The 115343-nt window shown below is 36.1% G+C and carries 108 protein-coding genes and 1 other annotated feature (1 of these 109 running past the window's edge); of the genes, 15 read left to right on the top strand and 93 right to left on the bottom strand.

What is annotated here, in order from left to right:
* The 5 genes from EsVE80_RS04715 to EsVE80_RS04695 form a co-directional block, all read right to left on the bottom strand.
* Nucleotides 1–29, bottom strand: the 5' portion of a protein-coding gene (locus tag EsVE80_RS04715; protein ID WP_173102676.1) for an HD family phosphohydrolase. Its footprint begins 2170 nt before the window's first position; the window shows 29 of its 2199 coding nt (coding positions 1–29); the start codon lies at nt 27–29; its stop codon lies off the left edge, out of view.
* 30 nt (nt 30–59) lie between these two features.
* Nucleotides 60–1052: a PhoH family protein gene (locus EsVE80_RS04710; RefSeq protein WP_408639867.1), complete on the bottom strand. Its 993-nt coding sequence runs from the start codon at nt 1050–1052 to the stop codon at nt 60–62.
* Between the two features lie 103 nt (nt 1053–1155).
* Nucleotides 1156–1602: a GatB/YqeY domain-containing protein gene (locus EsVE80_RS04705; protein ID WP_173102674.1), complete on the bottom strand. Its 447-nt coding sequence runs from the start codon at nt 1600–1602 to the stop codon at nt 1156–1158.
* A gap of 26 nt (nt 1603–1628) precedes the next feature.
* Nucleotides 1629–1805, bottom strand: a complete 177-nt coding sequence (rpsU, locus tag EsVE80_RS04700) for a 30S ribosomal protein S21 (RefSeq protein ID WP_002356740.1) — start codon at nt 1803–1805, stop codon at nt 1629–1631.
* Nucleotides 1806–1980: 175 nt separating this feature from the next.
* The gene (locus EsVE80_RS04695; protein WP_173104122.1) at nt 1981–2400 is read right to left on the bottom strand and encodes a Fur family transcriptional regulator; all 420 of its coding nucleotides are present in this window, start codon (nt 2398–2400) and stop codon (nt 1981–1983) included.
* Between the two features lie 143 nt (nt 2401–2543).
* On the opposite strand from EsVE80_RS04695, the gene EsVE80_RS04690 reads away from it, so the two are divergent.
* Nucleotides 2544–3392, top strand: coding sequence for a pyruvate, water dikinase regulatory protein (locus EsVE80_RS04690; RefSeq protein ID WP_173102673.1), 849 nt, complete (start codon nt 2544–2546; stop codon nt 3390–3392).
* Between the two features lie 184 nt (nt 3393–3576).
* Here the strand turns inward: EsVE80_RS04690 and thrB are convergent, their stop codons facing one another.
* The 6 genes from thrB to trxB all read right to left on the bottom strand — a co-directional run bounded on the left by thrB (nt 3577) and on the right by trxB (nt 10234).
* Nucleotides 3577–4440: a homoserine kinase gene (gene thrB / locus EsVE80_RS04685; protein WP_173102672.1), complete on the bottom strand. Its 864-nt coding sequence runs from the start codon at nt 4438–4440 to the stop codon at nt 3577–3579.
* Nucleotides 4437–5495, bottom strand: a complete 1059-nt coding sequence (gene thrC, locus EsVE80_RS04680) for a threonine synthase (RefSeq protein ID WP_173102671.1) — start codon at nt 5493–5495, stop codon at nt 4437–4439. The genes thrB and thrC overlap by 4 nt, the downstream gene beginning before the upstream one ends.
* Before the next feature lie 2 nt (nt 5496–5497).
* Complete coding sequence (locus EsVE80_RS04675) at nt 5498–6775, bottom strand: homoserine dehydrogenase (RefSeq protein WP_173102670.1); 1278 nt, start codon at nt 6773–6775, stop codon at nt 5498–5500.
* Nucleotides 6776–6951: 176 nt separating this feature from the next.
* A complete protein-coding gene (locus EsVE80_RS04670) occupies nt 6952–7239 on the bottom strand; it encodes an ArsR/SmtB family transcription factor (RefSeq protein WP_173102669.1) in 288 nt (95 codons plus the stop codon).
* 19 nt (nt 7240–7258) lie between these two features.
* Entirely contained in the window at nt 7259–8986 is a 1728-nt protein-coding gene (locus EsVE80_RS04665; RefSeq protein WP_173102668.1) for a phospho-sugar mutase, read from the bottom strand.
* A gap of 315 nt (nt 8987–9301) precedes the next feature.
* On the bottom strand, nt 9302–10234 hold the full coding sequence (trxB, locus tag EsVE80_RS04660) for a thioredoxin-disulfide reductase (RefSeq protein WP_173102667.1): 933 nt from the start codon (nt 10232–10234) through the stop codon (nt 9302–9304).
* 224 nt (nt 10235–10458) lie between these two features.
* Here trxB and EsVE80_RS04655 point away from each other — a divergent pair, with 224 nt between their 5' ends.
* Nucleotides 10459–11844: an MATE family efflux transporter gene (locus tag EsVE80_RS04655; RefSeq protein ID WP_232061279.1), complete on the top strand. Its 1386-nt coding sequence runs from the start codon at nt 10459–10461 to the stop codon at nt 11842–11844.
* A gap of 107 nt (nt 11845–11951) precedes the next feature.
* Here the strand turns inward: EsVE80_RS04655 and EsVE80_RS04650 are convergent, their stop codons facing one another.
* The 3 genes from EsVE80_RS04650 to EsVE80_RS04640 form a co-directional block, all read right to left on the bottom strand.
* A complete protein-coding gene (locus EsVE80_RS04650; RefSeq protein WP_173102666.1) occupies nt 11952–13412 on the bottom strand; it encodes a glycoside hydrolase family 1 protein in 1461 nt (486 codons plus the stop codon).
* Between the two features lie 103 nt (nt 13413–13515).
* Nucleotides 13516–14949 carry a 6-phospho-beta-glucosidase gene (locus EsVE80_RS04645; RefSeq protein ID WP_173102665.1) on the bottom strand — a complete coding sequence of 478 codons (1434 nt, stop codon included), beginning with the start codon at nt 14947–14949 and terminating at the stop codon, nt 13516–13518.
* Nucleotides 14950–15113: 164 nt separating this feature from the next.
* Complete coding sequence (locus tag EsVE80_RS04640) at nt 15114–16502, bottom strand: 6-phospho-beta-glucosidase (protein ID WP_173102664.1); 1389 nt, start codon at nt 16500–16502, stop codon at nt 15114–15116.
* 179 nt (nt 16503–16681) lie between these two features.
* Here EsVE80_RS04640 and EsVE80_RS04635 point away from each other — a divergent pair, with 179 nt between their 5' ends.
* Nucleotides 16682–17596, top strand: a complete 915-nt coding sequence (locus EsVE80_RS04635) for a MurR/RpiR family transcriptional regulator (RefSeq protein ID WP_173102663.1) — start codon at nt 16682–16684, stop codon at nt 17594–17596.
* Between the two features lie 59 nt (nt 17597–17655).
* On the opposite strand, the gene EsVE80_RS04630 is transcribed toward EsVE80_RS04635, so the two are convergent.
* The 6 genes from EsVE80_RS04630 to EsVE80_RS04605 all read right to left on the bottom strand — a co-directional run bounded on the left by EsVE80_RS04630 (nt 17656) and on the right by EsVE80_RS04605 (nt 25801).
* Complete coding sequence (locus EsVE80_RS04630) at nt 17656–19560, bottom strand: beta-glucoside-specific PTS transporter subunit IIABC (RefSeq protein ID WP_173102662.1); 1905 nt, start codon at nt 19558–19560, stop codon at nt 17656–17658.
* A gap of 28 nt (nt 19561–19588) precedes the next feature.
* Entirely contained in the window at nt 19589–20449 is an 861-nt protein-coding gene (gene licT / locus EsVE80_RS04625; RefSeq protein ID WP_173102661.1) for a BglG family transcription antiterminator LicT, read from the bottom strand.
* A gap of 378 nt (nt 20450–20827) precedes the next feature.
* The gene (locus EsVE80_RS04620; protein ID WP_173102660.1) at nt 20828–22603 is read right to left on the bottom strand and encodes an ABC transporter ATP-binding protein; all 1776 of its coding nucleotides are present in this window, start codon (nt 22601–22603) and stop codon (nt 20828–20830) included.
* Nucleotides 22603–24354, bottom strand: coding sequence for an ABC transporter ATP-binding protein (locus EsVE80_RS04615; protein ID WP_173102659.1), 1752 nt, complete (start codon nt 24352–24354; stop codon nt 22603–22605). The genes EsVE80_RS04620 and EsVE80_RS04615 overlap by 1 nt, the downstream gene beginning before the upstream one ends.
* A 150-nt stretch (nt 24355–24504) precedes the next feature.
* A complete protein-coding gene (locus tag EsVE80_RS04610; RefSeq protein ID WP_071863680.1) occupies nt 24505–24726 on the bottom strand; it encodes a YneF family protein in 222 nt (73 codons plus the stop codon).
* Between the two features lie 115 nt (nt 24727–24841).
* Entirely contained in the window at nt 24842–25801 is a 960-nt protein-coding gene (locus EsVE80_RS04605) for an IS30 family transposase (protein WP_000222573.1), read from the bottom strand.
* 145 nt (nt 25802–25946) lie between these two features.
* On the opposite strand from EsVE80_RS04605, the gene ndk reads away from it, so the two are divergent.
* The gene (ndk, locus tag EsVE80_RS04600; RefSeq protein WP_173102658.1) at nt 25947–26384 is read left to right on the top strand and encodes a nucleoside-diphosphate kinase; all 438 of its coding nucleotides are present in this window, start codon (nt 25947–25949) and stop codon (nt 26382–26384) included.
* 63 nt (nt 26385–26447) lie between these two features.
* Here the strand turns inward: ndk and EsVE80_RS04595 are convergent, their stop codons facing one another.
* The gene (locus EsVE80_RS04595) at nt 26448–27338 is read right to left on the bottom strand and encodes a deoxyribonuclease IV (protein ID WP_173102657.1); all 891 of its coding nucleotides are present in this window, start codon (nt 27336–27338) and stop codon (nt 26448–26450) included.
* Between the two features lie 280 nt (nt 27339–27618).
* Between EsVE80_RS04595 and EsVE80_RS04590 the strand changes: the two genes are divergently transcribed.
* Nucleotides 27619–30102 (top strand): transglycosylase domain-containing protein, encoded by a 2484-nt coding sequence (locus EsVE80_RS04590; protein ID WP_173102656.1) that lies wholly within the window; start codon nt 27619–27621, stop codon nt 30100–30102.
* Nucleotides 30103–30264: 162 nt separating this feature from the next.
* Here EsVE80_RS04590 and ccpA read toward each other — a convergent pair whose 3' ends face one another.
* Nucleotides 30265–31266, bottom strand: a complete 1002-nt coding sequence (gene ccpA / locus EsVE80_RS04585) for a catabolite control protein A (protein WP_173102655.1) — start codon at nt 31264–31266, stop codon at nt 30265–30267.
* A 198-nt stretch (nt 31267–31464) separates the two neighbouring features.
* On the opposite strand from ccpA, the gene EsVE80_RS04580 reads away from it, so the two are divergent.
* Complete coding sequence (locus EsVE80_RS04580) at nt 31465–32571, top strand: M24 family metallopeptidase (RefSeq protein ID WP_173102654.1); 1107 nt, start codon at nt 31465–31467, stop codon at nt 32569–32571.
* A 154-nt stretch (nt 32572–32725) separates the two neighbouring features.
* On the opposite strand, the gene EsVE80_RS04575 is transcribed toward EsVE80_RS04580, so the two are convergent.
* The 9 genes from EsVE80_RS04575 to liaX all read right to left on the bottom strand — a co-directional run bounded on the left by EsVE80_RS04575 (nt 32726) and on the right by liaX (nt 40385).
* Entirely contained in the window at nt 32726–33403 is a 678-nt protein-coding gene (locus tag EsVE80_RS04575) for a YtxH domain-containing protein (protein ID WP_173102653.1), read from the bottom strand.
* A 19-nt stretch (nt 33404–33422) separates the two neighbouring features.
* Nucleotides 33423–33857, bottom strand: coding sequence for a DUF948 domain-containing protein (locus EsVE80_RS04570; RefSeq protein WP_173102652.1), 435 nt, complete (start codon nt 33855–33857; stop codon nt 33423–33425).
* Between the two features lie 186 nt (nt 33858–34043).
* Nucleotides 34044–34934, bottom strand: a complete 891-nt coding sequence (gene galU / locus EsVE80_RS04565; protein WP_173102651.1) for a UTP--glucose-1-phosphate uridylyltransferase GalU — start codon at nt 34932–34934, stop codon at nt 34044–34046.
* Between the two features lie 16 nt (nt 34935–34950).
* A complete protein-coding gene (locus tag EsVE80_RS04560; protein WP_269474247.1) occupies nt 34951–35970 on the bottom strand; it encodes an NAD(P)H-dependent glycerol-3-phosphate dehydrogenase in 1020 nt (339 codons plus the stop codon).
* A gap of 119 nt (nt 35971–36089) precedes the next feature.
* Nucleotides 36090–36920 (bottom strand): prolipoprotein diacylglyceryl transferase, encoded by an 831-nt coding sequence (lgt, locus tag EsVE80_RS04555; RefSeq protein ID WP_173102649.1) that lies wholly within the window; start codon nt 36918–36920, stop codon nt 36090–36092.
* A gap of 47 nt (nt 36921–36967) precedes the next feature.
* Nucleotides 36968–37909, bottom strand: coding sequence for an HPr(Ser) kinase/phosphatase (gene hprK / locus EsVE80_RS04550; protein ID WP_173102648.1), 942 nt, complete (start codon nt 37907–37909; stop codon nt 36968–36970).
* A gap of 230 nt (nt 37910–38139) precedes the next feature.
* Complete coding sequence (locus tag EsVE80_RS04545; protein WP_173102647.1) at nt 38140–38502, bottom strand: phage holin family protein; 363 nt, start codon at nt 38500–38502, stop codon at nt 38140–38142.
* Nucleotides 38502–38807, bottom strand: coding sequence for a PspC domain-containing protein (locus EsVE80_RS04540; RefSeq protein WP_173102646.1), 306 nt, complete (start codon nt 38805–38807; stop codon nt 38502–38504). The genes EsVE80_RS04545 and EsVE80_RS04540 overlap by 1 nt, the downstream gene beginning before the upstream one ends.
* A gap of 57 nt (nt 38808–38864) precedes the next feature.
* Complete coding sequence (gene liaX / locus EsVE80_RS04535; RefSeq protein WP_173102645.1) at nt 38865–40385, bottom strand: daptomycin-sensing surface protein LiaX; 1521 nt, start codon at nt 40383–40385, stop codon at nt 38865–38867.
* Between the two features lie 224 nt (nt 40386–40609).
* On the opposite strand from liaX, the gene EsVE80_RS04530 reads away from it, so the two are divergent.
* The gene (locus tag EsVE80_RS04530; protein WP_173102644.1) at nt 40610–41902 is read left to right on the top strand and encodes an MFS transporter; all 1293 of its coding nucleotides are present in this window, start codon (nt 40610–40612) and stop codon (nt 41900–41902) included.
* 147 nt (nt 41903–42049) lie between these two features.
* Here the strand turns inward: EsVE80_RS04530 and phoU are convergent, their stop codons facing one another.
* The 16 genes from phoU to EsVE80_RS04450 all read right to left on the bottom strand — a co-directional run bounded on the left by phoU (nt 42050) and on the right by EsVE80_RS04450 (nt 58839).
* Nucleotides 42050–42727 carry a phosphate signaling complex protein PhoU gene (phoU, locus tag EsVE80_RS04525; protein WP_173102643.1) on the bottom strand — a complete coding sequence of 226 codons (678 nt, stop codon included), beginning with the start codon at nt 42725–42727 and terminating at the stop codon, nt 42050–42052.
* A gap of 10 nt (nt 42728–42737) precedes the next feature.
* Nucleotides 42738–43496, bottom strand: a complete 759-nt coding sequence (gene pstB / locus EsVE80_RS04520) for a phosphate ABC transporter ATP-binding protein PstB (protein ID WP_173102642.1) — start codon at nt 43494–43496, stop codon at nt 42738–42740.
* 32 nt (nt 43497–43528) lie between these two features.
* On the bottom strand, nt 43529–44335 hold the full coding sequence (pstB, locus tag EsVE80_RS04515; RefSeq protein ID WP_173102641.1) for a phosphate ABC transporter ATP-binding protein PstB: 807 nt from the start codon (nt 44333–44335) through the stop codon (nt 43529–43531).
* A gap of 60 nt (nt 44336–44395) precedes the next feature.
* Nucleotides 44396–45280, bottom strand: a complete 885-nt coding sequence (gene pstA / locus EsVE80_RS04510) for a phosphate ABC transporter permease PstA (RefSeq protein WP_173102640.1) — start codon at nt 45278–45280, stop codon at nt 44396–44398.
* On the bottom strand, nt 45280–46200 hold the full coding sequence (pstC, locus tag EsVE80_RS04505) for a phosphate ABC transporter permease subunit PstC (protein WP_173102639.1): 921 nt from the start codon (nt 46198–46200) through the stop codon (nt 45280–45282). The genes pstA and pstC overlap by 1 nt, the downstream gene beginning before the upstream one ends.
* A gap of 314 nt (nt 46201–46514) precedes the next feature.
* Nucleotides 46515–47369 carry a phosphate ABC transporter substrate-binding protein PstS gene (locus tag EsVE80_RS04500; protein ID WP_173102638.1) on the bottom strand — a complete coding sequence of 285 codons (855 nt, stop codon included), beginning with the start codon at nt 47367–47369 and terminating at the stop codon, nt 46515–46517.
* A 329-nt stretch (nt 47370–47698) separates the two neighbouring features.
* Nucleotides 47699–49099, bottom strand: a complete 1401-nt coding sequence (gene cls, locus EsVE80_RS04495) for a cardiolipin synthase (RefSeq protein ID WP_232061315.1) — start codon at nt 49097–49099, stop codon at nt 47699–47701.
* A gap of 163 nt (nt 49100–49262) precedes the next feature.
* Nucleotides 49263–50147 carry a permease-like cell division protein FtsX gene (ftsX, locus tag EsVE80_RS04490; RefSeq protein ID WP_332107356.1) on the bottom strand — a complete coding sequence of 295 codons (885 nt, stop codon included), beginning with the start codon at nt 50145–50147 and terminating at the stop codon, nt 49263–49265.
* Nucleotides 50140–50826 carry a cell division ATP-binding protein FtsE gene (gene ftsE / locus EsVE80_RS04485; RefSeq protein ID WP_071863656.1) on the bottom strand — a complete coding sequence of 229 codons (687 nt, stop codon included), beginning with the start codon at nt 50824–50826 and terminating at the stop codon, nt 50140–50142. Before ftsE ends, ftsX begins: the two co-directional genes overlap by 8 nt.
* A gap of 102 nt (nt 50827–50928) precedes the next feature.
* Nucleotides 50929–52042, bottom strand: a protein-coding gene (gene prfB, locus EsVE80_RS04480) for a peptide chain release factor 2 (RefSeq protein ID WP_173102635.1) whose coding sequence is annotated in 2 segments (ribosomal slippage) — nt 50929–51969 and nt 51971–52042 — 1113 coding nt in all. Because the reading frame shifts where the segments join, the coding sequence is not laid out codon by codon here.
* 124 nt (nt 52043–52166) lie between these two features.
* A complete protein-coding gene (gene secA, locus EsVE80_RS04475) occupies nt 52167–54671 on the bottom strand; it encodes a preprotein translocase subunit SecA (protein WP_173102634.1) in 2505 nt (834 codons plus the stop codon).
* A gap of 649 nt (nt 54672–55320) precedes the next feature.
* A complete protein-coding gene (gene hpf / locus EsVE80_RS04470; protein ID WP_173102633.1) occupies nt 55321–55875 on the bottom strand; it encodes a ribosome hibernation-promoting factor, HPF/YfiA family in 555 nt (184 codons plus the stop codon).
* Nucleotides 55876–56041: 166 nt separating this feature from the next.
* Nucleotides 56042–56572, bottom strand: coding sequence for a ComF family protein (locus EsVE80_RS04465; protein ID WP_232061276.1), 531 nt, complete (start codon nt 56570–56572; stop codon nt 56042–56044).
* Between the two features lie 139 nt (nt 56573–56711).
* Nucleotides 56712–58022, bottom strand: coding sequence for a DEAD/DEAH box helicase (locus tag EsVE80_RS04460; protein WP_173102631.1), 1311 nt, complete (start codon nt 58020–58022; stop codon nt 56712–56714).
* A 128-nt stretch (nt 58023–58150) separates the two neighbouring features.
* Nucleotides 58151–58474, bottom strand: a complete 324-nt coding sequence (locus EsVE80_RS04455) for a PTS sugar transporter subunit IIB (protein ID WP_173102630.1) — start codon at nt 58472–58474, stop codon at nt 58151–58153.
* A 77-nt stretch (nt 58475–58551) separates the two neighbouring features.
* Complete coding sequence (locus EsVE80_RS04450; RefSeq protein ID WP_408639866.1) at nt 58552–58839, bottom strand: DUF7662 domain-containing protein; 288 nt, start codon at nt 58837–58839, stop codon at nt 58552–58554.
* Nucleotides 58840–58955: 116 nt separating this feature from the next.
* Here EsVE80_RS04450 and EsVE80_RS04445 point away from each other — a divergent pair, with 116 nt between their 5' ends.
* Complete coding sequence (locus tag EsVE80_RS04445; RefSeq protein WP_173102629.1) at nt 58956–59591, top strand: YigZ family protein; 636 nt, start codon at nt 58956–58958, stop codon at nt 59589–59591.
* A 70-nt stretch (nt 59592–59661) separates the two neighbouring features.
* On the opposite strand, the gene EsVE80_RS04440 is transcribed toward EsVE80_RS04445, so the two are convergent.
* Together EsVE80_RS04440 and EsVE80_RS04435 are read right to left on the bottom strand one after the other, a co-directional pair.
* Nucleotides 59662–60369, bottom strand: coding sequence for a GntR family transcriptional regulator (locus tag EsVE80_RS04440; protein ID WP_173102628.1), 708 nt, complete (start codon nt 60367–60369; stop codon nt 59662–59664).
* Nucleotides 60370–60580: 211 nt separating this feature from the next.
* Nucleotides 60581–64825 carry a 2-hydroxyacyl-CoA dehydratase gene (locus EsVE80_RS04435; RefSeq protein ID WP_173102627.1) on the bottom strand — a complete coding sequence of 1415 codons (4245 nt, stop codon included), beginning with the start codon at nt 64823–64825 and terminating at the stop codon, nt 60581–60583.
* Between the two features lie 173 nt (nt 64826–64998).
* Here EsVE80_RS04435 and EsVE80_RS04430 point away from each other — a divergent pair, with 173 nt between their 5' ends.
* Nucleotides 64999–65604, top strand: coding sequence for a TetR/AcrR family transcriptional regulator (locus tag EsVE80_RS04430; RefSeq protein WP_173102626.1), 606 nt, complete (start codon nt 64999–65001; stop codon nt 65602–65604).
* Between the two features lie 59 nt (nt 65605–65663).
* Here the strand turns inward: EsVE80_RS04430 and EsVE80_RS04425 are convergent, their stop codons facing one another.
* The 5 genes from EsVE80_RS04425 to map all read right to left on the bottom strand — a co-directional run bounded on the left by EsVE80_RS04425 (nt 65664) and on the right by map (nt 71186).
* Nucleotides 65664–65831 (bottom strand): hypothetical protein, encoded by a 168-nt coding sequence (locus tag EsVE80_RS04425; protein ID WP_173102625.1) that lies wholly within the window; start codon nt 65829–65831, stop codon nt 65664–65666.
* Between the two features lie 110 nt (nt 65832–65941).
* A complete protein-coding gene (locus EsVE80_RS04420) occupies nt 65942–68026 on the bottom strand; it encodes a heavy metal translocating P-type ATPase (protein WP_173102624.1) in 2085 nt (694 codons plus the stop codon).
* Between the two features lie 119 nt (nt 68027–68145).
* A complete protein-coding gene (locus tag EsVE80_RS04415; RefSeq protein ID WP_173102623.1) occupies nt 68146–69276 on the bottom strand; it encodes a glycosyltransferase family 4 protein in 1131 nt (376 codons plus the stop codon).
* An 18-nt stretch (nt 69277–69294) separates the two neighbouring features.
* Complete coding sequence (locus EsVE80_RS04410) at nt 69295–70233, bottom strand: YihY/virulence factor BrkB family protein (RefSeq protein WP_173102622.1); 939 nt, start codon at nt 70231–70233, stop codon at nt 69295–69297.
* A gap of 188 nt (nt 70234–70421) precedes the next feature.
* The gene (gene map / locus EsVE80_RS04405; protein WP_173102621.1) at nt 70422–71186 is read right to left on the bottom strand and encodes a type I methionyl aminopeptidase; all 765 of its coding nucleotides are present in this window, start codon (nt 71184–71186) and stop codon (nt 70422–70424) included.
* A 236-nt stretch (nt 71187–71422) separates the two neighbouring features.
* Between map and EsVE80_RS04400 the strand changes: the two genes are divergently transcribed.
* Entirely contained in the window at nt 71423–71863 is a 441-nt protein-coding gene (locus EsVE80_RS04400; protein WP_173102620.1) for a flavodoxin, read from the top strand.
* Nucleotides 71864–71948: 85 nt separating this feature from the next.
* Here the strand turns inward: EsVE80_RS04400 and EsVE80_RS04395 are convergent, their stop codons facing one another.
* A complete protein-coding gene (locus EsVE80_RS04395) occupies nt 71949–72521 on the bottom strand; it encodes a TetR/AcrR family transcriptional regulator (protein WP_173102619.1) in 573 nt (190 codons plus the stop codon).
* A 256-nt stretch (nt 72522–72777) separates the two neighbouring features.
* Here EsVE80_RS04395 and EsVE80_RS04390 point away from each other — a divergent pair, with 256 nt between their 5' ends.
* The 3 genes from EsVE80_RS04390 to zwf all read left to right on the top strand — a co-directional run bounded on the left by EsVE80_RS04390 (nt 72778) and on the right by zwf (nt 76433).
* Nucleotides 72778–74007, top strand: a complete 1230-nt coding sequence (locus tag EsVE80_RS04390) for an aminopeptidase (RefSeq protein WP_173102618.1) — start codon at nt 72778–72780, stop codon at nt 74005–74007.
* Between the two features lie 243 nt (nt 74008–74250).
* On the top strand, nt 74251–74898 hold the full coding sequence (locus EsVE80_RS04385; RefSeq protein WP_173102617.1) for a metal-dependent transcriptional regulator: 648 nt from the start codon (nt 74251–74253) through the stop codon (nt 74896–74898).
* 11 nt (nt 74899–74909) lie between these two features.
* Nucleotides 74910–76433 (top strand): glucose-6-phosphate dehydrogenase, encoded by a 1524-nt coding sequence (gene zwf / locus EsVE80_RS04380; RefSeq protein WP_173102616.1) that lies wholly within the window; start codon nt 74910–74912, stop codon nt 76431–76433.
* Between the two features lie 304 nt (nt 76434–76737).
* On the opposite strand, the gene ileS is transcribed toward zwf, so the two are convergent.
* The 17 genes from ileS to EsVE80_RS04295 all read right to left on the bottom strand — a co-directional run bounded on the left by ileS (nt 76738) and on the right by EsVE80_RS04295 (nt 94836).
* Entirely contained in the window at nt 76738–79530 is a 2793-nt protein-coding gene (gene ileS / locus EsVE80_RS04375) for an isoleucine--tRNA ligase (RefSeq protein ID WP_173102615.1), read from the bottom strand.
* Between the two features lie 70 nt (nt 79531–79600).
* Nucleotides 79601–79811 (bottom strand) — a binding site (T-box leader).
* Nucleotides 79795–80556 carry a DivIVA domain-containing protein gene (locus EsVE80_RS04370; RefSeq protein ID WP_173102614.1) on the bottom strand — a complete coding sequence of 254 codons (762 nt, stop codon included), beginning with the start codon at nt 80554–80556 and terminating at the stop codon, nt 79795–79797. Its footprint overlaps the feature before it by 17 nt.
* A gap of 18 nt (nt 80557–80574) precedes the next feature.
* Complete coding sequence (locus EsVE80_RS04365; protein ID WP_173102613.1) at nt 80575–81357, bottom strand: YlmH family RNA-binding protein; 783 nt, start codon at nt 81355–81357, stop codon at nt 80575–80577.
* Nucleotides 81358–81377: 20 nt separating this feature from the next.
* On the bottom strand, nt 81378–81626 hold the full coding sequence (locus tag EsVE80_RS04360; protein ID WP_173102612.1) for a YggT family protein: 249 nt from the start codon (nt 81624–81626) through the stop codon (nt 81378–81380).
* Nucleotides 81627–81657: 31 nt separating this feature from the next.
* Nucleotides 81658–82188, bottom strand: coding sequence for a cell division protein SepF (locus EsVE80_RS04355; RefSeq protein ID WP_173102611.1), 531 nt, complete (start codon nt 82186–82188; stop codon nt 81658–81660).
* Between the two features lie 14 nt (nt 82189–82202).
* Complete coding sequence (locus EsVE80_RS04350) at nt 82203–82880, bottom strand: YggS family pyridoxal phosphate-dependent enzyme (RefSeq protein ID WP_173102610.1); 678 nt, start codon at nt 82878–82880, stop codon at nt 82203–82205.
* Nucleotides 82881–82904: 24 nt separating this feature from the next.
* Entirely contained in the window at nt 82905–84143 is a 1239-nt protein-coding gene (ftsZ, locus tag EsVE80_RS04345) for a cell division protein FtsZ (RefSeq protein ID WP_173102609.1), read from the bottom strand.
* 24 nt (nt 84144–84167) lie between these two features.
* Nucleotides 84168–85496 (bottom strand): cell division protein FtsA, encoded by a 1329-nt coding sequence (ftsA, locus tag EsVE80_RS04340; RefSeq protein ID WP_173102608.1) that lies wholly within the window; start codon nt 85494–85496, stop codon nt 84168–84170.
* Nucleotides 85497–85644: 148 nt separating this feature from the next.
* Nucleotides 85645–86742: a cell division protein FtsQ/DivIB gene (locus EsVE80_RS04335; protein WP_232061274.1), complete on the bottom strand. Its 1098-nt coding sequence runs from the start codon at nt 86740–86742 to the stop codon at nt 85645–85647.
* A gap of 9 nt (nt 86743–86751) precedes the next feature.
* On the bottom strand, nt 86752–87846 hold the full coding sequence (murG, locus tag EsVE80_RS04330) for an undecaprenyldiphospho-muramoylpentapeptide beta-N-acetylglucosaminyltransferase (RefSeq protein WP_173102606.1): 1095 nt from the start codon (nt 87844–87846) through the stop codon (nt 86752–86754).
* Nucleotides 87847–87864: 18 nt separating this feature from the next.
* The gene (gene murD / locus EsVE80_RS04325; RefSeq protein WP_173102605.1) at nt 87865–89226 is read right to left on the bottom strand and encodes a UDP-N-acetylmuramoyl-L-alanine--D-glutamate ligase; all 1362 of its coding nucleotides are present in this window, start codon (nt 89224–89226) and stop codon (nt 87865–87867) included.
* A gap of 12 nt (nt 89227–89238) precedes the next feature.
* Nucleotides 89239–90201 carry a phospho-N-acetylmuramoyl-pentapeptide-transferase gene (gene mraY / locus EsVE80_RS04320; protein WP_173102604.1) on the bottom strand — a complete coding sequence of 321 codons (963 nt, stop codon included), beginning with the start codon at nt 90199–90201 and terminating at the stop codon, nt 89239–89241.
* Between the two features lie 69 nt (nt 90202–90270).
* Nucleotides 90271–92475 (bottom strand): penicillin-binding transpeptidase domain-containing protein, encoded by a 2205-nt coding sequence (locus EsVE80_RS04315; protein ID WP_173102603.1) that lies wholly within the window; start codon nt 92473–92475, stop codon nt 90271–90273.
* Entirely contained in the window at nt 92476–92892 is a 417-nt protein-coding gene (ftsL, locus tag EsVE80_RS04310; RefSeq protein ID WP_173102602.1) for a cell division protein FtsL, read from the bottom strand. It abuts the gene before it with no gap.
* 13 nt (nt 92893–92905) lie between these two features.
* Nucleotides 92906–93859, bottom strand: coding sequence for a 16S rRNA (cytosine(1402)-N(4))-methyltransferase RsmH (gene rsmH, locus EsVE80_RS04305; RefSeq protein WP_173102601.1), 954 nt, complete (start codon nt 93857–93859; stop codon nt 92906–92908).
* Nucleotides 93860–93873: 14 nt separating this feature from the next.
* Complete coding sequence (gene mraZ / locus EsVE80_RS04300; protein ID WP_173102600.1) at nt 93874–94305, bottom strand: division/cell wall cluster transcriptional repressor MraZ; 432 nt, start codon at nt 94303–94305, stop codon at nt 93874–93876.
* 162 nt (nt 94306–94467) lie between these two features.
* The gene (locus EsVE80_RS04295) at nt 94468–94836 is read right to left on the bottom strand and encodes a DUF3397 domain-containing protein (RefSeq protein WP_173102599.1); all 369 of its coding nucleotides are present in this window, start codon (nt 94834–94836) and stop codon (nt 94468–94470) included.
* Between the two features lie 173 nt (nt 94837–95009).
* Between EsVE80_RS04295 and EsVE80_RS04290 the strand changes: the two genes are divergently transcribed.
* Nucleotides 95010–95963, top strand: a complete 954-nt coding sequence (locus EsVE80_RS04290) for a magnesium transporter CorA family protein (protein WP_173102598.1) — start codon at nt 95010–95012, stop codon at nt 95961–95963.
* A gap of 78 nt (nt 95964–96041) precedes the next feature.
* Entirely contained in the window at nt 96042–96158 is a 117-nt protein-coding gene (locus EsVE80_RS04285) for a DUF4044 domain-containing protein (protein ID WP_016172522.1), read from the top strand.
* Nucleotides 96159–96228: 70 nt separating this feature from the next.
* On the opposite strand, the gene recN is transcribed toward EsVE80_RS04285, so the two are convergent.
* The 21 genes from recN to EsVE80_RS04180 all read right to left on the bottom strand — a co-directional run bounded on the left by recN (nt 96229) and on the right by EsVE80_RS04180 (nt 115336).
* Complete coding sequence (gene recN, locus EsVE80_RS04280; protein ID WP_173102597.1) at nt 96229–97905, bottom strand: DNA repair protein RecN; 1677 nt, start codon at nt 97903–97905, stop codon at nt 96229–96231.
* Between the two features lie 19 nt (nt 97906–97924).
* The gene (gene argR, locus EsVE80_RS04275; protein ID WP_173102596.1) at nt 97925–98374 is read right to left on the bottom strand and encodes an arginine repressor; all 450 of its coding nucleotides are present in this window, start codon (nt 98372–98374) and stop codon (nt 97925–97927) included.
* A 286-nt stretch (nt 98375–98660) separates the two neighbouring features.
* Nucleotides 98661–99476, bottom strand: coding sequence for a TlyA family RNA methyltransferase (locus tag EsVE80_RS04270; RefSeq protein ID WP_173102595.1), 816 nt, complete (start codon nt 99474–99476; stop codon nt 98661–98663).
* Nucleotides 99473–100372, bottom strand: a complete 900-nt coding sequence (locus tag EsVE80_RS04265) for a polyprenyl synthetase family protein (RefSeq protein WP_173102594.1) — start codon at nt 100370–100372, stop codon at nt 99473–99475. Before EsVE80_RS04265 ends, EsVE80_RS04270 begins: the two co-directional genes overlap by 4 nt.
* Nucleotides 100369–100590 carry an exodeoxyribonuclease VII small subunit gene (locus EsVE80_RS04260; protein ID WP_173102593.1) on the bottom strand — a complete coding sequence of 74 codons (222 nt, stop codon included), beginning with the start codon at nt 100588–100590 and terminating at the stop codon, nt 100369–100371. Before EsVE80_RS04260 ends, EsVE80_RS04265 begins: the two co-directional genes overlap by 4 nt.
* A gap of 49 nt (nt 100591–100639) precedes the next feature.
* A complete protein-coding gene (xseA, locus tag EsVE80_RS04255) occupies nt 100640–101992 on the bottom strand; it encodes an exodeoxyribonuclease VII large subunit (protein ID WP_173102592.1) in 1353 nt (450 codons plus the stop codon).
* A complete protein-coding gene (locus EsVE80_RS04250; protein WP_173102591.1) occupies nt 101993–102850 on the bottom strand; it encodes a bifunctional methylenetetrahydrofolate dehydrogenase/methenyltetrahydrofolate cyclohydrolase in 858 nt (285 codons plus the stop codon).
* 227 nt (nt 102851–103077) lie between these two features.
* Nucleotides 103078–103527 carry a transcription antitermination factor NusB gene (gene nusB / locus EsVE80_RS04245; RefSeq protein WP_173102590.1) on the bottom strand — a complete coding sequence of 150 codons (450 nt, stop codon included), beginning with the start codon at nt 103525–103527 and terminating at the stop codon, nt 103078–103080.
* Entirely contained in the window at nt 103520–103942 is a 423-nt protein-coding gene (locus EsVE80_RS04240; RefSeq protein ID WP_173102589.1) for an Asp23/Gls24 family envelope stress response protein, read from the bottom strand. The genes nusB and EsVE80_RS04240 overlap by 8 nt, the downstream gene beginning before the upstream one ends.
* Nucleotides 103943–103968: 26 nt before the next feature.
* Complete coding sequence (gene efp / locus EsVE80_RS04235; protein ID WP_173102588.1) at nt 103969–104526, bottom strand: elongation factor P; 558 nt, start codon at nt 104524–104526, stop codon at nt 103969–103971.
* A 200-nt stretch (nt 104527–104726) separates the two neighbouring features.
* Nucleotides 104727–105620: an ROK family protein gene (locus tag EsVE80_RS04230; RefSeq protein ID WP_173102587.1), complete on the bottom strand. Its 894-nt coding sequence runs from the start codon at nt 105618–105620 to the stop codon at nt 104727–104729.
* Nucleotides 105621–105631: 11 nt separating this feature from the next.
* Nucleotides 105632–105796 (bottom strand): DUF6903 family protein, encoded by a 165-nt coding sequence (locus EsVE80_RS04225; RefSeq protein ID WP_173102586.1) that lies wholly within the window; start codon nt 105794–105796, stop codon nt 105632–105634.
* Complete coding sequence (gene gnpA / locus EsVE80_RS04220; protein ID WP_173102585.1) at nt 105789–107942, bottom strand: 1,3-beta-galactosyl-N-acetylhexosamine phosphorylase; 2154 nt, start codon at nt 107940–107942, stop codon at nt 105789–105791. Before gnpA ends, EsVE80_RS04225 begins: the two co-directional genes overlap by 8 nt.
* 11 nt (nt 107943–107953) lie before the next feature.
* Nucleotides 107954–108820, bottom strand: coding sequence for a carbohydrate ABC transporter permease (locus EsVE80_RS04215; RefSeq protein WP_173102584.1), 867 nt, complete (start codon nt 108818–108820; stop codon nt 107954–107956).
* Between the two features lie 12 nt (nt 108821–108832).
* Nucleotides 108833–109723 (bottom strand): carbohydrate ABC transporter permease, encoded by an 891-nt coding sequence (locus tag EsVE80_RS04210; protein WP_173102583.1) that lies wholly within the window; start codon nt 109721–109723, stop codon nt 108833–108835.
* Between the two features lie 117 nt (nt 109724–109840).
* The gene (locus tag EsVE80_RS04205) at nt 109841–111190 is read right to left on the bottom strand and encodes a carbohydrate ABC transporter substrate-binding protein (protein ID WP_173102582.1); all 1350 of its coding nucleotides are present in this window, start codon (nt 111188–111190) and stop codon (nt 109841–109843) included.
* A gap of 122 nt (nt 111191–111312) precedes the next feature.
* A complete protein-coding gene (locus EsVE80_RS04200; protein WP_232061273.1) occupies nt 111313–112113 on the bottom strand; it encodes an AraC family transcriptional regulator in 801 nt (266 codons plus the stop codon).
* 168 nt (nt 112114–112281) lie between these two features.
* Nucleotides 112282–113349 carry a M24 family metallopeptidase gene (locus EsVE80_RS04195; protein WP_173102581.1) on the bottom strand — a complete coding sequence of 356 codons (1068 nt, stop codon included), beginning with the start codon at nt 113347–113349 and terminating at the stop codon, nt 112282–112284.
* Nucleotides 113350–113457: 108 nt separating this feature from the next.
* On the bottom strand, nt 113458–113691 hold the full coding sequence (locus EsVE80_RS04190) for a GlsB/YeaQ/YmgE family stress response membrane protein (RefSeq protein WP_173102580.1): 234 nt from the start codon (nt 113689–113691) through the stop codon (nt 113458–113460).
* A 236-nt stretch (nt 113692–113927) separates the two neighbouring features.
* Entirely contained in the window at nt 113928–114317 is a 390-nt protein-coding gene (locus EsVE80_RS04185) for a DUF956 family protein (protein WP_173102579.1), read from the bottom strand.
* Between the two features lie 107 nt (nt 114318–114424).
* Nucleotides 114425–115336: a PTS system mannose/fructose/sorbose family transporter subunit IID gene (locus EsVE80_RS04180; protein WP_173102578.1), complete on the bottom strand. Its 912-nt coding sequence runs from the start codon at nt 115334–115336 to the stop codon at nt 114425–114427.
* Nucleotides 115337–115343 lie beyond the last annotated feature (7 nt).

Here is a 115343-nt window from a genome sequence, read left to right as displayed (position 1 = left end):
CGTATTTTTTTTAACGGCTCAATAATCAAATTATTTCCCCCTATTTTTTTACAGCACCCTTAATCTTTTTTTAAGCTGGCTTGATCATATGCTTCAATAATTTTTGCTACTACTGGATGACGCACAACATCGCTGGCTTCGAAATTAACAAAAGCAATTTGCGAAATATTGCTAAGCGTTCTTTCAGCATGTACTAACCCGCTAACTACACCCTTGGGCAAGTCGATTTGGCTCGTATCTCCATTCACAATCATTTTTGAATTGTAACCCAGCCGCGTCAAAAACATCTTCATTTGCATAATCGTAGTATTTTGCGCTTCGTCTAAAATGACAAATGCATCTTCCAAGGTCCGACCACGCATATACGCTAAAGGAGCAATTTCAATAATCCCTCGATCCATTAAACGGTTTGTGTGCTCGACTCCAAAAATTTGATACAGTGCATCATAAACCGGACGTAAGTATGGGTCAACTTTTTCTTTTAAATCTCCAGGTAAAAAACCTAAATTTTCACCTGCTTCAACTGCAGGACGAGTTAAAATAATTTTTTGCACTTGTCCCTTTTTTAAAGCAGCAATGGCTAAAACAACGGCCAAGAACGTTTTACCGGTTCCGGCAGGTCCAATACCAAAAACAACATCATTTTTTTTCACTGCTTCCAAATATTTTTTTTGTCCCCGATTTTTTACTCGAATCGCTTTACCATTACGATCTTTTAAAATTTCTTCTTCATAAAGGGCTAAAAAAGCACTCACACCTTGCAACGGAATAGCTTTTAGTGCTTGCGCGACATCCGGCGTGCTGATATGTACACCACGATTAATTAGTTCTTGTAAAGCTGTAATTACTTGTTGCGCTATTGCCACAAAGGCGGCTTCACCTTCAATCATAATTGTTTCCCCACGACTACTAATAAGAACGTGAGTATTTTCTTCAATCAATTTTAAGTGCTTATCATGAGCGCCAAGTAGCATACTAATATCATCTTTGGCACTGAGTTTTAATTCCAAGACTTTTTTATCTTCTGTCAAAAAGTTACATCTCCTTGTCATTTCCCTTTTCATCCCATTTAAGCGGGTACGTTTTCTGCTTTATCATACCACATTCAAAACTTAAAAGAAAAAAAATCGCAGACAAATGTCTGCGATTAAATAACTATTTATTCAATAATTCTTTGACGATTGCATTTACCTGATTGCCATCAGCTTTTCCTTTGACTAAAGGCATTACAGCCCCCATCACTTTGCCAAACTCACTTGGTAAAGTCGCACCGGTTTTACTGATTGCATCTGCCACAATCTGACGAATTTCTTCTTCAGAAAGTTGTGCGGGCAAATACTTTTCGACGACTTTAATTTCAGCTTTCACTTGTGTTGCCAAGTCGTCTCGTCCTGCTTTTTCAAATTCAGTTAAAGAATCACGACGTTGTTTCATTTCCCGTGATAAAACGGTCAACTCTTCATCGTCAGTTAATTCTGCACCTTTTTTGATTTGTTCGTTTTGCAACGATGCCTTCAACATGCGAATCACCTGCAAAGACTCTTTATCCTTAGCTTTCATCGCTGTCTTCATATCATCGTTCAAAGTACTTAGTAGTGACACACTACCAGCTCCAATCTTGTTACCAACTAGAATTTTTTACGTTTTCTAGCAGCTTCAGATTTTTTCTTACGTTTCACACTTGGTTTTTCATAAAATTCCCGTTTACGAGATTCTTGAAGAGTCCCAGCTTTTGAAACGGAACGTTTGAAGCGACGAAGAGCGTCGTCAAGAGATTCATTTTTACGAACCACTGTTTTTGACATTGTAAATTCCCTCCCTCCGAGCTTAAAAAGTAACCGTTTTTGTTAATCGAAACATTTTCAAAAAACAACACTGTCCTTAAAAAATTATAGCTAAGTAATAAAATAGTGTCAAGAGTATGGTGCAAAGAAAAAAATCTTTTTCGTTTGAAAATTTATGAAAGGAACGAAAAAATAACTATTGACATTCTGCACAGCGTCCTAATATCTCAAACCGATGACCTTCAATAGTACAACCTGGCAGTTGTTCTTTAAAAAAATCCATGGGACAAAGATCCAATTCTTGCGTTTTCCCACAAACCGTGCAAATAAAGTGATGGTGGTGATGATTCTTATCTTGGCAACAATGGAAGCGAAACTTCATTTCACCATTTAAATCGGTTTCTTCTAACAAACCAATTTCAGAAAAATCATGAAGATTACGATAAATCGTATCAAAACTAATACTCCCAAATTCTGTCTCCATATATTCCTGGACTTCTTTTGCAGCTACATAACGATTTTTCTTAACTAAAAAAGTTAATAGCTTTTCACGTTTATTGGTTTTTTTAAAGCCATGCTCCTTTAAAGTTGTCATCGCTTGATCAATTTTTGTCATTTCTTTTGCCAAAAGAAAAACCTCCTAACAAATCTACTGAAAAACAGCTTGTCTGTCTTACTACTTAAATCATAATGATTACGAATTAGTTTCACTTGGTTATGGTATAATAAACTACAATAAAACACAAGTGAGGGAAAAAAATGAATAAAGCTGCTGAAGAAATCTTAACAATTTTTGTTATTTCCGATTCTGCCGGAGAAACTGCTACGAAACTGGCACAAGCCACAATGGCCCAGTATCCCACTGTTGAATTTAATCTATTTCGTAAAACTTTTATGAGTGACAAAAAGACTTTACTAAAAGCACTAAAAGAAGCAAAAAAACTTAACGCTTTGATTTTATACACTATGATTAATGAAGATTTAGTTCAATTAATTCGTGATTTTTGTCAAGAGAGCAACCTATTTGGCTTTGATGTCTTATCAGCCTCTGTTTTAGAAATTGAAAAAAGAACTGGTGTTGCACCGACTCGTGAACCAGGCGCGTTGCACCATTTAAATAAAAACTATTTTAAACGGATTGAAGCAATGGAGTTTGCAGTCAAATATGATGACGGTAAAGATCCTCGTGGCTTTTTAGAAGCAGATGTCGTATTATTGGGTGTTTCTCGAACTTCAAAAACACCATTAAGCTTGTTTTTGGCTAACAAGAATTTGAAGGTTGCCAATCTACCTCTAGTACCACAAGCCCATATTCCCAAGCAACTCTGGGAAGTAGATAAGAAAAAAATCGTTGGTTTAACCAACGACCCAAATGTTTTAAACGGTATTCGTAAAGAACGAATGATTGCTTATGGCTTAAATCCTGATACAGCTTATTCTGACATTGATAAAATTCGCGCTGAATTAGAATTTGCAAATGACTTATACGAAAAATTAGGTTGTGTCGTTATCAACGTAGCTTCCTTATCCATTGAAGAAACAGCTTCCATGATAATGAATGCCTTAGAATTAGAAGATCACAGTTATTACACGATGGAAGAAGAATAGTAAAAAAATAGTAAAGTGGATATTCATTGTTCTTTCTTTGAATACTTCTTCTTTTCTGGAAACTGTTTGTTTAAAATTACTTTTTTGCTTTTACAGTAAAAAAGTAATTTGGTTTTACTAACAAAAAAAGCCCGCCAAAATTGGCGCGCTTTTTTTATTCGCTTTTAAAAGTCTTACAAGTCTTTTAAAAAACCTGAACACCTTCACGATCAATATGAAAAATTTCTACCGCTGCTTTATTATCTAATTCCCTTAGTAAAGGAACAATTTTATCCGTTTTATGTTCTGGGGCTAAAATAATAACAGTTGGCCCTGCACCACTTAAATAACACCCATAACCGCCTTGTTCATGACTAATTTGTCGAATTTTTGCCAAATGCGGAACCAATGGACCACGAAATTTTTCATGGAATTGATCTTGTTCCATCAATTGCCCTGCTGTCACAAGATCGCCTTTCACTAATGCAGCAACCATCACATTTGCAACACTACTAGCAGCCACCGCTTGTTGGTAAGTTAATTCGTGCGGTAACACATCTCGGCTTTTGCTTGTTGCCAATTCCTTACTAGGAATAAAAGCAATCAGTTCGCAGTCAGGAAAATAATGTTTTACATAGTCTACTTTTTCGCCTTGATAACTTGCTACAACGAAATCACCACAAATTGCCGGTGCAACATTATCGGGATGCCCTTCTATCTGCGTAGCCAATTTTACTTTAGCACTCTCGCTTAAATTCAATTGCCCTAAACGATTGGCTAATTCTATTCCAGCTACGATGGCAGAAGAGCTACTTCCTAAACCACGAGTCAAAGGAATATCAGAAGTTACTTTAATATGTTGGGGTAAAAGCTTCGGCGCTATCTTTAAAGCTGTTTGTACAATTAAATTATCCTGATCACTTGGAACAGATAGGCCATAACTATGATCTACCTGCCATCTAGTAGATGAATTTAAAACCTCTACATATAAGTAGCAGCTAACAGCTACACCACATGAATCAAAACCGGGACCTATATTTGCACTGGTAGCCGGTACGCGGATTCTCATAATTTTGCCACCCCTTGACGTAAATGACTGCGCATAGCTTCTAAATCACTCATTTTGTGAATATCAACAGTTGTTTCATTAATTGCTGTATCGGGATCTTTCAATCCATTGCCCGTAAAAACACAAACAACAGTTTCTCCTGATTTTATTTTTCCGGCTTTAACATGTTGAATAACACCAGCTAAAGATGCGGCTGATCCTGGTTCAACAAAGACACCATCTTGGGCAGCAACTTTTTTATAGGCATTTAAAATTTCTGTATCTGTCACAGAATCGATATACCCTTTAGACTCGTCGCGCGCATTTTCTGCTAATCTCCAACTAGCAGGATTACCAATTCGAATTGCCGTTGCAATAGTTTCAGGTTGTTCAATCACAGCACCTTTGACAATGGCAGCAGCACCTTCTGCTTCAAATCCATGCATACGTGGCAATGTTGTCCCTTTTGCTTCATGCCATTCTTTAAATCCTTTCCAGTAAGCTGAAATATTACCAGCATTTCCAACTGGAATTGCTAAAACATCTGGTGCTTTTTCCAATTGTTGGCAAATTTCAAAGGCGGCAGTTTTTTGGCCTTCTAGGCGATAAGGGTTAACGGAATTAACTAATGCCACAGCTTCTGTCTCAGCAATCTCGCGCACGGCTTTTAGAGCCTCATCAAAATTACCTGGAATCGAAATAATATCTGCACCATAAATAATGGCTTGCGCTAATTTTCCCATTGCAATTTTGCCATCGGGGATAACAACGTACGCTTTAATTCCAGCTCGCGTTGCATAAGCTGCCGCTGCTGCGCTTGTATTACCAGTTGAAGCACAAATAATTGCTTTTGCACCATCTTCAACCGCTTTTGCCACTGCCATTACCATTCCACGATCTTTAAACGAGCCCGTCGGATTTAAACCTTCATACTTCCCGTATAAGTTGATCCCTAATTCTTTTGATAAATTGTGTAACGGAATCAAAGGCGTGTTGCCCTCTGCTAGTGAAATCATCGGTGTTTTTTCTGTTATAGGTAAATACTCTTTAAAAGTTTTTAATAAGCCTTCGTACATCTTTATTCCTCCAATATTTCCATTGTCTGCGTCACTTGGATCGCGGCCTTTGTTAATTCAGCAACAACTTCATCACGCTGCGCCAAAGTTATGCTTTTAGTTAAATAGACAAACCGTGAAGCATTCGTTTGCTTTTGTTCCACTAATTCTAAACCTAATTCTGCTTTTGCTAAAATTTCCATCATCTTGGCAATTTGTGCTTTTGTTTGAGCCTTTAACGCCAAATAAAAACGACCAGTCACATTCGCTTTCTTTTGTAAATTTACTTGCTTTTTGTACTCTATAAAAGGTGTGGTCGGTAAATCTTGGTTTGTCCGTTGTGCAATAACAGCCAAATCATTCACTACACTTGTGGCCGTTGGTAATGAACCAGCTCCAGGACCATAAAACATGCTTTCACCAATCCCCTTACTTTTTACAAAGACACCATTTAGTTCATCAGAAACACTTGCCAAAGGATGGTGTTGGGGTATTAATTTCGGTGCGACATCCGCATAAACACCTGTAATAGAATTTTTTATTCGTGCAATTAATTTAACCTCATAGCCTAGTCGTTGGGCTAATTCTAAGTCTGCTAAATCCATTTCTCGAATGCCTTGAATGGTAAAATCATTCATACCCAAATCTTGCTGAAAAGCAAATCGAGTCAAAATTACAGCTTTATAAGCAGCATCAATCCCATCAACATCATTTGTTGGATCTGATTCTGCAAAGCCAAGTTTTTGAGCTTGCTTCAAAGAGTCTTCATAAGAAAGATGATGTTTTACCATTTGCGTTAGCATATAGTTTGTTGTGCCATTAACAATACCAAAAATTTCTGTAATTTCGTCTGCTAAAAAACTAGTTACCAACGTACGCAAAATAGGAATTCCACCGGCTACGCTAGCCTCATAATAAAAGTAACAACCATTTTGCTGAGCCAGCGCTACCAATTCATTGCCATATTGGGCAATTAAATCCTTGTTTGCCGAAACAACGTGTTTACCTTTATTAAGAGCTGCTGAGATGAAAGTCTTCGCCGGTTCAATTTTTCCCATTACTTCTACTACAATATCAATTTCAGGATCATTCATGATATCCTCACTATCGTGGACTAAAGAAAAACCATATTCAGAAGCAAGCGCTTGTTTCTCCTCTTTTGCCCGTACTAAAGCTTTTACAACTTCTAGTTTAATACCGGTAGTTGAGAATATTTTCTCACTATTTTTGGCTATCACTTGCACTACTCCAGATCCTACTACACCTAAACCTAATAGACCAATTTTTAAATGCTTTACCATACTACCTCCTAAAAGCTGTCATTTAAATGATTAGAATACATTCATTTTCTTAATAAATTTTCTTTAGCATACCAAAAATACGACAAAAAAACTAGAGCTTTCGAAACCGAAAGCTCTAGTTTTATTCAGCAAAGACAAGAAACATGATGAGTTTCACGTAAAAAATTTATTAACGATTAACTGTGATGAATATGTTCAAATGTTTGTTCTAAAATATCTAATACGTGATGATCGTCCAAACTGTATAAAACAGTTTTGCCTTCTCGTCGTGACTTGACTACCCGATTATCTCGTAAAAGTTTTAGCTGATGGGAAACAGCCGACTGTTCCATTGCTACCACTTCACTAATAGTTGTAACATTTAATTCACCTTTTTTTAATGCTAGCAAAATTTTAAGACGTGTTTTGTCGGCCAAAACTTTAAAAAGACGACTCACATGCGTAATTTCTGTTTCTTGATCCATTCTGACACCTCTTTTGCTTTTAGTCAGCAGTTATTTGGTTGATTGCTTCTTCAAGTACTGCAATTTTTTCTGTTGCATTCTCTTGACTATCACCTTTTACTCCAATATAAAATTTGATTTTTGGTTCTGTTCCAGATGGACGTACAGCAATCCAACTTTCATCTTCTAACATGTATTTTAATACATCAGATGATGGCGTTGACATTTTCACTTGATTTCCATCTAAACCAACAATCGTTTGTGCTTTAAAATCTTCTGTTTGGACAACTTTGACGCCACCAATTTCACTCGGCGCCTCTGTCCGGAATTTATCCATAATTGTCTTAATTTTAGCCGGTCCTTCTAAACCACTTAATGTCACAGAAATAGTTTTTTCAGCATAATAACCATATGTGGTAAAAATATCTTGTAAACCATCATACAATGTTTTACCTTGTTTTTTATAATATGCAGCAACCTCAGCCAATAAAACCAATGCTTGAATCGCATCTTTATCTCTAACAAATGGTTTAACTAAATAACCATAGCTTTCCTCAAAACCAAACATAAAAGTTTGACTCTGATCTATCTCAAATTGTTTGATTTTTTCTGCAATAAATTTGAAACCAGTTAAAACATTCAGCATCGCAACATCATACTTGGCGGCAATGGCTGTCGGTAATTCACTGGAAACAATTGATTTTAATACAGCTGCATTACTTGGCAATGTACCTGCTTGTTTATGTGCAGCTAAAATATACTCTGTTAGAATTGCCCCAATTTGATTACCTGTTAATACTTGATATTCTCCATTTGGTAAACGCACAGCCGCCCCTAGACGATCGGCATCTGGATCTGTTGCAATCAAAAGATCCGCGTTTTCCTTTTTACCTAGAGCGATTGCATATTCAAATGCCGAATGTTCTTCTGGATTTGGTGATTTAACAGTAGAAAAATCCGGATCTGCTATGGCTTGTTCTGGTACTAAGATAAATTTTTCAAAACCAGCCTGTTTAAGCGCTTTTTCGCCCAACATTTTGCCAGTACCATGCAACGGCGTATAAACTAGTTTTAAATTTTTACCCATTTCGCGAATTAGTTCTTGGTTAATGGTGACAGTTTTTACTTCATTTAAATAAGCTATATCAATTTCTTCGCCAATAATATTGATTAAACCACTATGTTCAATTTCTTCATCCGATAAGACTTGAATTTCTAATGGATTATCTATTGCACGGACAAAAGTTGTTAAAGCATCTGCATCTGCTGGTGGCATTTGTCCGCCATCTTCGCCATAGACTTTATAACCATTATAGGAAGCTGGATTGTGTGAAGCAGTAATCATAATGCCAGTGAAGGCATTTAAATAACGAACCGCAAAAGATAGTTCTGGTGTTGGTCTTAGACTTTCAAAAACAAAAGATGGAATATCATGTTTTGCTAACGTTTTTGCCGCTTCCATCGCAAATTCCGGAGACATATGCCGAGAGTCATACGCAATTGCAACACCACGGCGTCTTGTATCATCATCTTGTTCATCCATAAAGCGAGCCAAACCTTCTGTTGCTTGACGGATAGTATAAATATTCATCCGATTAATTCCAGGTCCTAAAATTCCTCGCATACCTGCAGTACCAAATTCCAGAGGTGCGTAAAATGCGTCTTCTAGTTTTTCAGGATCTTCTTTTAGATCAGCTAATTGTAGTTTCAAATTTTCTTCTAAATTTACATCGTTTACCCATTGTTCATAGACTTGTTCCCAAGACATGAAATAACACCTCTTTCAATTTTTCTAATTACTTTTTAAGTATATCATTTCACCTTGATAACGCCAACAATCTTTCATAACAATGTTTTTAAAAAATAAGAATGAAGATAAATAGAACAATCAATTGTAAAAGCAAACTTTCTTGGACAAAAATTAGAAATGCCTAAATAGTTAAATGGTTAAATCAAATATCTCAGATCTAACATGTTCGTAACTAGCTAAATACAGTAAAAAATCCGAAAATTGAAGTGCGCCAAACTATTCTCACTTCAATTTATCCGGATTTTTTACTTTTTATTGTCCATTAGGTTTTTATTAACCAATAGTTTGGTTGTCTTTTATGTTTTCCAAATATTGAAAGACTTGTTGTCCAGCAATACCGCCTTCACCCACAGCAGTTGTGATTTGACGTAAATCTTTAGCGCGACCATCTCCAATAGCAAAAACACCAGGAACAGCAGTTCTCATGTTACCATCTGTTAATAACCAACCAGCTTCATCTAAAATACCTAATTTAGTAAAAGGTGCCGATAACGGCTCCAAGCCAACATAAATAAAAACGCCATCAGCTGCGACTTCCTGGACTTCATCACTTTTGATATTGCGAATATTAACCCCAGTTACCACCATATCATTTCCTTTGATTTCTTCCACAACAGAATCCCAAACAAAACTAATTTTTTCGTTAGCAAAAGCGCGATCTTGGATAATTTTTTGTGCTCGTAATTCATCACGTCTATGAACAATGACAACTTCACTTGCAAATTGAGTTAAATATATTGCTTCTTCAACTGCAGAATCACCACCGCCAACCACAATCAATTTCTTATTGCGGAAAAATGCCCCATCACACACTGCACAATATGAAACCCCACGTCCAGCATATTCTTCCTCACCAGGTGCACCTAGTTTACGATGAACACAACCTGTGGCAATTATAACGCTTTTGCCTTTGTAGCTATTTTCTTCTGTTATGACTTCTTTGTAGCTGCCATGATCCACAACATCTTGTACAATCCCATATTCGTTTTTTGTGCCAAACTTTTCAACATTTTGATACATTTTCATCGAAAGTTCTGGTCCCATAATAGATTCAAAACCAGGATAATTTTCAATCTCGGCAGTGTTATTCATCTGACCGCCAGGAGCGCCTCTTTCAATCATTAAGACGGATAAGTTCGATCGTGATGCATATAAAGCTGCGGTCATACCGGCAGGTCCAGCACCGATTACAATTACATCATACATTGTTTTTACCTCCACTTACTTTCTATTAGTAAGCTAACTCTAGTTGAAATAAACTTAGCTGTCTAATAATCTGCTTATAAGAAAAATAATCACATTACTTAAAACTATATTACTTTTTTCTTACAATTTAAATCCCTAGATTGTAATTTTTTTTACTTCCGGTAAAATCATTGAACGATAGTATCGATAGTTATACTTATACGATGAAAAAAGGAGATTAGTTCGTGAAAAAATTTTTTGAGACTTCTGATAAAGAATTGCTGTTTTTAAGTTGGCCAATCTTTATTGAATTATTTTTAAGAGTCATAATCGGCAACGTTAATGTATGGATGATTTCTCATTACTCTGAACCTGCCGTTGCAGCAGTGGGAGCAGCCAATCAATTATTAAATTTAACAGTCTTTATCTACGGCTTTATCACGGTCGGTACCCAAATAATTATTGCACAACTGATTGGCGCTAAAAAGAAGAGCGAAATTCCGACTGTTATCAATACTGCTTTAATCGGTTCTTTTATTTTAGGCCTTTTAATTAGTCTCATGTTTATTTTTTTCGCGGATTCCTTACTGCATTTTATGAATTTAGATCAAAATCTAATTACTATTGGTCGTAGTTATTTACAAATTTACGGCGGTAGCTTATTTATTTCTTCCATTACAGCCGTTGTTATCGCGGTAATGCGTAGCCATGGGTTTACACAACCAGCATTATTAGTTCCACTTGCTGCTAGCATTCTGGCTGTTATTGGAAATTACTTTGCTTTATATAGTCCTTTTGGCTTACCTAATTTTGGTGTTTGGGGATTGGCTGTAGCGAGTGTTTTGGGTAATACTATTGGTTTAATTATCGCTCTTGTTCTTTTGCAAAAGCATGTTCATTATTCAATTTTTGCTACTCGTTTAAAAAAGTTTTCTCTTCATTACTTAAAGAAGATTTTGGCGTATGGTTTGCCTTCTTCAGGTGAATCATTGTCTTATCAAGGTGCTCAAGTTGTCGTTACAATGATTGTCGCTTCTCTTGGCTCAAGTGTGTTAATCGCCAAATCTTACGTTACGGCTATCACTCAATTTGTCTATTTAGTTGCCGCGGCAATAAGTCAAGGCAATCAAATTATGATTGGACGCAATGTCGGAGCAGGAGAATTTAAACAGGCGTATAAACGCGGAATGAAAGCAACAGTGATTGGTGTTTTGGCTTCTGTTTCGATTTGTCTGTTAACATATTTGTTTATCGAACCAATTATGAGTATTTTCACCACCAATCCTGAGATCATCCACATTGCCAAAGGCGTTTTTCTAGTGGAAATAGTTTTAGAAACTGCTCGTTCTATTAATATGATTTTAGTGGGTTCGTTAAATGCCAGTGGGGATGTAAAGTTTCCACTATTTTGTAGCCTAATTGTCTTATGGATTATCAGTTTGCCGTTTTCATACACATTAGCAATCATAGCAAATTTCGGTCTTTTGGGCGTCTGGATTGCATACGCGATTGATGAAGCTTTGCGCAGTTTGTTAATGATCGCCCGTTGGAAAAAAGGAACATGGCAATCAAAAGCTGTTGTGCATCACAATAGTGAATTAAACAAAGTTATCATTGAAGAAAATTACTAAAATGACTTTTTCAAACAGTCTCTTTCACAATTTTTATCATTAAAAATGTGATATAAGACACCTTCAGTAATCTAAGGATTACCAAAAGTGCTTATATCACATTTTAATTAATCTAATTTTTCACCATTTGAAGCAATCACTTCTTGATACCAATAGAAGGATTTTTTACGAGTACGCGCGAGTGTTCCTTTGCCTTGATCATCCAAATCCACATAAATAAAACCATAACGTTTTTTCATTTCGCCAGTTCCTGCCGAAACCAAATCAATACAGCCCCAAGGGGTATACCCCATTAAATCCACGCCATCTAATTCAACTGCATCTTTCATAGCAGCGATATGTTTTTTAAAGTAATCAATACGATAGTCGTCGTCAATACTTCCATCTTCTTTAACACAATCTACCGCTCCAAAACCATTTTCTACAATGAATAGTGGTACTTGATAACGATCATATAAGTTACACAAAGAAATTCTCAGTCCTAATGGATCGACTGCCCAGCCCCACTCAGATTCTACTAAATAAGGATTTTTTACTGCAGGTTGCTGATTTCCCCCAACGTATTTAACATTTTCTGGATTAGCAGAAGAGGCAGTAGACATATAGTAACTAAAGCCAATATAGTCTACCGTGCCTTTTTTAAGTAAATCATCATCTCCAGCTTCTTTTCTAATGGTAATATTTTCCCGCTCAAACCATTTGAGTTTATGGGCAGGATAAGTTCCTTTCACTTGGACATCAATGAAAAATTCTTGACCGCGGTTAAATTCTAAAGCTGCCATCACATCTTCGGGATTACTTGTCATTGGATAGCTTGGAATATACGCTACCATCATCCCAATTTTGAAATCAGGATTAATTTCATGTCCCAAAATTACTGCCTGGGCACTAGCAACAAATAAATGATGAATAGCTTGATAGCGGTGTTGATTATCATTTTTATGAATTCCAATTTGGGTCCAGCTTCTCAAAAAATTAATTTCATTAAACGTCATCCAATATTTTACTTTATCTTTGTAACGCTTAAAAATTGTTTTGCAGAAGAAAACAAAGTAGTCAACTGTTTTACGATTATTCCACCCATCTAATTCATCTGCCAAATACATCGGAATATCAAAATGATTAATGGTAACTACTGGTTCAATTCCATACTTTAATAGTTCATCAAAAACGGCATCGTAAAAAGCTAATCCTTCTTCATTTACTACCTCCGTTCCTTGGGGACAAATGCGCGCCCATGATAAGGACAGACGAAAACATTTGAATCCCATTTCTGCAAACAAAGCAATATCTTCTTTGTAATGATGATAAAAGTCAGTGGCAACATGGCTAGGATAATATTTATCTGGATCTATATACCCTTTTGCTCCTTCCGGTAACGCTTCTTCTCTTGTTACTTCTTGAATTTTGCCATCTTGAGTTTTAAAAGTAATCATCCGCGGATGGTTTTTGCTCCCGCCAGTGATAGCATCTAAAGTTGCCAGTCCTTTTCCACCAGATAAATAACCACCTTCATATTGATTGGCTGCTGTTGCACCGCCCCACAAAAAATCTTTACTAAATACCATTAATTTTCCCCCTACAATTTTTAAAGCCAGCTCAACTGGGCTTCAACTGGGCTGGCTTTAAATTTTATTTGATGACCTGATATGCCAGCTTAATGCGCAGTTTTTATTCTGTGCTTAAATCTTCTCCGTTTGTGGCAATCACTTGTTTATACCAATCAAATGATTTTTTCTTTGTCCTTGCTAAAGTTCCATTTCCTTCATTATCTCGATCAACATAGATAAAACCATATCTTTTCTTCATTTCGCCAGTTCCAGCCGAAACCAAATCAATACAGCCCCATGTGGTGTAGCCCAATAAATCAACACCATCCAATTCTACAGCATCTTTCATAGCAGCAATGTGGGCTGCTAAGTATTCAATACGATAATCATCTATGACATAGCCGTCAGAATCAGGTGTATCTACTGCTCCTAATCCGTTTTCAACGATGAACAATGGTTTTTGATAACGATCGTAAATATCATTTAATGTAATCCGTAAACCTAATGGGTCAATTTGCCACCCCCATTCACTTGCTTTCAAGTATGGATTTTTAACAGATGCAAAAATATTACCGGCTGTTTGTTCCAATAATTCTGGGTCTGTAGTCGAAACACGCGATGAATAATAAGAAAACGAAATAAAATCAACCGTATTTTCTTTTAATAATTCTAGATCACCCTTTTCCATTTTAAGTTCAATACCTTTACGTTCTAAATCTTTTAAGGCATACGCTGGATATTCACCACGAGACTGCACGTCGATAAAGAAATAATTTTCACGATCATTGTTACGTGACGCAAAAACATCTTCTGGTTTACATGAATAAGGGTAATACGCTCCAGCTGCCAACATGCAGCCTACTTTATTTTCTGGATCCACTTCATGAGCTATTTTAGTAGCAATTGCAGATGCAACTAATTCATGATGTGCCGCTTGGTATTTTACTTGATCTTTATTGTCCCCTTCTTCGAAGTAAAGACCTGCCCCCATAAACGGTGCATGTAAAATCATATTAATTTCATTAAAAGTCAACCAATATTTTACTAATCCTTTGTAACGGTTAAAAATGACGTGACATAAATTTTCGTAAAAGCCAACGAGCTTACGACTGCGCCACGCGCCATATTCTTTAATTAAATGCATAGGGCAATCGAAATGTGTAATCGTAACTAAAGGCTCAATTCCATATTTTTTACATTCTTTAAAAATATCTTCGTAAAATTTTAAGCCTTCTTCATTTGGTTCCTTTTCATCTCCATTTGGAAAGATACGACTCCAAGCAATTGATAGACGATATGTTTTAAAGCCCATTTCCGCAAACAAAGCAATATCTTCTTGCCAACGATGATACATATCGATGGCTTCTTTTGCTGGATAAAAGTGATCATCATCAAAATCAAACATCTTCATTTCACCAGTAATAACAGGAAAACGATCTGGACCAATTGGTACTACATCCACATTGGCTAAACCACGACCACCTTCGTTATAACCGCCTTCGCATTGATTGGCTGCAGTTGCGCCACCCCATAAAAAGTCTTTTCTAAATCCCATTGTAAAGCCTCCAGTTTTCTTAATTTCTTAAAATTATTTTTGTATTTTTCTAAAATCTATGCGCTCTTTTTAATTTAATATACTCATCTAAACGATTAAATCGTAATGCTTTAATTTTTACTAGTGACAAAAACAGTTGCTGAAATTTTTTATAAGCGTTCGTATTACACATTAACTAAATCCATTGCACGGACAACTTCATCTTGAACTTCAATACCTTTTCTTTCCAAACGGGCAATTGCTTCTTCAAAATTTGGTAAATATGCTTTATGGGCAATAAATAATTCATCCATCACTCGTTTAGCTGTTTTCCCTGAAGTTATTAAAGGATTTAATGTAAATGCTTGTAAGGCTGTGCCGTAATTTCCTGTTACTGCTGCTTCAATGGTCAATAATTCCATAGCTTTCATAACTTGCAACCAACCTCTTTCAGCAGTCGGTAACTCACCAAAAGCTACATTACGAGCTCCCTGCGCCCCAACATAAGCTGTCACTTCAACAACACAATCTGCTGGTAAATCTGGTAGTGCACCATTATTTTTTGTGGAAACAACAATTTGCGTCTCTTTATTTGCATAAATGGAAGCAATCGTTTCACAAGCTGCGTCTGAGTAATATGCACCACCTCGTTGTTGTAATTGCTCTGGTTTATGGTCTAAGTTTTCATCTTTGTAAAGTTCAAATAATTCATGTTCGGTCCGCTTTACTTGTTGTGCTCTTGTTCCCACTGTGCGATATTCTTCCAATGCATGTTCCAACATCTCTTCTTCTTGATAATAATAACGATGATATGCACACGGAATCATTTTCATTTGCTCTAATAACTCCCGCTCAAAAGGAGTATCATAAATATTTTGGGGTAGACCGTTATCTTCTTGATACATTTTGTCGATAAGCGTCATGGTCACATCATTCCCGTGATTATCAGCAACTTTATGCCAATGGAAATGATTCAAGCCGGCAAATTTATAAATTAAATCTTCTGTTTTTTTGCCAATTAAACCAGGTTCGAGCATGGTTGCCATCACAGGTACGTTGCAAAGACCAATTACTTTATCCCATTTTCCATACCGTACAACCGCTTCGGTTACCATACCACTTGGGTTAGCAAAGTTAACTAACCAGGCATTTGGACATAAACGTTTCATATCTTCTACAATATCTAGTATAACTGGCACTGTTCGAAAAGCTTTAAACATTCCGCCTGCCCCGTTTGTTTCTTGACCTAACATGCCATAATAAGCAGGGATGCGCTCATCTTTAACTCGGGCATCTAATAATCCTACACGAAACTGCGTTGTGACAAAATCCGCATCTTTTAATGCTTCTTTTCGATCTAAGGTTAAATGTACTTGAACATCATATGGAGAAGCATCCCACATCCGTTGCGCCATCGCTCCTACGATTTCTAATTTTTCTTTCCCAGCTTCGATATCTACTAACCAAATTTCAGAAATCGGTAGCTCGTTGTAACGCTTAATAAAGCCTTCCATTAATTCAGGGGTATAGCTACTTCCACCACCTATAGTTGCAATTTTCACGCCTTGTTTCATATCGACAGCTCCTTTGTTTACTTGATAGTTTAAGTATTGATGAGTTACTTTAAAAAAACAATAAAACAGTTACTTATTTCTAAAGCGTTTACAAATTCCAAGAAATTATTTTTGTTTTTTGTAAATGAAATTTACAAATAGGATATAATAATTGTAAATAAAATTGAAAGAGGTTTTTTATGCTAATTCAAGAAAAAATTCACCAAACAAGTTTTTCTGATGCTGAACAAAATGTTGTTACTTTCATTTTAAAACATCCTCAAAGTTTGAATTTAACAATTAAAGAAGTAGCAGAAGCCACTTTTGTCCATCCTTCTACCCTTATCCGTATTGCTAAAAAATTAGATTTTAATGGCTGGGTGGAATTTAAAACTGCTTTTTTAAAAGAGCAAAATTATTTGACCCATCACTTTCAATCCGTCGATGCAAATCTTCCTTTTACGCCGAAAGATGGTTTGATGCGAATTGCTAGTAATCTAGCTCAATTAGAACAAACAACAATCAGTGATACATTATCCTTGTTGCAACACGATGCCTTAAAAACGGCGAAAGAGCTTTTATTAAAAGCTCGCATTACGCGAATTTTTGGAAATAATGCCAATACGTTGATTGCTCAAGATTTCGCTGTTAAAATGAATCGCATTGGAAAAATTGTTACTACCAGCCAGATTCAAGGTGAAACAGCATATGAGGCGTATAATTTAACAAACAATGATACGGCCATCTTAATTTCTTATACTGGTGAAAATCAAACTGTTTTACAAACTGCTACTATTTTGGCTAGCCAAGGCGTACCTTTTATTGCTATTACCAGTATCGGAGATAATTCTTTAATGAAATTAGCTACTTGTACCTTGCAAATGACAACCAGAGAACGGCTCTATTCAAAAATTGGTAATTTTACAACTAACTTGTCAATTTCTTATTTACTTGACGTGCTTTATAGTATTGTCTTTGCACAAAATTATCAGCAAGAATTGAATCACTTAATTAAAATAGGGCAACAAATTGATCACCGAAAAATAAGCTCCACTATTATGGTCGAAGAAAATCAACCAGCTGTACAATTTCACGATTCTTTTACACCAAATTAAATCTTTTAAAGAAATTTGGGCGAAAAAGGCGAGCTGACTATTTTGCCAGCTCGTCTTTTTTAGGCCAATGCTGTAATTAATTCATCACTACCGCTGGCAACATTTGGTTTGTCACTTTCCAAAATGTCCAAGTAATCTGCTGAATTGGTTACAATCACAGGCGTTTCCACACTATAACCTGCAGCTTGGATTGCTTGAATATCAAAGCTCATCAATTTTTGACCCCGTTTTACTTTGTCCCCTTGCTTAACATGAGGCGTGAAAAATTTACCGTCTAATTGTACCGTATCAATCCCAATGTGAATTAATAATTCTAAGCCATTATCAGAAATCAAACCAATAGCATGCTTTGTTGGAAATAGTGTCATCACAGTGCCGTCAAATGGTGCTACAACTTCCCCATTTTCTGGTTGAATTAACACACCTTTGCCTAAGATACCTTGCGCAAATGCTTCATCTTTTGCTGCACTTAATGGCATAATAGCTCCGTTGATTGGTGCTGTAACGATTTCTTTTCGAACTTCCATACTCGTCTGGCCTTCTTCTACTTCTACCGTTTCATCTTTCCAGAAGAAAAATGTTAGTGAGAAACTGATACCACATGCAATTAAAACTGCAATTATTGCTGGAATTACAGTAGAAGCATTACCTTCTGGTGTAATGAAATTAAAGAAACCAAAAATCCCTAAACCACCCATTGTATATCCCGTTACGTCATTTATCATTAAAATTAATCCACCGATGGCACCACCAATCATCGAAAAGATAAACGGGGTCTTTTTCGGTAACGTAATCCCATAAATCGCCGGTTCAGTGACACCAAAAATACCGGAGATAATGGCTGGCGGACATAACGCTTTTAATTTTTTGTCGCGAAGCTTAAAGAACATTGCTAAAACAACAGCTGTTTGTGAGAAGCTGGCAGCAAAAGAACCAGTTAGTACTTGAGAGAAACCTTCTTGTGTGACTTGCATAATTGCTAACGGTACAACAGACCAATGCAAGCCAAAGATTACTAAAACCTGCCAGAAGAAACCTAATATCGCGCCATATAACGCTGGTGAGAATGTCATTAACGCTTGGAAACCTGCACTTAATAAATCTGTTAGCATACTGATGATTGGGCCAATGACTAAAAATCCAACTGGTAAGGAAATTAAAAGTACGAAAAATGGTACTAAGAATGTTTGAACAACTGAAGGAATGACACGTTTCATTAACTTCTGAACTTGTGCGGCAAACGCAATGATAAAGATCACTGGAACAACACTACTTGTATAATTTGCACCTACCCAAGGAATACCTAAAAAAGTAGTATAAGCTGGTAAACCAAAAATACTATATGGCGCAGCAGCACCTTCTTCAACTAAACCTTGTAAGGCAGACCCTTGAATTGTCGGGTAAACGAGAGCTGCCCCAATTGTAATCCCAATCATTGGGTTTAAGTTGAATTTTTTTGATGCTGTATAACCTAAGATAACTGGCATAAAGTAAAAAATTGAATCACCTATCGCATTTAGCATCATATACGTACCTGATTGAGCTGTGTAGGTAAACCAACCTAAAGTACCTAAAAATACTAATAGGGCATTCAACCCTTTAATCATACCGGCTGCGGCTAACGCACCTAAGAACGGTTGAAAACAACCACTCAAAATATCAATCAAACGGTTAAAAAGGTTTCCATCGCCACTTGCCTCTTCTGCATCACCTGAAATTTTTGCTACCTCTAAAACTTCTGCATAGACATCTGGAACATGATTGCCAATAACAACCTGATATTGGCCACCACTTTTCATAACCGTTACCACGCCGTCCATGTTCTTTAAGACATCATCGTTTGCTTTGTTTTCGTCTTTTAACTTAAAGCGCAAACGCGTGATGCAATGTGTCAAACTATTAATGTTTTCTCTGCCACCTACATTGCTAACAATTTTTTCAGCTAAATCGTGATATTTTCCCACAATCAATTCCTCCAATTATTTTTATTTTTTAGGACGATTCTTCTTCACATTTACCTAATTTTTGTACCAATCTTGCAACGTGAATCGTTAAATATAGTTTTTCATCATTGGACATAAAATAGCTGTACTTTTTTGTAACATATTGGTTAATTTTTTCTACGCAACTATAAGCATTGGGGTATTTTTTTTGAATAATCAAAAGCAACTCTTCATCACTTTCACCTTCGTTTTGCCGATGATTCATAATTCGTGAAGCAAAAAAACGTAAATGTGTTGTAAAACGATAATAATAAACAGATTCTTCATCAAATTGAACTTTAAAATAATAGCTGACAATCCGAATGATTTCTTCCATCAGTTCGGTCATTTCATATACATCATCGTTATCAATTTCTGTCTGGGCATTCACAAGATGTAGGGCAATAAAACCTGCCTCATCTTCACCTAAATCAACTTTGAAACGTTTCTCAATTACCGAAACAGCATCTTTTCCAATGCTATATTCTGCTGTGAAAAAGCGTTTGATATCCCAAAGCAATAAATTTGGAACACGTATTTTCTTTTTCACGCGTTGAATAGCAGTATGCAAATGGTCTGTTAAGGAGATATAAATAGAGTCATTTAAAGGTGCATTCAATTTTTCTTTACCGCAATCAATTATTTCAGTCGCCAGTTCTAAATAGCTAATTGGTACATCTTCTAATAATTCTTGTAATTTCATACTTAAATCTGTATTAGACAATCGATATGTTTTATCAACTTGTCCTTCAGTTACTTCATCACCAATCTTTTTTTGAAATGCTATCCCCTTTCCCATTACGACAAGTTCGTTATTTCGTTTATCCGTTGTAATAATTACATTGTTATTTAAGATTTTTTTTATTTGCATCAGTGTCGGCCTCCACGTCACGCTACAACTAATCTAAATCTAATAATACATTCATTTAGATTATAATTTGATGATACTAATACTCGTTATAAATGTCAACGCTTACATTTAAGAAATTGTTTCTTAATCTTCTATTTCCCTCCTTTTCAAAAAATGGGCAAACAAAAAACCTAATGAATGCGCACAAAATAAGGGCGACATCTCATTAGGTTTAGCTTGTATTTAAACAATCACTATCCATTTATTTGGTCTATTTAATTTATAGTTATTGTAACAGAAATAAGAAAGCGTTGTCAACAGCTGCTCAAATTTTTATTTTCTTAATTAAAAAATGGCAGAATTTTTTTATTACTAGAAATTCTACCATTTTTTTCTTATTTAAACTTCACTACTTTGCAATTTGTACATAGCGGCATATAAGCCATCCTCAGCTAATAAACTAGCATGATCCCCAGTTTCTACAATCGCACCTTTATCCAGTACTAAAATTAAGTCAGCATCTTTAATCGTAGACAAGCGGTGAGCAATTGCTATGGTCGTTCTTCCTTTCCGCATTTTCGCTAGACTAGCTTGAATTAAACTTTCAGTTTCCGTATCAATATTTGCCGTTGCTTCATCTAGTACCAAAATTTTGGGACTTGTAACCATTGTACGAGCAAAAGATAAAAGTTGGCGTTGACCACTGGAATAACTAGCCCCGCGCTCCATTACTTTGGCGTGATATTTACCAGGTAATTGCATAATAAATTTATCAGCTTGCACAAATTCTGCTGCAGCTTTAATTTCATTATCAGTAATGTTTTTATTTAATAGCCGTATATTAGTAGCAATATCTCCGTAAAACATAAATGCATCTTGTAATACTAAGCCCATTTTTTCTCGTAATTCTGTCAGAGGATAGTCTTTAATATTTTTATCATCAATCAAAATTTCGCCAGAATGAAATTCATAAAAACGCATTAACACATTAATAATCGAACTTTTACCACTCCCAGTATGTCCTACTAATGCAATTGTTTGACCGGGATTTGCAACAAAAGAAATATCTTTTAAAACATCGTGCTTCCCATCGTATGAAAAACTAACTTGACGAAATTCAATCTTTCCGGCACCAATTTTTTCATTTGCATTAGGATTTTGTGCCGGTGTTACTTCTGTTGTATCCATAATTTTCAAAATACGGCTAGCAGCTACAATTCCATCGGTAAAAACACTTAAGAAATCCATCATTTGCGTCATCGGATTAAAAAAACCTTGCACATATGTGGTAAAAGCGTAAATCATCCCCACCTCTACAGGAGAATGAACAGCGTCAAAACCAAATAGTGATAACGACAATGCAATTGCTAAGGCATATAGTAAATTAATAATTGGTGCCAAAAGCAGCGAATTTGTTTTAATCATCGCAAATCGTGTTTTTAAATAGTCATCATTAATTATTTCAAACTCACTTTTTAGTCGTGATTCTTGGCGAAATTGTTGAATAATTTGCATACCTGAAATCGATTCATTCAACTTAGTATTTAATTGACTTAGTTTTTCTCGCATCTGTCGATAAATTTGGGAACTGAATTTTTGATAATACCAAATAACAATCAGTAAAATCGGTAGAAACACTAGATTAATTAACGCAATTTTACGGTTAATTGAAAACATCGCCACAAAAGATGAAATGACGGCAAAAATTCCAGTAATTATCATCAAAAAAACATACCAAAATTCAAATAATGTTTCAGTATCATTAGTTACTCGCGAAACAATAGAGCCAGCTGGTGTTTGATCAAAATAGCGCATCCCCAGTGTATGGAGTTTTTCAAACAGTTTTACACGAATGTACTGAAAAGTTTTCAGCGCAGCCATCGAATATAAAAACCATTGGAAAAACCAAATGACCGCTTTTAAAATCACCCCAAAAAAATAAAGAGCAGCAAAAAAATAAATAATTTTTTCAGTTGCAGTTTGTGTGGTTAAATAATTATCCATGTACGCTTGAATAATGCGCGGCAATAAAATATTGATAACTGATAAAGCCAAGGCAAAGACAATTGCTAAAAGAAAAGTTTTGGCAAAAGGTTTAGCAAACTTAAACATCCGTGTAACAATTCTCTTTTGTTCTTTAAATGAAAGTGATTTAGACCATGCAGATTCTTCCATTAAATATCCCCCTTGCTAATTTTTTGTTCCAGTTGCTGTTTTGCCCACATCTTAGCATACCACCCCTCCAAAGCTAGTAATTCTTGATGGTTGCCACGTTCAACTATTTGACCTTCATCAATTACGATTATTTCTTGCGCATGCATGACACTACTTAAACGATGGGCTGCAATAATGGTAGTTTTATTTTGGCGCGCAACTTTCAAATTATTTAAAATCGTTTCTTCTGTTTTGGCATCAACAGCAGAAAGTGCATCATCTAAGATTAAGATTTCTGGTTTGGCAATTACCGCACGCGCAATTGACAGTCGTTGCTTTTGACCACCAGACAAAGATACTCCCCGTTCTCCTACCAAAGTATCGTATCTCTTTGGCATTTGTTGAATATCTGCCGCAATATCTGCTAACCTAGCAGCCTGCTCAACTTCACTTTGAGATAGTGTGGGATCGACAAAACGAATATTATCGCGGATGGTGGTAGAAAAAAGAAAATGATCTTGCGGAACATATCCCAAAGAAGCAAGTAATGCTTCCAAAGTATAATTTTTAATATCCTGCCTCCCAAAAGTAATTTGACCTTCATAATCATCAAACTCTCGCAGTAATAATTTCATAATCGACGTTTTACCACTTCCAGTTTTACCGACAATTCCTAAAGTTTCTCCTTCATTTACGACAAACTGTAAATCGCGTAAGGCTATTTCATGACTATCAGGATAAGAAAATTTACGAATTAAAAATTCTAAGTTTCCTTTTGGCGGTACATTAATCGCATTCGTTTTTTCGATGATATGCGTTTTTTTACTTAATAACACTGCTACTCGATCATAACTGGCATTTCCACGCTCCAACACATTAAATAGTCTGCCAATGGCAAACATTGGCCAAACTAACATACCAATATAACTAATAAATGATACCAATTGACCAATTGTAATCGTCCCTTTTAAAATGAAGTTTCCCCCCACAATAATGGTAACAACGTAAGAAAGACCAATAATTAACGTAATAAAAGGATCAAATAATGCATCCAAAAAATTAACACGTTTATTTTTGACAATTGCATCATCAATCTTCTTTGAAAAATCAGCAATATCTTCTTCTTCTTGGCCAAACGTTTTTAAAACTTTCATCCCCGTAATACTTTCTTGAGCCTTGTCGTTAATACTTGAAAAAGCCTCTTGAGCATCCCGAAAAGCATCGTGAAGCTTTGTCCCCAGCATTCGTGAAGTTACTGCTAGAAGAGGTAATGGTAATAACGCAATTAGAGTTAAGCGCCAATCAATAAATAGAATCATCGCAACAATAGTCATTCCACCTGTAATAAATGAATCAGCAAAGGTTAAAATTCCAGCCCCAGCAACATTTTGAATTGCATTTAAATCGTTAGTAGCATGGGCCATTAGATCTCCAGTACGATGTTCTTGATAAAAGGTTTGATCCATTTTGGTAAAATGAGCAAAAAGTTGTCGTCTAAGATGTTTTTCTAAGCGTGCTGCACTTCCCCAAATATTAGTCCGCCAAATATAGCGAAAGATATATTGCGCAATAGCTGAAATTACCAAAATTCCTACCCATCCTAAAATAATATTTAAATGAATATTATCATCAGCAATTTCATCAATAATAATTCCAATTACTTTAGGAGGAATCAATTGAAAAATAGCTACTAAAATCAGTGCTGTCACACCGAAAATATAGTGGCGTTTTTCTTGTTTGAAAAACCAACCTAACTTTCTAAAAATTGACATAACTACCTCCTTAACTCCTTTATCTCTTATTTATTTTATTACCAGAATAATTTGAAAATTCTGGTTAATTTTTTTAAACCCTTACCACCAGATAGACACAAAAAAAGACGGGCTGAAAAAATCAGCCCGTCACGACAGAAAGCCAAAAGATTATTTTTTCCCTTGGTTTTTCATTTGCTGCATCATTTGACGAATTTTTTTCTCTGAGGGTTTTTGGCCCATCGACATCATCATTGAACGTAACATTTCCTCGTTAACGGGAGGATTTTTTTCCAGATAGTCTTTCATATATTTACGTGCTAAGAAAAAGCCACCGACTGCACCTAGTAAGGCAGCAATAATTGCAATAAGTACTACGATTGATGTTGACATGAAAATCTCTCCTTTCTCTTATAGTCTCACTGTGTCATTTTACTAGAAAAATATCAAAATGAAAAGAGCTTTTCGCAAGGCAACAAAAGAAAGCGTTTTCTAAATATCTTAATTGTCAAATTAAGTTAGACAAATCATCAATACTTACGTAACTCAAAAATACTTCCAAAGGTGTTCGATAATTCAGTGATTTTCTAGGAATATTATTTCGTTTCGATGCGACAGATTGAATAAAAGATTCATCTACTGAATTGAAATCCATAGATTTCAATAAACCATCTCTACGTAACAATCCGTTAGAATTCTCGTTTAGGCCTCTTTGAGACGGCGTTCCTGGATCAGCGAAATAAATGGCAATATCATTGGCATTACTGATCTGTTTCCAATTTGAAAATTCCTTTCCACAATCAAAAGTGATGGATTTGAATAGATTTTTCGGTACAGATTCAAACCAATGATTTAATTTGTTTTCAATATCAATCGCTTGTCTACCACACGGTTTCAATGTGATGATAACTTTTGATAATCGTTCAACTAAGGTAATTACAGCACTTTTATGTTTCAAACCTACGATAGTGTCACCTTCAAGGTGACCAAACTCATTTGAGAATTGGCTATAATCTTTTTCACGTTCATGAATAGAGCGACGGAAAGCTTGTTTTCCACGTCTTTCTTGATGTCCATTTGGTTTACGCTTGCCTTTCATCGGTAAGTCAGAAGGATTAAATAGCCCCTTTTTGAACATACGATAAATGGTACGAGCAGAACAACGAATAGGAAACGCTGCACGACCAACAATCACATCGGGTGTCCATCCTTGAACAACCTTTCTTTGAATATATTCTGATTGTTCCTCAGGTAAAACAAGCGGGCGTCTACCACAGTTTGATTTGTTTTTCTTATACTGTTGATAGTACTCTAAGGCTGATTTTCCTTGCTTGAAGAACAGGTATACTTTATGGATCGTTTGTCTTGAACGATTCAAGCAATGCGCAGTTTTCGCAACAGATTGATTTATTTTGAAATAAGACTCTATCATTACAAGTTCATCCGTTGTAAGATGGGTATAGGTCATTTGTACTCACTCCTTATAATTCTTTGGACGGAACTATTTTGAGTGTAGCACAAATGACTTTTTTAGTTGTCTAGCTTAATTTTACAATCGGCGATATAAAAAACATGCTATGCTAAGTTTATAAATATTTTTTGAGGTGAGTGTAATGGAAGAAAAAACTTTAATCATCATTAAACCAGATGGTGTCAAACGTCGTTTAGTCGGGCGAATTATCAGTCGTTTTGAAGAGCGACTACTGACAATTGAAGCAATGCGCTACGGTTTGTTAACCAAAGAAACCGCCCGAGCCCACTATGCTCATCTTGCAGATAAGCCATTTTTTCAGGACATCATTGACTATATGACATCAGGACCTGTCGTTTGTATCGTTTTAAAAGGTGAAAATGCCATTGAGATGGTTCGCAAAATGATTGGGCAAACAAATGCTTTGGAAGCTGCTCCTGGCACAATTCGTGGTGATTTTGCTACTAACAAGTCACAAAATGTAATTCATGCTTCTGACTGCGCTGCAGCAGCAGAAATTGAAATTACACGCTTCTTTAGCGAAGTGTCCTTGGCGACAGTCAAACATGAAGTAGAATAAAAAAGTAAAGTATAGCGGGCAGATTGATTGCCGCTGTACTTTACTTTTTATTTTAAGGCAGAATTATTGTGCAATAATTTTTTCCAATAAATTTGGATCAAAAACACCCCGACGTAACATAGCAATTTCAAATTTATAAGGTGGCTTTTTGCTTTTTTTATCTTCTCCAACATAAGGTGTTTCAAGTATTTTAGGCAACGCAGCTAACTTTTTGTGATTTGCTATATAGTGTAGTGCTTCAAAGCCAATCGTTCCAAATCCTAAATTAGCATGTCGATCTTTTTTAGAACCTTGTGGATTTTTAGAGTCATTTAAATGAACAACTTTTAAACGTTCTAAACCAATTACTCGGTCAAATTCTGCTAAAACACCGTCGAAATCCTCTCTTACATTATAACCAGCATCATTTGTATGACACGTATCAAAAGTAACAGATAATTTATCATTCAATGTTACACCATCAATAATTGCGGCCAACTCTTCAAAATTACGTCCAATTTCTGTACCTTTACCAGCCATTGTCTCTAACGCAATTTGAGGAATTTGATCTTTTGTTAAAACTTCATTTAATCCTTTAATAATTTGCGCAATGCCCGCTTTTGTTCCAGCACCAACATGAGCTCCAGGATGCAATGTAATTTGTTTAGCTCCAAGTTCTTGGGCACGTAAAATTTCAGACCGCAAAAATTCAATGGCAAAGCCAAAATTTTGTGGTTTAATGGTATTTCCTAAATTAACAATATAAGGTGCATGGACAACAAAATCATGCATCGCATTTTCTTGCATCATTTTTTTACCAGTAGCAATACTTTCTTGATCCATCTCACTACGTCGGGTATTCTGTGGTGCGCCAGTATAAAGCATAAAAGTATTGGCCTCATAACTTACTGCTTCTTCAACAGAAGAAAGTAAGGCCTTGCTAGCTTTAAAGGAAACATGGGAACCTATTAACATATCTTCACTTCTTTCATGGTTATTTTTTATTATTGTAATTAAGCTAGCGGTAAAAAGAAATTTTTACGCTCATTTTTTAGTGTTAAATAAAAAGCAACGTCATTATCCTTTGTTTTAGTATATCGCAAAAAAATATTAAGAAAAGGCTTTTTACACCCATTTTATTCCTTAAAAGTTTGGTTTTTTCTTAGTATTTCCCCACCATAATAGTAGAAATCTATCTATTTAAGAACTTTTTTGCTATAATGACACGGTAAATTTAAAACTGAGGTGAAAGTCATTGCCTAAAAAGCAAAAACATCATGATGAGCCTTTTTCTGATCGAAAAAAAGGCTGGTTTTACTTTAATATCTCATTACGGGTTTTGCATTCCTTAATTTTAGTTGGAATTTCGTGTCTGATTATTGGTGGTGCATTAGCATTAGGAATTGGTGCCGGCTATTTCGCTTATTTAGTCGAAGATACACCAGCACCAAAAAAAGCGACTATGCAAAAAGAATTAGGGGACGTATCGCAAACCTCTAAATTAACTTATGCCGATAACAGTTCGATTGCTACCATCCGTTCTGATTTATTTCGAACATCTGTAAAGTCAGATCAAGTTTCTGACTTACTCAAAAAAGCGATTATTGCCACCGAGGATGAATACTTTTATGAACACAATGGTGTAGTACCAAAAGCAGTCGTCCGTGCACTATTATCAGAAGCAACTGGTTTTGGCGGCGGTGGTGGTTCTACTTTAACGCAGCAATTAGTCAAGCAACAAGTTTTAACCAGTGAGACTACTTTCAAACGAAAAGCAAATGAAATTCTTTTGGCTATGGAAGTTGAAAAATTCTTTAGTAAAGATGAAATAGTGACGATGTATCTAAACGTCTCACCTTTTGGTCGTAACAACAAAGGCCAAAATATCGCCGGCGTTCAAGAGGCAGCAAAAGGTATTTTTGGGAAAGATGCTAAAGATGTTAACTTGCCACAAGCAGCTTTTATTGCCGGCTTGCCACAAAGTCCGATTATTTACAGTCCCTTTGATAACACGGGTAAATTAAAAGAAAATGTCACTGCTGGCTTAGAACGAAAAGATTTTGTCCTTTTTAGTATGTACCGTAATCATGATATTAGTAAAAAAGAATACGAAGCAGCTAAAAAGTATGATCTGAAAAAAGACTTCTTAAAACAACAAACGCAAAATAATGATGACCATGGTTTCTTATATTATACGGTTATGAACGAAGCTAAAAGTATCGTTGCTCAAAAATTGGCTAAAGACGATGGCGTCTCCACTCAAGATTACGAAAAGAAAAAGACCAAAGAGGCATATCTTGAAAAAGCGCAAAATGAATTAGTCAACGGTGGTTATACAGTTAAGTCGACTATTGACAAAAAAATCTATGATGCTATGCAAAAGGGTGTAGCAGAATATGGTTACATGTTGGACAATTATAATGGCGATAAAATCGAAGTTGGAAATGTCATGATGGATAATGCAACTGGAAAAATCCTAGGCTTTATTGGCAGTCGTGATTTCAGTGATAATCAAAATAACCACGCCTTTGATACTTCTCGCGCGGCAGGTTCTACGATTAAACCGATTTTAGTATATGGTCCGGCCATTGACCAAGGTCTAATCGGTAGCCAAACCCGCATTTCGGATTATCCAGCTAAATGGAAAGCCGGCGAAGATGCTGGCAAAGAAATTGTTAATGCTACTAATAAGGGGTCAAAAACGTTTCAAACAGTTGAGGATGCCTTAGCAGAATCGACCAACATTACGGCATATCATGTTTACCAAGAATTACAAGAAAAAAAATCAGCAGACTTTGTCTATGACAATTATTTGGCGAAAATGAACTTTCCGGCCAATAATTCTTGGAATGTTGAATCTGCCCCATTAGGACCAATGGATGTCACCACAGTTCAGCAAACAAATGGTTTTCAAGCTTTAGCAAACGGTGGTGTCTACCAGCAAGGTTATTTGATTGAATCCATTACGGACAGTCAAGGAAAAGATATTTACAAACATGAAAATAAACCTGTTCGAATCTTTTCCAAGGCAACTGCATCAATCATGAATAATTTGATGCGTAATGTTTTAAGTCAAGGAATCACTACCCCCTTTAAGTCTACTATCAGCAATTTAAATTGGTATCTAGGCCAGGCAGACTGGGTTGGCAAGACTGGATCTTCTGATTATTATCGCGATTCATGGCTAATTGTTTCAACACCAAAAGTTACTATTGGCAGTTGGTCAGGAATGGATAGCCAAAAAGAAAAAAATGACAACGGTGCTGGAACGAGAACGGGGAATTACATGGCTTATTTAATTAATCGCATTTATATGGCTAATCCAGATATTTTTGGTACCGATCAAAAATTCAAATTAGATGCTTCAGTAAAACAAGAAACAGTGGCTAAAGCTACTGGCGAATTACCAGGTAGTATTAGCTATAACGGCGCTACTATGCAAGTTCCAAACGATACGACAACTTCTCTTTGGGCAAAAAATGGACCCGGAGAAAGTAATTACCGTTTTGGCATTGGTGGCACAGATGCGAATTACGCCGATTATTGGAATAAAATTTACGCAAAACAAAAAACCACTAATAGCCAACAAAAAAACAACACAACCACTAATGGTAACAGTACTAATAATAATACGAATACTACTAACGGTAATACGACTAGTAACAATTCAAATACCAGTAATGGTGCAACTAATAACAACACAACTAACAATGGTACTGCTAATAATACGGGACAATAATTAAAGCAGGCGAATTTTCGCCTGCTTTTTTTCACTACTATTTTACCAGCGAATCGACCTCTTCTTGCAGGATAAAAAGTGAATTACCTTTTTAATCACATTTTAGCTAATATAAAAACAGCCTCCGCAAGATAGCATGGAGACTGTTTAAAACATACTTTACTATTTTGTTGAACCTTTTTCATCGATACCATAAGGTAAGATGATTGTTTTTTCTTCGACTTCTTCTTTATTCATCATTTTCGTTAATAAGCGCATTGAAACCGCACCGATATCATACAAAGGTTGCGTAATGCTAGACAGTCGCGGACGTGCCACATCTGTTAGTAATGAATTATTACTTGTCACAATTTCAAAGTTCTCTGGCACATTGACACCTTCGTCAACTAGACCGTCTAAAATACCAATTGCAAGTTCATCATCCGTAACAAAAGCTGCTGTTGCACCACTATTTTTTAAGCGAGAAACTAAGGAAATGCCATCTTTAAAGTTATATTTTGCTTCAAAAATTAACCCTTCATTGTACTCTAAATCATTTTCCTTTAAGGCTTCTTTATACCCTTGCAAACGATTTTGACCATTAATTGGATCAATTAACGCACCACTTACAAAGGCAATTTTTTCATTAACATTTTTTGCTAATAGATTAACAGCATCTTTGGTTGCAGTCATATAATCAATATTAACACTACCTACTTGCTCATCTGGATCAATTGAGCCGGCTAATACAACAGGTGTCTTCGAACGCGAAAATTCTCCTCGAATTTCATCGGTAATACGATGTCCCATGAAAATTACACCATCAACTTGTTTTGCTAATAAATTATTTAAGACGTTTACTTCTTTTTGTGTATCCCCATCTGAGTTTGCTAAGATAATATTGTATTTGTACATTGTTGCGACATCATCAATTCCACGAGCTAATGAAGCAAAATACATATTGCTAACATCGGGAATAATAACGCCCACTGTTGTCGTTTTTTTACTTGCTAAACCACGGGCAACAGCATTGGGACGGTAATCCAAGCGATCAATAACCTCCAAAACTTTTTTGCGTGTAGCAGGCTTCACGTTAGGATTGCCATTAACAACACGCGAAACAGTAGCCATTGACACATTGGCTTCTCGGGCAACATCATAAATCGTAATTGTTTGTTTGTCCATTTCATATCTCCTTATTTAATGAATTGATTTGTATTTTCTGAAAATACCATTTACATTTCTTTGTTAGAATAGCATGGAAAGAATCATAATGCAACCGTTTTACTTTCCTTTCCTGAAAATTTTTATCATTTTTCAAAAATTCTTTTTTAAAAGAAGTATGCTAAAATGAAGATGACTATTTTGAAAGAAGGTTTCTATATGAACTTAGTAAAAATTGAAGAGTTAAAGTCCTGGTTAAAATCTCACGATATCCCGTTGGCTTATATTTCCAATCCTGACCACATTGCTTATTATTCTGGTTATAAAAGTGATCCACATGAACGCGTCTTGGCATTGTTTATTTCGGCTAACTCCGATCCTTTTTTATTTACCCCAGCTTTAGAAGTTGAAACAGCTAAGAATAGTAACTGGCAATTTGATGTTTTAGGATATGCTGATAATGAAAATCCTTGGCAATTAATCGTAGCAGCGATTAAAGCACGCTATGATGAACCCAAACAGATTGCAATTGAAAAAAATCATTTAACTGTTGATCGTCTTGAAATCCTTCGTTCGCTTTTATTGCATACAGATTTTAATTTTGATTTAACTCCTATTATTCAACAAAGTCAATTGCGTAAGACTGCTGGTGAAATTAAACTTTTACAAGAAGCTGGAGCTTGGGCTGATGAGGCTTTTAAAATTGGTTTTGCAGCAATACGGGCAAATGCTTCAGAAGCTGAAATCACAGCAGAAATTGAATATCAATTGAAACGAGGCGGCGTTAGCCAAATGAGTTTTGATACTATCGTTTTGGCTGGTGATAATGCAGCCAATCCTCATGGAGCCCCCGGTGAACGTAAGATCATTCCAAACGAATTGGTTCTCTTTGATTTAGGTGTTGTTTGGAAAGGGTATTGCAGTGACGCTACGCGCACAGTAGCCTTTGAGAAACCAACAGCTTTACAAGAAAAAATTTATCAAATTGTCTTAGAAGCTCAATTAGCTGCCCAAAATTTTGTTCGCCCAGGTGTTACTGCAGCTCAAATTGATAAAGTTGCACGTGATGTTATTGAGAAAGCTGGTTATGGAAAATATTTCAACCATCGGCTTGGACATGGTATTGGTACTACCGTTCATGAATTTCCGTCTTTGGTTGAAGGTAACAATTTAGTTATTGAAGAAGGTATGTGTTTTTCAATTGAACCAGGAATTTATTTACCTGGAGAAGTTGGAGTCCGAATTGAAGATTGTATTTATGTCACCCAAGATGGCTGCAAACCTTTTACCAAGACACCCAAAGAATTACAAATTATTACAAAATAAGAAAGATTATCGTATTAAAATCTTCAAAAGCCCAATCTTAGATAAAGATTGGGCTTTTTTGAGCAGAGAGAAATCTTAAATAATTCCGCTTCATTTTACTCTCCATTAACTTACCAGATAAAAAACTGTCGCAAAATTTGCGACAGTTTTTTTGTTATTCTGGATTATTTTCTTCCACTTTTTCTTTTAGTTCTTTTTCCGCTACTTTAAAATCTTTTGCCGCCATCTTTGTTTCCTCTGTCACAACATCTTTTACATCAGCGGTATCAGCTTTTACTTGTGCCGCAACTTCTTTTTTTACATCTTTAGTATTTTCTTTTAAAGATTCAGCCACAGGTTTTGCTTCAGACACACCCTCTTTAAGTGTTTCTTTCATCTCTTTTGCACCTTTAGTTGCGTCAATGACAATATCATCCATGTCCTCTTTTTTATCTTCGGCGATAGCTTGACCTTGCTCTTTTACTTCTGCAGCTGATTTTTTAAATTTTTCAGAGAGATCTCCTGTTTGCTTTTTCAAATTAGCAATGAGATCAGCAGATGAATCTTGTAAATCTTCTAAGGAATCACTTGTCTTGTTTTTTAAAGTATCTGCTGTCTCTTCAGCTTGTTGTGATAATTTAACTGCTTTCTCTTTAGCGATGTCTGTTAAATCATGACTCTTTTCTTTTGCGATATCTGCATAATCACTGGCAAAATCTAACAAATCATCAGTATGGGCAGCTAATTTTTTGCGTAATTCTTTACCAGATTCTGGTGCAAGCAACATTACCGCAGCGGCGGCGGCAGCACCACCTACTACTGCTCCTAATAAAAATCCACTTGTTTTTCCCATTTGAATCCCTCCATTTTATCTATTTACTTTTTGAATTTTCACGTTGTTTATTGAAAAATTTTAATGCTGTTTGACCAACTTTACCCGCCACTGTTGCTTGCGCAGTTGTTTTACCAACTGCACCTAATTTTGCGACTGCATTTTTACCCGAACGATTTAAGTCTGAAATACTTTCACTTAAATCGGCAACTGCGGTAAATAGTGGATCAATGGTGGCCACTTTCCCATTAACATCGTTTAGTAAAGTATTGGTTTTAACCAATAATCCTTCTACCTCACTCGTTAAAACATCCACATCTTTAGTAACTACACGAATTGTTTTATTTGCTTCCTCCACGGTCGTACTGACGCTTGCTACTGTTTTTTGTACTTGGGTTAGTAAACGAATAACAAATACCACTAAGACAGCAAAGGCAATCGCTGCAATTAATGCTGCAATTTCTCCCCCACTCATGCCAAAACTCCTTTCCAACACTGAAATTTTTTAAATTCCGTCATACTAAGCATATCACGAGGTATCTTTTGAAACAAATAAAAAGAACAAATGAATTTTTCTATTTTCCCATTGTACCCCTTTTATAAGCCGCTTCCAAAAACAAAAAACCTACGTAAGAAAAAATCTTTCGTAGGTTCTGTACGTTTATTTTATTTTTTGTTCTTTTTTAAATGTATCCGCTAATTCTAAAATGTAATCCTTTAGACCATCTTTTACTTCAGGATGTTTTAGTCCATAATCAATGCTCGTTTTCATAAAACCTAATTTGTCGCCAACATCATAACGTTGCCCTTTAAATTCCCGCGCAAAAACACGTTGGGTTTTATTTAGCTCATCAATAGCATCTGTTAATTGAATTTCATTCCCCGCACCAGGTTTTTGCACTTCTAAAACATTAAAAATCTCTGGTGTCAATAAATAGCGACCAATAATTGCTAAATCACTAGGTGCTTTTTCTGGTGTTGGCTTTTCAACGAAATTTTTAACATTGTACAGACCAGGCTGAACTTGTTCACCAGGATTAATAATACCATATTTAGACGTATCTTCATGTGGTACTTTCATAACGGCAATTGTTGACGCATGGGTTTTTTCGTAGTCATTAATTAATTGTTTTGTTAATGGTACTTTATCTTCCATTAAGTCATCGCCTAACATAACAACAAACGGTTCGTTGCCGACAAATGCTTTAGCTTGCAAAACTGCATGTCCTAAGCCTTTGGGATGGGATTGTCGAATAAAATGCAAGTTAACATCCGTAGTTTCTTCCACTAATTTTAATAATTCTGTCTTACCTTTTTCTTTTAAATTAGTTTCCAATTCAATATTAGCATCAAAATGATCCTCGATCGGTCGTTTGGCTTTACCAGTTACAATTAAAATATCTTCAATCCCTGATTTTAATGCTTCTTCTACAATAAATTGAATTGTTGGTTTATCAACAATTGGTAACATTTCTTTTGCCATTGCTTTGGTCGCGGGCAAAAAACGGGTTCCTAACCCGGCAGCAGGAATAACAGCTTTTTTTACTTTCATTCTCTAAAACTCCCCGTTAATTCAAAGTAAACTCATTTTCTTTACGACCATCCCGCAACATGATGTCACGAGCGGCATCTTTAATTGGTTTATTATCATACAAAACACTATAAATCGTTTCTGTAATTGGCATTTCAATTTTTAATGTTTGGGCCAACTCCATAGCAGCTTTAGTCGTTGCTACACCTTCAACAATCATCCCCATATTATCTAAGACTTCATCTAGTGAATGACCTTTTCCTAATAAATTTCCAGCACGCCAGTTACGGGAATGAACACTGGTACATGTCACAATTAAATCTCCCACACCACTTAAACCAATGAAAGTTAATGGATTAGCTCCCATCGCCACGCCAAGACGACTAATCTCGGCTAGCCCGCGGGTCATAATGGCAGCTTTAGCATCATCACCATAGCCTAGGCCATGGATTGCTCCTGCACCAATGGCAATAATATTTTTTAAAGCAGCACCTGTTTCAACACCGATAACATCATCATTGGTATAAATTCTAAAATAATCATTCATAAATAAATCTTGAACGTACTCTGCTGCTGCTTGATCAACGCTTGCAGCTGTAATTGTCGTGATGTCATGACGTACCACTTCTTCTGCGTGACTTGGTCCAGATAAAACAACAACAGCTTTACGATTTTCAGCAGGAATTTCTTCAATCAAAATTTCAGAAATGCGTTTATGACTTTCTTGTTCTAATCCTTTAGAGGCATGAATAATTACAGGCTGATGTTTTACATTTTCCGCAAATTCCTTTGCCACAATTCGCATAGCTTTTGTTGGTACAACAAAAAGAGCTGCATCACAATCGTCTAGCGCTTCATTAATATCTTTGACTGCAATAATATTTTCTGGTAGCTTCACATCAGGCAAATAATGACGATTAGTATGGTAGGTATTAATCTCATCAATCTGTGCCGGATTGTTCCCCCAAATTCTTACTTCATGACCATTTTCTGATAAAACTTGCGCTAACGCCGTTCCCCATGACCCAGGTCCTAAGACAGCAATTTTTTGTTTCAAAATAAACCCTCCTTGATTGTAAAGCTTCCTACAACAAATCGTCATAAAAAACTATCTTTCCACGATGAAAAGGTACTATACAAACTTCATTTTAGCACAATTTGACTAGTAGCTGTTAGTTAAATTAAAAAGCGATCTTTACCACGACTGCGGTCATAATCTTTTAGTTCATGGTTATTTTTACGTCGGTAAACTAAAATACCCCAAGCTGCAAAAAACAAGACAAAAGATAACGCCTGAGAAATACGAATAGAACCGAATAAATACAAACTATCGCTTCGCATCCCTTCAATAAAGAAGCGCCCGAAACTATACCAAATAATATAACTTAAGACAACTTCCCCTTCTTTAAAGATTTTTTTATTCCTTAAAATAATTAAGACTAAAAATCCTAATACATTCCAAACGGATTCATATAAAAAAGTTGGCTGCCTAAAATGCCCTTCAATATACATATTGTCGATAATGAATTGTGGCAAATGTAAGTTGGTCAAAAAGTTCTTGGTTGTAATAGCTCCATAGGCTTCGTGGTTCATAAAGTTTCCCCAACGACCAATCCCTTGCGCCAAAATAATACTTGGTGCTGCAATATCCAAGAATTTCCAAATAGGGATAAACTGATGACGACAAAAAATAATTAACCAAATACCTCCAGCTATCAACCCACCATAGATTGCCAGTCCTCCTGAGCGAACGTTAAATATTTGAAGCGGATCAGCCATATATGTTGGTAAATCAAATAAAACATAATAAAGTCTGGCTCCAATCAAGGCTACTGGCAGTCCAACTAGCATAAAGTCTGTCACGTCATCGGCCTTTAAACCAACGCGGACGGCTTCTCGTGAACTTAAAAACATTGCAAGAATAATACCAGTAACAATAATAATGGCATACCAATATATTGCTATACCAAAAAATTCAAAGGCAACTCGATCAACTACTGCTAACATGAAAAAACCTCTATTCCATTAAATTGTCATTGACACAAATAAAAAATTTATAGTTGATTACCTGAATTTTCTTCAATCAATTGACTTAAGCGTTGTTCAAACGTTTTTGTTGCATCATAGCCCATTGCTTTTGCCCGAAAATTCATTGCAGCAACTTCAACAATAATCGCAACATTTCGTCCTGTTTTCACAGGAATTTTAATTTGTGGTATATCAACTTCAGCAATTTGAATGGAAGTCGCTGCTGAGCCTAAACGATCGTAAGTCTTTTCTTTTGACCAACCTTCCAAATAAACGGCTAATTGTACCTGCATACTCCCCCGAACAGCACTAGCACCAAATAAATTCATCACATCGATAATCCCAATTCCGCGGATTTCAATTAAATGTTGTAAAATTCTTGGCGGTTCTCCCACAAGCGTTAGCTCATCTTGCTGATACACATCCACACGATCGTCAGCAATTAGACGATGCCCGCGTTTAATTAATTCCAAAGCTGTTTCACTTTTACCGATGCCACTATCTCCTTGAATTAATACACCCAATCCATAGACGTCTACTAAAACACCATGAACACTGGTTCTTGGTGCTAACAAACTACTCAAATAAGCAGACATTTCGCCTAATAAACGTGATGTTGAAATCGGCGAGCGCAAAATGGCAATATCGAACTCCTCACAAGCATCTATCATTTCTTGTGGAATTGGTAGTCCTCTAGAAACAATAAATGCAGGTGTTTCCTCATTACACATTCTTCTTAAAACCATCAAGCGTTCTTCTGGCATCATCCGTTCTGCAAAAGTAATTTCTTTACTACCAAATAATTGCAAACGATCGTAAGAATAGTAAGTAAAATATCCCGTTAATTCTAGGCCGGGACGTGATATGTCAGCAGTTTTAATTAACCGATTTAATGCTTTTTCTGAACCTGTCACGACTTCCAAATTTAATTTTTCAACCATTTGGATAACTTTGACAACTTCTGCCATGCAATTCCCTCATTTCTTAAAAGTCTAATCTGCCTCATTTTACCATTCTCTTAATAAAGTTACTAGGATAGGGGCACGAAAAAAACAGTTGGAACTAGATTTCCTTGGCTATTATCAAAAGTTATTTGTAAGCCTAATCTGTTTAGAACTCGTAATTACAGCATAAAATACCACTAATTCGAATAATAACTATAAAAGTCCCGACCTATTTATTCATAAGTCGAGACTTTTTAATCATCTTGATAATTTTGCATGTTATGTTCAGTTACAATCATATTTACTAATGACATTATCACAGCTACCATAATTGCTGCCCCAAAAGATGAGAAGCCAAAGTGCATCTCTCCAACAAAAGTAGAAGTCAGTTTTAACATCGCTGCATTTATGACGAAACTAAAAAGTCCCAATGTCAAAAACGTCAGCGGCAAAGATAAAAGTGAAAGAATCGGTTTTACAAATCCATTTAAAATGGATAAAACAAAACTGGCAATTAAAGCCATCACCCAACTGCTAACATGGACCATCCCTGGCAGCAAAACTGCCAGGGCAATAAACGTCAATGTATTAACTAATAAACGTTGGAAGTAAGTCATTAAAAGTCACTCCAATCGTCATCATCAATTTTTTCAGCTGGTTTTCTTGGTCGTGTTTTGGGTTCACTGTACTTTGGATGATAGTTCCGTCTTGGTTGTTCATAACCACTTTGATTACTGCGCCCAGAAGGCATAATAATCGCCAGGATAATATATAAAGGAATTGTTGAGCCAACACCAAACAATGTAAAAAATACAAAGATTACACGTACAATAGTTGGATCAATGCCGAAAAATTCTGCAATCCCGCCCAAAGTCCCAGTCAACACAACATTGTTATTTGATTTTGTTAGTCTTTTTTTCATAGTTCTCACCTCTATCCTCTATATAATACACTAGCTTATTTTAATTTGTCTTTTGTTTTATTCTGCATCTTTTAAGAAGATGTTACCTGTAGTGGTTGTTAATTCAACATAGGCAACTTCATCTTCACTAAGACGACGAAATTGTAACATTTGATTCATTTTTTCTTTTTTCTCACGAACAACGTCATAAGCTGTCATGCGAGAATTGATACTGCCAAGACTTGTTCTCGCATTTCCTTCTACACCTAATGTTGATGGTAGAGCAATTTTCACATTGCCATTAACAGAGCTAGCGTTAGCCTTTTTTAAATTATTTTCTTTGAAAGTCAAGCGAACATCACCGTTGACCAATGAAACGCCGAGTGTTTGTGGTGTTGTCGTCATCGTTACCGTCCCATTAACTGTTTCGATGATACTGTCCAAAATACTTCCTTTAAATACATCGATTGCGCCATTGACACCTTCGATTTCTAACATCGTAGCATTAACTGTTTGAAATTCAATATTTCCATTTGTCACTTTCGTATATACATCTTTTGCATCTAATTCTTTGATTACTACATCACCATTTAATAAACGAATTGAAACATGGTCATAAATCCGTTTTGGTAAGTAGAAAACTAAATCAGTACGTACTCGTTTGTTGGGAACCTGAAAAGAGATATGTTCGTTGTCCACATCAATTTTACTACGGGCTTCAAAAGCATCAAAAGGAGTCGCTTCATTCATCTTGCCATATAGTTTAATTTTAGCATCAACTTTAACACCCGCTTTTTCCCACATTTCAAAACGAATATTTCCATTTGCAACTTTCACATCCAAAATGCTAGCTTCAGTTTCAGGATATTCAAATGTATGTTCAAACTTCGTTGTCGCCACGCCGGGAACTTTGAGATTAATATCTTTCCATTCCACGTTATCATTTACTGTTTCAGAAACGCTCTGGAAAGTTTGTTTTAAAAACCGTCCTAAATGCGTTCCAGCTTCTGCCATTTTTTCACCAGCCTGATTAATTGCATCAGTCGCTTGTTCTTTCCAATCATCTGGCAAATCAATTTTAGCGGAAATTTTCTCTTTTGCTTCTTGCCATTGATCTTTTTTAATATCTTTTAATTGGGCTTCTAGTGCAATTTTTTCTGCAACTAAATCGTCTAAAGAAGCTTCCAAATCCTTAATATCTTCTTCTAACAATTGACGTTCTGTCATTTCAGTTTCACTTAATATTTCCAACTCTTCTTTAGTGTTGTACTCCATCAAAGCGTGACGAACTTCTCCTAGTTGCTCTTTAACGCCCGCAATTTCTACATTTAATTCATCTAATTCCGCTGAAGCTTTACCTGCTTCTGTTGCTAAATTATCTAGAATATCTTCTACTTCTTTTTCGGCAGCTGATTTTTCATCAACAGTGTCATTGTTATTTTCTACAGTATCAGTATTATCGGCCTGAATTGTTTCACTAGCCTGCTTGATTTGTTTTTCATCTTTGGCAGTTGCTATACTTTCCAGCAAATCCAAGGCTTCTTCCGTTGAAAGTACACCTTTTTTTACTAAGTCCAAAATTCGTTCTCTTTCATTCATGGAAATTGCCTCCTTAATTATTATTTGCAAGTTTTCCTTACACGTATATTATGCCTCCTTTATCCTAGCTTGTCATAGGACTTAAGACGTAACTTTTTCTCCACCTCAAGCCAAAGTTTATCCCCAAATTCAAAAATAGTTACTATAAATATAGCCAAAAGATTGTGACTGTATTTCAAATAAGATAAAATAACAATAAATAGAAAAAAGTAGAGGACATTTATATGACGCATAAAACACCGCCAACAATCAGTTTAAACTGGCAAAAAAATATTACCTTCTTTTTATTCGGTCAATTTTTATCTGGGATTACCAGTATGATTGTACAATATGCCATCATTTGGTATCTGACGGAAAAAACTGGATCAGCGACTGTTTTGAGTTTTGCAACATTATTGGGTATGCTACCGATGGTTTTGCTCAGTCCCTTTGTAGGACCTTTTGTCGATCGTTTAAATAAGAAAAAATTATTAATCACAACTGATTTAGTTGTAGCTTTATTTGCACTCATTTTAGCACTTGCCGGTACTCTTGCGGAAGAATTTCCGTTATGGCTCGTTTTTGTTTCCTTATTTATCCGTTCAGTTGCCCAAACTTTTCAAATGCCCACCATTCAATCTATCCTCCCTACCATGGTTCCTGAAACAGAACTCACACGCGTAAACGGGCAGTTAGGAATGGTAAGTTCCGCTAACATGATTATTGCGCCCGCATTTGGCGCTTATCTTTTTTCTGTTGTCCCAATGAATTATCTTATTTTATTGGATGTTTTGGGCGCCATCTTAGGAATCAGTTTGTTATTATTCGTTACGATTCCAAGAATAAAAACTCAAGGTGAGACTGTCCATATTTTAGCAGACAGCAAATTTGGTTTTAAACTTTTAATTGAAAACAAAGGCTTGTGGGCAATTACTTTAATTGGTACTTTCTTTACCTTACTTTTTATGCCTGCTGTTAGTATGTACCCACTAATGACGTTAACGTATTTTAAAGGCACAGTCCAACAAGCCGGCTTAATTGAAGTTATATATTCTATCGGTATGTTAGCTGGTGGCATTATTATTGGTATTTTTGGAAAGTGGCACGATCGTATGAAACCTATCTTGTTAGCATATTTTGTTATTGGTCTCAGTTATGTTATTTGTGGTTATCTTCCAAGTAATCAAAGAGGATTTTTTTACTTTATTCTTTTAAATGCACTTTGTGGTTTAGCAACACCATTTTTCAACACCTTATTAATGGCAATGATTCAACAGAGTTACAAACCACAATATTTGGGGCGTGTCTTAGGCGTATTAAATGCCATCATGAGTATCACGGGGCCTATTGGGCTAATTTTTGCTGGTCCTTTAGCTGATCAACTTGGAGTTGAAAAACTATTTGTGATTGCTGGAATCGGTACAATTATTTGTGGACTTGTGAACTTCTTCTTACCAGTAGCACGTAATTACGATAAGACTTTAAATGCTACTCTTGCTAAGAAACAACAACTAAAAGTAGATGAAAACACAGATTAAACCTACTATGCAATTTTTTTGAAAAAAATACCTACCAATTATGGCGAAAGCATAGCAATTGGTAGGTGTTTTTTTATTGTTATAAAAAGAGTTAGTACCAAATTAGAATCTCTTGAAATGTTTTTAGCATTCCAGTGTTTTTATTCATTAAAAACTTTCATCATGATTCGAATTTAATTCAGTAATTTTCCCAGTTGCCAGGTAGACAATCCACTCACAGATATTGGTTACATAATCTCCTATGCGTTCCAAATATTGGGCTACAGACAAATAGTCTGTACCGCTGATAACAGTTTCTGGATTTTCTTTCATACTAACAATTGTTTTTTCATAAATAGAAGAGTAATAGTCGTTAATGCGCTGATCCATTTGCGCAATCATACGTGCATCTTTTTCATTGGTTTTGACGTAGGCAACCAAAACATTATCTACCATCTTTTTGACGTAATCTGACATATCTGAAATATCTTTTTCAATTTCAGCAATCCGAGTTTCTCCTTTTACACGAATCGTTGATTTGGCAATTGAAACTGCGTGATCTGCCATACGCTCTAAATCAGAACTAGCTTTCATCACAGTAATAATCATGCGTAAATCTGTTGTTACTGGCTGTTGTAAGGCAATCATTTCAAAACTTTTTTTCTCTAATTTTACTTCCATATCGTTAATAGCTTCATCATTATCGATAACTTCATTTGCCAATTCTTTATCGTGCTTAATAAAGGCTCGCACTGATTTATGAACGGCAGAACTTACCATCATCCCCATTTCATAGAACTGGTTATGCAGATTTAATAATTCTTCTTCAAATTGTGTCCGTAACATATTTTCCCTCCTAGCCAAATCTTCCTGAGATATAATCTTCTGTTTCTTTTTTCTGCGGTTGCAAAAAGATTTTTTTTGTATCGTCAAATTCGATTAAGTTGCCGTCTAAGAAAAAGGCCGTTTTATCTGAAATACGTGATGCCTGCGACATATTGTGCGTTACCATAATCATAGTATAGTTCTCTTTTAATGTGAGTAAGGTATTTTCAATTTTACCAGAAGAGATCGGATCTAATGCACTTGTTGGTTCATCTAGCAAAATAATTTCTGGATTAACCGCTAATACACGAGCGATACAAACCCGTTGTTGTTGCCCACCAGAAAGAGATAACGCACTAGTATGTAACTTATCTTTTACATCATCCCATACAGAAGCTGCTTTTAAACTTTCTTCTACTATTTGGTCAAGTTTTTGTTTATCTTTTTCACCTTTCAATTTTAACCCATAAATAACGTTTTCGTAAATCGAGAAGGGAAAAGGATTGGGTTGTTGAAAAACCATTCCAATTTCTTTACGCAATTCAACAGTATCTTGTTTAGGCGCATAAATATCCTTGCCTTTATACATCACATTCCCAGTAATCGTTACGTTAGGAATCAAATCGTTCATCCGATTCAATGATCGTAAATACGTTGATTTTCCGCAACCTGAGGGGCCAATCATCGCGGTAATTTCTCCTTTATTAATCGCCAGAGAAATTCCTTTTAGCGCTTCTTTTTCACCATAATATAAATGTAAATCTTTCGATTGGATGATTACATCTGACATTTTTTTCCTCCATAATCCTATAAAATCTACTGTTAACCAAAGTGGCCAGAAACATAATCTTCAGTGGCTTGGATTTTAGGCCGAGTAAAGATTTTACGGGTCTCATCGTATTCAATCGCTTTGCCTAAATAGAAAAAAGATGTGTAATCACTAATTCGGGCAGCTTGTTGCATATTGTGTGTCACAATAATAATCGTATAATTTTCTTTTAAATTTATCAGGGTTTCTTCCACTGTCCCCGTTGAAATTGGATCTAGCGCACTGGCAGGCTCATCTAATAGTAAAATATCTGGCTTCATGGCAATTGCTCTAGCAATACACAAGCGTTGTTGTTGGCCACCAGACAATGCCAAGGCACTTTTATGCAGGCTGTCTTTTACCTGATTCCATAAAGCAGCTTGTTTCAAACTGGTCTCAACAATTTCATCTAATTTTTTCTTATCTTTTTCACCATGCCGTTTTAAAGCGAAAGTAATATTTTCGTAAATAGATTTGGAAAAAGGATTCGGGCGTTGAAACACCATACCGATACGTTTACGCATTTCATAAACGTCCACGTTTGGTTGATTAACGTCAACTCCTTTGTACATGATTTTGCCAGTAACTTTGGTATTGGCGATACCGTCATTCATCCGGTTTAAAGAACGTAAATATGTTGACTTACCGCAACCTGAAGGACCAATTAAGGCAGTGATTTTATTTTTTTCAAACTCTAAATCGACACCTTTAATGGCTTCGTTTTGACCGTACCACACATGTAAGTCATCAGTATACAAAGCTTTTTCTTGGCTTTTGTCGAATGTAATAATGTGACGATCTTCTAAATTATAAGCACTCATAACATTTCTCCTTGTTCAAAATGTAAGGATTTTTTTGTTTTATACCTAACAGTTAAATTCTTAAGCTGAAGTCATTTTTTTGTAGAGACGTTTTCCAGCTGCCCGTGCACCAAAATTAAAGAGTAAAACAGCAATAATTAATACAGCGGAAGCTCCTGCAGATACTGCTGCACCATCAGGCATCGTACCTTCTGTATTAATTTTCCAAATATGGACAGCCAATGTTTCAGCTTGACGGAATATGCTAATTGGACTAGAAACACTTAATGGATTCCAATTGCTAAAATCAAGAGCCGGGGCGCTTTGACCGGCAGTATAAATTAAAGCAGCAGCTTCACCAAAAATACGACCAGAACTCAAAATTACGCCCGTTAAAATACCCGGCGTTGCTTCAGGTACGACAATTCTTGTCACCGTTTCCCAGCGTGATAAACCTAACGCAAGTCCTGCTTCACGTTGGGTATAGTGAACTGCCTGTAATGACTCCTCGACGTTTCTGGTTAAGAGAGGTAAGTTAAAGAAAGTCAATGCCAAAGCTCCTGATAAAATTGAAAATCCGTATTCAAATTGAATAACAAAAACTAAAAAACCAAACAACCCCACCACTACTGATGGAAGCGAGCTCAAAATTTCAATTGACGTGCGAATCACGTCTGTAACCCAATTTTTTTGAGCATATTCGGATAAATAAATACCTGCACCAAGGGAAATTGGAAAGCTAATCAACATAGTAATGAAAAGTAAATAAAAAGAGTTAAACAATTGAATGCCAATTCCACCACCAACTTGGTAAGCCTTAGAAGGTTGCGTTAAGAATTCCCATGAAATATGGGGCACGCCGCGTACTAAAATGTATAAAAGCAACGAAGCCAAAATCAAAACAATAATGCCAGAAATTGCATATAGAATTCCTGTGGCGATTTTATCAGAACGTTTTGCGTTCATTATTTCAATGCCCCCTTCTTGCCAATCAAGCGAATAACAATATTAAAGATTAATGACATTAACAATAAAATAAGTGCCAATGACCATAGTACATTATTTTCTACCGTACCCATAATCGTATTTCCAATTCCCATTGTTAAAATGGAGGTCAACGTAGAAGCAGGTGTTACTAAGCTATTTGGCATTAAAGCGGCATTACCAATTACCATTTGGATGGCTAAAGCTTCACCAAATGCGCGTGCCATTCCAAAAACCACTGCGGTTAAAATTCCTGGTACTGCCGCACGTAAAACTACTTTATAAATGGTTTGCCAACGAGTTGCGCCAAGCGCCAAGGATGCTTCGCGGTAATGTCTAGGAACAGCTTTTAATGCATCGACTGTCATTGTGGTCACCGTGGGTAAAATCATAATAAATAAGACAAATGTTCCAGCTAAAATACCAAAACCTGTACCGCCAAAGATTGAACGGACGGCTGGTACAATTACGGATAAACCGATAAAACCATAGACAACAGAAGGAATTCCCACCAATAATTCAATGACTGGTTGTAGAATTTTTTGCCCTTGCTTTGGTGAAATTTCTGTCATGAAAACTGCTGCGCCAATAGCAAAGGGTGTTGCCACGATTGCAGATAAAAAAGTTACAATAAATGAGCCGGTTATCATCGGCAAAGCCCCGACCATTGGTTTTCCATTTGCACCTAATTGGCTGGGATTCCATTCAGTCCCAAATAAAAAATCCAAAAGATTAATTTTATCCGTGAAAAAAGTTGCCAAACCTTTACTTGCAACGAAATAAAAAATTGATAAAACGACTAGGACAATCAATGCTATACACAAAAAACTAATTATTTTCCCACGCGTTTCCATTTTAGCTCGTTTTGATTTGGTTAATAATGCCTTTTTTACATCTTCCAAAAAGAGTTCCTCCTCAATACTTCAAGTTATGTGTCCATTTATTTTTTATTAGAGGTTTATGTTATACTGCCACACTTGTCTAGTTTACCTTGCTAAAGTCAATTTGCTTTTAACTTATTGTAAATTTTGTGTAAACTTTGCACCCTTTATTAAGAAAATTTTCTTTTAAAAAAGTACATTTCAATATACTACTATCCTTTTAGTCTCCAAATTCGCATTTTAAATTTTAATTACCGATAACTTATATGGGCATTCTTGTGAAGAGACAAAAAAACACTTTGCTAAAATAAACAAAGTGTTTTTTAACCATGCTTTTAATTAATAACATTACCTTCCCAATCACGTTCAACTTTCATACCCGAAACAGGAATATAGCCTAATTTTCCGACGATATTTTCTTGCACATCGTCTGACAAAATATACGCTAAAAAGTCCGCTGTTAATTTAGTCGGTTGCCCTTTGGTGTACATATGCTCATAAGCCCAAATTTTCCAATCATTTGTCGTAACATTCTCATCTGTTGGTGTAACACCATCAATTTTTAATGTGGCAACATCTTTGGTTACGTAAGAAAAAGCAACATAACTAATTGCTCCTGGAGTATCGGCAACAATTTGGCGCACCATTCCGCTAGAATCTTGTTCCTGTGCGCGTATAGCAGTTTTTCCATCTAGGACCCATTTTTCAAAAGTTCCTCGGGTACCACTACCTGCTGCACGGTTTAAAATAACGATCTTCTGATTTTTGCCACCAACTGCTTGCCAATTGGTAATTTTTCCTAAAAAGATATCTCGTAATTGTGTCAGTGTTAATGCATCTACTCCCACACCTTTGTTTACAATTGGCGTAATCCCAACAACAGCAACTTTGTGGTCAACCAATTGATCAGCTTTAATCCCGGATTTCTCTTCGGCGAATAAATCCGAATTACCGATTTCAACTGCACCAGATTGTACTTGGCTTAAACCTGTGCCACTACCGCCACCTTGAACATTAACAAATTTGCCAGGATATTTATTTTGATATTCCTCAGCAACAGTTTCCACTAATGGTTGTAATGCTGAAGATCCCACAGCGGTGATGGACTCACCACGATCAATCCATTTTGCACAACCTGTTAAGCCTAGTAGTAGACCTAAAGATGCTACGAAAAATAATGCTTTTTTCATCATCTGCTCCTTGTCTTTCATGCTTTTATAATTTTTTAAAGCATTTTAAAGTCTTTTCTTTTATAGATTGTCATTATTTTAACATTAAGTATCCATCTTTGAAACGAAAAATTTTTATCAAAACAATTAAAGAGGAGACAAAAAAATACTACCTCCACATTTTTTACTGTGCTATACTGATTTGTGAAAAGAATCATTTAATTAGTGGTCCTTTCTTATTTCCCCAAAATAAGAAATATTCCAGATCACAATTAACTTCACTTTTCACTATTTTTTAGCATTCTCCCCAGATGTTAAGAAAGAAAGACTGGTCATAGACCGGTCTTTTTTTATAACAATGGCGAAATCAAGCGTGCTAACCCTTCTTTAAATTTCACTATTATACTACGTTTGTTATACACCTCTTTTGTAACTCGTTTTGATTTTAAAGAGTCATCATTAAAAGCTTGGCGTATCTTCGTGGCTATTTTTTCATCATACAATAAAGCGTTAACTTCAAAATCTAGACGAAAAGAGCGCACATCAATATTAGCTGATCCAACTGAGACAATGCCAGCATCAATAATCATTGTTTTTGCATGCATAAATCCATTTTCATAAGTTTCAATTACTGCGCCATATTCTAATAGTTCTGCTGCAAAAGAATATGTGGCCCAATAAACAAGGGGATGATCGGGCTTATTAGGAATCTGAATTTGGACATGCACACCTGATAATAACGCTAGTTTTAACGCCTCATGAATAGATTCATCGGGGATATAGTAGGGCGTTTGAATTAGAATTTCTTTTTTTGCCATCCCAATCATTTTTAAATATGTCATTTTTATTTGTTCATATTCTGAATCAGGACCACTAGTGATAATCTGAATTGGCACATTCCCCTGGGATTCAACTGTTGGAAAATAGTCTTCTGCAAACAATACTTCATTTTTATGTTGCGAGTTCCAGTCCATTAAAAATCGATTTTGCAAAGAGTAAACAGCAGGTCCAAAAATTCGCAAATGATTATCACGCCAATAGCCGAATTTTTTAACAATTCCCAAATACTCATCCCCCACATTAAAACCACCAGTGTAGCCAATTGCACCATCAATGACCACTATTTTACGATGATTACGATAATTGATACGAGGATTGATGTACGGAACAAAAAGAGGGAAAAATAAGGAAACTTCTCCTCCTACCTCTTTCAACTCACTAAAAAAATTCAAACTGACTTGGGTAGATCCCCACGCATCTAGCAAGACTCTCACTTTTACGCCTCTTTTAGCCGCGCGAATTAATGCATCTCGAACTTCTATTCCAAGATTGTCACTGCGATAAATATAATATTGCATGTGTACGTGGTTTTTTGCCTGATCAATATCGTGAATTAAACGATCAAATTTTTGACGACCATCTGTAAACAACGTTACATCATTCGTCGTTGTATACAAGGAACGTTCAAAAACTGTTAACATATAAATAATTTGTTTTACATCTACTTGAGCAGTATTAGGATGAGGAAATAGGTTTCGCATTAATGCTTGGCGTTGTTCTTCAATTTCGACATTCATCCCGACTTTACCTTGCATTTTCAAGTCAAATATCTTTTCTTTTGAAATACCGCGACCAAAGAAAATGTATAAAATAAAACCTAACACGGGTATAAACATCAACACCAATAGCCACGCCCATGTTTGTGCAGTCTGTTTTCGCTCGCGAAAAATGATAATAAAAGACAAAAGCATATTGGTAATTACTAAAATAGTTGATAGGTTTTGTGTAAGATAATCCAACACATTTTTCTCCTTACCACATTTAAATTCTTCTTATAAAGGATAGCTGACTTAGTAAACAAAGTAAAGAATAACACAAAAAAACGACCGGCAAAGACCAGTCGTAAAATCAATTTTATACTTTTAAGAAGCGGCGCATAGACATCACTGAACCGATAGAACCAATTACAACACCGACAACCACCATTAAAAGACAAATTTGCCAAGTAAAAGTACCTGGTGCTAGTAAACTATAATTTGAACGCAATAATGATGGATTCACCCAACGATAAACTTCATTATAGCCAAATACCATAATCAATACTGGGACAACTGAACCAAGTAGTCCAATCCAGCCGCCTTCTAAAAAGAATGGCCAGCGAATATAGCCATTTTTAGCTCCTACTAAACGCATAATTTGAATTTCTCTTTGACGAGATAAAATCGTAATTCGAATTGTATTCGAAATTAAAAACATGGCAACAAAAACCAACAATACTGCTGCTGCTAACCCCCATGTTTTTATAGCATCCGCAATTTTAAAAATTCGATCGGAGTTAGTACCGCCATAGTCCGCACGAAAAACATTACTTAATTTTCCGGCTTGTTTTGAAATATTTTTTGTATACTTAGGATTTTCCGCACTGACAACATACACATCATAAAGCGGATTACTATCCCCTTCAAATTGCTGCCACGCATCCCCCATAGCATCTTGAATTTTTTTTAATTCATCAGCTTTACTGGAGAAATGAACCCCTTTAACGTGATCCAAATCCTCAAGTTGTGTTTTTAATTTATCCATATCTGGTTGTTTGGTGCCGATATCAACAAAGACAGAAACATCCACATTTTTTTCAATATCTTGTGCCAGTTTCGTGGCATTCATAATAACACCCATGAAAATACCCACTAAAGTTAGCGTAATAGTAACTGCACTGACTGAAGCAATGGTCATCCAACCATTGCGTTTTAAACTTTTAATACTTTCTAATAGGTGGCGGAAAAAAGTTCTAATCATCGTAGCCATATTCTCCTTCCGCTTGATCTCGAATAATACGTCCATTTTCAATCGCAATAACCCGATGTCGAATTGTATTTACAATCGTACTATTATGAGTAGCCATTACAATTGTTGTTCCCTGCCCATTAATCCGATCCAATAATTTCATGATTTCCCATGAGTTTTCTGGATCCAAATTCCCAGTTGGTTCATCAGCAATTAGTACTTTAGGTGTATTAACAATCGCACGTGCAATAGATACCCTTTGTTGTTCTCCACCAGATAACTCGCTTGGAAAAACACGTACTTTGTGTTTTAAACCAACTAAATCTAAAACTTCCATAACGCGTTTTTTGATATCCCGTGGCTTACGACCGATTACTTGCATCGCATAGGCTACATTCTCATACACTGTTTTTTTCGGCAATAATTTATAATCTTGGAAAACAACGCCAATTTCCCGGCGCAACAAAGGAACTTCTTTGTTTTTAATTTTTAATAAATCATAACCAGCAACGTTTAAAACGCCTTTGGTAGCTTTTTCTTCCCGATACATCAATTTAATAAAGGTTGATTTTCCGGCGCCAGAAGGTCCGACTACATAGACAAATTCCCCTTGATCAATATCGATGGTGATATTACGGATGGCAGTCGTACCATTGGAGTACTTCTTCATTACATCCTTCATTTCAATCATGGCTATCTCTCCATCTCATTTTTTTCATACCCGCTCATTATAACATGTCAATATTGCAGTAATCTTTCACAAGTTTACATTTTGATTTCAATTAAAAGAAAATTAATTCTCACCTTGACGTAATTTGATTTTCAAGAAGGCGTCAATAAAGCCATCCAAATCGCCATCCATGACCGCCGTAACATTTCCGGTTTCATAATTATTACGATGGTCTTTGACCATTGAATACGGATGAAAGACGTAAGAACGGATTTGTGAGCCCCAGCCAATTTCCAATTGTTCTCCTCTTAATGCCGCTGCCTCTTGTTCTTTTTTCTCTACTTCTAATTGATACAATTTAGCTTTTAGCATTCCCATAGCTTGTTCTCTATTTTTTAACTGTGAACGTTGGGCTTGACTTGCTACAACAACACCGGTTGGAAGATGCGTAATTCGCACAGCTGACTCAGTCTTGTTAATATGTTGCCCACCAGCCCCACTAGCACGATACGTATCAATTTTTAAATCATCAGGATTAATTTCAATATCAATTGTATCATCTAATTCTGGCATTACATCAACCGAACAAAATGAAGTATGGCGTCTTGCATTTGAGTCAAACGGTGATATCCGCACCAAGCGGTGTACGCCCCGCTCTGATTTTAAATAGCCAAAAGCATTATGACCTTTAATTAACAAGGTAACACTTTTAATGCCTGCTTCATCGCCTGCTTGATAATCCAGTGTCTCTACTTGATAACCATGCTTTTCAGCCCACCGGGTATACATTCTTAAAAGCATACTTCCCCAGTCTTGAGATTCTGTTCCCCCAGCACCAGGATGTAATTCCAAAATGGCATTATTATGATCATAAGGTTCATCTAATAGTAAAGAAAGTTCATAAGTTTGCAGTTTTTCTTTTAACACCGGTAATCTAGTTGCAAGTTCTGTCATCATTTCAGAATCATTTTCTTCTTCTAACATCTCTACTATGACCGACAACTCTTCTTCTTCATCAGCCAATTGATTAAACTGATCATATGTCGCCTTATTCGCATTATTTTCATTAATTATTTTTTGGGCTTTTTTTGTATCATCCCAAAACCCAGGTTCAGCCATTTGATGTTCTGCTTGCGCAATGGACTCTTCTAACTCGTCTAAGTCAAAGAGACCTCCTAAATGATTGTATTTGTTCTTTCATATTACTTAACTGTTGTTTCATTTCACTTAATTCCATTAAAGATTCCTCCTGTTAAAAGCCGCTTTTAATACTAGTAGGACATATTTTTATGGTTCTATCATAACCAAAAGATAAGGCTGGTACAAGTCGCGTACCAGCCTTAGCCTTTAAATCATTTAAACTATGCATTTTTGCCATGGCAATTTTTATATTTTTTACCGCTACCGCAAGGACACGGATCATTACGTCCAACTTTTTTAACCTGTTGTGTTTTTTGTGGTTGTACTTCCTCTTGCTCTGCTTGACCTTGCGCGACTTGTTCTCGTTGTACATTTTGACGAATTTCAGCTTTCATAAATAGACGCGTCACTTCGTATTCAATGGCTCCCACCATATCTTCAAACATCGTGTAGCCTTCTGTTTGATATTCAACTAATGGATTATTTTGTCCATAAGCCCGCAAACCAATTGATTGCCGTAACTGATCCATTGCATCAATATGATCCGTCCATTTTGAATCAACTACCCGCAAGATGACAACTTTTTCAAATTCTAACAATTGTTCTTGACTATTTAATTGTTCTTTCTTTTGATCAAAAATAGTTTGTGCTTTATCCATTAAGAAAGATTTCATTTCTTCTGGTGATTTATTTTCTAAATCAGATACTGAAATGCTATCTTCATGGACAATCGCATTTCCTGCAAAGTCAACAATACCCGCTAAATTCCATTGGCTCTTATCTTCAACTTGCGTATGAGCATCTACTACACGACTAATTGTGCGTTTTACCATATTCATCAATGTTTGAGACAAGTCATTTTCTTCCATAATCACTTCTTGGCGTTGACCATAGATAACTTCACGTTGTTCTCGCATCACATCATCGTATTGCAAGACATTTTTACGAGTGTCATAGTTATTGCCTTCAACCCGTTTTTGGGCAGACTCCACTTGTTTGGTCAACATTTTACTTTGAATAACTTGATCTTCTTCATCTAAATTCATACGTTCCATAAAGGCTTTAATACGTTCAGAACCAAAACGCTTCATCAAATCATCTTCAAGGGATAAATAAAACTGTGATACACCTGGATCTCCTTGTCGACCAGACCGCCCCCGCAATTGGTTATCAATCCGGCGTGATTCATGCCGTTCTGTACCAATAACAGCTAAGCCACCTAATTCAGCAACACCTAAACCTAATTTAATATCCGTACCTCGACCGGCCATGTTGGTTGCAATTGTGACCGCCCCTTTTTGTCCGGCATTTAAAATAATTTCTGCTTCTTTAAAGTGATTTTTAGCATTCAAGACTTCATGTGGAACTTTTTCTTTGGCTAACATGTTGGATAACAATTCTGACGTTTCAACTGCAACAGTACCAACTAAAACAGGTTGTCCTTTGCGATAACGTTCTTTAATATCTTTCACAACTGCATCAAATTTAGAATGAAGCGTTGGGTAAAGCAAATCAGCTCTATCATCACGAATTACCGGCTGATTAGTCGGAATTTGAATAACCTGCATATTATAGATTTCTCGAAATTCTTCTTCTTCGGTTTTTGCAGTACCTGTCATCCCAGCCAGTTTTTTATACATTCGGAAATAGTTCTGGAAAGTAATTGTTGCCATCGTTTTTGTTTCATCTTCAATTTCGACGCCTTCTTTGGCTTCAATCGCTTGATGTAAACCATCTGAATAGCGACGTCCATCCATAATCCGTCCTGTAAATTGGTCCACAATTAAAACTTTTCCTTCTTGCACTACATAATCAAAGTCACGAATCATAATAAAGTTTGCCCGCAATGCGTTGTCTAAATGGTGGGTTAAAGCTGTATTTTCAATATCATAGAGGTTTTTTAAGCCAAAGTTTTCTTCAGCTTTTTCAATCCCAGCTTCAGTTAAACCTATTGTCTTAGATTGAATATCAATTTTATAATCTTCCTCTTCTTTTAAGCGTTTAACAAAGTTATCTGCTCGCGTATAAAGAGCTGTTGATTTTTCCGCTTGTCCAGAAATAATTAACGGCGTTCTCGCTTCATCGATTAAAATTGAATCTACTTCATCGACAACAGCGTAATTTAATGGTCGTTGTACCATCTGATTGCGATAAACTACCATATTATCTCGCAAATAGTCAAACCCTAGTTCGTTATTGGTTGAATAAGTAATATCACAAGCATAGGCTGCCCGTTTTTCTTCTGGAGTTTTGGAGTTGATGTTCAAACCAACTGTCATCCCAAGGAAATTGTACAACTCTCCCATTTCTTGAGAGTCACGTGTCGCTAAATATTCATTGACCGTTACAACATGTACCCCTTCACCGCTTAGCGCGTTTAAATAGACAGGCATAGTCGCAGTCAATGTTTTTCCTTCACCAGTTCGCATTTCGGAAATATTCCCATCGTGTAAAACAATCCCCCCCATTAATTGGACGTGGTAAGGATATAAGCCTAAAACGCGTTTTGCGGCTTCACGCACAACTGCAAAAGCCTCTGGTAATAGTTGATCTAATGTTTCACCTTTTTGGTATCGAACACGAAATTCATCGGTTTTTTCTTTTAATTGAAGATCTGACAAGGCTGCCATTTTTTCGGCAAATGTTTCGACTTCATTAGCAATTTTATCCAACCGTTTTAATTCTTTTTTATCATTTTCAATTAACTTACGTATAAAGTTGGCCATTAGTGAATAATTCCCCTTCTTTGCATCAATTCTCGTTTCAAATTAGAAACTCTCCCGTATATTTTAGCATTAAGTTGAAACAAATGAAATACTTAGCATTAGAAACAAGAAGCTTTACTCTAATTTATCATTTTATTTTCTAAACATGCCTAATGACATACCTAATGGACAAGACGAGATAATAATACTTACTTTTTCTTTATTAATACTAAAGCTCTTTATTAAAAGTTATTTTCCATTTACGGCATAATGCAAGTTATTCCGTTCTTTACTTATTTCGTATAACTTACTTTAGAATAATTTGCACTTTAAAAATATCTAAAAGGAGTCGATTACTTTGACTGAAAAATTTTATACCATTTTAATATTTTTAGAAGTTTGGCTACTTTATGTTTTTCCTTTATAGCAGAGTGCTTTAAAATTATCTGAGCCAAACAAAATGCTTAAATGATTTCAAAAAACGGACATAACTATCCTAAAATATCTCCTTTGTACTGGCTATTTCCTCTTTTAAATATTCACAAAAAAATACGGGGAATAAAAATGTTACGAGATAATATTACCAGTCAAAGTGAAAATACAATGAATAAAAGAAAAAAGGTTCAAGATAAGTGGCAAAAACACCTATCTTGAACCCTTGATTAATTTTTTAGTTTGTTTCAATTAAACCGTATTTACCATCTTTACGGCGGTAAACGATGCTAGTGCCATTGGTTTCAGCATCTTCAAAAATAAAGAAGTTATGTCCCAACATATTCATTTGTAAAACAGCTTCTTCGCTATCCATTGGCTTCAATGATAAGCGTTTAGTCCGGACAATGTCCAATACTGCTTCTGTTTCATCATCGCCGGCTTCATTATTAAACAAAACAGCTGCATCTGCTGCAGGTACTGCTGTTTCACGAGATTTACGATTAATTTTTGTTTTGAATTTGCGAATTTGACGTTCCAATTTATCAACGACCAAATCAATACTTGCATATAGATCTGGTGAAGTTTCTTCTGCGCGCAACACCAAATATGGTAGTGGGATTGTCACTTCCACTTTCGCTGTTTTTTCAGTATAAACCTTTAAATTCACATGAGCCGTTGCATCGGGTGCATCTGTAAAGTAACGCTCCAATTTACCGACTTTTTTCTCTACATAATCGCGAATAGCTTCTGTAACTTCAATATTTTCTCCGCGTACATTGTATCTAAACATAACAATTGCCCCTTTCGTCTACCACTAAAGAAGGGAAAAGGACCACTCTTTTGCCTTCTTCTTACTATTATTATAGCGAACTCTAACCTATTTGCAAAGTTAAACGCTAACAAATTCATGAATTTCTCAAACCAGAAAAATACATCAATATTGCTGGGAGAAAAAATTAACGTGCCAATGTAAAAGTTGCCACAGATTTTGCACCGTGTGCGTATAAAAGCTCTACCCCGTGGTAAATCGTCCGTCCAGTTGTATACACGTCATCGACTAATAAAATTTTACGGCCACATATTATAGCATTTGGAGCAACACTATATGGTTGTTTCAGCTTTAGTCGCTCTTGTCTCTTCGCGCTTGCTTGTGGTCGATTGTGGTGTTTTCGAATTAATAGATTCTCATAAAAGCTTCCTGTGGCTTTTATGATTTCTTCTCCTTGATTAAACCCCCGTTCTTTCTGACGTTCGCTTGATAAGGGTAAGGGGACAATTGTGAAACCACGATATTTTCTTAATACTTGCTTTACTTGTGGCGAAAATGTCTGACGCAAGTTATAGTCTCCTTCAAATTTATAGCGATACAGCCAATCTTTAAAAGCAGTATTATATTGATAAATTGCGTGATGATGAACGACAAAGTTAGGATACATTTGGCGCCATTTTCTGCAATCTTGACAAAGTTTCACACAATTTGGTCGCATACACCCTTCGCATGCATTCTCAGGTTCTATTTTTTGAAACTTTTTACAACAGGCTCTACACAGTTCTTCTTTTGAGATTAACCAAGGAAAGATTATTTCTTGAATTAAAAGGTTCCGGCTAATTATTTGCCCACAATTGCTACATTTCATCAAGAAGACCTGCCTTTTTTGCCTGTTGATTTAGTCGTTTTGTTATTTGGACAGCTTTTCTGATGGCTTTTGTCATCTGGGTAAAACAAAAAACAACTTCTCCATTTGAAAAATCTCCTTTACGATCTGCTCGTCCTGCAATTTGTAACAGCGTAGCTTGTGTAAACACATGATGATCGGCATTAAAAACTAAAACTGAAATGTTAGCAAACGTCACTCCTCTTTCCATCACAGTAGAACAACAAAAAATTTGAAAGTCGTTTTGTCGCATTTTTTTAACTTTCATATGACGCTCACAATCTGCTGCATGGACACTAGCAATAGTAAATTCTTTTAATTCTGCTTTGAGGAACTTTTCCATGGCTAATACTTGGTTGACGCTAGCACAAAATAAAAGCAAATGATTATGTTGCAATAGTTCTGTTACGAGTTTTAGAAAAGTTTTTTTACAGTGAGCGGTTAAGGGGAGTTTGTGCGTCTTTATTCTCACGGGTTTAGGGACAGGCAATAAGCGCCGGTGATAACGAGCCGGTAAACAAAACAAACCTCCTGATTTTTCTGCGGCTTTAATTTCTACTTCACTTGGAGTTGCACTTAGGAAAACACGACAGCCGTTTTTATGTAATGCATTATCCACAGCATAATGTAATTTCTGGTCATTTTCATACGGAAAAGCATCGATTTCGTCAACAATAATTAGATGGAAAGCTTTTTTAAAGTAGAATAACTGATGTGTGGTACAAACCAAAAGCGACGTTGGTTGATAAGGCTTCGCCCCATAATGGCGCAAACCAACTTCTAACTCAGGAAATATCTCTTGTAAACGGGGATGAATTTCAACACAAACATCTACTCTAGGACTACAAAAAACAACATTCAGCCCCTTTAATAAACAATGATGAATTAATTTAAACAACATTTCAGTTTTTCCTGCTCCAGTTACTGCATAAACCAAACTATCTATTTGACCTTCAAAATTTTGAATTAATCCGTAGCTAATTTTCTTCTGCGCTGCTGTCAGTCTACCAGTAAAATCAAATTTTATTTTTCTTTTTTTAGGCGGATCCAGTGGTTTTGTCACCAAATAATGACGAGAAGTGACTCGCCCAAAGGAGATGCATTCACAGCAATAATGGCGTCCATCTGGCAATTGATTTTCTAAACTTGAAAATTTGGTGTTACAACGCTGACAACGACAAATTTCATTTTCAATAGTGATAGCTTTTTGTTTATAGACTTCTACACTTTCATCTAATTCCTCTTGTGTTAGTAAATACTGATAGCCAGGATATAATTTCATTTTCTTCACCTCAAGAGTATTTACGCAAATGCAAGAATATATCGTTAATTTTACTTCATACAACTTTTCTTGATTCTACTTAAAAATAAAAATGCGAAAGTCTACTGACCTCCGCATTTTTATTCGTGTTATTTATTTTCAATCAAAGTCATAGCTTGTTTTAACACATTTTCCCCATTCATCATCCCGTAATCTGCCATATTGATCACATCTAACGGAATTTTCTTTGGTTCTAATCGTTTTTCAAAATCAGCTTTCATAAAGCGAACTTGTGGTCCTAATAACAAAACATCTACCGGTTTGCTTTCCAAAGAATTATCTGCCTCCGAAGCGGATACGGCAAAAACGTCTGCTTCAACACCTTGTGCTTCTGCTGCTTTTTGCATTTTTGTAACCAATAAGCTAGTACTCATACCAGCAGAACAAACTAGCATAATCGTTTTTTTCGTCATTTTATTTCCTCCTTGTATCAGTGTAATTTTTTTATTTACGTTAATTATAAGATAACAACTATTTTTGTCAACGCTTACTACTTGTCTCCTCCTAGAAGCCACTTAGCCTTTACTAACTTATTGAAAACGGTATACTCTTTAGCCAAGTTAATATAAACAACCTCATAGCCAGCATTTAGCCAAGCATACGCCCCTTTTTCTGGATGATGATAATCATTTGCCCACCATTCTTTGGTTTTGCGAGCGCTTTTAGGAAGACCGGTAGCTGGGAATAAAAGTTCATCAAACTGAGTAAACGTCAGCGTTACTTGCGAACCACCATTTGTTTTTAAATAATGCGTAATAACGTCATACTTCCTTGCCACGATGATCACCTCTCCTAATTATCGCTTAAATATGCCTAAAAGTGCAACCATTAGCCATTTGCAACTTGGAAACATTTTTTTTATACTAAAGAAAAGTGAAACTAAGGAGTATTTTCATGATAGATCACTATTTAACTATTCAAAAAGACGGAATAGTAGAGACTGAAGTCAAGAAATCCCGTTTTATCTGCTCGTTAAAACGCGTTAGTACAGAAAACGAAGCCAAAGAATTTATTCAAAGTGTAAAAAAAGAGCATTGGAAAGCCACTCACAATTGCAGCGCTTTTGTAATCGGTGAAAAAAGTGAAATTAAACGTAGTAGTGACGACGGAGAACCAAGCGGAACTGCAGGTATCCCCATGCTGGAAGTCTTAGTCAAAAAAAACTTAGTCAATATCGCCGTTGTTGTAACTCGTTATTTTGGAGGTATAAAATTAGGAGCAGGCGGGTTGATTCGCGCTTACTCTCACGCTGTTTCTCATGGAATTGATAGCATTGGTATTGTCAAAGGCAAACTCCAACAAGAGATTGCTGTTGCGATTACTTATCCTCAGTTAGGCAAGCTGCAAAATTATATCGAAAACAAACAGATAGTAACCAAAGACACTCTTTTTACTGATGAAGTTGTGGTCATTTGTCTGATTGATGAAGAGGAAATTGAAGCATTTGAAAAAAACATTACTGAACTCTTAAATGGTCAAGTAAATTTTGCTCACGGTAACAAAATTTATCATGAAGTTTTAGTTTCTTAAAAAAACCTAAGTTTATGCCCAAAAGTATTCTCTATGAACAGAGATATTTTTGCACAATAAACTTAGGTTCTTATTTTTCCAAATAAAATTCAAAACGATTGCCAACATACTGAGTTCTGACATATTCAAACGGTGAGCCGTCTTCTAAATAAGAAACTTGGCGCATCCGCAAAATAGCATCTCCACGTTTAATTTTCAAAAATTCAGCAATCTGTTCTGACGCCAACATTGCAGAAATGGTTTGATTAGCGCCACCAATTTTTAAGCCACCTTTTTCTTCTAAGGTTTTATAAAAAGAAGTTGTAACTTCGGCCTTGCTGTACTCTTTAATTAAATGTTCTGGGATACTAGCAACCTCAAAACAAATTGGTACTTCATCGGCATAGCGAATACGTTCCATTCGTAAAATACCTTCTTCTGGCGCCAATTTTAATTTCTCCATCTCTGAAGAACTCGGAGCAGTCATAAAGTAAGAAACTACTTTACTAGAAGGTTTTCTACCTTGAGACAACATAATTTCAGTAAAGCTAGTCGTCCCCGTCATTTTTTCTTGAACTTTTTGTCGGGCTACATAAGTTCCAGATCCGATTTTTCTCTCTAAAATCCCTTCATCTGCCAATGTTTGAATCGCTTGTCGTAAAGTCATCCGACTCACATTAAATTGCGTCGCTAATTCTCTTTCTGAAGGCAAGCGGTCTCCGATTTGCCAGACGCCTTTTTCAATTTTACTTTTAATTTGATCGTGAATCTGAATATAAATTGGTAAACTATCAGACATTCATTATTCTCCTTCAACTAAGATCACATTTGATACGATATTTTCACTCAAATAGTATCATCATTATAACTGGTATATACCTCATTAGCAAATTTTTCCGTTACTTTTTTTCTTGTTCGTTACAAAAAAGCCTTGGAAATTAGCTATCTTCCCAAGACTTTTTTATAATTTATATCTATACCATCACTTTGGTACAGATATTTTTAATCTCTTAAATTGTAATTTTTTCATCGGTTAACATTTTATTGGCCGTTGCCATCATTAATCGAATACGATTTAATTGGTTCACCAATGATACACCAGGATCGTAATCAATCGCCGCAATATTGGCTTTAGGATATTGATGCCGCAACTCTTTAATAACTCCTTTACCTACAACATGGTTTGGTAAACAGCCAAAAGGTTGCATACAAACGATATTGTGGACACCTGTTTTTAATAATTCAATCATTTCACCCGTTAAAAACCAGCCCTCGCCCGTATGATTCCCAATAGACAAAATTTTACTGGCATCTTCTGCCAAATCATAAATAGATTGAATACCATCAAATCGTTCCGAAGCCCGCAACGCTTTATCCATTGGACGTTCAACCATTTCGATTAATCGGATACCAAATTCTGCTAAAATTTTTCCTTTCTTAGCCATTCCCAAATTCTCATACTTCCAAATTTGATTGTATAGAGAATAATTCATAAAACCAATAATATCAGGTACTACTGCTTCAGCGCCTTCTGCTTCTAGCAGTCGCACAATATCGTTATTGGCTGTTGGTGAATACTTCACCAAAATTTCGCCAACCACCCCAACTTTAGGCTTCCTTACATCAGATAATGGTACCGTGTCAAAATCAGCAATAATCTTTTTCATATTGCGATTGAATTGCGTTAGCGAACCATTGCGCACGTTTTTAGCTACTTTTTTCAACCACGCTTCATGCATTTGATCAATTTGCCCTTTTTTTAATTCATAAGGTCTAGTTCGATAAACTACTCGTTCAAATAAATCTCCGTATAAAAAGGCCACCACAATTCGTTTCAACATCGGTAAGGTAAACTTGAAACCAGGATTAGATTCAACACCTTTATTTCCCATTGACACTGAAACAACCGGCACCTGAGGAAACCCAGCATCATTTAGGGCTTTTCTTAATAAAGGAATATAGTTTGTGGCCCGACATCCGCCACCAGTTTGTGTCATCATGACGCTGGTATTGTTTAAATCATAATCGCCGCTTTCCAATGCTTCCACTAACTGGCCAATCGAAATGATAGCCGGATAGCAAGCATCATTATTCACGTATTTCAAACCAACATTTACCGCATCTTTATCTTCTGCAGGCAAACAAACTACATTATAACCAGAAGCTTTTAATGCTTCATCGACTAAACCATCTTGATGAATCGGACTTAGCATCGGCAATAACAAAGTATGTTTTTTACGCATATCTTTAGTGAAAATAATTTTTTCTGGTTCATCATAGCGTTTGGTAGGTGTGAAATCTTGTTTATCTCGTTCCTTTACTGCGGCTTTTAGGGAGCGTAAACGAATTCGAATTGCACCTAAATTGGAACCTTCGTCAATTTTTAACACTGTATAAATTTTTCCATATTGATCCATGATCTCTTCTACTTGATCTGTCGTTACTGCATCCAAACCACATCCAAAAGAGTTCAATTGTACCAATTCAAGATTTTTAGATTTCGCTACTACACGTGCTGCTGCATAAAGACGAGAATGATAGACCCATTGATTTACTACGCGTAGATTGCCTACATCACTCAAATGAGAAATGCTATCTTCGGTTAAAACATGGAAACCTTCTTGGGTAATCACTTCACTAATACCATGATTAATTTCTGGATCCAAATGATACGGACGTCCTGAAATAACAATCCCACGCTCTCCTTTGGCCTGTAGCATGGCTAAGGTTTCCTCCCCTTTATTGCGAATATCTTGTTTAAAGTTTTCTAATTCTGTAAAGCCATGGTGAACAGCGGCAACCATTTCTTCTTTTTTAATGCCTAAATCTTTAAATGTTTTACTCAAAACTTCAATTACAGCCTCTTCATTCGCTAAATTTAAGAAGGGATTGCGGTAATCCACTTTACCTTCTCGAATATCATCGACATTGTTGCGAATAACATCAGGATAACTTTGTACAATTGGACAATTAAAATGATTGTCGGCTTCAGAACTTTCTTGACGTTCAAAAATCACTCCGGGGTAAAAAATCATGGGAACTTTCTGATCAATCAAAGCCTGAATATGACCGTGAGTAATCTTGGCTGGATAACACGCAGTATCACTAGGAATTGTCTCCATTCCTTGTTCATACAACGCTTTGTTTGAGCGCGGTGAAAGTTGTACTCTAAACCCTAAGTCTGTAAATAGCGTATGCCATAACGGATAGTTTTCATACATATTCAAGACCCTTGGAATTCCTATAATCCCTCTTAGCGCATCTTTTTTTCGTAACGGTCGGTATTTGAAAAGTCGTTTGTATTTATAATCAATTAAATTAACCCGACGATCTTCTTTTTTTATTTTAATTTTTGCACCGCGCTCACAACGATTTCCCATAATAAACTGACGTCCATCAGAAAAAATCGTCACCGTTAACTGGCATTTGTTTTCACATAGATTGCAATGAGTGAACTCTTTTTCAGCTGTAAAAGTAATTAATTCTTCAGCATCCAAGATAGTACTTTCTTCGGCAATATCATAATTTTCTAATGCGATTAAAGCTGCACCGTAAGCCCCCATTAACCCAGCAATAGACGGCCTAACAACTTGACGTCCAGAAATTTCCTCGAAAGCACGTAAGACAGCCTCATTATAGAAAGTTCCGCCTTGACAAACAATTTTCTCCCCCAATTCTTCGGGACGGCGAATCTTAATTACCTTATAAATTGCATTTTTGATTACTGAGTAAGAAAGTCCGGCTGAAATATCACCGACGCTGGCACCTTCTTTTTGTACTTGTTTTACTTTTGAATTCATAAACACCGTACAACGAGAACCTAAGTCCACCGGCGCTTGTGATTGTGTTGCAGCAAGCGCAAAGTCTCTAACATCATAATTCAGTGATTTAGCAAAAGTTTCAATAAAAGAACCACAACCAGAAGAACATGCTTCATTTAACTGAATGGATGATAAAACACCATCTTTAATCGTCATGGCTTTCATATCCTGACCACCGATATCTAGGATAAAATCTACGCCAGGTTGAAAATGATTCGCTGCCTTGTAATGAGCCATTGTTTCGACTTCGCCAATATCAACTTTCAGAGCATTTTTAATGAGGTGTTCACCATATCCTGTTACAGCTGCTTTCCCAATAAAAACATCAGCTGGCATTTGCTTATAAAGATCGGTTAGGACTGCTATTGTCGTTTCTAATGGTTGTCCTTCATTGTTTCCATAAAATGAAAATAAAATTCGCCCCGCATCATCAACTAAAACTACTTTTGTCGTGGTCGAACCTGCATCAATTCCTAAAAATGCCGCCCCTTGATGTCTGGATAGATCTTTTTCTTCAGCAGTCGCTTGACTATGACGTGCTCTGAATTCCTTTAATTCTTCTTCACTGCTGAACAACGGCTGTAGTGTATCCGTTGGCTTCAATTGATCTTGCTGTCCGTTTTCCAAGCGATCTAATAAGGCAGTTAACGTAGTCGCCTCGCCTTTTTCATCAAATAAGGCTGCCCCCATTGCAACAAATAATTGCGGATTTTCCGGAAAAACGATATCTTCTGGAGCGATATTTAATGTCTCGATAAATCGTTGCCTTAATTCAGACATAAAATACAAAGGTCCTCCTAAAAATGCGACTTTTCCTTTAATTTTTCGTCCAGCAGCTAAACCAGCAATGGTCTGATTGACAACCGCTTGAAAAATACTTGCTGCAATATCTGCTTTATCTGCACCTTCGTTAATTAAAGGCTGAACATCCGTTTTAGCAAATACACCACAACGTGAAGCAATCGGATAGATCGTTTGGTAGTTTTTTGCTAATTCATTAACACCATTTGCATCTGTTTTTAAAAGAACTGCCATCTGATCAATAAATGCACCAGTACCACCAGCACAGCTACCGTTCATCCGCTGTTCTAATGCACCTTCAAAAAAGGTAATTTTGGCATCTTCCCCACCTAACTCAATGACAACGTCCGTTTGTGGAATAATCGTTTCAACTGTTTTTGTACAAGCAATTACTTCTTGTACAAAAGGAATCTCTAAAACTTCAGCTAACCCCATCCCACCAGAACCAGTTATTTGTAAGGATACAGGTACATCTTTAATGACAGCTTGTCCCTCTAATAGAATTTTATTTGTTGCTTTTTTCACATCTGAAAAATGTCGTTCATATTTTGCGAAAATTGTTTCATTTTTTTCGTTTAAAATGACTAATTTCACTGTTGTAGAACCTACATCAATCCCTGCTTTTAATTTCATATGTACCACCCTTTTTATACAACAGTTTGTTGATTAACTTACAATCCGTCTGATATAATACTCATGTCTATTTTAAATTCTTGCTCACTTTTTGACAATACACAAACAAAAGTAGTTTGTGACATAAGCAACAAACTTACGTTTTTTGTTGCTTATCTAGAAAGGAAATTTCAATGAAAAAAACTGATTTACGAGTTAAACGCACAAATAAAATGATTATTGAATCCTTTATCCAATTGGTAGAAAAAAATGGTTATGAACAGGTTACGGTTCAAGATATTGCTGATGAAGCAATGATTAACCGTGCTACTTTTTATGCCCATTACAAAGACAAGCAAGACCTTTATGAAACGATTTTTGATTATGCGCTAACTGCTTTTACTTCAGTATTAAACCCTGCAGAACTAGTGAAGGGTAATCGGATTAAAGTTAAACAAATCGAAGCTGTGATGACAAAAATCTATCGGAATATTCAAGCAAATCGTAAATTTTACTTAACAATTATGGACGCTTCTGCTAATGAAATTTTACGAAAAAAAATTGCTGATATATTATACGCGCAATACGCTGATGTTTTTAATCGTTTAAAAATCACCGAAAATGAAATTGAAGTACCGATGGATTTTATTATTGAGTACATGACGTCTATTTTTATTGGTACGTTACACTGGTGGCTCACTACCGAGTCACAGATGACACCAGAACATCTTGCTAAATTAGTCATTAAACTTGTTGGGAATGGCCATTTAACTGTCTTAGGTATTGAAATTGAAAAATAAGGCTCTGGGGAAAAAGTCATAGCGACTTTTCTCCAGAGCCTTTTTAAATGCAAATACTTCTAATAGTTTTTAGATCGCCATTTAATCGTGTGTTTTGTTGGGCGTACCTTTTTTACATCTAATCCTTTTTTGGAAATATTGACAAAATAGTCCTCATTTTTTAACATGTATCGAACTTTTTCAGCAGTCTCAGTTACTGTTTCAGCAATTTTTTCTTTAATTTTCATCCAGATTCCTCCTACTTGGCAGTCATTGGTTAATGACTGACTGCCCCTTATTCTATCTCTCATTTTAGAGGAATGTAGGATAGAGGGCAAATGAAACGAGATGCTATTTTCTAAGATTTTGGAATTCGTAAACAACGCATTGCATTTAAGACTGCAATTAGTGTCACGCCAACATCTGCAAAAACTGCCCATCCCATTGCTATAAGACCAGCTGCTCCTAAAATTAAGAAGAATACTTTTACAGCTAGTGCAAAAATTATATTTTGTTTCACGATACGTAGTGTCTTACGAGATATACGAATTGCAGTTGCAATTTTTGCAGGATTGTCATCCATGATTACAGCATCGGCAGCTTCAATGGCTGCATCGCTGCCTAAACCGCCCATTGCTATACCAATATCTGCTGTCGCTAAAACAGGAGCATCATTAATGCCATCGCCAACAAAAGCAACTTTAGTAGCATTTGCACGCAGTTTCTCTACATAATTAACCTTATCTTGTGGTAAAAGTTGCGCATATATTTGACTCAACCCTAGTTTTTTGCCCACATCAGCAGCTACAGTTTTGCGGTCACCGCTTAACATTACCGTTTGATTTATCCCTAATTTTTTTAATGCTTGGATAGTCTGCTTCGCTTCTGGTTTAATTTGATCTTTCACAATCAGATAACCCGCTAGTTGATTATTAACTACTAAGTATACAATTGTGCCAATATCACTAATTTTAGGCAACAAAAGGTGTTCTTTTTTCAAAAATTTATCATTTCCAGCAAAAACTTCAGCTCCATCAATTATTCCACTGACACCAAAGCCTGCAATTTCTCTATTGTTAGTTACAAAAGGCAACTTTTCACCTTTTGCTGCTTGTACAATCGAGCGAGCAATAGGATGACTTGAGTCTTGTTCGAGTGCACTGGTATAAGCTAACACAGGAATAGCATTATTCAGTGTAACTACTTGCTCAACTGCGAATTCTCCTTTAGTTAAAGTGCCTGTTTTATCAAAAACAACTGTATTAATTTTTGCTAAGGTTTCTAAATAATTTGATCCTTTTATTAAAATTCCAGCACGGCTAGCTCCTCCAATACCGCCAAAAAAACTTAAGGGCACAGAAATAACTAGGGCACACGGACAAGAAATGACTAAGAAAGTTAATGCCCGATATAGCCATTCCTGAAAATTACCAACAAATAGTGTAGGAATAATTGCCAATAACAGAGCTAAAACTACGACGACTGGCGTATAAACACGGGCAAATTTAGTAATAAACCGTTCTGCTGGTGCTTTTTGACTACTAGCATTTTCTACCAAATCTAAAATTTTATTGACCGTTGATTGACCAAAAGTTTTCGTTACTTGCACGAATAAAGTACTATCTTTATTAATACAACCACTTAACACTTGGTCACCAGTTTTCACCATTTTCGGCATCGATTCCCCCGTTAAAGCAGAAGTATCCACATAGCCACTTCCACTTTTTACAATACCGTCTAAAGGAACTTTTTCACCAGGATTGATTTGCACTACTTCGTCTATGTTAACTACTTCAGGCTTGACCAGTACTGTTTTACTTTCTTTTACTAAACGTGCAACATCTGGACGCACATCCATTAGAGCTTTAATATTTTTCCGAGATTTCCCGACTGCGTAATCTTGGAAAAATTCACCAATTTGATATAAAAGCATGACCAAAACGGCTTCCGGATACTCACCAATAAAAAAAGCTCCGATTGTTGCAATCGTCATCAAAAAATTCTCATCAAAAACTTGACCTGAAAATAAATTGATAACTGCTATTTTCACAATATCATAACCAATTAAAAGATAAAGCCCCCCATACAAAAATACCCTTACAGGTTCTTCAGGTTTCAAAATAAATAACAGCAACAAAGCAAAAACTGTTAGTAAAATTCTCCCCACAATCAATTTTGTACTTTTGTTTTCAACAACACGATTCTGCTCGTAGCAAACGGTATCCTTTTTTATCATTACCACATTTGGTTCAATTTTTTTTATGATTTGTTTACTTGTTAACTCAACCTTTTCTGCATTTTCCTTATCACAACTAATCGCCAAACTTGTTTGCATAAAATCAACTTGTACTTTTGTTACACCGTCGACTTTTGCCACTGCGCGTTCGATCTTGGCTGCACAATTGGCACAATCCAAGCCATTTAATTGATATTTTAATTCCATTTCAGCCACCTCTTCACAACCGTTTACATGAACCAACTCTCATATGTATTATAAATGAACCGACATTCATGTGTCAACTCAAAAAAAGAAGTTTCGCATCTTTGCAAAACTTCTTTATATTATTTTTCTTCTTTGTCTTCAGAATTCTTATTTAAAACATCTTGACGAAAACGACGATTACCCAAAAATTTCAAAGCGCACATTAACGGTTGGCGATTTTCGCCAACTAAGCCAATTAATTCAATAAATAATTCTAAACCAATCGCCGTAAAAAGAATTAATAAAACTGTCGCCCACGTACTAGCGTAATTCATCAATAAAGCAATAAAGGAAAAAACCAAAGCTAACGCATAGATTGTCAAAACCGCACCTCGATGTGTAAAGCCCAATGATAATAAGCGATGATGTAAGTGCATTTTATCAGCAGAGGAAATAGGTTGTTTATTAAATTTTCGTCGAATCATTGCATAGACAGTATCTGTAATTGGAACGCCCAGAATAAACATTGGGGTTAAAATCGTAATAAACGTAGCATTTTTTAATCCTTGCAAAGATAAAATTGCAATCATATAACCTAAAAACAATGCGCCCGTATCTCCTAGATAAATGGTCGCAGGATGAAAGTTATACGGGAAAAAACCGATAATAGCCGCTACTAAGCTAAAGATAATGATTGCCAAAAATACGCCTGTCCTTGGCAAGAAAAAGTAACTAATTAAACCAATCGTAGTAAGACCAATAATAGAAATCCCAGCGGCTAAGCCGTCTAACCCATCAATAAGATTGACCGCATTCGTAATTGCTAAAATCCACAGTAGCGTCACAGGAAGGCTTAGCCATCCTAATTCAAAGCGACCAAAAAAAGGCAAGCTAAATGTATTGATCTCAATTCCACCAATAAAATACGCTTCTAAGGCAGCTAAAGTAATGCCTAATGTCTTTTGCAATGGTGTTAATTCAAAAATATCATCAATCAAGCCCGTAATAACAATTATTAATGCGCCTAAAATCATTGGCCAAACTTTCCCGGTAGGTAAAGTATCATTAAATTCCCAGAGTACTGCTATCGAAAATGAAATAAAAATACTCAAACCACCTGCTGTTGGCATCGTCTTCGTGTTAATTCTTCTAGCACCCGGTTTATCAACAGCGCCAATTTTAAAGGCCAAAAGTTTAATAATAGGTGTCAAAACTAATGAGATAATCATGGTTAAAAAGAGCCTGATAATAAAACGAAAGGTAAAGGTCATCGTGTTTTCTCGCTTTCTTTACTTTGAGGAGTCTTTAGAATCATCTTTGCCGATTTTAGCTTCAATTTTCTTGCTAATTTTGGCTAATGGTCCTTTGCGATCTTGTACTTCTTGTCCGGTGATATACTCTGCAATAATTGCATTCGTAATACCACCCAAAATAATGATTGTTGCAGCCATATTCAACCACAACATCAAGACAATAAAACTACCAATGATTTGATAGCCACTGACTTTAGCAGCAAAAAATTGTGCATACAAACCGAATACTTGTCCCAGTATCATCCACCCAATCGTTGCTACAACAGCACCAGGCCAAGTGGTCATTAACTTGACTTTAGCATTTGGCACAATCCAATAAATAATCATCATAATTACAAGTAAAGCTACAATTGTTAACGGCCATTTAAACCGCTGAAAGGTGTCAATAATTTGAGCAGAAAAGCCCAATATTGGTTGTAAACCATCAAGTAGCATACGTCCTAGGCCTAATACTACTGTTACTCCAACAATTGCAACTAAAAGCAAAACAATGACAATTACTGAAACAAGCCTTACAGCAATAAAGTTTTTCCGATCATTTACCCCATAAGCACTATTCATAGCTGTTTGTAGACCATTAATACTTTTACTTGCTGACCATAATGCAGCTAAAGCAGAGATGGATAAAACCCCACCTGAGCCTTGAGTCAAAAGGCTTTTGATTGCTGGACCTATAAAAGTATAAACCTCATCTGGAATAATATCTTTAACATAAGGTAAGATAGAATTTGGGTCAATTTTTAGAAAAGGGAGTAAGTTTCCTACTGCAATTAAAAGAGGAAATAACGATAATAGCAAATAATATGCGACGATTACCGCGTTATTTCCAATCGCAGCATCTTGAAACCGATTTTTTACAATAGTAAAAAGACGCAGCAAATTTTTATTTTCTTTTATTTTTTCAACAAACTTCATCTGGCACTCCTTTAAATTTTTGTAAAAGAAATGTCGGTACATAATACAGTATAGAAAATTGCGAATCAAAAAGTAATTAACAATCGCGGCAAACTAGAAGATATTTGTCAAGATTGTTAATTATTTTCCTCATCTAAAGTCTCGAATAAGCAAGTACCAAAAGGCACTTGCCTATTCTTTCATTTAAATTAATACGTTCCTTCTTCACCTTGGGAAGTCAAAATTTGTGGACCATCTTTTGTAATAGCAATCGTATGCTCATATTGACAACTTAAGCCACCATCTAAAGTATAAGCAGTCCAGCCATTTGGATCCATCTTCATTTTCCAAGTGCCGGTATTTACCATCGGTTCAACAGTAATTACCATACCTTCTTTCAAGCGCAATCCCTTGCCTGCTTCACCAAAATGAGGAACAGCTGGTGCTTCATGAATTGTTGGCCCAATACCATGACCAATAAAATCGCGCACTACGCCAAAGCCCTCACCTTCAACATAAGTTTGAATCGCATGACCGATATCGCCAATCCGATTTCCAGCTTGCGCTTGATCAATTCCCAAGTACAAAGCTTTTTTCGTGACAGCCATTAATTTTTCAACTTCTGGTGTTGCGTCTCCAACTACATAAGCCCAACAAGAATCTGACATTGCTCCTTTTAAATCTACACACATATCTACTTTTACTAAATCGCCAGTGTGCAAAGGCTTTTTACGCGGAAATCCGTGACAAATTTCAGAGTTAATGCTGACACATGTCGCGTATTTATACCCCTCAAAACCAATTTGAGCCGCTACTCCTCCATGGTTTTCAATAAAATTGCGAACAAAAACCTCAATATCCCAACTTGTGATACCAGGTTTAATAAAATCACGTAAATGTTTGTGAACATCTGCCAACAAAGCACCAGATTCTCGCATTGCTTCAATTTCTCTAGCAGATTTTAATGTAATCATACTGTCGTCTCCTCCAAATAAAGATTCCTTTTAAAATTAAAAACAAAAATATAAGAAGATAAAAAAAGAATTTTTTATCTTTAAACCTTTATTATTCTAACACAGGCACCAGTTTTCGCCAAATATTCAATAACACACTGGTAGGCAAGACATCTTACTTTTGTTATAATCGTTACGAACTTCACGGAAAACCATGAAATAATACCATTTAATTTTTACTTAAAGGAGTGGCTAAAATGGCCTTAGCAAAAATTGTCTATGCCAGTTTAACCGGCAATACCGAAGAAATTGCCGACGTAGTGGCAGAAGCTTTCGAAAACTTAAATATCGACGTCACAGTAGATGAATGTACACAAGTTGATGCAACAGAATTTGAAGAAGCAGATATTTGCATTGTGGCGACTTATACCTATGGCGATGGCGAACTGCCTGATGAAATAGTCGATTTTTATGAAGAGCTCCAAGAATTGGATTTATCTGGAAAGATATACGGTGTCTGCGGATCTGGCGATACTTTTTATGACGACTTTGCTAAATCTGTGGACGATTTTGCGCAAGCTTTTGAAAAAAGCGGTGCTACAAAAGGTGCAGACTCAGTTAAAGTTGACTTAAACGTCGAAGCAGAAGATATTGAAAACTTAGAAGCCTTCGCTAAAAAAATCGCCGCAGCCTTATAAGCTGCAAAATTTTTCGGATAAAAATACCCAAAAGATAGCTTAATGTCAGATAAGCTAATCTTTTGGGTATTTTCTTTGCATTTATTTAGGCGTTAATTTCTAATGGTTCTTTTCTATCTAAAATTTGTTTAATCGTATCCCGCATTAACGCAATGATTTGCTCTTCCGTTGGATTAATAATTCCTGATGATTTCAAAGCTGCAATTCCAGTGGCCACAATCCAACAACCAGTATGTAATGACTCAATCTCACTGCCTGCTAAATCTTTAAAAGCTGGATCTGCTTTAACAGCATTGGAAAAATATTGAAAAGAAAATTCCTGCATCTCTTTTCCACCACCATATTCTTCCAAATACATCGCCCGATATAATCTTTTATGTTCATTCGCAAAACCAATATAATTCAAAGCTAAATCAACAATGTTTTCCCCTGTGTGTTCTACTGGAAAAACTTCTGTCGCCAAATAATCATGTAGTTTTTTGATTAATGCCATTTTAAGATCTTCCATGTTTTTAAATTCCAAATAAATAGGCTGGGTCGAACACTTCATTTTCGCAGCGATATTGCGGGCAGTAAAACGAGAAAAACCATCAGTAGCAACGACATCATAGGCCGCATTCAAAATTTGATCACGGGTGATTGTTTTCTTTCTTGCCATTATTTTTTAACTCCCTTATCCTTTAATCTTATCGTTTTTTTGTTATATTAATATTGTATCATGTTTTTTTGCCTTTGCAAAAAAGAAAACGGTCTCTCTTTGGGTTTGATAAAATTAACGCCTCAAGAGTTAATAAATTCTGCAACAAATCGTTTCGTTGTCTTTCATATGTCAAAATGATATTATTTAAATAGTTTAAAAATTGACAATTAAAGCTATATTTTGTCGCTTTTCAAAAGAATTGGGAGGTTTTTTTATGACAGATTTTAATACTAAATTAGCCAAATATGCTGAACTAATTGTAGCAGTTGGCGTAAATGTTTCAAAAGGACATACTGTTGTTTTACAAATCAGTGTCGATCAAGCACCACTAGCCCGCTTAATTACACAAAAAGCATATGAATTAGGTGCTGCAGAGGTTTTAGTCCAATGGACAGATGATCAAATCCAACGAGAATTCTTACTTCACGCAGATAAAGATCGTTTGGAAAATATCCCTGCTTATAAAGTTGACCAAACAGAAGATTGGCTGAAAAAAGGAGCTAGTCGTATTAGTGTTGTTTCTTCTGATCCTGGTGCCTTAGCTGGCGTCGATGCCGATCGTGTTGCAACTTATCAAGCAGCTAGTGGAAAAGCTATGATGAACCTTCGGAAAGCAACACAAGCCAACAAAGTCAGCTGGACAGTTGTTGCAGCCGCTGGACAAGAATGGGCACAAAAAGTCTTTCCAGACCTTGATCCCACAAAAGCCCAAGCAAAATTGTGGGATGAAATCTTTAAAACAACCCGTATTGACAGTGAAGATCCTATTGCTGCTTGGAAAAAACACGATGAAACATTACGTAACAAAGCAGAAGAATTAAATAAAGAACAATTTTCCGCCCTCCATTATACAGCTCCAGGTACTGATTTGATTATCGGACTTCCTGAAAATCACCTGTGGGAAGGTGCCGGCAGCTTTAATGTTCGTGGTGAAGAATTTATGGCAAATATGCCCACTGAAGAAGTTTTTACTGCCCCAGACTTTCGTCGTATTGATGGCGTAATTTCCAGCACAAAACCATTGAGTTATGCAGGTTCAATTATCTCCGGCATGAAGTTTACCTTTAAAGATGGGAAAGTCGTCGACTTTTCTGCTGAAAAAGGACAAGATGTTTTAGCCAAATTACTAGACACAGATGAAGGGGCTAAAAGTTTAGGGGAAGTTGCATTAGTCCCTGATCCATCTCCAATTTCGCAATCTGGTATTATCTTCTTTAATACGCTGTTTGATGAAAATGCATCGAATCATCTAGCCTTAGGTTCAGCATATGCGTTTAGTTTACAAGGTGGAACTGAAATGAGTGAAGAAGAATTAAAAGCTCATGGCTTAAATCGCAGTCAAACACACGTAGACTTTATGGTAGGATCTGACAAAATGAATATTGATGGTATTCGCAAAGATGGTAGCAAAGTCCCTGTTTTTCGCAACGGTGATTGGGCCTAAATTTTTTACGAGTAAAAAACTGCAATTAATTGAGTAAATAAAAAGACCAAAACAGGTCTTTTTATTTACTCAATTTTATCTTTTGGTTAAAACCTAGGAAACATTCGTTGACTTGCTGGATAACTTCAAGTTGAAAACATAGTAAATCAAGCCATTTTTTGGTAAAATTTATTGTGATAGCCTAATAACAAAAAGTTATCTGGTCGTTTTAAATGAAACATTCACCAGAAAGGATTGACTCCTGTGACACCTAATCGTGAAGATTATTTAAAATTAATTTTAGAACTTGGTGGCGACGAAAAAAAAATTAACAACAAACAAATTGTTGCCGGTCTGAGTGTTTCACCTGCTTCTGTTAGTGAAATGTTATCGAAGTTGGTAAAAGAAGGTCTAGTAGAACATACGGCCTATCAAGGCGTGCAATTAACTGCATCCGGTAAAAAAAGCGCCAGTGACTTAGTACGCAAACATCGCTTATGGGAAGTTTTTCTCGTAGAACATCTCCACTATTCTTGGAATGAAGTCCATGATGATGCTGAAGTTTTAGAACACGTCACATCGAACAAACTAGCCAAGCGTTTAGAAGACTACTTAAATCACCCTTCTTATTGTCCTCACGGCGGACAAATCCCTGCTGAAAATTCCTTGGTTACTGAAAAAAAACGGAAAACCTTAGCTGATTTTCCTGTAGGAACAAAAGTCAAAATTGCCCGCGTATTAGACGAACGAGAATTGTTGGATTATCTTGTTAGTATTGATTTAGCCATCCATGAAGAATATACCATTACCGCCATTGCTCCTTATGAAGGGCCGGTTACTATTCATAATGAAGAAAAAAATATGGCCGTGAGTTATAAAGCGGCTAATACGATTTTTGTCGATAAATTGTAAGGAGAGATTACATGACTGAAAACACCAATGTATTGTTTACGATCTTCGGCGCTACCGGAGATCTTGCTAAACGAAAACTTTATCCATCTTTATTTCGCTTATACAAAAAAGGAGAATTAAGCGAATGTTTTGCTGTGATTGGAACTGCTCGTAGACCATGGAGTGACGCTCATTATCATGAAGTCGTCAAAGAGTCGATTGCATCTTTAGAACCAACGACAGAAGAAGCTGACAAGTTTGCTAGTCATTTCTATTATCAATCTCATGATGTTTCAGATACAAGCCACTATTCTGTCTTAAAAGAATTAACAGATAACCTAAATGAAAAATATCAACTTGGCGGTAATCGCCTGTACTATTTGGCCATGTCTCCGCGTTTTTTTGGAACAATCGTTACCCAATTAAAGACAAGCGGTATGCTAAATACCGACGGTTATCACCGTGTAATCATTGAAAAACCATTTGGTTCTGATTTTACTTCTGCTAATGATTTAAATAATGAAATAAATGAAGTTTTTGCTGAAAAAGATATTTATCGGATTGATCATTATTTAGGTAAAGAAATGGTACAAAATATTTCAGCCATTCGTTTTACCAATAATTTATTTGAATCCATGTGGAATCAGCGCTATATCGACAATGTCCAAATTAGCTTAGCAGAAAATTTAGGTGTTGAAGACCGCGGTGGTTATTACGATCAAAGTGGCGCTTTAAAAGATATGGTACAAAATCATATCTTGCAAGTTTTGTCTTTACTTGCAATGGAGCCACCAGTAGCTTTCACTGAAGAGGCAATCCGTAGTGAAAAAATAAAAGCTTTAAAAGCTGTACGTCTTTATTCAGAAGAAGAAGTTTATACAAATTTTGTCAGAGGCCAATATACAAACGGCAAGCTTGGTGATAAAGAGTTCACCGATTATCGCAACGAGCCAAATGTTGCCAAAGATTCCACTACCGAAACATTTGTAGCTGGTAAATTTTTAATCGATAACTTTCGCTGGTCAGGCGTGCCATTTTACGTCCGTACTGGCAAACGATTAACTGAAAAAGGCACCCGAATTAATATCGTTTTTAAACAAGTCCCAATTAATGTCTTTCGTTCCAACACGACTGAAATCAACGATAAAAGCGAATTACCGCCAAATGTTTTGACGATTTACATTCAACCCACAGAAGGCTTTAGCATGACTTTAAACGGTAAAGAAATTGGACAAGGTTATGCTACTAAACCTGTAAAACTAGACTTTCGTAATACTGCAGAAATGGTTGAAAACTCACCAGAAGCTTATGAACGGTTGATCTTTGATGCATTAAACGGGGATAGTACGAATTTCACCCACTGGGATGAAGTAGCCCAATCTTGGCGTATTGTAGATCGCATTCGGGCTGCTTGGGATAAACAAGATCCTGATTTTCCAAATTACGCAGCAGGTACAATGGGCCCAGAATCTGCCTTTGAGTTACTGCAAAAAGATGGCTTCGAATGGATTTGGCAGCCAGATGAATGGTATAAAGAACGAAATTTATTATTGTAAAATTCAAATAGCCGACTTTATTAGTAACCCTGCTTATTAAAAAATACCAGTACAAAGATCAATTTGATTGTTGTACTGGCATTTTTTATTCTTTATTGATATACTCCGCAATGCTTCATTACTTTTTCTATCACTTTACGCCCTTCTAAAATAGCCCAAATACTTAAACTAGGACCACGTTTTGCATCACCTACCACTAAAATGCGTTCATAAAAGAAAAAAAAGTAAAATAAGGACTTGAAATGTCATACATTTCAAGTCCTTATTTATAACACGAAAAGTCGTAATTGGCGACTTTAAATTTTTATTCAATCCCCTCTGCTACTTCTTTAGGATAATTTTCTTTTACAATTTCTGTACAGTGGTGACATAAAGTTGGTAAAGCACTATCACTGCCGATTTCTTTTCTAACTTGACGACAACGATCACAAACATGGCCATCGGCTTTTTCAACTAAAATTGCCACATCCTCAAATTTCATTGCATTTGTTGGAATTGCACTACCAACTTTCTCAACAACAAAATAATCTTCAGCTACAATTAATAATTTAGCTAAGTTACTGTCTACTGCTGTTAAAAGATCTGCAATTTGTTCATTTGGATAAATCGTTACTTTTGCTTCTAGTGGTTTCCCGATTAGTTTTTCATTACGCGCTTCTTCTAAAGCTTTTAATACTTTATCTCTAAAGTCTAAAAACGCACTCCACATATCAAGCAATTCTGCTTGATTAGCAAATTCTTCATATCCTGGCATTTCTGCTAATTGAACGTAGTCTTCTTCTTCTTGAAGATAAGACCAGATTTCTTCAGCTGTATGCGGAATGATTGGTGTTAAAAGTTTTGTCAAAGCAACAGCAGCTTGATAAAAAACAGTTTGCATAGAACGTCGTGCATGATCATTTTCCGCTTCAATATAAACAACATCTTTTGCAAAATCCAGATAGAAAGAAGATAAATCTACCGTTAAGAAATTCATTACCGTACGATAAATGTGTAAGAAATTATATTTCTCATAACCATCTTCTAAAATTGTTTTAATCACTTGGTTTAAACGAACTGTCATATACTTGTCGACAGATCGTAATTCTGCAAAAGGTACTGCATCCACTTTTGGATTGAAATCACTTGTATTTGCTAACAAGAAACGCATTGTATTACGGATTTTACGATATACTTCTGAAACTTGATTTAAAATATCCATTGAAACCCGGACATCAGCTTCGTAGTCTACACTTGCGACCCACAAACGTAAAATATCTGCTCCCATTTGGTTGATAACTTTTTCAGGAGCAATCGTATTTCCAAGGGATTTACTCATTTTGCGACCTTCGCCATCTAATGTGAAACCCTGTGATAACACCGCTTTATATGGTGCTACACCATTGATAGCGACACTTGTGGTAATACTTGAATTAAACCAACCACGATATTGGTCTGAACCTTCTAAATACATATCAGCTGGAAAGCTTAATTCTGGACGTTGTCGTAAAACAGCTTCGTGAGAAGAACCTGAATCAAACCAGACATCCATAATATCATTTTCTTTCGTAAATTCGCCATTTGGTGAGCCCGGATGAGTAAAACCAACTGGTAATAATTCTTTTGCTTCTTTTTCAAACCAGATATTCGAACCGTGAGCAGCAAATAACGCAGCAACATGATCAATTGTTTCAGGTGTGATGATGGCTTCGCCATTTTCAGCATAAAAAATTGGCAATGGCACACCCCATGCTCGTTGACGAGAAATTACCCAATCACCTCGGTCACGAATCATATTGTAAAGACGCGTTTTTCCCCATGGAATAATCCAATCAACTTTTTCAATTTCACTTAGAATATCACTTCTAAACTTATCAATTGAAGCAAACCATTGTGGTGTTGCTCGATAAATAACGGGTTTTTTGGTTCGCCAATCATGGGGATAACTGTGGGTAAAGAAGTCTAATTTTAGTAATGCACCTTTTTCTTCTAATAACTTCGTAACTTCTGGATTGGCTTTGTCATAAAACATTCCTTCAAATCCAGGCGCTTCAGCAGTGAAAATGCCTCGGTTATCAATAGGTGATAAAACATCTAAGTTATACTTTTTACCAACAATATAGTCGTCTTCACCATGTCCAGGTGCAGTATGAACTAAGCCCGTACCTGCATCTAAAGTAACATGATCGCCACACATAACAAGAGAAGTTCGGTCATAAAATGGATGTTGTGCCGTCATATATTCCATGGCTGTACCAGGGAACTCTTGTAATACTTTAACATTTTCCCAACCTATTTGATTTTTAACCGTTTCTAATAAATCTTTAGCAATAACAAATTTTCTACCATCTGCCTCAATTTGGACATATGCATAAGTTGGGTTAACAGAAATACCAAGATTTGCTGGTAAGGTCCAAGGGGTTGTTGTCCAAATTACAAATGAAGTGTCCGTATCTAATAAATTTTTACCATCTACTACTTTAAATGCAACATAAATTGAAGGGGACTTAACATCTTTATACTCAATTTCTGCTTCGGCTAAGGAAGATTCACTTGAAGGCGACCAGTAAATTGGTTTTAACCCTTTATAAATGTAGCCTTTTTCTGCCATTTTACCAAAAACCCGAACTTCGGCTGCTTCATATGAAGGATCAAGTGTAACATACGGATTATTCCAATCACCAGCGACTCCAAGGCGTTTAAAGTCGTTGCGTTGTTTGTCAACTTGTGACAACGCATATTCACGACATTTTTCCCGATATTCCGCCATTGACATCTCTTTACGTTTAATTCCTTTATTGGTTAAAACTTGTTCAATTGGTAGTCCATGAGTATCCCAACCAGGAACATAAGGTGCGCGAAAACCAGACATTGATTTAAAGCGGACAATAATATCTTTACTAATTTTATTCAAAGAATGTCCGATATGAATATTACCATTGGCATAAGGTGGGCCATCATGTAAAACAAAAGAAGGTTTTCCTTCGTTTAATTTTTGACGTTGACCATATAAGTCAGCTTCTTCCCAGTTTTTTTGCCATTCTTTTTCCCGGTTTGGCAAATTGCCCCGCATTGGAAACCCGGTTTTACCTAAATGCAATGTTTCTTTCATTTTCATGAATATCCGCTCCCATTCTCTATTTTTAAAGTTATCACCAATGAAAAATATAAAAAAACGTTCATCCCTAAAAAGGGACGAACGTTGTCGTGGTACCACCCAAATTTGTACAAAACTGTACTTCTTTGTGATTGTTAACGTACATCAAACGTTAATGTTTACTTGATTCAACATTAAAACCAATAGAGGATCTTTTTTTTAGCAGGGTTCATCGGTCTTCCACTCTCACCGACTCGCTTTTGAAATACTAAAAACTTTTCTGTTCTATTTTTGGTCTTTTTCTTCAATTTTATTTAATAACTCTTTGGCATCATCTAACGTGTTTACCGCAGGAATTTCTTGACTTGGGGTAATAATTTTTTCACTTGCTTCCACGATATCGACTTGATTTTCAGTCATATCATTGTTTGAGTTTACTTCATCTGGATTTTCTTTGTCAAGTTCTTTTTCCATTAGTTGCTGGAAAGCCTCATGGCCATCTTGAACATAACTCGCAAATGGTTTTAAAATTTCATCCCATTCTGGACTTTTCACTTGTTCCAATTGTGATTGCAACATTAATGTTAAATTTTGGTGGAAAACCCGTGTTTTTGTCTTCAAATCATTGGTTTCAGTTGCTAATTGACGCGCACTTTCACTCGCGTCATTTAAGATTTCTTTAGCCTTTTGTTCTGCTGCAGTGGTGAGTTCGTGTGCATGTTTTTCTGCATTCGAAACTAACTCATCGGCACGATTTTGAGCTGATGTGACAATCACTTCAGATTCTTTGCTGGCACTTGTTTTTACTTTGTCAGCTGTATCTTGCGCAACAATGATAGACTGATTTAAAGCATCTTTTAATTCATTGAAATATTCTAATTTTTCTTCTGCGTGTTTTAACGCTTTTTCCATTTCACGATTCTTTTGAATTAATTCTTCATAATCACGACCGACTAAATCCAAGAAATCGTCAACTTCATCTTGATTATATCCCCGCATTTTTACTGCGAACGTCTTATTATTAATATCTAATGGAGTCAATGCCATTTTTTCTACCACCTTTACTTATTTTCTTAAAACACCTAATGTTAAGCGTATTTTATCTTTTTTGGTTTTACCTTCAATTGCTTGTAACTGGATGCGACCAAAACCTCGCACTGAAACAATATCAAGTAAGTCTAGCATAAAATCTGGTCGCATTGTTTCAGTCCAATTAACTTTGATTTTTCCACTTTCTACCAATTGTTTAGCTCGCTGGCGAGAAATATTGAAGACGGTGGAAATAACTGTATCTAAACGCAAAGAAGAAACTGTATTTTTTTCTTCTTCCCAACTATCTTTTGGTTTTAAAATATCTGTATATCGCTGTTCTTCTAACCTGGTTGCAACATTGCCAACTTTAGTAACTTGTAACGCTACAAAGCTAGCAACTTCTTTTGCAATAAAAATTTGCCAAGCAGATCCATCACTGATAATATCACCAAAATATGCCCGTTTAATTCCTGTCCCCATTAAAGTACCTAATAATTTGCCATGACTTAAATTGGCAAACTTAATTGGATAATGTACTTGATAAATGCCAATATCAAATTCATCCATAGTTGGCTCATAATAATCCGGATAAAGTAACAACCGACGTCTTTCAGCCTGCTCATAACCACCATAGAACATAAACTTCAATTCTGTTTCTTGGCGAATCAAGGTTTCGGCAATATAAGCTTGACGCGGATCTAAAAAGTCAGTTAAATACGGCGCATATTGCATTTGAACTTGTTCAATCCAATCGGTTACAGCGTCAATAAAAGGGCGTTCATCAGCCCGAAAATGTTGATAGACATTTACGTTCATTGATTCCCACCCCTCATTTCTTAATACATAATATTCACTAAAATAGTTGTTAATCCTTGGCTAGCTAAATTTAAAACTATAATTGCAACAGCAATCGTTAAATCAATCGGTCCAATACTTAAATTAAGACGATCAAACAAACTTAAATAAGGTTCACAAATTTTGCGCAAAAAACGCCCAATTGATGATTGATAACCTCCTGGGAACCAGGACAATAAAGCATAAATCATTAGTAAAACCGAGTATAGATAAACGGCATCGTTAAGCAAACTTAATAACCTAAAAATGGCAATTGCCTCCTTAATTTAAATCATACAAATCTGTTTCAGTTGGGAAAGTTTCCTGACCGTCAATTTCAACATCACAAGGCGTACATAAGAAAATTTCATCTCCTACACGTTTGATATCACCATCTTGAGCGTAGACAGTCCCCGTTAAAAAATCCACAATTCGCCTTGCTTGATCCTCTTCAACTGATTGAAAATTAACCAAAACTGCCTCTCCATTTAAAATGTGTTGTGCAATTTTTTTCACTTCATGATAATTTCGTGGTTCCAAAATCGTAATTTTTCCAGTTGTATTTTTATTTACCGCCTGATGCTTTTTAGTAGCAGAAGGTGTTTTCATATTCTGACGCAGTGAAACTACTTTTTTATCTGTTTTTGGTGTTTCGTATACTGCTTCATGCGTTGTTACTGGACTTGCCTTTTCCACTGGAATTTCTTCAACAACCGTATCTTCATAACCATTGACCGCAGAGGCCACTTCATATTCTTCATAGCTATCTTCTGATAGACCGAAAAAATCTGCCGCTTTACTAAAAATCGACATGATAACTCCTCCTTTTAGGCATCCTTGACTAAAGACGTACCGACACGAATAAATGTTGCTCCTTCATAAATAGCTGCAGGAAAGTCGTTACTCATTCCCATACTTAATTCATGACAAGGAGCATAGACTAAATTAGTTGCTTCAATCTCTTGTTGCAATTGCCGCAACTTTCCAAATATAGCGCGTTGTTCTTCTACTTTAGCTCCAAATGGTGCCATTGTCATCAGACCTACGACTTGGATTTTATCATAAGCACTAAGGGCAGCAATAAATTCAGAAAGTTCTGTTGGTGTAACACCATGTTTTGACGCCTCACCAGAAATATTTACTTCCACAAAACATTTAAGCACATGATCGGCTCTTTTTTGAATTTCTGCTGCTAAGCTTAAGTTATCTAAAGCATGAAAATAGTCTATTTTATTTATAATTAATTTTACCTTTCTCCGCTGTAAATTGCCAATAAAATGCCAACGAATTGTATTAATATCAGCTAATTCTTGTTTTTTTTCTAAGAAAACATCTGCTCTGTTTTCAGCGAGATCAAAAACATCTAAATCAACTAACTGGCGCATTACTTGGCTAGAGACAGTTTTAGTCACGGCAACCAACCGGACACTTTTTTCATCACGACCAACAAGAGCACATGACTCCTGTATCTCTTGTCGGACCTCCCGCAAGTTCTCAGCAATCATGTGCTCTTACCTCCAAAGCTTTAATTAACGTTTGCGACGGAAGAATGGTGGTGTACTTAATTCATCATCCTCACCAGATTTTACATCGTCACGATTAAATGTATCGAATTCTTTCTTTTCGATATTTTCAAATTGTGTATCATCAACTTTAGGGCGCACTGTTTGCTCCTTGCGAATATCCCAATCACCAAAAGCATTATCATCTTCTGGTTGAGTTGGTTTTGCTTGTTCCATATCTAAAACCGGCTTTTGTGGGATACTATGGATTTGATTTTGTCTTGAAGCGCGACCTTTACTTTCCTTTTTTGTCGGATCAATCCCCGTTGCAATTACTGTCACGCGGATTTCATCTCCTAATTCTTCATTAATTGAAGTACCCAAGATGATGTTTACATCCCCAGTTGCGGCATTTGCAACAATATCAGAAGCATCTTGCGCTTCAAATAAGGTCATATCCAAGCCACCAGTAATATTTAGCAAGACTTGTTCAGCGCCATCAATTGAAGTTTCTAGCAATGGAGAAGAAATAGCTTTCTTAGTAGCTTCGATTACACGGTCTTCTCCTGAAGCAACTCCGATACCCATTAAAGCAGTTCCTTGGTTTTCCATAACTGTTTTAACATCAGCAAAGTCCAAGTTTACATAGCCTGGCGCTGTAATCAGATCAGAAATCCCCTGAACACCTTGACGTAATACGTTGTCAGCTTCGCGGAATGCTTCTAACATTGGCGTTTTCTTATCAACAACTTCTAGTAAACGATTGTTTGAAATAATTAATAATGTATCCACATTTTCTTTTAATTGTGCGATACCTTCAGCTGCAAAACGACCACGTTTTGGTCCTTCAAAAGTAAATGGCCGTGTAACAACGCCAACTGTCAAAGCTCCAAGTTCTTTAGCAATTTTAGCTACGATTGGTGCGGCACCAGTACCGGTACCACCACCCATACCAGCAGTGATAAAGATCATATCTGCACCATCTAAAGCTTCACGAATTGATTCTTCACTTTCTTCAGCTGCTTTTTGACCAACTTCAGGTTGAGAACCAGCACCAAGACCACGTGTATATTTTGGACCTAACTGAATAACAGTTTCTGCTTTTGAATTTTTTAAGGCTTGTACATCGGTATTAGCCGCGATGAATTCTACACCTTTAACGTTTTCTTCGATCATTCGGTTGACTGCGTTGCCACCGCCACCGCCGACGCCGATAACTTTAATGACTGCGCCGTCATTTACGGTATTGTCAATTGAAAATTCCATAATGTTTATTCCTCCTGCTTGGGTTTAGTCGAAAATATTCGAAAAGAAATCTTTTACTTTATCTTTAACGCTTTCGCCTGTAGATTCATTTGAATCTTCATAAGATTCTTCTTGACCATCATATTCATCATAGGCGGGTTCTTGTGTAACAGGAATTGGTACTTCTTGACTAGTCGCAGGTTGCGTTCTTTCTCCTGTTACAGCTGTCTTAGCCAATTGATAGACTTCACTTAAATTAGCAGAGTAATCTACAATTGAAATCACATTAGTAAAGACTGGATTACGCAGACCCATGTGATTTGGTACATATAGTTTTACATTTGTACCAAAAATTTCTTGGGCTAAATCTACCACACCAGGTAAACTTGCAGCACCGCCAGTTAAAACGACGCCTCCTGGTAAGCTTAAAGCATCGATTTCGTCCAATACTTCTTTAGATTTATTGAAAATCTGTTCCATGCGTGCTTCAATGATTTCTGCTAAATAACGTTCATCAATTTTAACTGGTTCAGATTTTCCAATCACATCTACTGGAAACTCTTCACTAGCAGATGTACGTTCTGGATAAGCATCACCATAATTAATTTTTAAAGCTTCCGCATTATTAAATGATGTATTTAAAACAGTTGAAATATCTTTGGTAACATATTCCCCACCTTCTTGGTTAACGTGGGTAAATTTCAATTGTTTATCATGCATAACTGAAGTTGTTGTTTGACCACCGCCAATGTCGATTACAGTAGTTCCAAAGTCTTTTTCACCATCAGATAAAATAGATTCTGTTAACGCAAGAGGTGTAATGACCATTTCATTTAGATGAAGGCCTGCTTTTTCAACACATTTACGAATGTTGTGTAAAATTGTCTTAGGGCCGGTGAAAACAACGCCAAACATTTCGAGACGTACACCAATCATCCCCCGTGGATCTTTAATACCTTCAAAGCCATCCACAGTAAATTCTTGTGGCAAAATCGTTATGATTTGTCTTTCAGGAGGAACTGAACGTACTAAAGCAGCTGAAGCAACGTTACGTACATCTTCATCTGTAATTTCTTTTGATTCGCTGTTAACAGCGATCATTCCTTGACAGTTTTCTACTTCTAATAAGTTAGCTGGAACACCAACGCTTACACTGCGAATTTGGATACCTGCTTTTTCTTCTGCTTGCTTGACGGCCCGTTGAATTGCTTGAACCGATTTTTCAATATCGACAATAATCCCTCTGTTAATACCTTCAGATTTGGCGTTGCCTACACCAATGATATTCATTTGGTTTTCGACATACTCTGAAACAACAACTTTGACTGAAGTCGTTCCAATGTCAAGGCCGACATACATTCCCGTTTTTGCCATGAATGGGATTCCCTCCTACTAAATTTCCATATAGATCGAACAGTAAAGGTCCGTTTTTATCTATCAGTTTGATATTTTGTTCACTGCTAACAATAATACCACAAAAATCGACTTTTTAGAAATACGTTATGAAAAATATTTGAAATTTTTATTGACCTATTTGACTGTTATTATTTGTTTCACTTTGACTTTCATTTTCTGCTGTATTTTCATTAGTTTCATTTTGATTATTGCTTTCAGTTGTCGCTGAATTTCCGTTAATTTTGGTGTCTGCTTTTTTATCATCTTTAGGATAAGGATAAGTAAAAATTCCTACCTCCATATCGACTACGCCTTTACCTTTCAATTCTTTAGCAACCTGTGGATAATATTTCAATTGTTCAGCTAAATTAGATATGTTAATAATGACAGTATTTCCATCATTCATTAATAAATTTAACAAATCTTTATTAGCATTAGTTGGCGTATATTTGATTTGCGACACACTAGAGCGTAATTCTTGTGATAGTTTTTGATATTGCGTTAAAACATCTAAAATTCGTTTTTGCGACTTAAAATCCTCTAAGATGGGCAAATTTTTAGCAGGTTCTTTCACTGTTTCTGCTAAAACTTTGCCATTTTCAATTACCGGAGCATAACTGTCTCCTTTTTCCAAAATGGCCACTTCTTGATATTCCGTTACAGCTAATTTGAACTCATTAAAGTGCTCAATTGAAATTGCAACACTTTTAACTCGCGGCAACGCTTTTTTTATCTTTTCTTCATTATTATTACGATACCAGTATTGCTTCCACAATCCCTCATCCAATTTAAAATCCGCAGCCTTTATAATAGCCGCTTTTGAAACGACATTGTTTTTTGCTACCTGAAGTGCTGATAATTTGCTCAAAGGCGAAACATAATATAGCGCAAAAAGCAACGGAATTAAAAACAAAGTAATTATAATTGCTAATCGACGATAAAGTACTGCATTGCGCTCGTATTTCAATTTTGGCAATCGATCAGCAAAAGAACCATTGGGATTTAATGAACCGCCTTCAACAGGCAGATCACTCGCATTTTCTGGTAATTGCAATTCTTCCTTTTGCTCTTGTCCTTCAATGACTGTCGGCGACCACGGCGCATCCTGACCATTTTTTTTTCGATATTCCAAGTTAGCCTTTTGCCACGGTGTCAAGTTCACTGCATGAACATCTGAATTTTCCCGTTTTTGCTTGGATTGGTCTTTTTTACTGATATGCGTCACCACCTTTACTTACATTGTAATTTCTTTTATTAATCGATATAACCGTGAACTAGCATCTGGGATACCTTCTGTTTTAGAAGCATTGGCCATTTGTTGTCGTTTTGTTTGATTTTGCATGATTTCATCGATTGCTTTGACCAACGTTTCAGCAGTCAAATTATCGTCTTTAATCATGAATGCTGCCCCAGCATCTACTAAACTTTGTGCATTTTTAGTTTGATGATCTGCGGTCACATAAGGACTTGGAATTAATACCGCCGGCAAACCCAATGCAGTAAATTCTGCAATGGACGTTGCACCGGCACGTCCCACTAATAAGTCACAGCAAACCATCACTGCTGCCATTTTATCAATATAGGGTGCAATACTCACATTTGTCAACTGACTTAGATCAATCTTTGCGGCATCTTTAATTTCAGTAAAATATCTTTCACCAGAAGCATATAAGACCTGATAATCTCGGGTAGCAAAAATCGGGAGCGCTTTTGTAACTGCCTGATTGATTTTTAAAGCCCCCTGGCTACCGCCAAAAATTAGCGCTGTAGGTTTTTCTTGTTGAAGACCAAATGTTGTTAAAATATCCGATTTTTGAGCGTTGCTGACTTCACTGGCACGAGGATTACCTACTAATACTGTTTTTTCTGCCGGAAAAAACTGTGCAGCATCTTTAAAACAAATACCAATTTTTGTGGCATATCGACTCAAAAATTTATTGGTCATTCCAGGAATACTGTTTTGTTCGTGCACAATTGTTGGAATGTTCATTTTAGCAGCAGCATAAACCACTGCTCCAGAAACATAACCACCTGTACCAATGACAACATCAGGTTTAAACGTTTGAATAATTTGTTTTGCTTTTCTAATACTTTTAAAAAAAAGTTGGAGTGTTTTAATATTATCAAAAGACAACTTGCGTTTGAATCCTTGAATTTCTAATGTTTGAAACGGAATATCGGTTTTGGGTAGAATTTTATTTTCTAACCCTTTTTTACCACCAACATACATAAACTCAGAATCCGGTTCTTGTTGTTTTACATAATTCACAAAGGCTAAAGCAGGATAGATATGTCCTCCTGTTCCACCACCGGTTACTAATATTCTCACATGCTTCGCTCATTTCTATTATTTTTTCAAGGCGTTGACTGCTGCAATAAATCGCTCGCCTCTAATTTCAAAGTTTTTGTATTGATCCCAACTGGCATTAGCTGGAGACAACAAAATTGTATCTCCCACTTCACTGAGTGCGTAGGCTTTAGCTACCGCTGTTTCAGCATTTTCACTAAACTCCACTACTGAAACATTAGCGTCTTGTGCTGCTTTAGCCAGTTTATCTTTTGTTTCACCAAAAACAATCATTGCTTTAAGTCCCACCAAAGAGGGAACTAAGTCATCAAAACTATTACCGCGATCGAGGCCACCTGCTAATAAAATTAATTTTTCATGATCAAAGCCCCCAAGCGCCATCTCCGTTGCCAAAATATTAGTAGCTTTGGAATCGTTAAAAAAGCGCCGATCATTAATTGTCCCAACAAACTGCGTACGATGTGGTACACCACTGAAATTTTGTAATGTTTCTTTGATATCATCATTACTAATTCCTCTTAATTTTGCTACAGCAATGGCTGCCAACGCATTTTCAATGTTATGATTACCAGGAACTCCTAATGTGTTAGATACCATAATGAATTCATCATTAAAATATAATTTGCCATCTTTTTGATATGCTCCAGGAACAACTTGCGTACTTGAAAATGGTATAACCGTAGCTTTGGTTTTTTTCGCTAAAGCTTGTAAAAGCTCCTGATCCCAATTTAAAATCAAATAATCTTTTTCCGTCATGTTTTCTTGGATGTGCCACTTTGCTTTTTCATACTCAGCTTGTGAACCATGATAATCTAAGTGCGCAGAAAAAATATTCGTAATGACTGCAATTTCCGGATGGAAAGATTGAATTCCCATCAATTGAAAACTTGATAGTTCCGTTACCATAATGTCTTGACTTTGCGCATTTTGTGCAACAGTACTAGCAGGATAACCAATGTTTCCTGCTAACAAGGCTTTTCCTTGCTTCATACCGGCATTTAGAATCTCACCAATCATCGTAGTCGTGGTAGTCTTTCCGTTTGTCCCTGTAATACCAACTATTTTACACTCAGCAATTTGATACGCTAACTCAATTTCTGTAATAATAGGTAAACCTTTAGCTAGTGCTTTTTCAACTAATGGATGACTATAAGGAATTCCCGGATTTTTTACCATTAAGGCAAAATCTTCATCCAATAATTCAATCGGGTGACTACCTGTGACGACTTTAATTCCTAAAACTAAAAGATCTTGTGCTTCTGGATTTTCTTCGAAAGGTTTACCGTCATTAACGGTAACCAGTGCGCCCAAATCGTGTAACAATTTGGCCGCACTGAATCCACTCTTTGCTAATCCTAGCACAAGAACTTTTTTATTTTGATATTCAATAATTTGTTTCATTTTTTCCATCTCCTACCAAATAATCAAAAGCGTAAGTGCAGAACAGACTACCGCGATCCCCCAAAAAACCAGATCAATCTTCCATTCAGTCCAACCGCTCATCTCAAAGTGATGGTGGATAGGTGACATTTTAAACAGGCGCTTGCCCGTCAATTTGAAGGATGTGACTTGTAACATAACGCTGGCTGTTTCAATTACATAAATTAAGCCAACCAATAACAAAGTCCACTCTTGATGTAGAAGAATTGATATTGCTGCTAACAAACCGCCAAGCGCAAGCGATCCTACATCTCCCATAAAAATCTTTGCTGGTTTGTGGTTGTAAGGGAAAAAGCCCAATAGACCGCCAATCACACTTAAACAAATGATCAAGACATCAAATTGGTTTTGCTTCCAAGCTATCATACCATAAGTTGCAAAGGAAATAACCCCTAATCCAGATACAAGTCCATCGATACCATCCGTTAAATTAACAGCATTAGAAAAACCAACTAACCAGAAAATGACAAAAATCCCGTAAAGTATTCCTAAATGAATTTCTAGACCAAAAAGATTTAAAATATTAGCATTCCCATCTTGCAAAAAGACAGCATAAAAGATAATCGCGCCTAAAATTTGGCCAATCAATTTTTGTAATGAGTTCAACCCCATATTTCGCTTTTTAAAAATCTTAATAAAGTCATCTAAAAACCCTAATAAGCCATACAAAAATAAAACAAATAGCAGAATAAATAAAGACGGCGACAGTAAGTTTTGCCATGCACCTACCCAAAGACCCGTTAAAACTGTGGCGATTAAGAAGACAACTCCACCCATTGTCGGTGTGCCTGCCTTTACATTGTGCCACATTGGTCCTTCATCACGAATTTCTTGCCCAAATTGTTTAACTCTAAAATAGCCAATGAAAAGCGGCATGACAGCATAGGTCATCGCAAAACTACTCACAATCGGTAAAATCATCTTTGTCCATTCCATTTTTCAATTCTCCTAGTTCTTTTTAATATATTCATTTCCTGTTACAAGTAACTTTTATCCTTTTTTTATTTATTCCATGGTAAATTCTATCGTCTCATCACCAACACGTTCGTAAGGTGCAAGACTTTGACCAGTACAATATCCATCACCTTTAAAAGTAACTTTTGTACCTAAAAGGTCTCCCAACTTGACCAAATCAGCTTTCGACCAGTGGGTTACATCTGGCATATAATATTCAGAACCAGTCGTTAATAATAGTAATTTTTCGCCTGCTAGTACTTTTGTCCCCTGAGTAGTACCTTGTTCTTTAATTTTGCTGCCAGTTCCAATCACAACCGGTACTAAACCGTTTTTACTGGCATCTGCTGCCGCACTGTCAGTTGTCAAATTACGATAGTCTGTAATTTCGATTTTTTCTGTATTTTCACTAGGAGAAGCTGTTTGTTCATCTTTAAATTCCATAGCGCGTTTTAAAAGAGAATTACCAATATCGCCTAGCGCTTTTTGTTCCCAGTGTTCAGGCATCTTCATCGTCATATATAAGACATATTCTGGGTCTTCTGCTGGTACCATTTCAACAATTGAGTACAAATATGCTGTATCTCCTTGATAGTATCCACCATTTTTTTCATCTGCAATTTGAGCGGTACCAGTTTTCGCAGCAATTTTATAACCGGGAACATGATACACATCATACGCACTGCCGTAGTCTTTACTTTCTACAACATCTCGCATATATTCTCTTACTTTAGCTGTTGTTTGTGCGCTAATCGGATTTCCTACTACTTCTGGTTCTGTCACTCGTTCTGTGTCATCTTGATTATTAACAATTTTACTAATATAGTGCGGCTCTAACATTTTGCCATTATTGGCAATCGCAGAAAACGCCCGCATCATTTGGAAGTTTGTTACTCCAATCCCTTGACCAAATGAACTCATGGCTTTATCAACAATATTATTTGTCGGCAAAATGCCACTGTTTTCTCCTGGCAAACCTGAATAGGTACTTTGACCAAAACCAAATTTCTTCAAGTATTGTTGCCATGTATCTCCCATTTTCTGCTCTAATTTCACCATGCCGACGTTGCTGGACCATGATAACGCTTGGCGCATCGTTAATGTTCTTCTTTGTTCTTGGTAATCCCAGTCATTAATAGTTGCATCTGCAACTTTAATTTCGCCGGAAGTAAATGTTTCATTCTCATTGAACACCCCAGATTCAATTGCCGCAGCAGTCGTCATAACTTTCATCGTGGACCCCGGTTCGTAACGATCTTCTACCAGTAGATTCATCCAATTAAAATTTTTATCAGAAAATTCCTTTTTTGTTTCCGGATTGAAAGTCGGACGTTGTGTCATTGCTAAAATCTCACCAGTTTTTGCTTCCATTAGCACAGCAGTGGCATCTTCTGGCTTGTATTTTTTAACAGCTGTATCCATTAATGACTCCAAATAAGTTTGTAACCCACTATCGAGTGTTGTATAAATATCTTGGCCGTCTTTTGCTGCTTTTTTTTGCGCAACCGTTCCTGGCAACGGATTTTGATAATTATCTTTTTGATAGACAATTTTACCATCTGTCCCACTTAAGATATCATTGTAAGCAGCCTCTAAACCCATCTTACCAACTAACCCTTTGTCAATTCCTTTGTCACTAACCTCAGGTTCTGCGTATCCTATAAAATGCGAGGCAAACGTCCCGTTTGGATAAATCCGATTCGGATGTTCATCAAAATCCAAGCCAGAAAGTCCGGCGTCTTCCATCGCTTTTTCAATTTTCTTTTTTTTCTCCAAGGTGATATTTTTACCTTTACCAGAAAACTCAACTTGATATAAATCATTTTTAGCACCATCTTTTAAACGGGCAATCACTTCTTTTTCATCCAGACCCAAAATATCATGCAAAATGGTCGCAACTTTTTCATAGTCTTTACTTTGAACATATAATTTTTTATCGCCTGTTTTATAATTTTTCGACAAAATGGCTTTGAGTGAATACGAAGTAGCATCTTCAGCAATTGCCACCCCATTACGGTCGTAAATTGTACCTCGTTTTGCCTTGACGATTTTACTACCTTCATATAATGCCGCTGTCTTTTTTTCCAACGATGTTCCAGCCACGTTTCCTACTACCACCAAGTAACCTAAACGGGCGGCAAACAAAAAGAACAACCCAATACTCGTAGTAAAGAGAATAATCCCTACTTTTTTGCGGTTGTTCGTTGGATTTTGATTTTTCTTGCGGAAATACTTTCTAATTCGTTTAAAACGCATTTACTTCACTTTCCTTAAGTTATCGTCGTTAATTTTAAGTCCTTTTTTCTCTGCAATTTTTTTGATTCGTTCAGTTTTTGAAAGTTCACTTTTTTCCTGTTCTAAACGAGTCTTTTCATCCGCTTGTTGCGTCGTTTGTGCTTCAATTTGAGAAACTTCTCGCTCCAATTGGCTAATGTCTGTTCTAACATACACCGTTAAAATAGCCAAGCCAATCACCGCAGCCAAAAGAAAAATACCAATAACTTTTTCCAATCCACTGATACGTTTTAATTTTCGAGCGGGCGAAGATGGAATGCGAATAATTTCAGGACGTATGGGCGTCGATGGTTTCGCTGACGGATTTGGTTGTTCAATTTGTGGTGCCGGTGCCGCTTGATTCATATCATAATGATATTCACGTTTCGCTTCTGCCATTTCGACGCTCCTTTTACTCTTTGATTCTTTCAGCAATTCTCAATTTTGCACTGCGAGAGCGGTTATTTTCGTCCAGCTCTTGTTCACTTGCAACAATTGGTTTGCGATTCATTATTTTTAATTCTGGTTGATACTCCACTGGCACAATTGGTAAGCCTGGTGGTAAGTCTTTAGGATTACTATATTCTTTAAAAATATTTTTAACTAAGCGATCTTCCAATGAATGAAATGTAATCACACTTACTCTGCCACCGACATTTAAAAGTGTAATTGCTTGTTCTAATGACTCTTCGATTGCGCCTAATTCATCGTTGACCGCAATACGAATTGCTTGAAAAATCCGTTTGGCTGGATGTCCGCCTTTTCGTCTAGCGGGCGCAGGAATCGCTTCTTTGATTAAATCCACCAATTCACCTGTCGTTTCAATTGGTTTTTTTTGGCGCGCACGTTCAATTTGACGCGCTACTTGTTTTGAAAATTTTTCTTCACCATAACGATAAAATATTTTAACTAACTCATGATAATCATAAGTGTTGACTAAATCATACGCAGAAAACGCTGCTGTTTGATCCATTCGCATATCTAAAGGAGCATCTTGATGATAGCTAAATCCGCGACTAGCTTCGTCAAGTTGTGGCGATGAAACGCCTAAATCATACAAAACGCCATCAATTTTATTTATCCCCTGTTCACTCAATGCAGTAGCTAAGTTACGAAAGTTATCTTTAATAAAAGTTACTTTTCCAGCGGCAATAGCATCTTTCAAAAAAACTTTAGCATGATCAATCGCCTTTTGATCTTGATCAAAAGCATAAAGATGACCTTTTGCATTTAACTGTGATAATAAATAGTGACTATGCCCGGCCCCGCCTAAGGTACAATCAACATAAATACCGTCTGGTTTAATGTTTAGACCATCGACTGTTTCTTTAAGCATCACAGTATAATGTTGAAACGACTCCGCCATTTAAGTTCCTCTTTCTATAAGCCAAAATCAATCATCGTTTCGGCAATTTCATCAAAATTTTCTTCGGCTTCTTCTGAGAAAGCCTGCCATTTCGCCTCATCCCAAATCTCAATGCGATTACTCACACCAGTAATGACACAATTTTTTGTTAAACTAGCGTGTTTTCGTAAGGTTTGAGGAATGTTAATTCGTCCTTGTTTATCTATCTCACATTCTGTTGCTGCTGAATAAAAAAAACGAACAAAGGTACGAGCATCTTTTTTAGCTAGTGGCATTTCATTTAACTTTTCTTCTAATTTTTCCCATTCTGTTTTTGGATAACCAAATAAACAGCCATCAAGTCCTCTTGTGACAATGAACTTTTCACCGAGCTTTTCTCGTAATTTTGCAGGGACGATTAAACGACCTTTTGCATCAATTGAATGCTGAAATTCGCCCATGAACATCAAAAAAGCCTCCTGTCACCACTTGATATACACAGTCTACCACAATCCCCCACTTTCTACCACCAATTATGTATACGAATAAGAGAAGTTTTTTGACTTTTTTTTACCAAGAAAATCAACAGAATGAATAACAAATTTATTTTAGTTTCAAATGCTAAAAAGTTAGACAAAATGTAGAATACTAAGCACAATGATAAAGAGATAAAATACCATTGTGAGTAGAAAAACTAAACGCCAAAACATTTTTAAGTAACGTCCGTATGATAATTCACCATAAAAATAGGCGTGAAAAATAGCCAAACCAATTCCTAAAACCAACATTCCGATTATAAAATACGGCAGTGCGGAAAAAGTAAAAGTAGCTTGTGACACTTGATTAATTCCCAAAAAAAGAAAAGGAACAGTCAAGTCAGGCGCTTTAATTTTGAAACGCTTAGTTAAAGCAAATGTTGTAACAAGAAAGTTACAGGCAACCAAAACGATTACCGGAAAAATGTACCAAAAGACTAATAACGGTGTAAACTTTTCCATTTTTCATTTCCTCTCCATACCGCTAGGGTAACTATACTTGATTTTCTTTACATCAGTGTAACAGTTCTTTTAAAAGTTCTTGTAGGCAGATAAGTTTTTCTTAAGTTTTCACGATCTATCAAAAGAAATTACACCGTTTTTCTATTATAATGTTTCATAAAGGATGTGACTACATGATTACGCATTATTTTCTTAAAGATAATCATTTGATTGAAACAGAAGATATTAAAGAGTCTCTTTGGCTCCACGTTGAAAAACCAACTACTGCTGAAATCGAGCAACTTTCAAAAAAGTATGAATTGCCAAAAGATTACTTAACCAGTATCTTGGATGATGCTGAAAATTCTCGGGCAGAAGGCCTCAATCAAGAAAACTTTTTAATTCCTGCATTGCTATTATTACAGTTTCCTTATGTTTCAACAAGTCCTAGTGGTTATTTACAATTTAATACTTACCCACTCGCTTTAATTATTACGCCTGAAAAAAAACTACTTACAGTTTGCAACTACCATATGCCTTTTTTTAAAACGATATTAGAAAAACCATTACCTAAAAATGATATGAGTAATAAATTAAATCTTGTTTTACAAATATTATGGCACTTGGCTTTCACTTATAATCAAAACTTAGCCGATTTAAAACGACAAGTCGATAAACTAGAAGGACAAATACAAGTTTCTACCGAAAATAAACATTTGTATCAGCTTATGGATATTCAAAAAAGTCTTGTTCTATTTGAGGCAGCTACCAAAGCCAATTTTAAAACCTTAACCAAATTAGCTAATACTAACGAATTTCAAAATCATCACGCGTATCAGAATCATCTTCATGATATATTAGTTGAAACAAAGCAGTCTGTGACTACTGCTAAAATAAACCTCCAACTCGTAAGTCAAATGAACGAAACGTTTTCGGCCATTGTTTCTAACAATTTAAATATCGTTATGAAAATTTTAACTTCTTTAACAATTGTTTTAACAATTCCTACTATTATAGGTGGCATATATGGAATGAATGTAAAATTACCTTTTGCCAAATCCGATTATGCTTTTTTGCTCATTACTGGTGTAACGATTCTCATTTGCTATTTGGTAATTAAATATTTAAAAAAGCGGAATCTTTTGTGAAATTATTGCCCGTTTGCTTGAAGTAACTGGCAAAAGAGAGTAAACTCCAAGAGAAGAATCTATGTAAGGGTGGCTTTTATGAACGAAAAAAAATCAAGTAGTACTTTTAGTAAAGTAACCAAAATCGTCATTTGGACCATGTTAATTTTGACTGTTGGTTCTGTCTTTTTAACTGCAATTTTAAGCGTCATGTAAAACGTGTACGTCTATTTAAAAAGAGTCGTGAAAAAAGCAGTTGCTTTTTTCACGACTCTTTTTAAATAGACTAATGACCAGCCATAGCCAAAAGCTCCTTGGCATGTTCCAGCGTTAAATCAGTCACCTCAGCTCCAGCTAACATACGTGCAATTTCGTTTATGCGTAAATGCGGGGCTAATTCAGAAACGATTGTTTGCGTTCGTCCTTGGCTGACTTCCTTTTTAATGTAATACTGATAATCCGCAATTGCTGCAACTTGTGGTAAGTGGGTAATACACAAAACTTGAGAATTTTCCGCAATTTTAGCAATTTTTTCAGCAATTGCTTGTGCGACTCTACCGCTCACACCTGTATCGACTTCATCAAAAACAATACTCGTAATGCCTTGACTTTGAGAAAAAATTGTTTTTAATGCTAATAACATCCGGGACAATTCACCACCTGAAGCAACCTTAACTAAGGGCTTTAAGGGTTCTCCTGGATTGGTAGTTAGATAGAATTCCACTTCATCAAACCCATTTTCATGAAGTATTTTTTTGCCATTATTAAAACGGACTTCAAACTGACTATACTCCATATAGAGTTCTTTTAACTCGGTGACAATAGCTTTTGCGAGTTTGCGGGCAATCCTTTTTCGTTCTTGATGCAACTCTTCTGCGAAATGCCACACTACTTGTTCTTGTATATGAACTTCTTTTGCCAATTGCTCTAACTGACCTTCAGAAAAAGCAGATTCAGCAAGTTCTTTTTTTATTTCATCATAATACGCTAAAATTTCTGGGATACTCTCACCATATTTTCGTTTTAATTGACGAATTAATTCTAACCGTTGATTCACCTCTTCTAAGCGCCCTTCATCAAAAGATAAACTATCTAATTGTCGGGAAATATCACCAGCCGCATCTTGTAATAAATAAAAAGCAGATTGTAAGTTCTCACTAATTGTTTCATATTCATTATCCAAATGTGCAATATCTTGCATATTCGTTAAGGCAGCGCCAATTCCATCTAAGCTATTTTCTTCATCGTTAGTTAAAAGCGCATAACTTTTAGCCAGACTATCAACAATTTTTTGATAATTCCCTAATTTTTCTCGCTCTTCTACTAGTTCTTCCTCTTCATTTGGTAACAAATTGGCACTTGCAATTTCATCTTGCTGAAAATGCAGCATATCTACTCTTTGTACATATGACTGTTCATTAACTTGAATTTTACGCATTTGCTTATTTAAATGTTGAAATTTTTCATAAGCTTGTTGATAGCGCTCTAATAATTCATGAAATTTTTGTCCACCAAATTGATCTAATAAATGCAAATGACGATCTGGTTGCAGCAGTTCTTGATGTTCATTTTGCCCTTGAATATCAACTAAGAAAGCTCCAATCCGTCGCAAATTTGCTAAGGTTAACGTGCGGCCGTTCACACGACAAATATTTTTACCACTTTGACTAATATCCCGTTGTACAATTAGTAATTCGTCCTCTGTTTCAATGCCTAGCTCGTGCAATAACTCGTTTAACTGACTACTTTTAGGCAATTCGAATAAACCTTCAAGGCTACATTTATTACTACCTTCACGAATATAATCACTAGAACCCCGGCTCCCACATAAAAGGCCCATTGCATCAATAATGATTGATTTTCCTGCACCCGTTTCTCCAGTTAATGCTGTCATACCTTGATGAAATTGCAAACGTAGACTGGAAATAATTGCAAAATTTTTAATTGCTAATTCTACTAACATTCAACTTCAACTCCTGCTTTTATAAAAAGCGCAAAAATTCCCGCCGTAAATCTTGGGCAGCTGCTTCTGTTCGGGTAATCATTAAAACCGTGTCATCATCATTCAATACAGAAAATAAATTATCTTGAAATCTTTTTTCAATTAAATTGGCAATAGCTGACGCATTACCTGGTAATGTTTTTAGCACCACAAATTTTTCCATTTGATCAACAGAAACAAAGGCATCTTTTAACATTTTTTCCAATTTTGCCCCGACATCTTCTGCAGTTTCAGCTGGCAGACTATAGCGATAGCCACCTTCTTGCGATGGTACTTTGATTAGTTTTAATTCCTTTATATCACGAGAAATTGTGGCTTGTGTTACCACGACACCGCGACTTTTTAACAAATCAACAAAATCTTCTTGTTTCTGGATATTTTTTTCTGTTAACAAACGGGTAATCAAACGATGACGCTCTTTCTTTCTCATAGTTTGCTCCTTCACATAAAATAAAGCCGTAGGAAATAAAGTTCATTCACACGCCTTTTTCTAAAATTATTTGACTTTGAATTCTTATTAATAATAACGTATTTTTACGTATAAATAAAGGCAGTAAAAAACTAAAATTTTCTTAGCAATCCCTACTAAAACAACAAAAATCCAAATAATAGCTGTAACTTAATTCTTTACATCATTTACTAAATAAAATGATGTAAAATTAAATACAGTTATTATTTGGATAGCTAAAATCCATGATTTGTTTAGAATAAAGCCGTTATTGCTTTAACTGTCTGTGTGCTGCATCTACTACATCTGCAATTACAATATTTGTTGCAAGAGTAGGAGCTTCACTTTTTTTCAAATGCGTAATAAACTCAATATTTCCCTCGCCACCTTTAATCGGTGAATAATCCAATCCTACCACAGAAAAACCACTTGCGACAGCCATCGCTAACGTTTTTTCCAGTACACTTTGATGAACCTTAAAATCTCTGACGATGCCATGTTTTCCTACAGCTTCTTTACCCGCTTCAAATTGAGGTTTAATTAACGCCATTACATCGCCATTTTCAACCAAAATTTTAGCTAGTGGCGGCAATATTAAACTTAAAGAAATAAAGGAGACGTCAATTGTCGCAATTTGTGGTAACCCTTTAGTAAAATCAGCTGGTTCACTGTATCGAAAATTCGTTCGTTCCATAACAACTACTCGAGGATCTTGACGCAACTTCCATGCTAACTGATTATAACCAACATCTAACGCGTAGCTTAACTGGGCACCATTTTGCAGTGCGACATCGGTAAATCCACCTGTTGAGGCGCCAATATCTAACAAAATTTTGTCTTGCATCGTCAAATCAAAAACCTGCAACGCCTTTTCTAATTTCAAGCCCCCGCGGGAAACATACGGTAATTTAGTTCCTTTTAATTCCAAAATGGCATCAATAGGAATTTTCTCACCAGGCTTATCTAATCGCTCGCTATTTTTGGCTAAATAAACCAATCCTGCCATTACGCCTCTTTTGGCCTGTTCTCTGGTTTCAAATAAACCTTGTTGGTGTGCTAAAACATCTACGCGCTCTTTTTTCATTTTTCCCTTGCCTCCAAGGTCAATTCTTCTATTAACGTTAGCAATAAATCCGGTTTTGCAAAAGAAACTTCTCCTAATTTCTCAATACAATTCTTTGTAGCCGCTAACTCTGCGGCAAACAATTGATAGCTTTTATCTACTCCTAATAAAGCTGGGTACGTACTTTTATTCAAAGCCGCATCGTGTCCAACATTTTTACCTAATTGTTCCGTAGTAGCCGTCACATCTAATAAATCATCCCGAATTTGAAAAGCTAATCCCAAATGACCTGCTAAAATTTGTAATAAATCCACAACACTCTCTTCTTGTTGCGCAAGTAAACCACCAGCAGTAATCGCAAAAGTAAATAAAGCACCCGTTTTACGCTGATGTATATAGGTCATTTCTTGCAATTGTAATTGTTTTCCTTCTGCTTGCACATCAGCGGCTTGACCAGCAACCATCCCAAAACTACCGCTAGCTTTTGCCAAATTTTGTACTAACAATAAACATAAATCGCTGTCTAATTCTGATTGACTTAATAAGTGAAAAGCTTCTGTCAAAAGTCCATCACCAGCTAACGTTGCCATACCGGCACCAAATTTCACATGATTCGTTGGCAAGCCACGGCGCAGCTGATCGTCATCCATTGCTGGTAGATCATCATGAATTAGCGAGTAGGTGTGAATCATTTCTACAGCTGCTGCGACTTGATACATTCCCCGTTTTATTTCTTTTTCAAAGCCTGTAATTGTAGCTAGTAATAACAGTGGACGTAGCCTTTTTCCTCCTGCATCAATAGAATAGAGCATACTTTTTAGTAATGTTTCGTCTGTTGTTTGTTGTCTTAAGAAATTACGCATTTCAATCTCAACTTGCGTAAGGTGTTCTTTTTTAAAAGTCGTTAATAAGCTCATTTTATATCCTCTTCAAAAACAACAGCTTCCCCGTTTTCTTGCATAATTTTTGTTAAGGCATCTTCGGCATTTGTCAATGTTTCTTGACATTGTTTACTTAATGTAATTCCTTTTTTAAAGGCTGTCAAAGCTTCTTCTAACGGAACATCTCCTTGCTCTAACTGCTTTACGATTACTTCTAATTCTTGCAATGATTCTTCAAATGTTTGTTTAGCCATTATTTCCTCCATCTTGTCAATAAGTTGTCTTAAAAAAGCTTTCGCTAATTCATTTGCTTGCTTCTCTGTTTTCCATTGCTTCAACTTTTTTAATTTCTGCTGTTGCTTCCCCATCTTGATAATGAACAACTATTGTATCGGTTACAGCAATTTCTCCAATACTTTTAATCAGATTATCGCCTTTTGTGGTATAGCTATAGCCACGTCCCATAATCTTTAATGGACTTAATAAATCCAAAGATTGAACTGCATTTGCAAAAGATTGTTGCTTTTGATGTAATAATTGGTAAATACTTTTTTCTAACCGCTCGTGTAAATACGCCTGATGCTGCTTTAATTCATTTACTTTATTTTTAGGATTAATTTGCCGTAAATGATGATCCAATTGCATAACTTTTTTTTCTTCTTCAAAAAGACGGTTTTGTGTGCTTTGTATCAAACGTTGTGTCAATTGATCTAACTTAATTGCCTGTGCATCATACAAACGTTCTGGTTGTCGTAATACATAGGAACTCCGTAAGCGTTCATAGCGCTCTTTTTTTAATGTTAATTGATGCATAAAAGCTTGTTCTAATCGAGTCTGTCGTTCCTTGATTTTTAAAATTTCATCACTTAATACTGGTACAGCCAATTCAGCTGCGGCAGTAGGGGTTGCTGCCCGCACATCTGCTACCAAATCGGCAATCGTCGTATCTGTTTCGTGTCCTACAGAAGAAATAATCGGTGTTTTAGCATTAAAGATTGCCCGTGCGACTTTCTCTTCATTAAAGGGCCATAAATCCTCAATCGAACCTCCACCGCGACCTATAATCATGGTATCAAAATCACCTAATTCTTCTACACGTTCAATGTTAGTTACGACATTTCCAGCCGCTTTATCCCCTTGTACTACAGTAGGAAATAACGTAATTTCAGCAATAGGATACCGTCTTTTTACAGTTGTCATGATATCACGAATGACCGCTCCACTGGGACTAGTTAACACAGCAATTTTTTTGGGATATTTAGGCAATCGCTTTTTTGGCGCTAAGAATAATCCTTCTTTTTCTAATTTTGCTTTTAACTGTTCATAGGCTTGATATAAAGCTCCTACACCATCAGGTACCATTTGTTCCACATAAATCTGGTAGTTTCCACTAGCTTCAAAAAGAGAAATACGACCAATAACAAAAACTTTCATACCTTCTTCAGGTTGAAATTTTAATTTACTAAATGCCCCTTTAAACATCACCGCAGAAATCTTAGCACCATCATCTTTCAAAGAAAAATATTGATGATTTGGTCGCAAACGAAAATTAGATATTTCTCCTGTCAGATAGACTTTTTCCAAATAAGGATCTACCTCAAATTTACGTTTTAGATACTTGGTCAAAGCTGTAACTGTTAAATACTCCTGTGCCATTTAAACACCTGATTTCTGTATGTTATACGCTTTAATTGTTTGATATAAAAGCATTGTAATCGTCATCGGGCCAACGCCTCCAGGAACCGGTGTAATAAAGTCTGCGATTGGTTCAACTGCAGCAAAATCCACATCGCCAATTAATTTATTATTTTTATCCCGATTCATACCAACATCTATTACTACAGCACCCGCTTTAACATAGTCTTCAGTAACCAAATGACCGACCCCAACAGCTGCAACTAAAATATCTGCTTTTTTAGCAATTTCTGGTAAATTTTTAGTTTTTGAATGTGCGATCGTTACTGTCGCATTTTCTTGTAATAAAAGATGCGCCATTGGTTTACCGACAATATTGCTACGACCAATAACTACAGCATTCTTCCCGATTATTGAAATATTATAAGCCTCTAAAAGTTTCATTATCCCATACGGTGTACAAGGAATCATTAATGGATCTCCTGCAAACAATCTTCCAATATTTAAAGGATGAAAACCATCTACATCTTTTTTAGGATCAATAGCCATAATTACTTTTTCTTCATCAATGTGAGCAGGTAATGGTAATTGCACTAAAATGCCATGAAAACGCTCGTCTTCGTTATAGATTTTAATTAAATCTAATAATTCTTTTTCGGTAATATTTATAGGACGGCGATCGATTTTAGAAAAAATTCCCATTTTTGCTGCAGCAGTTTCTTTATTGCGCACATAAATTTGACTCGCAGCATCTTCACCGACTAAAATGACCACTAACCCTGGGACTTTGGCATCTCTAGCTTTTATTTCCGCTACTTCAATTTTCATTTCTGCCTGCATCGTTGCTGCTAATTTTTTTCCATCTAATAGTTGGGCCACAAAATCGCCTCTTTCATTCATTTAGCCCTATTCTAGCATAGGGAGCTTTTAATTTGAAAGTTCTTGTCGTCTTTTACTGAAAATTTACCAGCGAAAATTTTTTCATAATTGTTAGTATTTTATCCCTAAATTAATACCATTTCCTTTGCCTTCAATAAGAAAGACAGACAAGAATCAAAAAAGATTCTTGTCTGTCTTAGTTTCGTACATTTTTTATTAATACATCCCTATACTTCTTTAATCAAATCTGTATTGATTGCAGATAAAACTCCATTAACGAATTTACGGGATTGATCATCACTAAATGTCTTGGTTAACTCTAACGCTTCATTTAAAGCTACCTTATTCGGAATATCTTTTTCATACAACATCTCATAGCTGGCAATGCGTAAAATACACAAATCCATTTTAGAAAGACGTTTAACACTCCAACCTTTTTTTAGATGTTTTTGAATCAACTCATCTAAGTTTTCTTTGTGTTCACAAACGCCTGCAACCAGCCGATCTAAATAAGCTGGGACAAAATTTTCTTGTTCTTCATCCACCATTTCGTGGTGTTCTAACTCAATTGCTTGCATAATGGCATCTTTTTTGTCTAAATCCTGATTAAAATCCAAAGGAAATAAAGCTTGTAAGGCCATTTTTCGGATCTCATGACGAGATAATTCTTTACTCATTTTCTTCCTCATTTTCAAATAATTCATCTAAGTCTGGCGTTTCAATTTTTTCTGGTACGACCGCCACAACATGTACATTTACCTCAGCTAGTTCAACATCGGTCATGAACAATACTTGCTGTTTTACTCGCTCTTGAATCTCCATCGCTGTTTTTGGTACAGAAACACCATACTTCATGTAGCAGTAAAGGTCAACCTTAATTCCGGTTTCATCGATGGTTAAAGAAACCCCTTTACCATGATTCGAACGACCTAGTAATTGCGTAACATTACTAGTAAAACTACCTTGCATATCATAAACACCATCAACCTTAGAAGCGGCAATTCCAATAATAATTTCAATCACTTCCGGAGCGATTACAATTTCACCTAAATCTTGATTTGCATCTAATACTAAATTCTTTTCCTCAGCCACAGTGACTTCCTCCAGTCTAATTACAATTATGCCCGCGAGACATATGAACCGTCAGTTGTATTAACAATCAATTTATCCCCTTGATTAACAAAAAACGGTACGTTAACAGTTACACCAGTTTCCATAATTGCTGGTTTTGAACCACCTGAAGAGGTATCCCCTTTAATGTTGGGTTCTGTTTCAGCAACTTCTAAGACAACTGTGTTTGGCAAATCCACACCTAGAATCTCTGAACCATACATAATAACTGTAACTTCCATATTCTCTAACATATATTTCAATTCGTCTCTAATCTGTTGCGTTGGAATCTCAATTTGTTCATAAGTTTCCAAATCCATAAAGACATGGCTGTCGCCACTTTCATACAGGTATTGCATTTTACGATTATCAATTTGCGCTTTTGCAACTTTTTCACCGGCACGAAAAGTTTTTTCTTGTACCGCACCATTACGTAAATTCTTTAATTTTGAACGGACAAAAGCTGCGCCTTTGCCAGGTTTTACGTGTTGAAAATCTACCACACGCCAAATATCACCGTCGACTTCAATCGTTAAACCTGTTTTAAAATCATTTACTGAAATCATGGCTATCCTCCTTATTTACTAGCACCAAAAGGTTATCTGCAATCCAGCATATTCGTTAATAGTTTATCATTATTTTGAATCAAAGGCTATAAAAACCCACTTCCTTCTATTTGCAACTTATGTGAAACCGTCTCAGATAACAACAAGAAAAAGGCTAATTTTTTGTCTGATAAAATCACACAAAAATTAGCCTTAAATCTTCAATTTAACGCATGTAATCCCGCTCCAATGATTCCACCAGTGTTTGGATAAGGCGAGATGCCCAAACTGGTAATACTATGACTTTGTGCGGGAACAATCCATTCTCCTAATTTTGTTTTAATCAAGGGAAGCAAATCAGGATTTAAAGTCATTACACTACCGCCAAAAATAATTTTTTGAGGATCTAACAATGAAACAATGGTATATACAGCCTGGCTAACATCTTTACTCCATGCCTCTACCAATTCTTTTGCTAGCGGTTCTCCCAAACGATAACGTCTAAAAATTTCTTCTGGTGTTACAGTGCCATCGTTATAGGCCTCTTTTCCTCGTTCTGCTAATGCAGGACCAGCTGCACTTTGTTCGACAGAATAGATATGTCCATTTTTTTCTTTTAAGGGAATGAGACCAAGTTCACCAGCAAATCCATTTCCGCGAATAAAGTCACCTCTTGTCATAATCGCACAAGACAGACCTGTACTAATGGTGATATAGACTAATAATTCTTCTTCCTTTAGACCAGCATAATTCCATTCTGCTCTTGTTGCTTGGTAGACATCATTATCAATTACAATTTTTTTCATTGCTGGAAAAGCTTCTCTTAATCGCGCTACTACCGGAAAATTTTCCCATGCCAAATTATTTTGAAAAACTGCTATTCCCGCTTCACGATCTACTAAACCCGGAATACCTAAGCCTACACATACTTCATGAGCAGATAACTTACTATCAACCAAAACTTGTTCGATTACGCGACAAACAACAGCAAACATTCCCTCACGATTACTGGGATTTGAAGGTAGACGAGTAATGTGGGTTACATTTCCCATCTCATCTACCAAACCACCTGCAACTTTTGTTCCCCCAATATCAATACCGATTGCATATTTCATTTTGCCATCTCCTACTGATAATTTTTGTTATAGCGCCATAAAAGACCGAGGAGTCCAACTAAACCGACTACTTGCAACGCTAAACCTGCATAACCAATATTTTTTTGACCATAAACAATGAATAAAAAACAGACGATAAAGACGACACTTTGCAACCAAAACTTTGCTTTACTCATCGTAGTTCCTCCATTCAATTGCCCCAGGAGCTAATGTAATTACATAATTTCTTTTGTCTGTATAAATTTTTGACACTTGTTTTTCATCAGTATTGTTTACCACAGCATATTGTCTTTTTTCAGGGTAAGCGTGGACTTCCACATCAGGGTTCTCCGCATACCAAATATTTAGTTCGGCTTCTTTATGAGCCGCATAATAAATAGCGCGTAAAAAGATTTGCGCATTTTCTGGTGAATAAGGCATACCACTGAAATATACGCCACGTCCGTTAGAAAAATCGTGTGTAGCCAATTGTACGCTTCCGTCAAAATAACGTAAAATCTGCGTCTTTTCTGATAATGCATAAATATTTTTTTGTCTTTCGCCAAAGTCTATCTGTGTTGCTTTATCGATGATGAAATGCTCTGATACTTCATCTTTAAAATATTTATCTGTCGACAAACTAAAGCCTAATTCTTTATCAACACCTAAAATATGAGCCAATTGGAAGAACCGACCGTTGGCAAAATAAGCAGTTGGTTCTCCAATTCCAATCAAACCACCACCATTTGCTACCCACTTGGTTAAAGTTGCAATTAGCGTAGCATCCTGCCAATTTTTGCCACCAGAAAAAGCAGTACCAGCGTCTCCCACATTGATTAAAACATCAATGTCTGCTGGAATACCTGTTTTTATATCCGTAAAATTCAAAAATTCAACGGCAATCTTTTGACCTGATAAGGATTCTAATACACCAAGATAGCTATAAATTTGTTGATACCATAAAGCATGCGCGACCATATGTGTTTGCCACGAACGCAATTTTCCCCAAGCATTTAAAATCCCTACTTTTATACCTACATAAGGCGTGACGTCTGCTATTCTTGCATACAAATCGCGAAATTCTGCAGTCACACTGCTGACGTAGTCAACAAATTCTGGGAATTTATTAGCTAGTGATAAATAACCGCCATAGCCAATCCGATCGACTGGTTTACGCAAAATAGCGCGTCGTGCTGTCAACCAGTTTTCTTTTGCTTCAATTGTAGGATCATTTCCTTCATAAAAAACATCTGGGAAAAAGTATGGTAAAAACCTTCCTTCAGTATATTTCACATGAGGAATCTCTGAGATCATTCGTAAAGTCGTCCCGTTGCCTACGCTACCTACAACAGCATCTAGCCCAATTTCTTTGAAGTGTGGGCCATACGGCTCTGTTCCAATCCAGTTATCCCCTAAAAACATCATGGCTTCCCGATTAGCATCATGTACAATTTCGACCAATTTCTTGGCCTCATTTGCAACAAAACGTTGAACAAAATCAATATAATCTAAAAAAGCTTGCGAAGGTACGCGAAACGGTGAATTGTAATAGCCCTCGTCAATAAAATCTTCTGCGTGCAATTTGTACCCATATTCTTTTTCAAATTCTTTTAATGCCCGTAAAGAGACAGTCGAACCATAACCAAACCAATCCACAAATTTTTCTTTTTTCTGATCATTGAAAAATAGTGTAAAATGATAAAAGAATGTCGTAAACCGAACTACATCTGTATCTGGATTATCAGCTAGCCAGTTTATTAAAAAATTTTTAACAAATGCGTTGGATTCTGGTTGTCTGATATCAAATGGGATTTCATGAGGTTTTTCTCCCCAATCATTGGTAATATGGTTATACATCTGAGTTGGGTCCCAAATCATACTTGCCAAAAAAGAAACCGTGTATTCATGATAGGGTTGCCATTTTTTCAAAGAAACAAAATTTTGTTCTTGATCTACTTCCCAGTTTTCACTTGCTATTTTTTCACCGGTTGTTCGATCATAAACTTCCCATAAATCTTTGGGATTTTCCCGATAATTCGGTTGCAATTGTTCTGCCAAATAACCCTTCATAAACCAAATCTTAGGTGTTGTTTCTGTAGCAGTGACACGTTCACTTAATAAAAATGCTTGCTGTACCTCTTCCAAGTGTTTTTCAGCAAAGTCATTATGTCCTCTTGCTACAAAGTAAGTTGTATAAATCTTAGCTCCAATTTGTTTTAACTCTTCATCAAGTTTGGTGCCATCGCTATCACGAATAGCATCTGCCCCCCATAAAGCCATTAAACGTTTCGTTTCTGCCAAGAAATTACTTTCACTTGGAATGGTTACTCTTCCTTTTTCCATTTTCGTCTCTCCTATTCCTTATTCCCACCAACTGTCATTCCTTGGGTTAATTGTTTTTGAACTAAAATATATAAAATTAATGTAGGTAACATCACAATTACTAAACCGGCATACAATTGTCCATAATTAGCAGCTGCTTTTTGACCAGCCATTAAATTAATCAGCCCTACCGGTAACGTTTTATTAGGACCTGGAATCAAGGTTAAGGCGATAATATACTCATTCCAAAAGCTCAAGAAATTAAATAAAATAACCGTAATAATACTTGGTTTTGCCAGAGGAGCCATGACGACCACCAACGTTTTAAAAAAGCCGGCACCATCAATGTAAGCTGCTTCTTCATAAGAAGAAGACAATGTACGAAAATAATTCGATAATAAATAAATCGTAAAAGGCAATGCTGTTGCGGCATAAACGAGGGCGAGAACAAACAAATTATCAATAAAGAATCCTTGTCCACTGACTTTTCGTAATGCATTATCGCCATCTAATAGCATTAGAAAAATTGGTACGACAATATAGTTGGAGTTAATAAATAGTCCCATCATAAATAATGTATTTAAAATTCCGCGCCCTTTAAATTTAAAACGAGCTAAAACATACGCTGCTGGAAGCGCCACAATAATTAGAATAACTAAGGCCACCGCGGTTACCTTAATTGAATTCCACATATAAAGGCCCATATTCGCTTTTTCAAAAGCGGCAATAAAGTTATCGATATAAAATCCCTTTGGCATTGCCCAAGGATCGCCGTAAAACTCTGAATTTTCTTTGACGGATGCTAAAAATACCCATGCAATCGGTATAACAATCGAGATTGCCAAAGTGATGAGGGCAACATAGACAAAGATTTTATAAAGTTTTGTAGATTTTTTCATCCTGTTCCCCTCCTAAAATTCGTAAACATCACGTTTGGTAATTCTATTTAAAACCGCAGATAAGATAAACGAGAAGGTAAAGACCACAACGCCAATTGCCATCCCATAACCATAAGAAGAATTTGTATAAGCTTGTTTGTACATATAACTTAAAAATACTTCTGTCGAGCCATCTGGTCCGCCATTTGTCATCGCTTTGACTAACAAGAAACTCAAATTAATCGTACTAATAACAAAAAATGTTAGTGTTGTCCGAATAGTGCTCCAAGTTAATGGGAGTGTGATTGTAAAAAACTGTTGCAATGCGCTAGCCCCTTCTAGTGCCGAAGCCTCATAAAGACTTTCTGGAATAGAAGCCATAGAAGCCATATACATTACCATGTAATACCCAATAGCTTGCCAAATTAGTGCCGCACCAATTGAATAGATAACAATTTTTTGATTTCCCAGCCACAACTGTTGTAAATTTTCTAATCGTAGTGCGCTAAATAAATTATTCAATAAGCCACTGGTTGGGTCATAGATCGCAGAAAAAATGGCAGCAATGACAACAATGGATAAAATATTAGGAATGTAAAAAATGATTCGGAATAAATTGACACCTTTAAATTTTTCTCGCGTCAAAATTGAAGCAAAAATTAAAGCCAGTGTTAAAGTAAAAATCGTAACAATAACAATTAATAAAATTGTATTCTGGAAAGAGCGGAAAAATGCCATATCTTTAATTAAAGTCTTAAAATTATCTAGTCCAACAAATGTCTTTTCAGCAGAATAGCCCCCCCATTTAAATAAGGACATAAAGAAAACATTAACAGTTGGATATACCATAAAAATCAACACCAACAACGTCGCCGGTAGCAGACATAAAGCGATAAACACCTTCTTTTGCTTCTTTTCATTCATAGGATCACCTTTTTTAGTATTATTTATAAATAGATGCTATTTTTTTATTTATAACTTTTAAAACCTGATGATAAAAGGCTGCCACAAATTCCTTTGTCACAGCCTTTTATCTGCTACTTATTGTTTATCTGCTGCTTCACGAATTTTATCCGCTGCATCTACAACACTATCTTGCCAGTCTTTAACGGTCTTATCACCAGAAACAACACTATCTACTGCGCTAAATAACGTGTCACGCATATTTACTCCTTCGACAGTTACCGTATTTTCAAGTCCACCCATTACAGCTTTAGCTCCATTGTCATAAATACTGTAGAATAATTTGTTCTCGCCATCCAATTTTTCTGACATTCCTTGGATTGGTTGAATTGCACCGGCTTCTTTAAAGATATCTGCTGCTTTATCAGAATACATATACGAAATGAATTTCTTTCCTTCTTCTTTATTAGCAGCTCCTGTTGGCATCCACATTTGTTCAAAGAATGTATAAGAATAGCTGTCACCACCAGATTCAAAGGCAGGTAATGCTGTCATCCCCCATTCAAAACCATCTGCACGAGGGGCATCTTTCATTTCACCGGGCACCCAAGTACCATTTGGCATAAAGATTGCTTTATCATCTAAAATCAATTGCTGATTTTTTGTAAAGTCGTTATCATTTGCATTTGCAACCGTTGTTGAAGCTGTGTATTTTGCTAATTTACCAACCGTGTCAAAAGCTTCTGTTGCTTCTTTAGAGGACCAAGCTCCTTTTTGATAAGTCATAGCATCATTAAAGAATTCTGGACCACCTGTTACGGATAATAAACTATACATAAACGAATCCAAGTAACCTGCTGTTGGATAAGTAAATAGGGCAATCCCTTCTTTTTTCGCTTTTTCCCCTAAATCCCACATTTCATTCCATGTTTTTGGCACTTCCCAACCTTTAGTTTTTAGAAGATTCGCATCGTAAAATAATCCAGTTGGTGAGTAAAACATTGGTGCCATATATGTTTTTTTGTCATTGTAAGGATTTGTTGCTAGTGTATCAATAAATCCTGGAATTAATTTATCTTTTACTGTTTTCTCTTCTCCAGGTACTTTCATATCAAAAACATCTGTTAAGTCTTCTAAATTCTTATCTTTGATGAAAGTTTCAGTTAATCCAGCTTCTCGGCCTGTTGCAAGTAAGATAACATCCGGATAATTTCCGGCTTTCATATTCGGACTAATAACATCTTCTAATTTCTTGTCAACAGTCAACTCAACTTTTACACCAGGATTATCTTTTTCATATGCACTTTTTACTTTATCCCACATATCAGCACCATAGGCCGATTCTAAGGCTGCTACTTTTAAAACTTTTTTATCTCCTGCTGCTTTGTCTCCCCCATTGCTACCATCAGTACTTCCACCACTACCACAACCTGCTAGTAAAAGACCAGATAACCCCAAAGCTAATACCATTCCTAATGCTTTTTTCATGTCGGATTCCTCCCTCATTTGATGATTTCAGTATACTATTATTGTAAGCGCTTTAGTTTTAAAATATTGGTTGTTTTTTTAGAAATATTTATAAATTCCCGCTTTAGTAAAATATACTAAAATTAGTGACGACGTTTTCGGTACTGATTAGGAGAAATCCCAATCCCCTTTTTAAAAGCCTGATTAAAATATGACTGAGAAGTAAATCCTGCAATTTCAGCAATCTGTCCTACAGAATAATCCGTACTAATTAGGAGTTCCTTGGCATTTTCCAAACGTTTTTGCATCATATAATTCATCGGTGTTTCAGAAAAATTCTCTTTAAAAATATGGATCATATAATACTTATCCAAATGCAACCGATTAGATAAAACATCCAATGTTAAATTTTCTTTGTAATGTTGATCAATAAAATCTTTGATAATGGCACCGTCTTTAGAAATATTTTTATTCTCAATTTCAACCAAACTGAAATTATTGCTGCGTAAAACCTTGACCAAAACAACTTCTGCCAATCTTTGTAGAACTGCCTCTGATCCTTGTTGTTTTTCATTTATTTCCGCAATAATTAGTTTTAATAAAGGCACCATCTCATCTAAAACATCCCGAAAAATATAATGACTTTCACATTTATTTTGTTTAACAAAACGAATATTATTAACGCCAATCACAATATACCATAAAGGAAAGTCACCCGATGATTTCTCTGTATGACGTACGTAAGGATTGACCACTACAATATCATGCGCTTTAATCGGATACTCCTTTCCTTCAACAATAAAACTCCCTTTCCCGCTTAATACATACATTACTTCAGTAAAATAATGCGTATGTAAAGTACTATGCCAATCTTCTTCACTAAATTTAGATTGGTGTACATAAATTAAATCTGCCTGCTGCAAAACATCATGAATTTCTTTCACTATAAATTCCCTCCTACTCTTGAATAGTAAGCGTTATTGAACGATAGGTCAAAATAATTATTTGACATTTTTTTGCAAACTAAAAAATCTCAAATAATCTGATAAATAATTTGGCCACAAGAAAAGAACGCATTACTACTAAGTAGTAATGCGTTCTTTTCTTGTGGCTTACAAAATGATCAATTCTTTTGGTGAGCGTGTCAATACTTCATTACCTTCTGAAGTAATTAACAAATCATCTTCAATTCTCACTCCACCAATTCCAGGTAGATAAATTCCTGGTTCATCTGTAATTACATTGTTTACAACAAATTGCTTATCTGCTCTAAAAGAAACATTTGGTCCTTCATGAATCTCCAATCCGATACCGTGTCCTGTAGAATGACCAAAGGCTTCTCCATATCCAGCTGCTGCAATATGATCTCTCGCTATGGCATCAAGTTGAATGCCGGTTAAACCTGGTCGAGCAGCCTCAATAACTTTCAACTGTGCTTCTAAAACAATTTGGTAAATTTCTTTTAGCTTTTCACCAGGATCTCCAATTGCAAATGTTCTAGTCATATCAGAAACATAACCTTCATAATAACATCCAAAATCCAAAGTAACTAAATCGCCTTGTTCAATTACTTTTTCACTAGCCACCCCATGAGGCATAGCCGAACGTAAACCACTAGCAACAATCGTATCAAAAGAGACACTCGTTGCGCCTAGTGAACGCATATAAAAATCAAGTTGATTGGCAACTTCAATTTCTGTCATCCCCGGGCGAACAAATTTCAATACGTGTTCAAATCCTTGATCAGCAATTTGGCATGCTTTTTTGATAATTGCGATTTCATTTTCATCTTTTACTTCTCGTAATGTTTCAATCATACCTGCAATTGGAACAAGCGGCGTTTCTTCAATAATTTCTTCTAAGACAGAGTATTCAGCAAAACTAATATAGTTTTCTTCAAAGGCTAGCGCATTAAGATTTTCTTGCTGACACAGTGCCGCTACTTCGTCAAAAATTGGTCCTACATTTTTAACTATTTCAAATTCTGGCGCTTGTGCGGCTGCTTGCTCGGTATAACGAAAGTCAGTCACAAAAAACGCTTTATCCAAAGTAATAACAGCTAATCCGGTTGTACCTGTGAAATTTGTTAAGTAGCGCAAATTATATGGGCTTGTCACTAAAAATCCATCTACTTGCTCTTTACGCATTGCTTCTCGCAATTTTTCTACTCGTAACATCATTTTTAATTCCTTCTTTCATTTGACTTTTCCACTCATTATAGCAAATATAGGAGAAAATAAAAAAGATTGCGACAAAATAGAGTCCTATTTTGTCACAATTACTTTCATTTATTTTGTTTTACCAAAGAAAAATGACACCACAGCAACAACGATCACCGCACCTAGAATAGAGGGGATAATAGCCATCCCCGCAATGTCAGGACCCATATTTCCAAACAACGCTTGACCGACAGACGCCCCAGCTAATCCCGCAATGATATTAAATAAACAGCCCCTTTTTTGACCAGTAATCGCACCTGCTATAGCACCAATTACGGCACCAACAATTAATGTCCAAAGCATTTTTTTCACTCCCTTTTATAAAAAATCAGACAATAAATTTTTAATAAATAGCTAAGCATCACCAAAACTATTTAAAAACTAACGTTCAATTTATGGTAACATATTTCAAAATAATAACGAAAACATTATGCCTTCTGTTCTATTTCACATGTGCGAACTCAATCTTTGGTTTGATGATAATTTAATAGTTACTAGTTAAAAAATAAAAAAAACCATAAAAGCATCTGCCTTTACGGTTACTGTTTTTTTCCAATTAGTTTTACTTTCCAACTCTTTAAACCACGCTTGACAACTTGAAAAAAAGTTAAAGAACGTACTAAATGATCAGCTGGTACATATTCTCTAATTGCACGTAAAACCTTTTTGGGTTGTTTTGATGAGAAAGAATAGGTACCATTTTTCTTTGTTTTGATGGCGTAACGAGGAATCCATTTCCCTTTAAAATAAACAGAAGCGATAACAAAATCGACTTCATCCCAAGGAATTTGAATAAATTTATTGATATCTCGGTCATTATAAAACTCAAAGGCTTTGTCGCCAATCATAATTTTTCCATACTCGCCAATGCCAAGATAAGATGTTGCATCAATAGTCAAATCAACTTTACTATTTAATGACTGAACCATTACGGACACTCCATTCATGGATATTTATTAAGTATTATAGGCATAATAGCTAGCAGATGTAAAACAAAAGCCCAGGGAACCCCCCCTGAGCCTTTGTAAAAGTTCAATTACATGATGTTTAATACGTGTAAACCAACACCGACGATGAATAAGCCAATGATGATAACGATTGGAGAAACTTTTTTCTTCAATAACCACATGCAAAGTAAAGTTAGTAATAACCCGGCAAGCCCTGGAATTAATTGATCCAAGTTATCTTGCAAAGTCGTTACTTTCGTAGGTGTTTGAGAAAGGCCTGCGCCCACTTGACTAAAGGCTTCTTGAATACCTTTCCAGCCATCAGGTAATTTATCCCAGTGAATATATGCTTTTTCGTCCAATTGAACTTCAGAAACAACTGGTGTAAATTTCACACTTACCCAACGTTGAACCAATGAACCTAAAACAAACATCCCTAAGATAGAAGCGCCTTTAGTAACTTTTTGTAATAAACCACCAGATAAGTCATCGGTAATTTTAGAACCCGCTTGATAACCGAATTCTTGTGTGTACCATAAGAAAGCGATACGGATAATATTCCAAGCAAAGAAGAATAATAATGGGCCCATGATGCTGCCACTCAATGCCAGAGAGGCACCTAAGGCACCTAACATAGGACGTACGGTAAACCAGAATACTGGATCACCAACACCGGCTAAAGGTCCCATCATACCAACTTTAACCCCTTGAATTGCTACATCATCAACAGGTGCACCATTGGCACGTTCTTCTTCAAGGGCTAATGTAACCCCTAATACTGGAGCTGCTAAATATGGGTGAGTATTAAAGAATTCTAAATGGCGTTTTAAAGCTGCCGCGCGATCTTCTTTAGTTGTATATAATTTTTTAATTGCTGGGATCATTGCATATGCCCAACCACCGTTTTGCATACGTTCATAGTTCCATGAACCTTGAAGGAACATTGAGCGGAACATGACACTTCTACGGTCTGCTTTTGTTAATTGAATTTTTTCAGCCATTGTTTGT

The organism is Enterococcus saigonensis (assembly GCF_011397115.1).
Classification (GTDB): Bacteria; Bacillota; Bacilli; order Lactobacillales; family Enterococcaceae; genus Enterococcus_C; species Enterococcus_C saigonensis.
This window is presented reverse-complemented; position numbering and strand designations above follow the sequence as displayed.

What these genes read in the sequence shown, in the direction of transcription:
- EsVE80_RS04615 (WP_173102659.1), bottom strand. Translation starts at nt 24,354, where the DNA reads ATGTCAATTTTTAGAAAGTTAGGTTGGTTTTTCAAACAAGAAAAACGC.
- EsVE80_RS04420 (WP_173102624.1), bottom strand. Translation starts at nt 68,026, where the DNA reads ATGGAATTAAAATATCAATTAAATGGCTTGGATTGTGCCAATTGTGCA.
- EsVE80_RS04355 (WP_173102611.1), bottom strand. Translation starts at nt 82,188, where the DNA reads ATGTCGATTTTTAGTAAAGCGGCAGATTTTTTCGGTCTATCAGAAGAT.
- EsVE80_RS04610 (WP_071863680.1), bottom strand. Translation starts at nt 24,726, where the DNA reads ATGTCAACATCAATCGTAGTACTTATTGCAATTATTGCTGCCTTACTA.
- argR (WP_173102596.1), bottom strand. Translation starts at nt 98,374, where the DNA reads ATGAGAAAGAAAGAGCGTCATCGTTTGATTACCCGTTTGTTAACAGAA.
- EsVE80_RS04260 (WP_173102593.1), bottom strand. Translation starts at nt 100,590, where the DNA reads ATGGCTAAACAAACATTTGAAGAATCATTGCAAGAATTAGAAGTAATC.
- EsVE80_RS04645 (WP_173102665.1), bottom strand. Translation starts at nt 14,949, where the DNA reads ATGGGATTTAGAAAAGACTTTTTATGGGGTGGCGCAACTGCAGCCAAT.
- EsVE80_RS04195 (WP_173102581.1), bottom strand. Translation starts at nt 113,349, where the DNA reads ATGATGTTACGAGTAGAAAAATTGCGAGAAGCAATGCGTAAAGAGCAA.
- EsVE80_RS04445 (WP_173102629.1), top strand. Translation starts at nt 58,956, where the DNA reads ATGATAGATCACTATTTAACTATTCAAAAAGACGGAATAGTAGAGACT.
- lgt (WP_173102649.1), bottom strand. Translation starts at nt 36,920, where the DNA reads ATGTTAGCAGTAGTTGATCGAGTTGCCTTTGAATTTTTTGGTATAGCA.
- xseA (WP_173102592.1), bottom strand. Translation starts at nt 101,992, where the DNA reads ATGGCACAGGAGTATTTAACAGTTACAGCTTTGACCAAGTATCTAAAA.
- ftsA (WP_173102608.1), bottom strand. Translation starts at nt 85,496, where the DNA reads ATGGCAAAAACGGGAATGTATGTCGGCCTTGACATTGGAACGACTTCA.
- EsVE80_RS04455 (WP_173102630.1), bottom strand. Translation starts at nt 58,474, where the DNA reads ATGACGAAAAAAACGATTATGCTAGTTTGTTCTGCTGGTATGAGTACT.
- efp (WP_173102588.1), bottom strand. Translation starts at nt 104,526, where the DNA reads ATGATTTCAGTAAATGATTTTAAAACAGGTTTAACGATTGAAGTCGAC.
- EsVE80_RS04580 (WP_173102654.1), top strand. Translation starts at nt 31,465, where the DNA reads ATGAACTTAGTAAAAATTGAAGAGTTAAAGTCCTGGTTAAAATCTCAC.
- EsVE80_RS04350 (WP_173102610.1), bottom strand. Translation starts at nt 82,880, where the DNA reads ATGATTGCTGAGAACTTGCGGGAGGTCCGACAAGAGATACAGGAGTCA.
- licT (WP_173102661.1), bottom strand. Translation starts at nt 20,449, where the DNA reads ATGCAAATAAAAAAAATCTTAAATAACAATGTAATTATTACAACGGAT.
- EsVE80_RS04640 (WP_173102664.1), bottom strand. Translation starts at nt 16,502, where the DNA reads ATGAAACAAGGCGTGAAAATTGCAACTATAGGTGGTGGAAGTAGCTAT.
- EsVE80_RS04665 (WP_173102668.1), bottom strand. Translation starts at nt 8,986, where the DNA reads ATGTCTTGGGAACAAGTCTATGAACAATGGGTAAACGATGTAAATTTA.
- EsVE80_RS04400 (WP_173102620.1), top strand. Translation starts at nt 71,423, where the DNA reads ATGGCCTTAGCAAAAATTGTCTATGCCAGTTTAACCGGCAATACCGAA.
- liaX (WP_173102645.1), bottom strand. Translation starts at nt 40,385, where the DNA reads ATGAATGAAAGAGAACGAATTTTGGACTTAGTAAAAAAAGGTGTACTT.
- EsVE80_RS04395 (WP_173102619.1), bottom strand. Translation starts at nt 72,521, where the DNA reads ATGGCAAGAAAGAAAACAATCACCCGTGATCAAATTTTGAATGCGGCC.
- EsVE80_RS04545 (WP_173102647.1), bottom strand. Translation starts at nt 38,502, where the DNA reads ATGACTTACTTCCAACGTTTATTAGTTAATACATTGACGTTTATTGCC.
- ileS (WP_173102615.1), bottom strand. Translation starts at nt 79,530, where the DNA reads ATGAAAATGAAAGAAACATTGCATTTAGGTAAAACCGGGTTTCCAATG.
- EsVE80_RS04225 (WP_173102586.1), bottom strand. Translation starts at nt 105,796, where the DNA reads ATGAGTAAAGCAAAGTTTTGGTTGCAAAGTGTCGTCTTTATCGTCTGT.
- mraY (WP_173102604.1), bottom strand. Translation starts at nt 90,201, where the DNA reads ATGGAATGGACAAAGATGATTTTACCGATTGTGAGTAGTTTTGCGATG.
- EsVE80_RS04205 (WP_173102582.1), bottom strand. Translation starts at nt 111,190, where the DNA reads ATGAAAAAAGCATTAGGAATGGTATTAGCTTTGGGGTTATCTGGTCTT.
- EsVE80_RS04180 (WP_173102578.1), bottom strand. Translation starts at nt 115,336, where the DNA reads ATGGCTGAAAAAATTCAATTAACAAAAGCAGACCGTAGAAGTGTCATG.
- EsVE80_RS04500 (WP_173102638.1), bottom strand. Translation starts at nt 47,369, where the DNA reads ATGAAAAAAGCATTATTTTTCGTAGCATCTTTAGGTCTACTACTAGGC.
- EsVE80_RS04675 (WP_173102670.1), bottom strand. Translation starts at nt 6,775, where the DNA reads ATGGTAAAGCATTTAAAAATTGGTCTATTAGGTTTAGGTGTAGTAGGA.
- EsVE80_RS04365 (WP_173102613.1), bottom strand. Translation starts at nt 81,357, where the DNA reads ATGAACGTAAATGTCTATCAACATTTTCGGGCTGATGAACGCCCTTTT.
- EsVE80_RS04370 (WP_173102614.1), bottom strand. Translation starts at nt 80,556, where the DNA reads ATGGCATTGACTCCATTAGATATTAATAATAAGACGTTCGCAGTAAAA.
- secA (WP_173102634.1), bottom strand. Translation starts at nt 54,671, where the DNA reads ATGGCCAACTTTATACGTAAGTTAATTGAAAATGATAAAAAAGAATTA.
- EsVE80_RS04230 (WP_173102587.1), bottom strand. Translation starts at nt 105,620, where the DNA reads ATGAAATATGCAATCGGTATTGATATTGGGGGAACAAAAGTTGCAGGT.
- pstA (WP_173102640.1), bottom strand. Translation starts at nt 45,280, where the DNA reads ATGAACGCAAAACGTTCTGATAAAATCGCCACAGGAATTCTATATGCA.
- EsVE80_RS04295 (WP_173102599.1), bottom strand. Translation starts at nt 94,836, where the DNA reads ATGGAAAAGTTTACACCGTTATTAGTCTTTTGGTACATTTTTCCGGTA.
- hprK (WP_173102648.1), bottom strand. Translation starts at nt 37,909, where the DNA reads ATGGCAGAAGTTGTCAAAGTTATCCAAATGGTTGAAAAATTAAATTTG.
- EsVE80_RS04460 (WP_173102631.1), bottom strand. Translation starts at nt 58,022, where the DNA reads ATGAAATTATATCCTGGCTATCAGTATTTACTAACACAAGAGGAATTA.
- pstB (WP_173102642.1), bottom strand. Translation starts at nt 43,496, where the DNA reads ATGTCAGATGTAATCATCCAATCGAAAGATTTACATTTATATTATGGT.
- EsVE80_RS04570 (WP_173102652.1), bottom strand. Translation starts at nt 33,857, where the DNA reads ATGAGTGGGGGAGAAATTGCAGCATTAATTGCAGCGATTGCCTTTGCT.
- ndk (WP_173102658.1), top strand. Translation starts at nt 25,947, where the DNA reads ATGGAAGAAAAAACTTTAATCATCATTAAACCAGATGGTGTCAAACGT.
- EsVE80_RS04650 (WP_173102666.1), bottom strand. Translation starts at nt 13,412, where the DNA reads ATGGTATTTAGTAAAGATTTTTTGTGGGGCGGTGCAACAGCAGCCAAT.
- recN (WP_173102597.1), bottom strand. Translation starts at nt 97,905, where the DNA reads ATGTTAGTAGAATTAGCAATTAAAAATTTTGCAATTATTTCCAGTCTA.
- EsVE80_RS04425 (WP_173102625.1), bottom strand. Translation starts at nt 65,831, where the DNA reads ATGAAAATTAAAGAAAAAATTGCTGAAACAGTAACTGAGACTGCTGAA.
- EsVE80_RS04215 (WP_173102584.1), bottom strand. Translation starts at nt 108,820, where the DNA reads ATGAAAAAATCTACAAAACTTTATAAAATCTTTGTCTATGTTGCCCTC.
- map (WP_173102621.1), bottom strand. Translation starts at nt 71,186, where the DNA reads ATGATTACATTAAAATCTGCTAGAGAAATTGAAGCAATGCGAGAATCT.
- EsVE80_RS04190 (WP_173102580.1), bottom strand. Translation starts at nt 113,691, where the DNA reads ATGCTTTGGACATTAATTGTTGGTGCCGTAATTGGTGCTATAGCAGGT.
- thrC (WP_173102671.1), bottom strand. Translation starts at nt 5,495, where the DNA reads ATGTACGAAGGCTTATTAAAAACTTTTAAAGAGTATTTACCTATAACA.
- EsVE80_RS04265 (WP_173102594.1), bottom strand. Translation starts at nt 100,372, where the DNA reads ATGAGCTTATTAACGACTTTTAAAAAAGAACACCTTACGCAAGTTGAG.
- EsVE80_RS04410 (WP_173102622.1), bottom strand. Translation starts at nt 70,233, where the DNA reads ATGAAGTTTGTTGAAAAAATAAAAGAAAATAAAAATTTGCTGCGTCTT.
- EsVE80_RS04285 (WP_016172522.1), top strand. Translation starts at nt 96,042, where the DNA reads ATGAACGAAAAAAAATCAAGTAGTACTTTTAGTAAAGTAACCAAAATC.
- murD (WP_173102605.1), bottom strand. Translation starts at nt 89,226, where the DNA reads ATGAAACAAATTATTGAATATCAAAATAAAAAAGTTCTTGTGCTAGGA.
- EsVE80_RS04430 (WP_173102626.1), top strand. Translation starts at nt 64,999, where the DNA reads ATGAAAAAAACTGATTTACGAGTTAAACGCACAAATAAAATGATTATT.
- pstB (WP_173102641.1), bottom strand. Translation starts at nt 44,335, where the DNA reads ATGAGTGCTTATAATTTAGAAGATCGTCACATTATTACATTCGACAAA.
- EsVE80_RS04695 (WP_173104122.1), bottom strand. Translation starts at nt 2,400, where the DNA reads ATGACAAAAATTGATCAAGCGATGACAACTTTAAAGGAGCATGGCTTT.
- EsVE80_RS04575 (WP_173102653.1), bottom strand. Translation starts at nt 33,403, where the DNA reads ATGGGAAAAACAAGTGGATTTTTATTAGGAGCAGTAGTAGGTGGTGCT.
- mraZ (WP_173102600.1), bottom strand. Translation starts at nt 94,305, where the DNA reads ATGTTCATGGGCGAATTTCAGCATTCAATTGATGCAAAAGGTCGTTTA.
- EsVE80_RS04465 (WP_232061276.1), bottom strand. Translation starts at nt 56,572, where the DNA reads ATGCGACCAAATTGTGTGAAACTTTGTCAAGATTGCAGAAAATGGCGC.
- ftsL (WP_173102602.1), bottom strand. Translation starts at nt 92,892, where the DNA reads ATGGCAGAAGCGAAACGTGAATATCATTATGATATGAATCAAGCGGCA.
- ftsX (WP_332107356.1), bottom strand. Translation starts at nt 50,147, where the DNA reads ATGATTAGAACTTTTTTCCGCCACCTATTAGAAAGTATTAAAAGTTTA.
- EsVE80_RS04315 (WP_173102603.1), bottom strand. Translation starts at nt 92,475, where the DNA reads ATGCGTTTTAAACGAATTAGAAAGTATTTCCGCAAGAAAAATCAAAAT.
- EsVE80_RS04290 (WP_173102598.1), top strand. Translation starts at nt 95,010, where the DNA reads ATGATTACGCATTATTTTCTTAAAGATAATCATTTGATTGAAACAGAA.
- galU (WP_173102651.1), bottom strand. Translation starts at nt 34,934, where the DNA reads ATGAAAGTAAAAAAAGCTGTTATTCCTGCTGCCGGGTTAGGAACCCGT.
- EsVE80_RS04540 (WP_173102646.1), bottom strand. Translation starts at nt 38,807, where the DNA reads ATGAAAAAAAGACTAACAAAATCAAATAACAATGTTGTGTTGACTGGG.
- EsVE80_RS04210 (WP_173102583.1), bottom strand. Translation starts at nt 109,723, where the DNA reads ATGAATGAAAAGAAGCAAAAGAAGGTGTTTATCGCTTTATGTCTGCTA.
- rsmH (WP_173102601.1), bottom strand. Translation starts at nt 93,859, where the DNA reads ATGGCGGAGTCGTTTCAACATTATACTGTGATGCTTAAAGAAACAGTC.
- EsVE80_RS04440 (WP_173102628.1), bottom strand. Translation starts at nt 60,369, where the DNA reads ATGTCTGATAGTTTACCAATTTATATTCAGATTCACGATCAAATTAAA.
- EsVE80_RS04390 (WP_173102618.1), top strand. Translation starts at nt 72,778, where the DNA reads ATGACAGATTTTAATACTAAATTAGCCAAATATGCTGAACTAATTGTA.
- cls (WP_232061315.1), bottom strand. Translation starts at nt 49,099, where the DNA reads ATGCTTTTGTCTTTTATTATCATTTTTCGCGAGCGAAAACAGACTGCA.
- EsVE80_RS04690 (WP_173102673.1), top strand. Translation starts at nt 2,544, where the DNA reads ATGAATAAAGCTGCTGAAGAAATCTTAACAATTTTTGTTATTTCCGAT.
- EsVE80_RS04270 (WP_173102595.1), bottom strand. Translation starts at nt 99,476, where the DNA reads ATGAAAAAAGAGCGCGTAGATGTTTTAGCACACCAACAAGGTTTATTT.
- EsVE80_RS04415 (WP_173102623.1), bottom strand. Translation starts at nt 69,276, where the DNA reads ATGACCTTTACCTTTCGTTTTATTATCAGGCTCTTTTTAACCATGATT.
- trxB (WP_173102667.1), bottom strand. Translation starts at nt 10,234, where the DNA reads ATGTATGATGTAATTGTAATCGGTGCTGGACCTGCCGGTATGACCGCA.
- rpsU (WP_002356740.1), bottom strand. Translation starts at nt 1,805, where the DNA reads ATGTCAAAAACAGTGGTTCGTAAAAATGAATCTCTTGACGACGCTCTT.
- phoU (WP_173102643.1), bottom strand. Translation starts at nt 42,727, where the DNA reads ATGTTACGGACACAATTTGAAGAAGAATTATTAAATCTGCATAACCAG.
- EsVE80_RS04530 (WP_173102644.1), top strand. Translation starts at nt 40,610, where the DNA reads ATGACGCATAAAACACCGCCAACAATCAGTTTAAACTGGCAAAAAAAT.
- hpf (WP_173102633.1), bottom strand. Translation starts at nt 55,875, where the DNA reads ATGTTTAGATACAATGTACGCGGAGAAAATATTGAAGTTACAGAAGCT.
- EsVE80_RS04670 (WP_173102669.1), bottom strand. Translation starts at nt 7,239, where the DNA reads ATGGATCAAGAAACAGAAATTACGCATGTGAGTCGTCTTTTTAAAGTT.
- nusB (WP_173102590.1), bottom strand. Translation starts at nt 103,527, where the DNA reads ATGAGTAAAGAATTATCTCGTCATGAGATCCGAAAAATGGCCTTACAA.
- EsVE80_RS04605 (WP_000222573.1), bottom strand. Translation starts at nt 25,801, where the DNA reads ATGACCTATACCCATCTTACAACGGATGAACTTGTAATGATAGAGTCT.
- EsVE80_RS04635 (WP_173102663.1), top strand. Translation starts at nt 16,682, where the DNA reads ATGCTAATTCAAGAAAAAATTCACCAAACAAGTTTTTCTGATGCTGAA.
- EsVE80_RS04435 (WP_173102627.1), bottom strand. Translation starts at nt 64,825, where the DNA reads ATGAAATTAAAAGCAGGGATTGATGTAGGTTCTACAACAGTGAAATTA.
- ftsE (WP_071863656.1), bottom strand. Translation starts at nt 50,826, where the DNA reads ATGATTGAAATGAAGGATGTAATGAAGAAGTACTCCAATGGTACGACT.
- gnpA (WP_173102585.1), bottom strand. Translation starts at nt 107,942, where the DNA reads ATGGAAAAAGGAAGAGTAACCATTCCAAGTGAAAGTAATTTCTTGGCA.
- thrB (WP_173102672.1), bottom strand. Translation starts at nt 4,440, where the DNA reads ATGAGAATCCGCGTACCGGCTACCAGTGCAAATATAGGTCCCGGTTTT.
- ccpA (WP_173102655.1), bottom strand. Translation starts at nt 31,266, where the DNA reads ATGGACAAACAAACAATTACGATTTATGATGTTGCCCGAGAAGCCAAT.
- EsVE80_RS04710 (WP_408639867.1), bottom strand. Translation starts at nt 1,052, where the DNA reads ATGACAAGGAGATGTAACTTTTTGACAGAAGATAAAAAAGTCTTGGAA.
- ftsZ (WP_173102609.1), bottom strand. Translation starts at nt 84,143, where the DNA reads ATGGAATTTTCAATTGACAATACCGTAAATGACGGCGCAGTCATTAAA.
- EsVE80_RS04620 (WP_173102660.1), bottom strand. Translation starts at nt 22,603, where the DNA reads ATGGAAGAATCTGCATGGTCTAAATCACTTTCATTTAAAGAACAAAAG.
- EsVE80_RS04185 (WP_173102579.1), bottom strand. Translation starts at nt 114,317, where the DNA reads ATGGTTCAGTCATTAAATAGTAAAGTTGATTTGACTATTGATGCAACA.
- EsVE80_RS04595 (WP_173102657.1), bottom strand. Translation starts at nt 27,338, where the DNA reads ATGTTAATAGGTTCCCATGTTTCCTTTAAAGCTAGCAAGGCCTTACTT.
- zwf (WP_173102616.1), top strand. Translation starts at nt 74,910, where the DNA reads ATGACTGAAAACACCAATGTATTGTTTACGATCTTCGGCGCTACCGGA.